Below are 115,343 nucleotides of genomic sequence, written 5' to 3' on the forward strand. Positions count from 1 at the left end.
GCATAGCCTTATCGCGCCTATTACTTCTTACTTGAAATTGTATAGCTTTATCGTGGCTATAAGCTCTTATTTGAAACTGCATAGCCTTATCGCGGCTATTACTTCTTACTTTTAATAATTAATAGCTATATGATGGCTACAATTTCGTAATTTATGAAACGTTATAGCTATATGATGGCTACAAATTTGAAAAAATGAAACGAGAATATCTTGAAAATCATTTGACTAAAAATTTTTTTATTCTATGTAAATTAGTAATAAACGTTGATATAAAGCCATTTCATAAAATATGAAAGAAAATACGCAAAAATCATTATAGCTATATGATGGCTACAACTTTCACTTTAAAAATTCCAACAAAGCTATATACACCAACGGTTGCAGTACTTTTTAATAAAATATAATTTGTTTTAAAAACATGAAACGTTATAGCTATATGATGGCAGTAAACATGAAACGAACTGAAACGTTTATAGCGGTATGATGGCTACAACTTTCACTGCAAAAACCCCAACAAAGCTATACACACCAAGGGTTACAGCAGTTTCCAATAAAATATAACTTATTTTAAAAACATGAAACGTTATAGCTATATGATGGCTACAACTTTAAAACGAAATTAGCGTAAAACCCTATAAAATCAATGGTTTAGTAAGATTCACCCCACAACATACTACGTTTCATATTCAAAAAACTTCATAGCCCTATGGTGGCAACAAACTTTTTTTTATGAAACGTCAAACCCCTTGTCCCCCAAGGGATTTGGGCACGTTTCATTTTTTTATTTTTCCTCTTAAAGGGACAGATTTCACCAGTATTCGATTTGATATAATCAAAAATGAAATTCTATATCTAATTGTGGGGAAAACTGCAACTTAACATAAAAGGAGGTGAAAAAGATGGCAAAACCTTTCGTTATAAAGAACAAACGTAGTTTGAATGGTGAAACAACAACACCGGTAATTGTAACAATTAAATCATGGCAAAGATTAGTAGAAGCTTTAGAAGGTAAGTATTACAGTTTTAAAGATACTTATCTAGAAGACATTGTAAAGTCAATGTCTTCTGAAGAACGAATTGCAGATGAAGAGGGATTTGTTGAACAAGCAAAGCCATCTTTTTCACTGAAAATGAAAAAGATTGTAGATAAAGTAAGTGGATTTGATAAAAATGAGGGCAGAAAACATAAGCTATATGGTATTACAAATGCTGATTTAGAAGTATTTCTATTTCTTCATAAAAAATGTAATACATATGGTGAGCTTTCGCATGTATCAATCCATATGCTTTGGGAAGATTATAAAAATTATAAAGAAGCATTTGCACATATTCACCACTCACAATTTTATGTAGCTTTGAAGAAGTTAAGTTTCCATAACATCATTACAATCGAAAATGAGTACAGTGGTAAATATAAAATCACCTTAACTGATTTCATGAATAAAGAAACGAATAAAGCAAATGCATATACATTTATTAGCCCGATAGTATTTACCAAAGAATTCTTTGAGTTATCCATTGCAGCTAAGAAACTATTCATGGATGTAGCAATGCAGCAGAAACGCGAAACTACCCTGAAACGTTCTTTATTCAAAGTTGATGAACAAGGAAACTCAACACACTTTGGTGGTATGTATCGTTACTTACATAAGAAATACCCACATCAGATTCGTGCTGTACTTGAGGAATTAGAAACAAAACTTTCTGCTACTGGATCTCCTTTATTTAAAATTTGCAAGTTAGAAAAAGGGAAGCAGAATAAAAAGCAATACACAACACTGCATTTATCTGTACATCCTGATTTCTTATGTGCAAAAGAAGAAGGAGCAGAATACCGTGATCCATTTACACCACGAGATACATATAAGCGTAAAGCTAAATTCATAGAAAACTTGTTAGTTGAAATGAATATTTCTGAATTTGCAAAGGATATGAACCAATTCATTAACGTTTTAAAACACTCCTGTCATCGTCAAATTCGCCAAGTAGTTCGTGGCTTACGGGAAATGATTGATCGACAAGAAGGATATCCGAAAAAGCTTGTTTATACACTAAGTAAATTATTAAAGCAATCTTCTCAATATCGTGTATTAGATACAGCTGCTAAAACTGGTATTTATCCTTTAATTACACACAATGTACCTAAACATGAACAAGAAGAGGCCATTTTTAAATTTGGTACTCATTTTGCTATATACTCTTTACGCAATGTTCAAAAGCTATTCCGTAAAGCGCATGACCTACTTCATGCAAAATATGCTGTACCTGTAACTATAGATGCATATCATCGTAATTACATGCAGTATCAAGAGGAATCACTATTTAGAAAATATGCTTATGAGCAAGGAGTAAATATTAACGCATATACAGCATTAGAAATTGAAATTCGCGAACTATTAAAGTCTAGTGGGTATAAAGGAAATCAAATCCCTAGCGATATTCGTGAACTGTTCATTGAAAAAATTGATAAATTGCCGAAGGAAAAGATTCGTGTAATTGAGGTCCCTGAAGACTTTGAGTTAATTCCGTTTCTACAATCTTTAGAAGCATATTACCGTTCAACAAATGAAATACCACATACGGTTGATCAGCTGCTTCCAGCAATGCAATGATACAGCTCTCTATTTTTGAAAAAAGCAAAAGTGGAGGGCTATTCGTGTTGGAGATAACATGTGAAGAGTATTACTTCAAACAAAACAGAGAGTAAGTTTTCAATTTTAATGATCACGACTCTCTATTTTTTATGCAATTACATACATTGCACGTAAATCAAAATAAGATATTCACAATTTCTGTTTTTAAAAATCTGAATTTTCGATTCTTTTGTGTCATTTTATCTACAAAAAAGCATAAATAATTTTTGTAATTCTGTTGATATCTTAATAATTTTGACCTGATGTGTATAACATAAAGCCTTAAGTACTGTTCTTATCATGTTTTATCTCTAAATCTACTTAAAATCAGAAAAACTTCTGTTAGTTATGTTTAAAAAGTGGATTCTGTTCCTAACTTTGACCTATTTGTTAATAAATTGTGTGTAGTTTTTAAGAAATGTGGAAAGCTTGTTCATAAATCAGCAAAATTTGCATTTATTATTTATTCATTTACTCGCATCAAATTCACAATGATTATATGTAGTTTTTATATACCTACTTTACGATATTTTGTAGTTTTTAATCATCATCCAGCTCATTAAGTTCATTCCCAGTATTTACTTTTTATGATTTTTTACGGCTAGAGTAATGATGAACCCTTAGCACAGCAATGTTTTAAGACGATTTTTTCTCTGTATAAAAGTTTTATCTTTTTTCTTTATATATATTAAAGATATATATTATATTAGGTTTTTATATTATGTAATACTTACTATAGAGAATAGATCCTGTGTAAAACCAATTTCATTTCTTAATGGAATTGGTTTTTTTATGTACTTTAATAAACAGTATATTTAGTTTTAATCATTCTAAAAAATTTTTGATATAAAACACAATTTTTTTTATTTCTCTTAGATTTCCGAAAAAAGTAAATCATACTTAAAGTAGATAGTTAATTAGTGAAAATTACAATAAACTTGGTAATCTCCTAACCATTTAAAAAGAGAGGTGAAGACATGGTAAAAAAGAAATCCCAGGAAAACGCGGAAAAAAAGAAATTTACATTCTTTAAAAAAGCAAAGAATAAAACAACTGAAATATTAGATATGCAACAAGAAAATTCAGAAGCACTTAAAGAAAAGAAGAAACGTAAAACAAGGGAGAAAGTTCCAGCGATAACAGGAAGAAAAGTAGGTAAGGTTACATTTTGGTGTGTGATGGGATTCGTGTTTGCAGGAAGCTCTCTTTCATTTATCCAACTTGCCGGTCCTCCTAGAGCAGTAGCTGTTCAAGAAAAGAAGGAGGAACCCGTAAAAATTAAAATGTCAGAAGCAGAATTAATTGCATATGCGAATAGTTTTGCCGTTAATTATTTTAATTGGAAAGTTGATATGAATGTAGCTGAAGAGCGAAAAAAACGATTAGAGAAATTTCTAGTTGAAGGATCCGATGAGCAAGGTGGATTAAATAGAGATACTTTAAAAAATGCTTCTAGTACTTTAGTTAAATCGGAAGCAGTAGAAGTCCGTCAAAAAGGTAATGAGGCAGAAGTTACATTGAAAATCATTCAGAAGCTGGAACCTGTTAACAATCCTGCCCCTGGAACAACTCAAGCCCCAGATACACCAAAAGAGCCTAAAGAAGTTACAAGGTACTTCTCTATTCCAATTTTAATGGAGAAGGGGAAAATGGTAGTTCCTAACAATCCTTCAATCGTTCATGGAGAGAGAGAAAAGGCACCTTATAAAGTGGCCACATTCAAACCAGAAGGACGAGAAATTAATGATGATGCAGAAAAGAAAAAAGTAGAACAATTTTTACAATCTGTTTTTAAAGTATACACAGAAGGAACACCAGAAGAAATTGCTTATTACTTTGAAAAAAGTAATATATCAAACGGACTTAAAGGCATTATGACATTTAGTAAATTGGAAAACCTTCGTATTTATGAAGATAAGGATAAAGGTTACAAAGTCTTAGTTGATGCAAAATTAAAAGACAATGATAGTAGCTTAGAGTACACATACACATATGACCTGAATCTAGTAAATAAGGATAATAAATTTTCAATTGGCTCTATGAAGAAATTTGGAAATACATTAGAGAAAGTGGAGGGTAAATAATTATGGAGCTTTTGGGATTAGATATAGTTGCGCATCAATTATCTGCTATTACAGATGCAACGGTTCTAGGTAACATTAATTTTGGGGTAAATATTAAAAACTGGTTAGTAGCTCAGTTAGGTCCAATCTTTTTAGTTTGTGCAATCATCGGTGTAATAGTGCTACTTGTAAAACGACAAATGGCAGGTTTAATTGGTTGGCTGGTACTTTGTGCAATTGTTTCAGTATTTGTATTCTCACCAGACGTATTTAAGGACCTTGGAACAAAATTATATAACTTAGTTTTCAAATGATAACTATTAAAACTCTTCAACTACTCAACACTTACGTCCTTACGGACTGTTTGAAGTGGGAGATCCCTGCGAACACCGATGTAACCACCGGTTATCTTAGCAGGCTCTACCCGTAGTCCCTACGGTGAAAATATAAGTATCTTGTACGTTGACTCACCACACTACCTACTTTAGCTTGGTTTTCGCAACTTCAGCAAGCGTGGGGCGAAAGAACGTTGAAGATTTTACGGTTGCAACTTTTTTCTGCAACCAACCTCATATCTTCAGTTTTCAAAGAGCAATCTGTACAAGTAAATGATAGCAAACATGTTGGCTTATGCCAACCGACATTCATCTCCCACCTAAAATTGGCGCTTCACATTTTTGAGGAAGGAGTCTTCTGTCGGAAAACGATAAATTTTTAAGGAGTTGGTATAAGTGACTCAGAAACCGACTCGTAAGGAAGTAAGGACTTATAACTCTATTTGGGATATTCCAAAGAGTTTATATGGAATAAGGGACATAACACTCCCTTTTCCAGTCCCTTACAGACAACTGGGAATCTTTGTTGGGACACTTTTAGTAATTATATTTTTAAATCAGTTTTTACCCTTAGGAGAGAATGTCTTTTTCAAATATTTGATATTACCTGGTGGTATAGCGTACTTCTTTGGAAATGTAGAATTAGATGGAAAAAGCCCACACAAATTTATGTATCGATTCTTTGTATTCACATTTGAAAGAAAAAAGTTGAGTCGTTATAAAGGTACAACTAGTAATATTGGAAGCTATCAATATAAGACAGTAGTTCGATTTAAGGATGATTCAATTAAGAAGAAGTAATTAATTAATCTATACAGAAGAATTAGTTTAGTCTCATATTCTTCTCTAAGGAGGCACAAATGAATCAGGTTGAATTTCCAGTCAAATATTTTCATGATAATTTGATTTTTAACCAAGATGGTTCTTGCTGGGCGTATTATGAGGCATACGGGATTCCTTACGAATTTAAAGGAGACGATGATAAAAATACGTTGTTTATGCGACAACTCGGTTTATTTTGGAATTATGAAGAAGAAAAACATCTATTAATGATTCCTGTTTATCAGAATTTCAAAGAAAAAGCCGATGAGTTTAAAGAAACAGTAAGCGGTGAACTAAAAGAGCTTGCAATCGATCATACTGATGACGTTGTCCATGAGTTAGAAAGAAAGTTTGGTAAAAACGCTGTAGAATATCGTTATTTTATAGGTGTGAAATTAAAAGTAAGACACATACAAGAAGGACTTAAGGAAATGCTTTACACAGCATTCCATACCTTTAAAAACACTGCAGAACAGTTTGGATTACTTGGTGACACCAAAATACTAAAAACTGATTTGGAGATGTTTAAAAGGGAAGCTAGCGCCTTTAGAAACAAAATAAGAAAACATTTAGCCGTAAGAAGTTTAGAAACAAATGAAACACAATGGATTGTATTACGCAACTTCTATCGTACATTGGAAGCACCTGTTACAGCAGGGTGGACGCCACCAGTAGTTGATGATGATTCTGCTATCTTTCCGAATCAAGAGAGTTTATTACGCTTAACAGAATCCGAAATAGACGTTAAAGGAAGACATATAGAAATGTCTCAAATCGGTTCTGATGGATTAGAGTATCCAGCATATATGAGTTTCTTATCTGCATCGAAGATTCCATACACAATGGAATTTCCAGACCAAGAGTGGATGTATATGATCCAAAATATAGATTTTCCAATCGAACTAAGTGTTCGTACAGAAAATATTAACCATCGTAAAGCTCTATCTAAACTTAATAAAAAGAAAAAAGATTTAGAAGATCAAGAAGCACATGCAAGGGAAAATGCACAAACTGTTGGGTTAAACGTGTATGAAGGTGTTCAAGAAGCTACTGAATTACAAGCCCTTATACAAAAGACACGTATGCCACTAGTTAAGACATCAGTATCTTTCTGTATATGTGCTGAAGATTTAGATACAATGCGCCGAAATACCAATTCACTTATTTCTATTTATAGAGAGATGATGATTGAGCTAGTTAGACCATATGGGGATCAGTTCCTGCTGTTTAATGAATTTATCCCTGGTGCTAGAAGATATGTAAATGATTATATACATTTTATGGAGCCCGGAGTTCTGGCAGCCGGTATGTTTGGTGCCACACAAGATTTAGGTGATAATATCGGATTTTATATAGGTACAACTGGTATTTTAAACAAAGCAGTTTATATGACACCTTCTCTCGCAGCGACAAATACCGTTGTAAATCAAAAAACGAGCGCACTTTCAGTTGCAGTAACAGGAAGTACTGGTTCTGGTAAATCATTTGGAACAAACTTAATTGTTTACCTAGCGGTACTAGGAGGGGCCCAAACACTGATAGTCGATCCAAAAGGTGAGAGGGGGAACTGGACAGAAGATTTACACGGTTTAGAAGGTAAGGTAAATGTAATTACACTAGGGACTGATAGACGAGATGAAGGGAAACTAGACCCATTTATCATTCATAAACATAGCCGAAAAGATGCAATTGAGTTAGGGATGACAATTCTTACTTTCATTACTGGTATTAAACCAGATAACTCGGAAAAATTCCCGCGCTTAGCTTCAGCCGTAGAATTCGTAGCAGGAATGGAAGAGCCATGCTTAACAGCTGTATCTCAATACCTTGAAGATAGTGAGGATAAAGTGGATCAACAATTAGCTGCTCATATTCAAGCATTTGAGAATTTATCCTTTGCACACTTAATCTTTGGTGATGGGACAAATAGAGATATTGAACTTGATACAGCAGTAAATATCATACAAATTCAGCATCTTGATATGCCAGACATTCAAAAAGATCCGAAAGATTATACCTTACAAGAAAATTTATCAGTTAGTATGTTGATGTCTCTGTCTTCTTTTGCAATAAAATTCTTTCAAAAGGACCCTACTAAATTCAAAATTGTTCTATTAGATGAAGCATGGGCAATCATGGGAACTTCTCAAGGGCGAGAGTTAGCTCGTAAGCTAGTTCGTGAAGGTCGTGCTTTAAACTCTGCAGTATACTTTGCTACTCAAAGTGCAAGTGACCTAGGAGATGAGACGTTTAAGAATAATATCGGTATGAAGTTCTCATTCCGTAATACCGACAGTAAAGAGATTTCTTCAATCTTAGATTTCTTTGGTTTACCTGATAATGAAGAAAATCATGCGATTATTACTAATTTAGAAACAGGACAATGTTTATTCCAAGATATCCAAGGAAGAACAGGTGTTGTCACAATGGATGTAGTGTTTAAAGATTTATACGATGCATTTGATACTAGACCAAATGCAAGGAAGAATTATAGAAAGTCAAATGATGAAAAGCAGGAAGTTAATGCAACCTTTGTCGAAGAAGGGGGAGAAAAAATAAATGTAGGAGTGAGTTAACATGGTAAAAACTAAACTAAAAAAATTAATGCTATCTAGCCTATGTGCTGGCGCTCTAATTTTGAGCGCAGCATGTGGAAATAGCGAAACAAATGTAGGAGAAGAAAAAGATAAACAGGGGCACACTCCAAGAGAAATGATGCTTGATTTTGTAAAGGCCGACTTACAACATGATTATAAAACAATACGTAAATTAGTTGTCGATGGGGAGAAAAATAAAATATTGGACCCTAATAAAGGACCTCAAAATAATTTATCTTACAAAGATTACACTGTAAAAGAATATGTGGTAGATAAGGACACAATTATGTATAACTTTATTTCAAAGAAGCCCCCTAAGAATATCGATAAAGCAGTGAAATGGGTAAGAGTAGTTCGTACAGAAGATGGGTTCAAAGTTCGAAGTTATACCGGCCCTGAACGAAATGAAATTGATGAAGTAGCAAATACTAAACCGACAAATGAGTTTAGTTCGAAAGATTAATAGGTTTCCCATAAAAGGGGGAGTAACATGTAATGAAAAAGTTTATTACCCTATTGTTATTAATTTGTACTTTGCTTTTAGCATTTAATTTACTTTTTAAAGCTGCTCCAGTATATGCAGAGGAAGAACCCAGACCTTCTCTTATAGACGATATCATTCCAAAGAATAAGGAAAAATTAAAATATGAAGAATATCCACCAAGTAGTTATGGCATCGATGTTTATACTCCAGAAGGTGGATTTGGAGAATCTCTTAAATTCTGGAAATGGAAGGATAATATTAAAGAACAAATTGTAGCAACTATTTTTATATTAATTAGTATTGGATGGTCAGTAAACCTTGCAATTAGTAGTTTTGTGACTAGTATGGTAGGCCAATCAATGAGTTTAAATATAGTAGCTGATGTTGGAGATAAGCTAGGTGATGTAATCTCTAAAGCGGCAGGCTTCAATGGTTCTTGGAGTAATGGAATATATAGTGAATTAATTGGACTCATGTTAGCTTTATTAGCTTGCTGGGTTATCTGGGTAGGCTTTGTACAACGACGCCAGTCAGAGATGCTAGGAGGATTGTTAAAAGCATTAGGTATTTTAGTTTTCACCCTAGGTTTTTTTGCGAATTCAAGTTATATTATCAAAGGACTTAATACTTTCTCCGAACAAGTAAATAAAACTGTTCTTGATTCAACTCAAAGTATTAGTGGAGCAAGTGAAGTATATTCAAGTGGTGTCGATTCTATCACTGATTTAACGCATACTCTATTAATCAAACAACCTTATACGTTATTACAGTTTGGTACAACAAATATGAAGAAAATTGGTGATGAGAGAATTAAGAAAATGTTAACAACGACAGATCCTGATGAAAGAAAAGCTCTTTTAAAGGATGAAGTTGAGGTTCAGAAAAACCAAACACTCTCGTTAGATGCTACTTTTGAAAGAGGGGCACTTGTATTATTACTTGGAGCAATTAATCTACCTTTATGGATCGTTCTTGGATTATGCAGTATGACGATGTTATTCTATCAATTAATGTTTATTATTGTAGCTTTAATGTCACCTGTAATGTTATTAATGGCATTAGTTCCAGCCTGGACTGGAACAGCTAAAAGGTTCTTAGCTGAATTATTTAGAACACTTTTAATGAAAGTAGCAATAGGCTTTCTGGTTACTTTAATGTTTTGGGTATCGTCAATCCTATTTAGCGCTACCGACAAATATGGGTATTTAGTTGTAGCTGCATTACAAGTACTTTCATTCTTAGGTGTTTGGTTATACCGTAAAACAATTTTTGATGCTATTACTACAGTACCAGCAAGTACAGGAGCTGCACGCGCATCAGATGCTATGAGTAATATTAGGCAGAAATATCGTGATGTTAGACGTAGATCTAAGTCAGTTGGAAGAGGTGTAGCAGTAGCTGGAGCCGCGGGTGTTGCAAGTGCGGCAATGGCCGGAAAAGTAGGTAAATCAGGCTATAGTAAGTTTAAACAGTTGAAAGAAAACTATGCTGATAGAAAAGAAAAGGTAGCAGATGGTAAGCGCAAGGAAAAAGAGCAAATGCAAGCAGAAAAAGAAAAAAATATTAATCAAATGAAAAAAGAAGAAAATTTAGGTGTTCGCGATAGAAAAGGAAATCAAGAGCAAGAAAGGGTTAAGGAAGAAGTAGCCGCAACTAAAGAGAATCAAGAATTAGCAGTACGAGGGAAACATCAAGATAATGATTCTGAAATACAACAAGCAGAACTAAAAGATAAAGAAGAAGATGTAAAAGCGGAAGTAAAACCAGTAGCGGCAATTAAAATACCAACGGGTCAAACTAAGTCAACGGATGATAAACCGATTATAATACCACAGTCAGGGACGACACCAATACCAGCGAATCCGATAGAGAGTAAACCAATTACAACACCACAGTCAGGAACAACACCAATACCAGCGAATCCGATTGAGAGCAAACCAATCACAACACCACAGTCAGGAACAACACCAATACCAGCGAATCCGATAGAGAGTAAATCAATTACAACACCACAGTCAGGAACAACACCATTGCCAGCGAATTCGATAGAGAGTAAGCCAGTCACTACTTCCCAGGTGAGTACACCACAAAAACAAGTAGAGGTAAAACAAGTTAATCAACAACAAAATAAAAATGTTCCTAAAGTGAATAATCAACAACATGTAAAAGAAGGAGCAGATATTAAGAAAGTTAACGAAAAAGCACAAACACAACAAGAAGCTGTAAAAAATGTAAAAGCAAAAGAAACGATAAAACCAAAATAATTCAGCACGTGAGGGAGGGTTTATACATTGAGTGCGGAACCAAATCGCGACTTTGAAAATGAACATCATCCTGAAGCTGAGCTAGGGAATGCTAAGCCTGCCTTGAAAAAGGCAGGCCATTCTTTAGGGAAGACGGCTGGTAAAGGAACAAAAGTAGCGGGTAAAGCAGTTGCACAAGTAGGGAAGAAAGTAGCAGTTAAAGTAGCTCAAAAGGCAGCTACAGTTGCTGTTGCAAAGCCATTATTAATAATAGCCGGTGTTATTCTGGCTGTTGTTGCAGGTTTAGGTATAGTCATATTTTTATTAACTGCTAGTATGAGTGAAGATGAAGTCAGTCCTGGAGGAATTGGTGGTCCTTTTGCCCCAGGTACAGCAAGTGTTAGTCCTGAAGTAATGAGATGGGAGCCATTGGTAAGGAAATATGCGGCACAGCATGGTATTGAAGCAATGACTCCTTTAATTCTTGCTCTTATCCAACAAGAAAGTTCTGGAACACAATTAGATGTAATGCAAAGCTCGGAATCACAAGGGCATCCTCCAGGGTATTTTACTGATCCAGAGGAAAGTATAAAATATGGTTTAATGCATTTTGCTGATTGTCATAAAAAATCAAATGGTGATCAAAATACTACATTACAATGTTATAACTACGGAACCGGATACGCTAACTATGCAGTTTCGAAAGGTGGATATACACACGAGAATGCAAGAGCATTTTCTGCAGAGCAATCAGCTAAAAATGGGTATAAATGTGGTTTGTGGCGAAGTGCAGAGGCTGTAGCTAATAATTGGTGCTATGGTGATCCCGATTATGTCCCACATATTATGAGATACTATCAACCTGGACAAACTCCTGGTGGTTCTGGTGGAATTGCTGGTGGTAGTGTTTTAGGTGATGATGTATTCCAAGCAATTATGGCAGAAGCACTAAAGTATCAAGGATGGCCATATGTTTTTGGAGGGCGAACGCCAAATACATCATTTGACTGTAGTGGAATTATTGAGTATACGTATTCAAGGGTTGGTATTAATTTATTTGGTACTGCACAAACCCAATGGGATAAAACCCAACGTGTAACAGATCCTAAGCCAGGAGATTTAGTATTTTTCCATAGCACTTATGCTACAAGTAACTACATTACGCATGTTGGCATTTATGTAGGAAATAATACAATGTATCATGCTGGCGATCCAATTGACTATGCTGATTTAAGTAAACCATATTTTCAACAGCATTTTGCGGGATATGGTCGTGTAGTTAGATAATAATGCATGTAACATCTAGCAACTTATGAAACTGCGAAAAGGAGGTAAATCATGAAGAAAATCATCATTATAATAGCAATTTTATTAATAGCTAGTGTAGGGTTTTTAATAAAATATCAATCTGATAACGAAAAACTTAAAACTGATAATATAAAATTAACGAAAAAAGTGGAAAAGGTGGAGGCACAATACAACGATACGAAAAAGGAATTGTTAGCTCTAAAGAGTAATAATCAACAACAAGTAAAAGAAGCTGCAGAACGATTTCTTAAAGCTTTCCGTACTTATGATACAGGTAAAGGCGAATCTTACCTTGCTAATATCGATGCATATATAACACCAAATGCAAAGAAAGAATTAACACCACCAGGTGGACCAACGCAATCTGCTCCTGGAACTGGAGATGAGAAAGAAAAGAAGAAAGTTTCATTTCAATCTGAATACACAGGTGGCGAGTTGTATTATGCATTTTTGGATACTACAAAAGCAAATGTATTAGCAAAAGTAAAAAGTAAAATTACAGTTAATGGTGTTTCATCTGATAATATGTCATTAATGCAAATAAATCTTATCTATGATGGAAATAAGAAATTATGGCTTGTCGACAAACTTATACCTTTAGCAGATTTAAAAGATCGTACGCCTTAGGATTTGTACACACTAAACATGTAGATTAATAAAAAAAAGAGCCTTTTTTTATTTTTAATGAGAGGGGCCTTTTTGGAATTTTGTAAACTTAAAATAGGTTCGTGAAGTAATTACTAATGTATGGGTGTTTTATCACTTCAATTATGTAGATAACATCTGATGTTAAGGGGGTAAGTTGAAGAAAGGCACCTTAGGGTGTCTTTTTTATGATTAGCAATAAGTTTTAAATTTTGCAATAACATCCAACGAGCTTATGAGGAGCTAGACGGACGTCAGCAAGGCCGTTTTGCAAAACACGTTTCATTGTACGTGAAAATGTTGCAAAACAACAAGGATATACTATGATTTGATTTCATCATAAAAGAAATCATTTCCAATATCTACAGGTATAATTTTACCGAATGTGGTAAGAGAGCAAATTGCTCTCTTTTTTTTGTCTTTTAGATGTTCCCCCAATTCTAAAGGGACAATTATCCATAATGTTCCCAATTAGATATAATACATCAAATAAATATCAAATTTATGTTAGGGGGAACGAACTTGAATGGATATTTTTATAGACAGACTCCTATGTTAACCACTATACCTAAACCTTGGACACATGAAATACCATGGTGGTGGTGGCATAATCATATTCCACTACCAGATCCACCACCAGATCCATATGCTCATCCTTATAGTATACCGGCACAACATTTTCAATCATATCAACAGTATCACCAATATCAACATCAACCATATAGGTGACTATTTTTTACTAATAGATAAAAAGGAGAGACTGGTACTCTCTTTTTTATTTCCCTTCGACAAAATATGACAATATTCGAATTAATTGTTTGTTATGATAAGCTCGGAAATCTTACATTTTACATAATTGGAGGAAATAAAATGAAAAAACCGTTCTACAAAAAATGGTGGTTCTGGCTTATCGTTGTTATCATAGTGCTTGGAGCTTACGGTAATAGCAGTAAGGATAAAGAAGAAACTAAACCAGCTTCTACTGAACCAAAACAAGAGGCTAAACAGGAAACGAAGAAAGATGAGCCTAAGAAGGAAGAAACTAAACCTGAGCCTAAAAAAGAAGAACCTAAAAAGGAACTTTCTAAAGAGGGCGAATCTTCTAAAGTTAAAATTGCGGTAGGTTCTGTTGAATCAAAAGATTCAGTAGGTGGCGAATACTTAAACGAAAAAGCGCAAGGCGTGTTTAAAGTAGTTGAAATTACAATTACAAATAATCAAAAAGACGCTATCACTGTTGATGCTAACAGCTTCAAATTAGTTGATAATAAAGATCGTGAATTTACATACTCTACACAAGCTCAAACTGCTTTCGATGTAGGCAACGGTGGTAAATCTGATTTCTTCTTAAAACAACTTAACCCTGGCTTATCTCAAACAGGGAAAATTATCTTTGATGTTCCCGCTGACGCACAAGGCTTAGTTTTAAAAGCTCGTGGCGGTATGATGGGTAAAGAAATTAAATTAAAAGTAGAATAGTCGAAGGCACTCGAAAGAGTGCTTTTATTATTTCAAATTAAGAGGACGTGTATTCTTGAGTATTCGGGTGAATCCGTAACGAAGTGGAAGAATTGCACGAAATGGAAAGGTAAAAAAATAATGGATATGTTAGGGAGGAAATAACAACATGACAAGCAACAAGAAAAACATCAAACAAAAAGCACTATATGGAACATTGGCGGCTTCTCTGCTATTCTCTGGATTTATGGTTTATACCTGGGATAAGGTAGCAAATGACTATAACAATTTAGTAGACGAGTACAACAAGTTAAAGAAAACGGAAGGGGGTACGGCCACTACTAAATGGGACAGTAAGAATATTAATAAGTTCTTATATCATGCGGAAAAAATGGTAAACGAGGCTAAAAATCCTCTTTATGATGAAATGACAGCGGATATCATTCTAATGGAGATAAAAAACGCCTTTTTGGAGGTAAAACAATTGAAGTTACCGAGAGAGTATGAGGATGCTATTTTCTGGGTTTATTCTTCAGCTGATACTTTACAAAGTGTATATACTAACGATTCTTTTAGTAGCCAAACGAGGGAAACACAAAGAAAAACGTTAGAGAAGCAAATTGAAATTGTAAAGGAACTTACTGACAAATACAAGGCCTAGAATACATAAAAAAGATTTTTATTAACATATGGACTTGGAGTAATCTCCTTAGACATCCCAAGAGATTTTTTACAATAATATAACTACTAGGAGGAAGCATATTGAAGAGAGTTATTTTAACAGTAGGATTATTTACAATACTATTAACAGGCTGTAAATCAGGAGAACCAACAACAGAAAATTATAAAGTAACAGAGGTAGGACGTGACTATGTTTATGCTAAATGCATCGAACATAATGGAAAACACGATCTTGAATTTGATACATCAGATGAACGCTTTTGGGATAATAAAGAATACGGTTATATAGCCAAAGGAGATGTGTTTGAGATAGTTTCCTATGAAGAATCAGACGAGGTAATTTCACATCGTAAACTTGATGTAGAAGAAGCTATGAAGGTTGAAGGGCTTATTGACTAATAACCCCCTAATAAAGTAAGGAAAAGGCACCTTAGGGTGTCTTTTTTTCATTTCGACATGATACGACAAAATAGTTATGATTATATTTGTTATGATAGTTCAGGTGAATCTTACATTTTAAACGCTGGGGGATACATACTATGAACAAAAAACTATTAACAACACTTACTTGTTTAGCTTTATTCATGGGATTAGCAGCATGTTCATCTAACGAGACAGCAAGTACTTCCAAAGAATCTAAAGCTGAGCAAGAAGCACAAAAGGAAGCTGAGAAAGCGAAGAAAGCTGAAGAAAAAGGGACTGTGAAAAAGGAGAAAGCTGAACAAGAGACGGCTGAAAAGCAACGCAAACAGCAAGAAAAGGCTACAAAAAAGGAACAACCAACAACTACTTCTGGTAACACTATTAAAGGCTTAAAAGACGAACTATCCATTGGTATGCCATTTAAAGATTATCTTGCTAAAAAGAAATCATTAAATGTAGAGAATCCCTTCAGTATTTCACTCGGAAAAGGTAATGTAGGTAGTGTTCTTCAAGCTCAAGATGGAGTATTAGTTGTATGTATTGATGGAGAAAAGATATTCGATTTAAAAACATTTAAAAATGTTGAAGAAGCTAAAGAATACGAAAAGAGCTTAAAAGTAAAATAATAGATTCAATTCATATTTCTCAATCACCAATATAACTTAATATGGTAAAATATTATTTGGATGAAAGTCCAAATACATATTATTAAAATTAAAGTGGTTCAAGTCGGAGGAAGGCACCTTAGGGTGTCTTTTTTTCTACCTATAAATGATTAATTGTTATATAATAATATTATTGTATTTTAGGAGGAACATAAATGAATAAAAAACTAATCATTGGAATTATCGCTGTACTAGTAGCTATCATTGCTTCCGTAGCTATTTTTAAAGATTCCAAATCAGAAGATATGAAACCTAAGTATTCACAAAAAGATATGGATAAACTTATCGATCAACACTTTAATGAACAGCAAGAATTAAAAACACAAATCAAAGAGTTGAAATCTAAAGTAGACTCCTATGAAAAAGAGCAAACTAGGTCACTTCAAAAAACTACACAGCCGAGTCAAGAAACACCTAAACCGCAAGAACAAGAACAGCCTAAAAAAGAAGACGTAAAGCCGGAGTCTCAACCGGAAAAGAAAGAAGTACCTAAACCAGAACAAACTACTGGAACATTAGCGAACCCAGTAAAGAACATCGACAAAACAGAAGCTATGAATAAGGTTAAAGAAAAAGCTAAGAAAGACTTCCCAGATGATTATTCTACTCAAAATTATGTTGCAAATAAACAATCCAAAGCATTTGACTATTTAAATAACATTGAAATTAAATCGCAAGAAGAATTAAATATTATAAATAAGGCACTACTTGATTTTCCTACTGATTTTTCAACAGCAAAATATGTATATGAAAAACAAATGAAAGCTAAAGGTGAGCAAGAGGCCCAGTAATAATTTAATAAAATAGATAATAAATATGGTAAAATAATATTTGGATGGGAGTCCAATACATATTATTAAAATTAAAGTGGTTCAAGTCGGAAGGCACCTTTGGGTGTCTTTTTTTATTACCATTCGACATAATATAACAATATACAGATTGATAGTTTGTTATGATAGTCTAGGAAATCTTACATTTTATACATCGGAGGATACATATTTTGAAAAATAAACTATTACTCGCACTAACAAGTTGCATTTTAATTATGGGATTGACAGCATGCTCATCTAACGAAACAGCAAGTAATTCTAATGACTCTAAAACTGAAGAAAAAGCACAAAAAGAAACAGAGAAGGCCCAGAAGTTGGAAGAAAAGACGAAGCAAGAAGAACAGCAACGTCAAGAAGCAGAAGTTCAAAAACAGGCAGAAGAGAAAGCAAAACAAGAAGCCGAAGCTCAAAGACAGGCGGAAGAGAAAGTACAGCAAGAACAAGCAAAAAGAGAAGAACAACAACGTCAAGAGCAGGAGCAGGAACAGGAACAAGCCCGTAAACAACAAGAAGCACAAGCGCAAAAGCAACGTGAAGTGAAGCAACAAAAGAAAGAAGAACCTGAACTTTGCGGTTCACCAGAAGTTGGAATAACATGTGAACATGTTCAAAAAGAATGGGAAAATGAGCAAAAGATTGAAAAAGAACTCAAAGAAAAAGAAGAACGCCAGGAACGAGAAGATTTGGAGTATGCAAAAAGGAAAGCGCAATCATTTGAGGATAAAGAACGAGAAAAAATGAGTTGTGATGACGTAAAAAATGTTCTTGAACAATTAAAAAATGCCGAACAGAATCCGGCCACAAAAGAAAGTATTGTAAAGTACCAAGAAAAAGTTAATATGTGTAGCAAGTAATAAAAAAATATTTGGATGGAAGTCCAATACATATTATTAAAATTAAAGTGGTTCAAGTCGGAAGGCACCTTTGGTTTTCTTTTTTTATAAAAAAGGACTCATAAAACGCCTTGAATTATTTAATTTAAATATTTATATTATATTAATACATTATAAATAAATATATTAATATAAAACACTAAAAATTTGTTATAATTAGTAAATAATTCTATTAATTAGATAGAGAGGATACAATATTATGGGTTATAAATTTCGTAGAATTATCCAGTTTTCCCCGGGTGTGAAAATTAACTTTACATACACAGGTATGGGAGGGAACTCTATTTCACCTGAATCAAGAACAACAACTTATGTACCTGGAACTGGAATCTCGTATACACCACGAATAGCTGAGTCAAACAACTATTATATACAACGAGGGTATCAAGGACTAAACACTTCCTATCCCACTATGGATGAACAAGATTACAATACGGTAAATGCATTTGAGCCAATAAAAGAAACCCAAACTTACCTTGTTACTGCTTTTCGTAAAAAGGATAATCAAGTAAACTCCGTAGGTAGAAAACTAATGAAACCACTTTCCATAATTACAGGCTTGTTTGCGGGCCTATTCTTAATTATGATGCTTATTATACCGGCTCTAATCATGGCATTCTTTTCTTTCCTATGCTATAAAAATATAAAAACACCATTTGCAGTTGTATGCCCAGAATGTGATGCAGAAAATCTATTCATTTTTGAAGAAGAGAAGATTGCTTGTCGTAAATGTGAGAGTACTCTTATAATCCAAAAATAAATGGTTCTCAAATTAACGTCTCTTTATTAGTCAAAACAATATAAATCTAATTATAAATATAAATAGATAAAAAAGAGGGATAAGTGAATATCATTATTAACTTTGAAGCGTTTAATCCAACTATAAACGACTTAGCTATCAAACTTGCTATGGTACTGTTTATACCGTTATTCTTAGCATTGATTGTCAAAGTGTTACTTATGAAATTTATGAAAGAATCGATTGTCGGCAGATTAGCAAGCCTATCTTTGTTATTTTTCATGTACTATGTATTTAAATTTGTTACAGCGTAAAAGGTACCTTAGGGTGTTTTTTTATGTATTAAAAGACCTACCTATTTCCTTAGGTAGGTCTTTTGTGATTTTGTATTTGCGAACGATGATATTATGACAAAACTCCTTAATCCCCAAACTCTCTGATCGTTCTTCTGCAATACGCTTAAAATACTAGTCTAAAGTACGAGCAGCTGCATAGAATGATCCAGAACCACCATTTCTGTGAGTAACTTTAAGCTTATATTTTCCTTTTGAAAGAGTATTGTACGTATTTGTAAAACCCTTTCCTGCTGCTAACGATCCAGAACCAATAACATTACCTTTTGAGTCTTTTAAAGACCAGTCAAGTGTACCTTTAGTATTGTTTGTCATATGAACTCTCATATCTGCTTTTTTTACATGCTCAAACGATACTTCTCTTTCACCATTTATCAGACTGAAATCATCTTTAAGTATTTGGGTACGTTGGATAATTGGTGCTGAATTTTTAGTATTATCTACACCTTCTGTACTTGCTGATGCTGCTCCAATCCCTCCAGTTAATGCGATACCAGTTGCTAATGTTCCTACTACTAATTTCTTAAACATAATAAATCCTCCTTAAATGTTTTTTATAACTCGCACCTTAAATGTATCACTTTTTAAATTTTTGTAAATATTTTGAATTTGTAGAAATATTTATTTAAATTTTGTTAATATTGGTAATACACTTTATCAAATGGAAAATAAAGGGATTTGTGATGATATGTAATAATGCATGTTCATTCGGCAAAAGAATATGATAAACTCTAACCACCTGTTCTATTTTTTCAGTTATCTTGGAAACCTTACTTCTTATTTACCCAAATGGAAGGCGCTTTATGGCGCCTTTTTTTTATTTTTAAGTGGACCTGCTCAATTCATTCCTAAATACATAAGGTAATGTGAACCCATTAAATCACATGGAATGAACCCTATTTTTACCTTCTGATCTAAAGGAGGCACCATTGTTATGGGATATGGTGGTAGTTGCGGCGAAGGCTGCGGTTTCGCTGGAGGATTTGCTTTATTAGTTGTATTGTTTATTTTATTAATCATTATCGGATGTAGTTGTTTCTGCTAAAAACTATTGGAAAAGGCACCCTTATATGGGCGCCTTTTTGTAAATTAAAAACTTACCTATTTCCGTAGGCGGTCTAAATGTGATTTTGCACAATTGAGTTATAGCAAAATCATTTATATTGAAAGTAATTAAAATTAACTTAGTAATCCTAATACCCTAATAATCTCAATTGTTTTATTATCTTTTATTTTAAAATGTAGTCTTTTCCCTATGCGTTCACTAATTACAATATTTTCAGAGGCTAATTTACGTAAATGTTGTAGAATCAAATCTTCTGTAATTTTTGTTTGCTTACTTAAATCAGAAACTGACAACGATCCATATGTAATCAATTTACAAACAATTGATAATCGAGTAGAATTCCCTAATAAACCTAAAACTTTTATACTTTCGGTATAGAAACTAAAATCCATATGAAAAGCATGTAACAGATCTTCCAACCTCCTAAAATAAGATAAATATCAACCAAAATATCTTAACATAAAAATAGCGAAAAACACCCTAAAATATACCAATTATTCATTAGGAAAAATGATACTTGAATGGGAGTCCAATACATATTATTAGAATTAAAGTGATTCAAGTCGGAGGAAGGCACCTTAGGGTGTCTTTTCTATGTAAATAAGCTGCCCATATGGACAGCTTATTATAGTTTTTTGCTTAAAGTTCCTTTTATGGAATGAAATAGATGCTAACTATTTAATCCATCCTTCATAATAAGCAACATGCTCCCCTCCATTGTCGTTTACGTACTTAATTCCTTTTAAATACCAGACGATTGTGCCGCCACAAGCTTGCTCAGTTTTAGTGTTACTGAAGTATTGTGATTTTTGTCTCTCTTCTTTTTTGTACTTACCATCAGTAGTTTTGTCATACTTACATGTGAACTGTATTGTTTCATTTGGTTTAGTTGCTATGTCTGCTGATGCAGCACCAATTCCTCCTGTTAATGCAATACCTGTCGCTAAAGCCCCAACTACTAATTTTTTGAACATAATAAATCCCCCTTTAATAGTTTTTTATAACTTGCACCTTAAATGTATCACTTTTGTGATTTTTGTAAATATTTTGAATTTGTATAAATATTTATTTAAATTTTGTCAATTTTTGTAATTAATTTTATCAAATGGAAAATAGAGGTATTTATAGTGATATGTAATAATGCATGTTCATTCAGCAAAAAATCGTGATAAAATCTAAGCACCTGTTCTATTTTTTTCAATTAAAATGGAAACCTTACTTCTTATTTACCCAAATGGGAGGCGCTTTATGGCGTCTTTTTTTTATTTTCAAAAGGCCATGCTCATTTAATCCATAAAAACATAAAGTAATTTGAATCCATTAAAATACATGAGTGACTCCTTATTTTTCTCCTACTCTTTAAAGGAGGAATTATTATGGGCTTTGGTGGTAGCTGCGGTGGCGGCTGTGGCTTTGCAGGAGGATTTGCTTTATTAGTTGTATTATTTATTTTATTAATTATTGTTGGAGCTTCTTGCTTCTGCTAAAAACTATGGGAAAAGACACTCTTATTTGGGTGTCTTTTCTTTATGCATAAAAAAGCCTCATCTTCCTATAGAAAAGATAAGGCCTTTATATACTATTCAGTATAAACACATTTTGCTTCTCCAAAAAGACCACCAGTGTCCCATTCGCGCACAATTCAAAGGTGTACGATCGTTTCGCATACTTGGATTTGAAGGTGGTTCATAGCCATTATTTACAATACTACCAAAAATAAATATCCCTCCGATTACAAATACCACAGCAACGATTGATAGTGTCTTCCCATTAGAACCAGTAACAATGTCATTTACAACTTCTTGTGCTTCTTGCAAAGGTTTACCTTTTAAAAATAATGAAAAAAATAGAGATTATAAATACGAAAAATAGAACAATTATAAATTTCAGAAAATATTTCTGGAAAGCTTAGTTTCTTAGCTAAAAGTAACAATAATTCAAGTAGAAGTATTATTTTTGAACTTTATAAATATTGAACAAGAGAGAGGAGATATTTTTATGGATTCAAAAACTTATGAAAAACTACAGGCACTACGTAGATATAAAGAGCCAATTCAAGCGGTATTGAGAACGGTTAAAAGACACGATAAAGACGATCCAGATACTGAATATGCTGAGTTTGCCCTTGAAAATGGTAAGATTATAGGTGTTTGTAAAAAAGAGGACTTCTCTGATTACTCTTTTAGAAGTATTACACAATTCACAGGTAATATTTTTAATGTAGTAATTACTCAAATGTCTGATGAACTAGATGTAAATAAAGTTCAGGTTTCAGTAAAAGAAGCAAGCAGAAGATCTGCGGATGCTTTAATGCGTGAGTTAATAGAATTGGAGCAAGATCAAAGACTGCAAGAGCCAACCTACGAAGCAGAGATAACTGGATACAACATGAATGCTCAGGTTCCTACTATATTTTTACGCATTAATGGTGCGGAATGCTTCATGAAATTACATGAACTAAACTATGGAAGAGTTTATAAAAATGCTGTGGATCGCTATGCGCCTATTGGTGAACGCATCCCAGTTAAGGTTCTACAATTTAGTCCGGAGCAACGACTAATTCATGTTTCTAGGAAAGCGGCAGTGGAAAATCCTTATCAGCTGTTATCTGAATTAGCTGAAGGGGACACAATTGTAGGGCGAGTTGTAAATGTTGATCCGCGTTTTGGAGTTTTTGTTGAATTGGACCAAGGCTGCACAATTAAAGGAATTGTCCCTAAAACAATCGAACAGCCACTATTGGATGAAGTAGTAAGTATGAGAATTGTGAATGTGGATGTAGAAAAAGAGCGAGGGTCGGGGGTTATTTTTAAGTTTCCTTTTGGACGCAAAAAAGTTAACGACCCAACGGCGTTTTTATATAACTAATGAGTGCGCCGCAGGTTTCCGTACAAGAGAAAGGAAAGGCGGTTCAATATTGGCTTAATAGAGACCAATCTTTATCACTTTGGGATGACCCCTCTTTGCAGGGGGGACCAATTCTTCCAGATAAATTCAAACCACTCACAGATTTACGTAGTATTTATGACAGGATTAATTCAGGTTTTATAAATGAAAAAGATAATTTAATACTAAAGCTTATTTGGGATTCATTAGCGATTACTGAAGCACAAATCAAAAATTTTGTGGAATCTAAAATTAGTAGGTCACAGGTTTCAGAATCGTTGAAAAAACTGGTACTGTATGGGTTTGTTAGTCGATGGGAGATAAAATCGGGGTTATTTCCGGATCAGCCCAAAACCTCTGCTCCAATTACATTAAATACTGCTGGTCATTTGATGATGTGGGCTTATCATAACCGTAATACAAATTATTCTTTAAAGCCAGAACAGTGGTTAAAGCTTGGGGTGGCAGGTGTACAAAGATTTGTCACTATGAATCAGATAAAATATGAGTTTGCAGTAGGCCAACAATTATTAAAAAACTGGTGCTGGTATCCAAAGCTAAAAGGTACTGGTAATGGACATAATCCAATTGCTGTTGGAGAAATTCAAACTCCAATTGGAAATCAAAACTTCATATTTGAAAGGGTACAACAAGGTCAGCGATATGCACAACATTTAAAATCGCGATTGAAAATTTGGGAAGATCAAATTCAAAATGGACCAAATAATGTATTGAATTTCGAAAACACAAAGAGTTTACCAGGAATTTTTATATTATCTATATCTAATCTTGCTTTAGCAGAACATGTTAGAAAGGAGCTAATGTTAGACTTACAAAAGATTCCTATAATGCTTTTAATAGATGAATGTATTCACAGTGAGGGATTCGCAAAATCTTTTTATATCTCAACTCAAAACGGAATTCAGCAAGCACCATTACCATTTTTGAGATAACAAGAGCTGCTTCAGGTAAATATGCTGAAGCGGTTCTTTGTTGTTTTAACGATGAATCGATATTCACAACTCAATTTTTGTTTGCAATATATCTAATTTCATTTTTTATAGACTTCAATTAGAGTTGTTTTAATGAAAAAACAATGTGTTGAATAGATAATTAAATAAGGCTTTTCTATTCCTTTCTAGAATGAACAGTAATGTATAATCAAATGTCCCTAAATGTAACAAGGGGGCAGTAAAATTTGGTTTATATTCATTTTTTTAGCTATTTTAGTAGCTAGTTATGTTGTGGCCCAATATTTTATTATGGATGGATTTCAAACAGGACTTGTCAAAATGAAGTTTATGTTTGTATCTAAATTAATTGTTTTTTGGTATATAATGTTATTTATACATATTACAACTAGTATAGTAGCATTAGTAATCGGTCCGTTTACATTATCCACAAAATTTAGAGGAAAGAATATTAACCGTCATCGAATAGTTGGGAGAATCTATATGGTTGATATATTATTAGGCGGCGTTTCAGGACTGTACTTATCCTTTTACGCTATGGGGGATTGGTAGCAAAGCTTGGTCTCGGTTTGTTATCCGTATTTTGGCTAACATCAGCATATCAAGCATTAAATAGAGTTAAGAATAGGAAAATTCAAGACCATCAAAATTGGGTGATTAGAAATTATTCTTTAACCTTTGCGGCAGTTACATTAAGAATTTGGCTACCTTTGTTTGTATTGCTATTTGGATTACAGCAGTTTGAAGTTAGTTACACTGTTATTGCTTGGTTAGCATGGGTACCAAATTTAATTATTGCAGAATTATTTATAAGACAAAGACTTAATAAAGGAAAATACTTGGTAAATGAGGATGTACATTTATGATGCAAATCTGATTTAATGTTAAGAATTGAAATTCTCAGCAATTCAATGTTTTTTGTAATTTTCCCCGCCGAGATTATGGAGTAACCTACCTTGGCGCTAGCGAGAAAATAATTGAACGAATGAAGTACGTTATTCAAAAGATTACTTTACCTTTTAATATTTTTACAGTATTCAACCAGAGAACGTTTCTTATGTAAGGAAGGGATATGAGGGGTTATATGAAAAGAATGAAAAATGTATGGTTATTAGTGTTATGTTTCTTATGTTTGAGTGGGTGCAATTATGAAAATGAAGATCAGGTGAAAAAATATATAAAAGAAAAACATGGTTTCGATGTTGTTGTAACAGATTGGGGCGGGATACATGAAGGAAATATGGGACATACGTACCATACTGTTCAGGCAAAGGATAATAAAAATATTCAATTTCGAGTAGAGGTAAATGGTATCTTCTATTCCACAATACAAGGTGATGAATACGAATATGGGAAAAACACATACGAGGAATATAAGAAATTCAAACCCATTCTTGAAGAAATGAAAAAGTTAGGTTACGAGGAATCTGAAAATAAAAATGTTCTTCAATATATAGTAGATTATAACAATGCAGCAGAAAAACCAACAGATGAGTTGTTATTAACCTTAAAAATGAGTAAGGAAATCGATTATAGTCAATTTGAAACTATAGAATTAGATCGTTTACATGCATTATTCCAACTCATTCAAAAGAGTAATAGAAAGATAACAGAACTTGAAATTGAGGATCATAATGATAAATCGATTGGTCTTCCTTTCGAAGATGTGCAAAAGGGTATAACGAAAGAAGAACTTCTACTAACAATGAAAGACACAGTAAGCGGTTATTGGACATATTTAATTGAAACACAAACAAAAGTCGTTGAAAGATTAAAAGAAATTCAAAATGACCGCTTTGTAATTAAAGATATTACTTGTGCACATCCGAAGGAAGGGAAATGCCCAAAATATGAAGCTACGATAGTTTTTAATGACAGTTCTATGGAGTATAAAAATGATCCCGATGTAATGGAGGATTTGACAAAGGTGGTCACGATTCTTAAAGAAGAACTACATAACGAGAAATTTGATATATTTGTATCCAACAAAGATAGAACAAGCTATTCACTCTGGCTAACGTCAGAGAAAATTCAAAACAGTAGTAACATTTATGAACTTATAAAATAATTGTATATCAAAAATAATATGTAATAGGTTCTATTGATAACTTTGTTTTTTCGACGCAAAGTGCATGAATGGTTTTGCTGCTTTTTACAGAAAATGAAAGTTTGTATTGGTTTTTCAATAACTAACATAACCATCTAACTCTTAAACGATAGATGGTTATGTTAGTTCTAAATGCTATATTTTTAAATGAAAGTCGTATAATTTTAAAAAGTATAAAGTTATGAATTAAGTTGTATCAGTATGAAATATCTCTTTAGAATGAATCAACCAAAAGTTTATATTTTCTAGGAACATGAACAGAAAATGAACAAATTTTTTTATGAAAACTGTTCATGCAATCCTAAAGAAAGAGTTGATTCTAATCAATCTTTTTTTAAAATCGATTCTTTTTTGTGAGTCATAGAATCTAATTTGGTAAGAGATTTTTGATTAAACTTTATTTTAAAGCAACGTTTAAAAGGAGTAAAAAATGAATACAATTAATAAAATCTTAAGTGATTTTGCAGATATAAATACAGATGAATACGTGAGGAATTATTATGAGCTTAGTATTATGTCAGAAAATAAAGAGGACAATATTTTTGTACTTGCCAAAAAGGCGACATATGCTACTAGTAATGACACATTAGAACTCATCCGCTTGAAAGAATGGAAAAAAGAATTCCTAATTTGCCAATATTCCAATGGAGAGTCTTCTTGGTTTGGGAAAATACCGTGCGGATATGATTTACATGGATTGACTCCGAAGGAATTTATAATAGAGCAGTTATTAAATGTATTCAAACAAGAACCAGATGAGGTTTATTGGATTAAATTAGATCCAGGAGGTTATTATGCATGCTGTTATGAAGAATATTTGTTTAAGACAAACACAGGAATTTATTTTTTTAGTATGCAAGTACACGATTAAATAATCAGGATTTGAAATGTAGTTTTATTAATAAAAAAGATTGATAACTTAATAATAAAGAAGAAGTCTCCATGTCCAAGGAATAAGAATTAAATGAAGAATACAGATAGTCCAGGTGAATTTTGTATTCTTCTTAATTCCTATTATATTTTTGAAAATAAAGTTAAAAAACCAAGCACCTAAAATTGTAACAGATAACTCAAAAATCGTAATTATCCATTCTAGTATAGTATGTTCTACATCAGGAGAAGCACCAGCCATACTAAGAATAACTATAACTGGAAATGAGGGTATATAAACAAGTAAATAAGAAAAAAAGTAAAAAATATATTTTATCAATGTTTTTCCTTCCATAAGATCCACTCCTAATATAGAACTAATAGTTAAAGGCGAATTATCAAACTTAGTCAAAAGTTACACATGTTATATTTTAAGTATATAAAGTTAGTGCTTTTATACATAATTGGAGGTCCCTAAATAATGTTATTTTAGAGGTCTTCAGTGGTGAAATATCATATAATATCAAGAAGGGATAAGGAACTATAGCAAACAAATAGTCTGCATATATCAATCTAATTATAGTAAAAAAGGAAAATTATTAGAATCTTGACTTTTTTCTACATGCTATCAGAAGGTAATGAGGAATTATAGCTTAATCCTTTAAAATATATCCATATTATAAAGAAAAATAGAACTTGAATACAAATAGGGGTCTGAATATTCTGTTGAAAATAAATTGAATATGATGATGATAATTTATATAATGTATGTAAGACTTTCTTTTTCTTTTTTTAATCCATAAATACTACAACCCTTTCGGGGAAATGACTTTGTAAAGCAGCCTTGCTTACAAAAATTCATATACCCGAAAGGGTTTTTTGTGTTTAAAAACAATTAGGCTTATGCCGTTTATATAGATATTTCCATAAGGAAAGGATGAAGGGTGTTGTATATATTTGAAAAGGAATTTTATTATGCAGTTACTCTAAAGGGTTTGTAACACTTCCACTAACTTATTAAACAAATTTCATACTAAGTAGTAGGAGTAAAAATAATGTATGTTACTACTAAAACGAATGAACTAAATGGATTTGAGCGAATAGCTAAGATTTTAGAGGAAGTTGAGAGATCTGGTACTCATCAGCAGATGATAGAAGTTCTAGTAGAAGGTAAAATATATCAATCTGCTTTTTGCTTTGCACATGTTGTTGCGGATATAGGACAGTGTGTTTCCTTACTACTTTGCACAATAATTGGGGGCATTGAGCGTACAGTTCAAAGTATAAAAGATGCGATTGATAATGGGATTTTCAATTTGAAGTTTGGTACTGAAGAAAAACCTCAATAAGTTATTTAAATATTTCTAGGTGTTAAAGTTCAATTTCAATGAATATGAAATGAATTATTGTATTAGTGAAATGGTAAAAGAGTAGAAAATCTTGTTTCCGAAGGTGGATTATGGAAGCGTGTTAGAAGAGGGTAATAGTTTAACTGACTATATGCTTAAATATGCAGAAATTATAGTAGAGAAGGTTTTACATGAGGTGAAACCATCCTATAACCCTCTAATAGATTTGCCTTTAGAGCATTTTCTTTCATAAAGGGAGGAAATTATAATGATAGGTGAAACTTTTAAAAATTTATTATTAAATTTGGCTGGTTTAATAGTGGGGTTAAGTGCTATATATTTAATAATTAAATATAGCTTCAAATTAACAGTAGAAAAAGCTATACCTAATTTAATAGCCTATGCTAGCTTATATTTACCAGGAGTTATAATATTTAGCTTAGTTGGGTATTTTTCAAGCTCATGGATTTTTGGAATTGCAATGGGTGTTATAGTTGAGGCAATTCGTTTCTATGGATTAGGAAGAATACTAAATAAAATATCCTCTTCATTAAGAGCGATGAAAGTGAAAATTGCTATAGCAAAAGCAAATAAAATTGCAAATACTAAAAATAAACCTTTAGAGGTAATTGAAGTTGCTCAATTTAGCCTTGAAAAAGAGAGCATAGTACAAGAGCAATCAGCAGTAATTGAATTGAAAAAAGAACAGAGAGAGATTATAAAAACAGGAGAATCAGAAATAATTGACGATGCAGATGATGTAGAAGATTTAGATGAAATGGAAGGCTTAGAGCGTGTAGCTGTACTAGAGCACATAGAAATGGTCGCAGAAACTAAAGAAGAAATACTAGTGGAAAATGATACTACAGTTAAACGTGAACGTAAGCAGGCAGAAAGTACACCTGATACACAGGAAATATATGAACAATTACAACTTGTTTTAGTTGGTGGGGATTTATAAAAAAATAATCAAGAAATTAGTTTAGATTAATATAAGAGCTATCATCATGTTTAATGATGATAGCTCTTTGTATTTAGAATTAAAAAGCTCGCTTTAAGATGAACTAGCTACTATCTTACTCTGTTTCAATAATGGCAAAATAAATATCATTGTACACTTGATGTACGCGAATAATAAACTTGTTAAAAAGTAATAACGTCATTTCAAAAAAATTTAGAAACGCATGGTAATAATTGGTGTAATCATTCTTTATCCTGTATGATAAAAATGGGAATATTCAATGTTTTCATAGACAATAATTGGCTTAATAGAAGTAGAAAAAATTATTAATAGGAACGAAAAGGATGACCAAAATGGGAATAAAAAGGAACCTATAGAATTTGCAATTTATATTTAATATATGAATTGTTTAACAGGAAAGGAGGTAGTGAAAAGCATTGAAAAAAAACAGTTGTAGTAAAGGAAATTACGGTTTTATATGGTTATAGATATGTATCACCACGTTGAAAATATTTTAACTTTTAAACAAAATAAACAACAAGGGGTAGATAAAATGGGGAAATATGTGAAAGACCAAAAGGTAGTTGCTTATACACTATTAGGATTAGAACCTTGTACAGTTGTAAGAGTTGGTTGGATTTTTATTACGGTAAGAGAAGAAGAAACGGGTCATCTATATTCTGTTAGAAAAAGTAAAATGACACCTATAGAGGAAGAGGAACACTATCTTATAGAAGAAAGTATTGATGATGAAGGGTTATTCGGTATAGGTAGATTGTTTGCTAAAATAGAAGCAGAAGACATGGAAGTTGCAAAGAAATCATTTGAAGAGAATGAAGACTTCCCTAAATACGAAGATTTCCATAAACCATCAGAAGGGAAACTGTATGGTGGAGAGTACTATACTACAATCAAAACAGGTAAAGAGTTACTAGAACAATACTTTAATCGAGAAGAGCTAGAACGTAATGGTACTAATTAAATTGGATGTGTAAACGGTTAAAGGTCAAATCTTATTTATGTTAGGTATATAGACTAAGAAAATTTATATTCGTTTTTGGGGAGGACAAAATAATGGATTTGGTAAAAAAATTTTTAAACGGTTTGAAAGTAGCATTATCAACAGATGATCTCGAAGCACTAAATAAAGCATACGGTGCTACAAAAGGGGATATTGATATATTAAGAACGAAATATCCAAATTGTCCACAATCGTTAATCACTTTACTTGAAAATATCGATGGTACATATTGGCGGAAATATGGAGAAAACGAAGTCACGGTATGTATTTTAGGTTCAGATGTTGAAGAGTATCCATATTATTTGCTTTCTACACAGGAAATGATCGAAAGTTCAAAAGAAGGAGAAGACGTCTCCTATCTTTTAGAATACCAAGATGAAGAGGATACTGTTGACTCCAAGATAAATCCAGAAGGACTTCTCCCTGGCACGTATATTCACTTTTCAGATTGTATGAACAACGGTGGAACATCAAAGCTGTATATTGATTTTAATCCTTCTGATGAAGGTGTATGTGGTCAAATCATTCGTTTTTTACATGATCCTGATGAATATGAAGTGATTGCAAACAGCTTTGATGAGTATTTACAGAATCTTATTGATGGTAATTTTAATTTTCTAGACGGAGAAGAATCTCAATAATGTGTGAAGAATTTTACTCAAATATTGGAGGAGATTGCGATGAATCAAGATCCAATTTTACAAAAGGTAATAAATGGTAAAATATGATCCATGATTCTTCTTTCCGAACAGCATATGAAGCTCGAGAGAAATTACTTCTAGATGAACAAGCTAAGTTAGCGCATGCAGAACAAGAGGGCATGGAAAAAGGAATCGAGCAAGGTAAGATGCAGATAATCCGAGGAATGCATGAAATTGGTGTACCACTTGAAACTATTGCAAAAGCAAGTAAGTTGAGTGTGGAGGAAATTGAACGTATCTTAAAGCTAAAATAAATATATATGAGTATACAGAACCTTTGTGTAGAAAAAATTAGACGTTTATTATCATAGTAGGTTTAATGGGAAATCATTGTGGAAGATTTTGGAATTTCTTTTTCTTAATCAATTTTTGGATGTTTTTCATGCTGCTCACAATTATATAAAAAAGTCGAAAGAAGAACGTGAAATGTATTCACGATTAATAAATATGATGCAAATCTAATGTAATGTTGAGGACAGAATTCTTCAGTAATTCAATGTTTTTTTATGATTCTTCCCGCTGAGAGTTTGTAGGAAGAAAATACTAAAATGTTTACTATAAAGCCTCAATATATGAGATTTTTTCTATGTGTAAAGTTACTTTTCAAAGAGAATAGCTAACTTAAGGAGCCTTTCTCATACTTGAACCGTCTTAATTTTAATAATATGTATTGGACTCTCATCCACATCTTATTTTCCCGTGTTATGTAATGTCGGTCAGTGAGAAAAAAAGGTACTCTTTCGAGTACCTTTTTACTATTCTACTTTTAACTTAATTTCTTTACCCGTCATACCACCACTAGCTTTTAAGAAAATTCCTTCAGCATCTTTTGGTATATCAAATACAATTTTACCTGTTTGTGTTAAACCAGGATTCAATTGTTTTAAGAAGAAGTCAGTTTTTCCACCGTTAGCTAAGTCAAAAGATGTTTGACCTTGTGTTGAATATGTGAATTCGCGACCTTTACTATCTACTAATTTAAAGCTGTTAGCATCAACAGTGATAGCGTCTTTTTGATTATTAGTAAGTGTAACTTCTAAAATTTTAAATACACCTTGTGCTTGTTCTTTTGTATATTCATTGCCTACAGAATCTACTGTTTCCATAGATCCTACAGCGATTTTCACATCAGAAGATACCCCTTCTTTTGATACTGCTGTAGTGTCTGTTGAAGTTGTTTCTGTTGAATCACCGCCACCAGCAACCATAGCAATTATTCCGATTACAAATAAAACTATAATGCCTAGGCATCCAAACTTAAATATTTTTCCCACGTTTGTTCCTCCAATTATGTAAAATTTAAGATTGCAACAGTAATAATAACACATTATACATCTTTATATTGTCATATTATGTCGAACGGAAATAAAAAGATAGTTTGGAAGTTTCAGATATCATTTCTGTCCTATGACCTATTTTTCCCCGTATTTCGTCTGTATCTCATATTCATAAAGGTAAATGCGCTATAGCCAAAAATTTTCATCTATTTTTGGTAATTGATTCATGTAAAATTTGTTTGTTGGTACATAACTTCATCTATTTTTTAAATATTGTATTATTAGGATGCCGAGGTGAAAATAATTATGTATATGGGTTTCGACAATCAGGAAGATTGACAAAGTATTGAGAATTACTGGACTGTCTGGCCAAATTTAAGAATTTAAACAAATGCATTATTAAAAAAGAACTCTTATGGAAAGATAAGAGTTCTTTAAAAAATGTTGTATTTGAAACCCGTGATGTTTCACAAAAATATTACGTATATGCAATATATAGAGTCAATGAAAATAATAAAGGTGCATATAATCTATATTTTAATTAGTTCAGCCCCTTGGAGGGCGCTCCAAGGGGTTAAGATTCGAGAATTCTTAAACTCTTGTTAATTTATATGAGAACTCCGTGAACTACTCGCCACTTAGCAAAGCTTGATGGGGGAGCTTCTCAGTTCCACGACGAAAGTAACCTTTCGTCTCCCTGAGCGTTACTTCGGGGTGTTCCATCCCTAGGTCCAACGCATGGATGCTCTGTTGGTACGGTTGATATTTTACGCAGGAACCGAATGGCTTGGTTTTCGCACTCTATTTTCTTCCTGCAACCTTCTATATCAAGTTATCAAAGAACTTCATATAGCAAGTTTATCAAAAGTTTTTGGCTATGCCAAACCGAAAGTCATCTCCGACCTATCGTAGGGCTACGCCCTTCACACGCTTGAGGAAGGAGAATTCTTTCGGGGAATACGTTAAAGAGTACCTATGCAATTTTAACACTCAACCATATATTTTTTAAACTGTATATATAGATTTATTTGTTAGTAGGTATCATGTTGCATAACCATAATTGGTGAGCGAAGGTGAGGGGACAACAGAAGTACTGACTGAACCTACGGAGTATAAATGAGAAGATTCTTGGTTTTCTCCCAACCACCAAACATAAAGCGAATAGTTAAGAAAGATAGAAAGTTATATGATGCAGGTGCTTTTTTTTAGTTATATAGAAATTATACATTAAACATACTTAAGGAGTCATTTAAGTATAAAGATAATTTATAATCATAGAATGATATGGAAAGGTCTTTTCGAACATGTTAGTTAATTCAAAGTATATGTATTATTTGGAACCTGTGCGAGGGTGCTTTTTTAATGCACATTATTATAAGGACAAGCATATTATGTAATAGGACGAGTTCTTCGTGTCCTATTCAATGCTCAGGAAAACCCCGATTCACATTGAGAGCACCGGTAGCGGGGGTGCTCTCTTTTTATTGAAAAATATATTTAAATGTATATAATATGATTATTAAATTTATTTTTCGATATAAGGGGTACAAATTCGATGCGACGTAAAGAGGATTTGTTAAAACAATGGAAGGTGGATCTGCAAGCTGTTCAAGAAGAAAAGAGAATGAAGAAGAAAGCTAAGAATAAAAAATATAGCATTCCTGGTAATACAGCGGGATTCATGAATGGAAAGAATACTTATCGTAAAGAGAATGGGGTATGGAAACAAAGAAGTAAATGACGTGAAGGTAAATAAGTTTAGTTAAGTTTATAGCAAGTATTGTAGGCGCTTCCGTGATCGTGATCTGGTTGGCGTCTTGTTTTTTGTTAAGGAAAAATAACAAAATCAAAGAATATAAGTACGGGATTAGAAGAAAAAATAATAGTCTTGTCGTTTGCTATAACCCACTAGGAAAAAGCGAATAACAAGACAATAGACAATAGACAAGTAGTGAGAGGGAATTCCCATTCTCGATTGAAATTACATCGCAAAATCCAAATGCCGTATAAGAAATATTAAACTTATAAATGAAAAAAGAAACATGCTAGTGTCCCAAAAATATAAGTTTTTAAGGCTCTACCAGGATATGAATTGCAGGTACATCCCCGTATCGGTATAACGAGGAACACAATGTTCTTGGAACGGTGGACAGTAGTTGCCATGGAGAAGTCGGAGTGTTGGTTGTTAACAATGAAGTTCCTAAAGAGGATAATTATGCAAGATCATGAAATTGAAAGAGGTACTCGTATTGCTAAAGGCGACATAGCTTCGGTGGAAAAAGCTCATTTATAGAAAAAAAGAATGAGGAAAGTGGATTGGATTATTAGCTAAATCCAACCATAATCATTTCTTCATTTTTTATTTCAATTATAAATTTATATTCTTTATCCAATAACCAGAAATAAAAACTGACTGCATCAATATCAACTAGTGATTGGAATACTTTATCAAGATTTGTGCTTATTACAGGGATTTCATTATTATCCCATAATATAAAAACCTGTTCATCAAAATCTGGTTTGTTTTCTTTAATAAGGGAAATTAGTTGCTCTTTATTTAAAGCTATTAATTGATTGTCTATCTGTTCCCAATCTATTCTTCCAGATACAGTTATAGGAAATGAATTTATTAAAGTATTTACAATCTGTTGGCTTTTATTTTGAGAGAAAATGAGAGTTTCTGCTCCGAGGGATTCAATACATTCATTAAACAAAGGGTTTGTATCATTGTTATTTTTGGTTTTCAGTGCTCGTAATTTTTGTTGCATTTTCCATCGTCTTGAGGATCTATCACTCATTTTTATCATTCCTTCTACAATTAATTAGGAGTCAGTATAGCATATAGAAACAGTTCTTTGGGAAGAAACTATTAGGCAATTGAAATCAGCCTCTACTTTCACCATATTTAGTTTAAGAATTAGATTGTTCAATTCTTTTGAAACATAACTATAATAATTCAATTTCAATATTGTAAGCAACTCAGTTATTATATAGAAATACAAATTCAATGACTTGAATTCAATGTTTTGTTACGCTATAGATAGCTTGATTTGTTTTAACTTAAACATATTAAGAGTACTTAATAATTTTTAGGAGGCTTTTTTGAATGAAGTTATGTAAGGCGAAAACCTGGTTACCATTATCTGCTGCAATGATTACAGTAGTAACAAATCCAGTAGGGACTGCGGCTTCAACGGTTTATACGGTTCAAAAGAATGATACCCTAGAAGCAATAAGTAAACAATATGAGGTTTCTGTACAATCACTTAAACAAGAAAACAATAAAGCAAATGATCAAATTAATATTGGAGAACGTTTAACAATTCCGGTATCGTCAACTGCAAACAAATATGTTCAAAAAAATAATTCAACAGTTTCAACTAATACATATCAAGCAATTTACCAAGTGAAAAGCGGGGATACACTAAGTTCTATATCACAACAATATAAGGTTTCAATACAGTCAATAAAACAAAACAATAACGTAGATGAAAATCATATTTTTGTCGGGCAGCACTTAAAGATTGATACTGGTATTTCATTACAAGAAGTGGATTTAATGGCTCGATTAGTAAATGCAGAAGCAGGAGGAGAACCGTATGCAGGAAAGGTTGCAGTTGCAAAGGTAGTATTAAATCGTGCTAACGCAAATGGTTTTCCAAATACAATTACAGGTGTAATTTATGAACCCATTAAAAATGGTTATGCATTTACTCCTGTTACAGACGGTAGAATTAATCAGCAAGCTACACAGGAAGCAAGAATGGCAGTAGAAGAGGCTCTCACTTCAAAAGGAACAAATTCTGATTGGCTTTATTTCTACAATCCCAAAACCTCGACTGATAAATGGATTACAACACGTCAAACCGTTGCACAAATTGGAAACCATCTGTTTGCTAAATAAAATAATAGTACATTAATATGTTTCCAATGAGGTAAGGAGAGGTTATTTTTGCGTGTAGTTCATTCACTATTAGCAATATTAGCAGTTATATTTTTAATTTGTGGTGTTATTATTCACGAGTATGTATTGGTGTTTTTGATAGGGATTTGTTGCATGGTGATAGTAAGTTTTATAATTTCCAGTATACGTAATTGGAAAGAGAATAGAAAGCGTATTTCCATCTTGTATTTTACTTGTGTATTAATATTATTGCTATTAACAATATATCTTTTGTTTGTCACTTTTTATACACGTTCTTTTGAATTTTAGCACTTTTATATAATTTAACATGGCCCCAAAATCAAAAAGAATGATGAAATCCTCAAAAAATAATCAGCTCGATTTATCGAGCTGATTATTACATCCAGAAATCCTCAAAGTCTACGCGTCATTTTACTTTATGAAGATTATCCCATTATTGAACTACTCCCACTATTATCTCGTATAGACGAGGGAAATTAATAAGTAATGGGCTCAATCGAATTCTAACTTATTAGTAGGGTATCGCCATAATTATTGTGGTTAGAAGCCCTATCCCTTCATTCTTCCAATTGATACTTACGGAAATATCCAGACTATGGTTTGTTTGCTATACCATTTCGCTATCAAGCTAACAAAGAGATTTAAAATATTAAAGAGGATTTTTCTAAAAATGAAAGCGCTTTACAATTAAGAGGAATATGCAATTATGCATATCCTCTTTTTGTTATATTTTTATATGCAAAATCTTTTACATATGCATTATCGATTATATTCAAAATGTCACAGGCCTTGGCATCTCTGTAAAAACGTATCAAAATTTTACTTTAAGACACACGGTATATAAATTTTTGATTGGGCAAATTTCTCTTGTTTAGGAAGAGTAAAAACATCTACTATAAAAATTTTCACAACAGAGCCAGATAACGTGATAAAGTATTTATTGCTGTGCATGTAAATATAAAAAAAAGCCTTACAAAATGATGTTTGTAATGGTTTATTTAGCTTATATGATTTTAGGAAATTAATAGCATTTTATGCCGTTATTATTAACCTAGTTACCAAGAAATAGAGGTGAATATAGGATGACTAAACCTTTTAAAAAAAATAGTCGTTATATGGTTGGGTTGGACAGTCTAAGAGGGCTAGCTATACTAGGTGTTATTTTGTATCATATTAATTTTAATTGGTTACCTGGAGGGTTTTTAGGGGTTACAGTATTTTTTGTACTTTCAGGTTATTTAATTACAGATATTCTAGCCATGGAGTGGAAGAGAAATAAGAGAATTGATTTGAAAAAATTCTGGCTTAGTAGAGCAAGAAGATTGCTTCCAGGAATGATTGTTATGCTCGTTATAACATTGGCATGGATTACGATTTTTCATAGCTCTTTACTTGAAAAAATGCGCGGAGATTCATTAGCGGCATTATTTTATGTTAGTAACTGGTGGTATATTTATCATAAATTATCTTACTTTGATAATTTTAATCAGATTTCTCCATTAAATCATTTTTGGTCGTTAGCAGTCGAGGAACAATTCTATGTTGTCTGGCCGTTTATTATTAGTTTAGGACTTTACTACATAAAAAAACAATCCCGTATGATTTTATTGATTTGTCTAGGAGCGTTTGCTTCAGCTTTAGCAATGGCAAATTTATATGAACCTGGAGTTGATCCGAGTAGAATATATTATGGTACAGATACGAGGGCCTTTTCCTTACTTATCGGAGCGGTACTTGCCTTAGTTTGGCCAAGCAATAGGCTTGCTAATAAAATTATCCCGAAGGCGCGTTTCATTCTTGATGTAGTGGGGGGCATAGCTCTTATTATAATTTTGGTTATGTTTTGGAAGACCAATCAATATGATCCATTTCTATACAAGGGAGGAATGGTTCTTTTATCAATTGCAACAGCATTGTTAGTGGCAAATCTAGCTCATCCAGCTAGTCGCATTGCTCAATTTTTGCGATTTAGGCCTTTACGTTGGGTAGGGGTAAGATCGTATGGCATATACCTCTGGCATTATCCAATTCTTACATTAACGACTCCAAAAGTAAATGTAGGGGATTTTTCAATAATAAGAGCAATCTTTCAATTTCTTTTAATCATATTGATTGCGCAAATTTCATGGAAGTTTATCGAAAAACCAATCCGACAAGGTGCGCTTCGGAACATTCAGTTTAAGAACTTAAGACTTCAAAATGTCACTTTAGGTGTTAAGTTAGCTTTAGTTTGTTCATTATTCTTTTCGTCAATAGCAGTTTTAGGGTTATCAAATGCTAGTAAGGCTAAGGAGAATTCTCAACAAGATAAGGTGGAAACAGTACAAACAAAACCGGCGCCACATCCAGTTGCTGTTTGGGAAAATGCAGATCAAGAAACGCCACTAAATCAAGGGGAATCAAAAGAAGTAAATCCTGCAAAACCTAAAAATCCACTCACAGTTACTGCGATAGGCGATTCCGTTATGATTGATATTACTCCATATTTAAAAAATACTTTTCCTGATATTAGGATTGATGCGCAAATTGGTCGTCAGCTGTCAAAAGCGATTCCGGTAGTTGAACAGTTAAAAAATGAAGGGAATTTAGGAAACTATGTCATTATCGGATTAGGTACAAATGGAGCCTTTACTACTGAGCAACTTGTTTCATTAATAAAATTAATTGGAAACGAACGTAAAATAATATTTATTAATACGAGAGTGCCACGTCCGTGGGAATCAATTGTGAACGAGAGACTGAAAGTAACAGTACCTAAATATCCTAATGTAACTCTAGTTGATTGGTATGCAGCAAGTGCTGGAAAGAAAGACTACTTTGCACCTGATGGTGTGCATTTAACCAATATAGGTGCAGAAGCATACGCAGTACTTGTAGCTAAAGCGGTTAATCAATAATTAATTATATTTGATCAAATTCTTTTGCAAAGTTAGCTGAAATAAAAAAGATTTATATTTGGAGAAATACACTTTTGGCATTTAGCAATAATTCCTGTAATTCATAATACATTGAAAAGCGAAGTTTAGTTAAAGACTTCGCTTTTTTGTACGGGACATGAATGGTGTCGATGCCTTTTACTATACATACGGTATAACGAAAATGTTGAATTTCTGTAGTTTTGAAAAATAGGTTGCCACTTTACATGTTAATAAACCTGTTCTGCAGGGTTCTTTAACGAGCTACCTATATTTTTTCTTGAAATATAAGGATACCGTCAGTTATTAACAATAATAGCTAAAAAAACTACTTTCTTTCTTAATTCACATAATTTTCAAAAATAAATACCGTGGATGTTAATATTTGTTATATAATATAGTTGTCAAAGCATTACCCCTAAAGTTTCTACAGTCAATCTGTAAGATAGTTTGTTTGGCCCGTATATTCACCTTAAACTAAAAAGAACTTGTAGAGAGTCCTACAAGTTCTTTTTGTTTTAAGGGTTAAATGTGGATTTAAAATATAGTTGCAATTCTTTGAGGGGGAAAAGTAATGTTTATAGAAACAGAAAGGTTATTAATACGAAGATTTGAGTTCAAAGATTGGCAAGCTGTTCATGAGTATACATCAGATATTAATGTTATGAAATACATACCTGAAGGGGTTTTTACTGAAGAAGGTGCAAGAAACTTTGTGAATGAAAACATTGGTGAAAACGCTAAGAACTTTCCTGTAGTATTAATTGATAAAGGTATTCTGATTGGTCATATAGTTTTTCATAAATATTTTGGTGAGCATACATATGAGATTGGTTGGGTGTTCAATCCTAAATATTTCAATAAAGGATATGCTTCTGAAGCAGCACAAGCTACAGTAAAATATGGCTTCAAGGAAATGAATTTACATAGGATAATAGCTACATGTCAGCCACAAAATATTCCATCATATCGGCGGGTGATGGAGAAGATTGGAATGAGAAGAGAAGGCTATTTCAGGAAGTGTATACCACATGGGAATGAATGGTGGGATAAATATTATTATGCTATTTTAGAAGAAGAGTTGTGTCTCAGAACGCATTATTTAAATTGAAGCTCCTATCTCTAAAGAGGCAAGTTGACTAACGTTAGTAGGATTCTTGTTACCAAAGGCAAAGTCCATTTCTGCTATGGCTGACGTGCAAGACCATGGTGTCCCATTACCACTCTCGTGATTGCCCTATGTATTCTCAAAATAAAGAATATTAGAAATGTATTATGGTAAAATGTGTATAACTATAAATTATTAAATAGATTGGAGAATACTAGAATGAAAGTACAATTACTAAGAATAGGGATATTGGCTTGCTTCATGATATTCTGTTGGTCCTATGAAGATGTCTCTGCTGCATCTACATGTGAGCCATATGGTGAAGTTAAGCCGAACCAAAATCCCTCTCGTCAGCACATAAATTGCCTACTAACGAACGCAGCATTAAAAGAAAATGTTCCTCCTGAAGTTGTAAAAGCTGTAGCTACACAAGAAAGTGGATGGAAACAATTTGATGGAAACGGCCAGCCAATCATAGCACAAGATGGTGGAATTGGGATTATGCAAATTACCAATCAACCTCAGTTCGATCAACAAAAGTTAAAATATGATATTAATTATAATATTGAAGCAGGTGTTAAAGTTCTTCGTAGTATGTATCAGCGAACAGATCTACCTAAGGTAAAAGTTGCTGGACCAGAAATAATTGAAAACTGGTACTTCTCTGTTATGGCTTATAATGGAACAAAACCTGCAAACAGTCCTTTGTATAAAGCTACCGGTCAAAAAAATTTAAACGCTTACCAGGAAAAAGTGTTTTCTATTCTAGAACAATACAGTTTTTTAAATGATACAAAATTGGGGCAGTTTCCTTTCAGTACAGCTGATTTCGAATATGATCCTAACACGAGCACAAACATTATATTTAAAAAGAAGGAGTACACACTAACTAATCTACATCCTTCTATCTATCACCTAAAAACAGGTGATCAAGTACTTGTAACAAGAGATGGAGTAAATTTAAGATCTAAACCTACTTCCGCTTCAAGTGGGAAACCATTAAGTAAAAATACGAACTTGATTATTCAAGGAAACGCAGCATATGATGAATCTGTAGATAGTAGCAATCAGTTTGTATGGTATCCAGTTAAAACTGCAGATCAAAAACTAGTAGGTTATATTTCTTCTACATATATTATGAAAAAATTATAATTTAAAATCAAACGGTGAAGATAATCACTGATAAAGATATGGTAGTGATAGGAACGGTTGAACCAAATATAATTGTGGGTTCTGGTACAAAAAAATATTAAACTTGAACATACCGATACCGATACCGATACTGATACTCTACAAAGGATTGTAACCGACATGGAACAAAATGGTTGTTCAAGTGGAAGCATTTTGTTCCTAACTGTATTTTGTAAACAGTGAAATGATACAAGCGGTACAACTTGAATTTTCGTAAAGAAGCACCCCTGCGTGTATATTACTTAGAAAAGTTTGGTTGGGAGGAAGTGAAGAGAGACGAGCTCCCAGCGAAAGTAAAAGAAAGAATAGATATGAAATAATTAGTTACTTATGATGGCGGATTCTCTTACATGGAGGATTCGCTGTTTTTTTATTTACAATGAGAAACGCATGTTAGGGTGAATATTGAGGTTAATTGGAATGCCAGACTGATCGATACAGTGAACGTATCAATTATTGATTTATATAAGTACCTATACATACCAGGTTATCGAAATTTTGTTCATTTGTTTCCATTAGAGGTGCATCTTGGGGGAAGAAGAAAGTGTGCAAAAGAAGTGTTAGAAAGCCGTAGCGTGATTGAGAGAATTAAATTCGTAAGATGTCTCGTAATAGATAGCATAATAGAGAATTAAATCGTTGTATATTTTAATATATTGTTATAATATTACGAAAGGGAATAAGGTAATATAAGGTAAATACGCTAATGTTATTGTATAAATATAGCGCAAACAGGGAGAATGAACATGAAAAAGTATCTAGTAGCAGGATTATTGTTGTCAAGTTTATTAGTGGGGTGTGGTCAGGAGAACGCCTCTACCAAGAAAGACACGCCTAAGAGTGAGCAGGAAGTGAAGAAGGACGCGCAAGCCGATAAGAAGGTAGATAAAACAAAGCATGATGAATTAAAGGACACGGAAAAGTTGGATGATAACGTGCCAAAGGATAACGAAAACAAAGCGCTTGATACGAAAAATAGAGAAGATAAAGTTGATATTGTGCAGTATCAGCTTCCATCAGATGAAAGTAGTTCTACGATGCCTGTCGATTACTTTGAAGCACTTGAACATGGTATGCCATATGAAGAAGTAGCTAAGGTGTTACACCGTAATGCGACAAGTGCAATTAAAACTAAGAAATTTGATACTGAATTAATTGAATATACTTATGAGGCGCCAGAAGCGGTGATACAAGTTCAATTTAAGGATGGTAATTTATTTGGTGCGGAATATGTTGGTCAAGATAAGGAAATGTATTCAGTCATTCCTGATGGATGGGATGTAAAAAATAATCGTTGGGAGGAAGAAAAAAACGTAGGCGTGCGATCTAGTGAGAGTAAGTTAAACAACCACACGTCTCAAAGGAACGAAGGCAAGAATGTTGAAGCCAACGATAAACCCGCATCTAGTACAGCAGGTGTAGAGGCAGATAATAAGTCCGAAGAAGCTACTACCAATCATAAACCTAATAATAAAGAAGTTGAACAACATCATAATAAGGAACAGCAACATAAGGAAGTAGAAGAATTTAAGCCGAGTGATGCAGACATGGAACGTATTAAACGACAGGAAGACCGTTGGAATACGCCATCAGGTGGTGTTGGTGCTACATGGCAAGAAGAAATGAAAAAACAGAAATAAAACAACATAAACACCTATTATACGGATTAAGTGAATTTAAAGTAAGAAATTTATAGTTTTTATCATCACTCTGTCTATTACAAAATATTAATATTGTTGTTGATATTGTCTTATAAGAAGGAATTCATTTAAGATATTAATTGAAAATATTAATTGGGAGGATGTTAGAAATGGAATTAAATAATGGGGATGGAATTAGTATAGAAAAAAGTACAAGTATTAACATGGAAGAAATGGAGTTATTATTGCTAGCTGATCCATCAACAGAAGTAGTTAATGGATATCTTGAAAAGGGAGATTGTTTTGTTTTAAAAAAAGGTGCTGTTACTGTAGGTATTATGATTTTAATTCCTACCCGAACTGAAACAATTGAGATTATAAATATAGCAGTTTCCGAAAAAGAGCAAGGAAAAGGATATGGGAAATACCTACTTAGATTTGCTATAGACTATGCTAAAAAAGAAGAATATAAAACTATAGAAATAGGCACAGGAAATTCTAGTTTAATGCAACTAGGCCTTTATCAAAAATGTGGTTTTAGAATAACCAGTGTGGATAAGGACTTTTTCTTACGAAATTATAATGAAGAAATATATGAAAATGGTATTCAATGTATGGATATGATTAGGTTAACGCAAAATTTATAAAAATTATTTGTACATAAAAATCGCATCCCCCCATTAAATGTAGAGGGTTGCGATTTTTTTTGATGTAAAGCGTCATTATGATTTGTGGGTAGCATTAAGGAGTTTATGTATTTGAGAATTATTACAAAATCAACAAGTGTTAATAAATTCATCTGTTATGTCAACAATTTGAATATATTTCAAATTGTTTTTTATAATTCAGATAGATCTTTTTCCATTAATTTTAATAAAAAGTAAAAAATATGAAACTCATCTATTTTAGTTATGATTAAATGTTCATTTAAATCACTAAACAATGGGATTTATTGGATAATTATAAGCGTATTTTTTTCTTTATTCAAGGATGAAAATCGTACTAAATGTAGATATAACAACTATTATATTGTTTTAATGATATAAAAATATTTAGGTTTTTTAAAAGGGAATTTTCTGAATTATAAATATTATTATATATTGAGAAAGTAAAAAAATAGAAAAATATCAATTGAATCCCAAAAAATAAAGTGTGAATATTATAGATATAAATTACACCTTGATATTTCGCATGAATTTCTACAAATTTAGATGTTTATTAAATTAGGAGGATTGATAGTGCCAAAAATGTAGTTTGTTGCTAATTCAATATTTTATATGCATCCATGGGATTTTAGAACGCACAGTTATTATTTGCTAGTAAGCATTTTAATATCAAATCTTTTGGGGAAGTGATAAGTAATGGTCACAGTATTAAATAATGAAACTAAAAGTTTATTAGTTGAAAAAATTGCAAATAAAAATGCGTGTATTGGATATGTAGGCCTAGGTTATGTTGGACTACCATCGGCTCTTAAATGTTTAGAAGTAGGTTATGCGGTAAGAGGTTTTGATAAAAACTCAGCAAAAATAAGAAAACTAGAACGTGGAATAAGTTATATCAGTGATATTCAAGATCCTGAAATCCAAGATGCTTTACATACAAATAGATTTTTTGTTAGTACAGAAATGAATGATATAAACGAATGTGATGTTGTAGTTATATGTGTTCCTACACCATTAGAAAGAACTAGTAAACAACCAGATTTAACATATATTCATTCAGCAGTTGATGAAATAGTTAAATACATTAAAAAAGGTACATTAATTATCTTAGAAAGTACTACTTATCCAGGTACTACAAGAGAAGAAGTTTTATACAAATTAGAACAGAAAACTAATTTTAAAATTGGTGTAGATATATTTGTAGCATACTCTCCAGAGCGAATCGATCCTGCAAATCAATCGTTTTCAATTCAAGATATTATAAAAATCGTAGGTGGAGTTACATCTAATTGTACCGATTGTGCAGCAGCCTTCTATAGTAATTTAATTAAGGATATTCATAAGGTAAGCAGTCCAGAAGTAGCAGAGACAGCTAAGTTATTAGAAAATACGTATCGTTTTATAAATATCGCTTTTATTAATGAAATGACACAAATTTGTAATGAGTTAAACATAAATATCTGGGAAGTAATTGATGCCTCAGGAACTAAGCCATTTGGATTTCAAAAATTCTATCCTGGTCCTGGCGTAGGAGGACACTGTATTCCGATTGATCCTATTTATTTTAAGTGGATTGCAAATAATAAGGATTTAGCAACAAAAATGATTGATGTGGCAAGAGAAATTAATGAAAACATGCCTAAGTATGTTCTTAATAGAGCACTACAGTTACTAGATGATAAAGATGGTAAGAATATTCTTATGGTTGGTGTTGCATATAAAAAGAATGTTAATGATGCTAGGGAATCGCCAGCTTTGGATATTATGAATGATTTAATGATAGAAGACTATAACGTGGATTATTACGATCCGTTTATAGAGGAACTCATTGTGGGCGATAACACATTGAAAAAATCTATAGATTTAAACATAAGTCAATTAGACAAATACACTTTAATTATTGTTCATACAGATCATGATTGCATTAATTTTAAATTGCTTAATGAGGTAAATTGTTTAATTTTAGACACAAGAAACATATTTAAAGATGAATCAGTATATAAAAAAAATATTATAAGTTTGTAGGTGATTACATGGTAGAGTTTATTCCTTTTTATCGACCAGAAATCAATGATGAAGATATAGATAGGGTAGTTTCTGCCCTTAAATCTGGATGGCTTTCAAAGGGGCCAAAAGTAATAGAGTTTGAAGAGAATTTAAAAGAATATCTGAATACTGAACATGTAGTAAGTTGTAATTCAGGGACTGCCGCATTACATTTAGCATTACTGTCTCTGGGAGTTGGATTAGAAGACGAAGTAATAGTTCCAAGTTTTACTTTTTGTTCAAGTGTAAACGTTATTATGCATGTAGGTGCAAAACCTGTATTTGTAGACATAGATGAAGAGGATTTATGTCTTGATCTTCAAGATGTTAAAAGAAAAATCACTAAAAAAACGAAAGCAATTATTGCAGTTCACTTTGCTGGATACCCGGCTAAATTAAAAGAACTTCAAAAATTATGTAAAGAATACGGATTGTTTTTGATAGAGGATGCAGCGCATGCATTAGGAACAAAATATGATAATACTTTAATTGGTACACATGGAGATGTCATTTGTTTTAGTTTTTATGCAACAAAAAATATAACAACAGGTGAAGGCGGAGCGTTAGTCACTAAAAATGAATCGATTGCTGAAAAAGCTAGATTATATGGTTGGCATGGTATCACGAAAAATGCATGGAATCGTTATGGTGAAGAAGGAAGCTGGCGTTATGATGTTCTATTACCTGGGTTTAAATATAACATGATGGATCTACAAGCTAGTTTGGGTATTAGTCAGTTAAAAAGAGCTGATGAAATGATTGAAAAACGCAAGAGAATAGCTGAAAGGTACAAAGAGGAATTAAAAGAGGTTCAAGAATATATAACGTTACCTAATTATACTAACGATCCAAGTGTAAAACACGCATGGCATTTATTTGTTATAAAAATTAATTCTAATTCTCCTGTTAGTAGAGATCAGGTAATTCAAGAAATGAAAAAGAGAAATATTGGGCTTAGTGTTCACTTTATTCCTGTTCATATGCACCCGTATTATGAAGAGAGATTTAACGTATATTTACCTAAAACGGAAGAGATATTTAATCAAATTATTTCATTACCACTGTATAGTGCTCTTACAGACAATGAAGTTGAACATATAATAACGTCTTTAAAAAGTCTATATCAATTAAAAATAGGGAGGTAAATATTTATGAAAATTGGAGTTATTGGTGGCAGCGGATTTATTGGTAAGCATGTTACAAAGGAGTTACTAGCAAGGGGTTATGAAGTAGTTATATTTGATAAATTTAATCCAAGTATTGATGTTCCTTTTAAGGAAATTGATATTTTAGATATTGCAACATTAAGAGAAAATCTTATTAATGTCAATGGGGTAATTCATTTAGCTGCATTAGTGGGTGTTGATAATTGCCGTTTAAATGAAGAAGATGTAGTGAGGGTGAACTTTGAAGGTACGAAAAATATTGTACAGGTTTGTAGCGAAAATGGTATAGAGAAATTATTGTTTTCTTCCAGTTCAGAGGTATATGGGGATGGCGTGAGTGTTCCGTTTAAAGAAAATGATATTAAAATGCCAAAATCAGCTTATGGAAAAGCTAAATTAATGTCCGAAGATTATTTGAAAGAATATGCTAGTGATAGTTTGAAAATCAGAGTGGTACGTTATTTTAATGTATACGGTTCACAACAAAATGATAACTTTGTAATTTCTAAGTTTTTAAAACAAGCTCATAGTGGTGAAGATATTACTATTTATGGAGATGGACAGCAAATTAGATGTTTTAGTTATATAAGTGATATTGTTAACGGAACTATACTAGCCTTTGAATATGAAGGAGAGAAATTTGCAGATTTTAATGTTGGCAATAACAAACCTATATCTATGGAAGAACTAGCAATAAAAATTAATGAATTAATGGGCAATAAAAGTAAAATTAAATTTCTTGATTTAGGTGAAGAGGGAGTCAGAAATTCTAGCATTGAAATCTTTAGAAGAATCCCTTCAATAGAGAAAGCTAAATTATTTTTAAACTATCAACCAATTATTTCATTAGATAAAGGACTAGAGATAATAATAGGGGAGAAGTATGGAAACACAGTATCTATATCCTAAGAATCCAAAGAAAATTAAGTATCCCATATATTCTTCTCTTTGGAGTATATCTGATCATGTATTTTTTTTGAAAAGTGTATATAGACCTACTGATTCTAACCTTAAAAAAAGTCTTCAAGCTTTTTATCCGGATGCAGAAATTGTATTAACTAATAGCGGTACATCTGCATTAGTAGTTGGTTTAAAGTACCTAAAAGTAGCAAAGGGAGATGAAGTGATTCTATCAAACTTTAATTGTCCTAATGTGATAGAAGCAATATTAACGGTGGGAGCAAAACCTGTATTAATTGATTTAAATACTAATCATTCAATTTCTCTTAATAAAATAAAAAAACATTTGAATGCTAATACAAAGGCAATTATTCTTACGCACTTGTATGGATGTCATGACGATTTAGAAATTATTGACTGGGCTAGAGAAAATAATATTTATATCATTGATGATGCTGCACAAGCAATGTTTTCTTATCAAAATGGAAAGCCAGTTGGTAGTTTAGGCGACATTGGTATTTTAAGTTTTGGGGGAACTAAACCAATCCCAAGTATAGGGGGAGGAGCGTTACTTCTTAATCGTACAATAAGTGAATTGTGTGACATGGATGAAGAAAAGAAGGAAGAAGTGATTTTAGATTATAAGAATCATTTAAAAACACAATTAGGTATAAGAATAAAAAAGAGTAGAGTACTGAGTTTATTTACTAATTATTGGAGGGAATTAGAGATTCTGCCCTCCTATAATAATAGTAAATTAGATTCTTTACCGGAGAAAACGGAAGTTATAAACCCAAAAAGAATGTCTATAGTACGCTCTTTGTTAATTGATAAACACCTACAGAAAACAAAGAAGATTTTAGAAATGAATATATGTAACGCTAGTCTGTGTTATACAATGCTACAGGAAATTGAAGAAAAGTATGGCGTTAAGATTATATTTTCAACTCAGAACGTTTATTTGAACTATTTTACCATTATATTCAAAGAACCATCTGATAGGTATGAGTGTTCTGTACATTTAGCGGAAAAAGGTATACAAACTTGTTGGAACTATTTACCCCTAAGTGAAATCCCTATTTTTTCGAAGTACGCAACCGAGTCAGAAAATATAGATTTTTTATGGCCAAGGGTATTATCAATACCTTTTAAATATCCTTTAGTAGACAAGGACCTTAAGTATATATGTAGTCAAATTCTAAAATATTTAGAGAATAAGAATTAAAAGGTGATTATATGGAAATCGAAATATGTACTGACGCCCAATACTGGGATGCTTGTATGGAAGAATATAATGGTTCTGTATTTCATAGTTTCGAATGGGGAAAGTTAATGGAATTATTACCTGGTGTTCAATTTTTCCCAGTACTAATAGAAACACAAGATACAGTAGTTTTATCTCCTATGTATGTACAAGATGGTAGGCTATTGGGAAGTTTAATTGGTTATGGAGGCCCAATAATAATTGGCCAAGATAAATTAGATTTTTCAGTTTATGAATCCATAATAAATAAGAAGTTTGAAAATAAAATTCAAAAGCTTTTATTACCTATAACGATAAATCCTTTTCAAAGTTATAGTAAGGAAAAGTGGGATTATAAAGAAACTTATATGTTAGATCTACCAAATAAGTTTGAGGATTTATGGACATCGTGTTCTGGGAAAGCTAGGACAAGTGTTAGGTATGCACGTAAACAGAATGTTGAAATTCGACCTATAACTGTAGCGGAATTAGATGAGTTTTACCAATTATATCAAGAACATAATAACAGTATAGGAGCGAGTTATTCATTTAGTAGAGAGTTTTTTTATTATTTAGTTCTTAATTTACAAGAAAAAATTCTTTTCTTAGGGGCATTCTTGGAAGAGGAACTAATTAGTTCCAGCCTTTTTATAATGGATAAACAGGTTTTATATTATTGGATTAATATTAATAATACCAAAGGGAAAAATTCGCAATCTTCATATTTACTACTAAATGATGCGTTTGAATTAGCAATTCATAATAAATTAAAGTATGCGGATTTAGGATATTCACATAATAAAGGGATTGCTAGACCTAAGATATACTGGGGGGCAGCTTTGAAAAAATGTTTTTGTTTAAAAGAGAGGATTTAAACTATGATTATTAGTGGCCACCAACCAAGTTATTTACCTTGGTATGGTTTTTTTGAAAAAATTCATAAATCAGATGTGTTTGTATTTCATGATATAGCACAATTTGAAAAAAAAGGTTTTTTAAATAGGAATCGTATTAAGACTTCACAAGGAGCGTCTTGGCTAACGGTTCCAATACAAATGAAGAATTATAAAGAAATTCCATTTAATAAGTTAAAGATAGACAATACTCAAGACTGGGAACGGAAGCATTGGAAAACGATAAGAATTAATTATTCTAATGCACCTTATTTTAATGTATATAAGGATTATTTAGAAAGTTTTTATTCAGAAGATTGGCTTAATTTAAATGATATGAACATGAGTTTTATTCATTTTATTATCCGTGAATTAAACATTGATACGGAACTATATTATGTATCAGACCTAGAAGGAATTACAGGTAAGAAAAGTGATTTTGTATTAGAGTTGTGTCAGAAATTTAATGCCAGTACTTATTATTCTGGAAGTTTAGGGCAAGATTATTTAGACGAAAATGATTTTGAGAATGAGAATATAGAAATTATCTACCAAAGAATAAGAGATTATTCCTACAAGCAATTATTTGGAGAATTTATACCACATTTATCTATTTTAGATATTTTACTAAATTGTGGGCCAAAGGAAACAGAAAAATTAATTAAAGGAGTCTAAAATTCTATGAATGTACTTGTATTTGCCGCTCATCCGGATGATGAAATAATTGGTGTTGGTGGAACAATAGCGAAACACGTGAAACAAGGTGATGATGTACATGTTGTAATACTTGCAGAGGGAAAATCTTCTAGAGCTAAAGAATATAAAGAGCTAGATTTAGAGGTTAAGAACTTATCTTATAAAGAAACAGAGGGGGCATGTACTACACTTGGTGTAAAAAGTTTTGCAAGACTAGATTTCCCTGATAATCGTCTTGATACATTACCCTTACTTGATGTAGTGAAAGAGATTGAAAATCACATTGAAAAAATAAATCCTACAATTATTTATACTCAATATGGTGGAGATATAAATATTGATCATACTGTTGTTTACAGAGCAGTAATGACAGCGACACGCCCTCTGCCAGATACTAATATCAAATGGGTATTTGCATATGAAACTTTATCTTCTACAGAGTGGAATTATAATGAAAAAGATAAGTTCCTTCCTAATTATTTTGTGAATATTGAAGATCATTTGGAGGAGAAATTAAGTGCGATGAGACATTATGAATCTGAGTTAAGGGAATTTCCTCATCCACGCTCTATAGAAGCAATGAGACATAACGCATTTGTATGGGGTGCCAAATCTGGATACCAAGCGGCTGAGGCATTTATGTTAGTAAGGGGGACATGGTAGGTGAAGAGAATATGTTAATACCACAGGTCCCGTTCTTTGGTTTAGATAGTAAACAGGTTGACTTAAAATGGGTTGAAAAAGGCTATGGATTAGAAGCAAATATTTTTGATGGGAAATCTTTATTTGATAACTCATATACAAAAAGGTTTTCTGAGGTCCTTTCTTTTGTTCAAACCCTTAATCCATCCTTGTTAACGCTGCATTTTCCTACTGATAATGCAGACTATCTCAATGATGAATTTATTAAAAAGCAACTATATGAATTTATTGACCTTGCTATAAAGTATAATGCATCAGGTATAACAGTGCATGCTAATCAATTTATGAATGTTGCGGAATTTCAAAACTATAATCTTCTTGATAATAGAAAAAGGATTATAGAGTTCTTTAACATGCTAGATGAAGAAATAAAAGGAACTGATATATGGATTGGCGTTGAAAACCTACCCATTATTGGAAACTTGGGCGATGATTTTGATCCTATATTTATATATCCCGAAGATTTTACTGATTTGGTTAATTTGGAGTTATCTAACGTTGGAATAACATGGGATATATGTCATTGGTCTATAACCTATCTTACACGTTTAGGTATTTCTAAATTATTAAGGCAAGAAGAAATTGAATATAAGGATTTTCATAAGTATTTAAGCTTAATGGATCATATTAAACATTTTCATTTTAGTTCTTTTAAGCATTTAACGATTCCTTATAGTGAGGTACGTTGTTTTGAGGGAGAGAATCCGGTTAATGGATCTATTAATGAAAGTTTATTACATGAAACTTTATTAAAAGTGAAGAACAATACTTTGGATAAAAACATAGGAATTGTATTTGAGGTTCAGGAAACTGATTATACGAATAGAAAGAGGTCATGGGAGACTCTTAATTGGTTTCATAAGAATATTACTGGTATGCAAACAAAAATGAATTATTTGGAGATATAAAAGGCACTATCGGTTTATTTATTTTTTACATGTAACTTGAGTTAGAGATTATTTTAATGAACCTTTTCTTCTAAGTAAGTGTGTTAGGAGGGAAGGTTTTACTATTAATCTTTTTTAATCATAGGGAGGACAAATGAAAAAACTAACTCTTATAAAGAAACTTATTGTAACTTTTGGGATTTTGTTGCTTTTTCTTTTTAGTAATTTATCTGGGGATGTAATACCAGTACATGCTATGACTAAGAACGATCAGCGTTCTCTCATGGCAGATAAGGTTCATGCTAGTCGAGCTATTGAACATATACGTTTTCTGTCTGAGAAAATTGGTCCACGTCCAAGTGGGACTAAGGAAGAACATAAAGCAGCTACATACATTGGAGATACATTAAAAAAATTAGGGTATGAAGTGGAGTATCAGGCATTTCCTGTACCAGATCAATATATTGGGAGTGTCTCTTTTAGTATGTATGGGGAAAAAGAATGGCAAGTTGGAGCAGCATCTAATGCATCTATACCTAAAGATCCTGTCGTGGGGAAGGTAGTTTCTATAGGAAAAGAGGATGATATTAAAAATTCACCTGAACCAATTCATGGGAAAATAGTATTATTGGAACAAGCTGATACGTATGAGAAATATAATGAACAAGTTGAGTATGCAGCAGAAAAGGGAGCAAAAGCTGTATTGTTATATAGTACGATTGGGGATAGGGGCAACTATGGAGAAGCCTTTAACCCAGTTCTAAAAAAGAAACAAACAATACCTGTATTTGGGCTTGCTTATAATCAGGGAATTAGAATGAAAGATAAGATAGTGCATAATAAAAATATAGTTAGTTTAAAGGCAAAACACGAAATGAATTTGAGTTCATTAAATGTTATTGCGAAAAAAAAGCCCAAATACAAGACAGATAATGATGATGTAGCAATAATGAGTGCTCATTATGATAGTGTTATCGGAGCACCTGGAGCAAATGACAATGCTTCCGGCGTAGGACTTTTATTAGAGTTAGCATACAATTTTAAAGATATAGAGACTAATAAAGAAATTCAATTCATAGCCTTTGGAGCGGAAGAAAATGAATCTTTAGGTGCTTACCATTATGTTAATCAGTTATCTACAACAGATAAGAAACATATTCTAGGGGTCTTTAATGCAGATATGATAGCGACAAGTTACAAACAGGCTAAGGACTTATATGCAATGACACTAGATGGTTCTCAAAATGAAGTAACAAATACTGCGGTAGCTACTAGTAAAGCATTAGGGAAATCGGTTGTATTAACTGGAAAGTTTGATTCTAGTGATCATGTACCATTTAACGAAGCTGGAATTTCCTCGGCACTATTTATTTGGATGGATGTAGAGAGTTGGAATCCCCTAATTTATCATGTTGAAAAGGTATTCCATACACCTCAAGATACCGTTTTAGAAAATATTTCTCCTCAACGTATGCAGGAGGCACTAGAAATTATAGGGACAAGTTTGTATTACTTTATCAAAAGATAGGTTTTTCGGAGGTTTCGGCATAACCGGCTAAATTTAGATTTTAATAATAATATAGTAAACTTTTGTTGGAATAAAAATATACTTTGAGCATAGGCGAGGTAACTATATGAGGAGTACATGGAAAGAATTAAGGGGGATGGACCTTAATGTTTGGATCCGCTTTATTGGGGAAGCTTTAAATGGTATTGCAATGATGATGTTAATGCCATTTTTTGCATTATATTTGAAGGACAAAGTGGATTCTCTACTTGAGGTAGGTATAATTATAGCCTTATCTCCAATTGCAGCAAGTATTGGTTCATTGATTGGAGGGCATATAGCAGATACTTATGGTCGGAAACCAACTATGGTGCTCTCTATGGCGAGTAATGGGCTACTAATGCTTGTTTTTTTGTTTATTGATGGTTTTATAGCATATGCCATTCTATCTATTGGTTTAGGGCTATGTAATTCTTTCTTTGAACCAGCGGCATCTGCAATGGTTACCGATGTAACAGAACCCGAAAAAAGAACTGAGGCATATGGACTACTTAGAATGGCTCATAATATAGGAGCTGCGATAGGCCCTATCATTGGTGCAGCAGTTGTGGTTGTATCAAAAGATGTCATATTTTTGATTACTTCTGGAACCATGCTGTTTTATACAATATTAATGTTATTGTTTCTAAAGGAAACAAAACCTAAAAATATCATAATACATGAGGAAACACATAAACAGTCAATAAGATTTACGTTAAGAGTTGTTATAAGAGATAGAATATTTCTATTCTATATAGTGACGGGAATCATTATATTTATGGGATTCTCACAATCGGAAGGTATGTTACCACTTCATTTTAGTAATGAGGATACAATGATTTTTGGAAATAGTAATCCATTTCCATATTTAATGACTTTAAATGGATTATTGGTTGTATGTTTCCAATTTCCTATTTCAAAGTGGTTAACTCACAAATCAATTGGTAAATCAATGCTATATGGTGCCATTCTTTTTGGCGTGGGCCTTTTAGCAATAGGATGGTTACCAAAGTGGTTTCAAGTAATAGACGCAAATGATTTAGTTATTCTAGGCTCATTATTAATAGCTTATACAGTTTATACAGTAGGGGAAATGATTATGTCACCTGTTCAAATGACATTTGTTGCTAATATAGCTCCAGAACATTTGAGGGGGACTTATATGGGGGCGGCTAATCTGCAATGGATCACAGGTAATGTATTTGGACCTCTTCTAGGCGGTGTATTACTGGATCAGCTTTTAGGACATATGTTATTTACAATCTTAGGTGTGGGTTGTATTATTTCTGGATTTGTTTACTTACTATTAGATAGACTTATTGAGAATAAAAGTAAAGAAATACCTATAAAACAAACATCTTAATTTTAATATTGTTAATGAGTTGAAAATTAAATTTTATGTTTTAAGAATTAAATAAAGTGCACGTTTACTAATAATTAAACGTGCACTTTATTTATTAGTGTTTAAATTTAATTTATATATAGTGAGTTTTTTAGGTTAAAACTTAAGTGTATAAAAGTAATTTGCTACTTTATTTAATTAATTTCAACTAAACTTCTTGTCTTATCAATATGATTAAGTAACATACGATACTCTTCTTCGTACATAGTTACACGCTGTAGAAGGGACTGATTTTCTGTCTCTAAATTTTTTATTTGACTTTGTAAGTTTGTAAATTCATACGTTTTTTTATAATTTTGTAGAAAGAGAATAATATCATCTAATGTCATAGATAAAGAGTTTGTTTCTTTTTTTTGTTGAGAGGGAGAAATATTATTTCCCGCTTCTCGATTTTGTTTTGCTTGTTGTATTTCCTCTTGGTATTGTTTTCTCACGTATGAATTCCAGCGAAATCCACAAGCTGCAGGTGTTCTATTTAATAGTTTTGCTACTTCTTTGAATGCAGCTAACTGTGTTCCACCGTTACGAATATTCTGGAGTACTGTTGATGCGAGAAGTAAATCGTTATCGTTAGTCCAGGAATCTTGCCTTGAGATTACCACGTTTTGACCTCCTTTACATGCTTTATATTACATATATGCAATTACTTAAAATGATAGAAGTTTAACTTCTCTTACAACAATTAGGAGTATATATTATTTAAAATGCGAAATTGCATAAAAAATTAGATTGACTATTTGTTATAGGTGTAACTATAATGGTTACAGTTATGCAGCTAAATTAATAGGTTTGATGGTATGAAGTAGTTGTATTAATGATGGTTAAGCAAATATTAAAAAATGAAAGGAGTTGGAAATATAAGAAACTTATATAAATAAAGAATTAAGGTCATATAAAGCATTTTATACTCATATATAAATTAAAAGAGGTGCACATTTTGAAAATTTTTAAGGGAATTATAGTTTCTTCAATTGCGTTAACAGCATTTAATGGGGTGGGTGGACTACTTCCAAGTGATAAATCAGAAGTTGCCTATGCAGCTAGTTACAATTATTCAAATAAGCAATTGAATTCTACTGTACATAAGCAAGTTACGAAACAATTAATTTTGAAATTTAAAAATGAGGCAAATTTGCCATATCAGGATGGAATAGAAAAATTCATTAAAGAAGAAAAACAAGATCCTGAATTAATTGGAATTTTAAACAAATATCCAAATCTAACTATAAATCGACTTTTTAGTTCTTTAAATCCTAAAGAAATTAAAAATTTAGGTAGAGAAATAAACGACTCCGAACATATTTCTTCCAATTTGCTAAACTATTATATTGTAGAAAACCAAGGTGATATTGATGTACAAGCCTTACTTGTAAAGTTTGAGAAATCACCTCTTATTGAAACGGCGTATTTACAGGAAGAAGAAACGCCACCTCAAGATCGTTTACCAAATTTATCTGTTAATCCATATGATGAGCCTAGACTTACAAGACAAGGTTACCTTGAACCAGCACCATTAGGAATTAATGCACCTTATGCTTGGAGTATAAATGGTGGGGACGGAAAAGGAACTACTTTCGTAGATATGGAGTATGGTTGGTTATTAAGTCATGAAGATTTAGTGAATCAAAAGATTGAATTGATGTCCGGACAGAATAAGAGTGAACACCATGATCATGGTACCTCAGTATTGGGAATTGTTTCTGCAGAGGATAATAACATAGGTGGAATTGGGATTGCACCAAAGGCCAAGGTAAAGGTTGTATCCCAGATTAGGGATAACGGAAATTATAATACAGCTGATGCTATTTTAAGTGCGGTTAACAATATGCAAGCTGGAGATATTCTTTTACTAGAGGCACAAGCAACTTACGATGGATATGGAGATAAGAACTATTTTCCAGTGGAAGTAAAACCAGACATATTTGATGCAATTCGTATGGGAACAAATAAGGGGATTATTATTATTGAAGCAGGTGCAAACGGCGGAAATGACTTGGATCAATTTAGAGACCGTAATGGTAAACAAGTTTTGAATCGTAATAGTCCTGATTTTAAAGATTCAGGGGCAATTATGGTTGGGGCAGCTTCTGCAAGAGTTCCTCATAAGCGTTCATATTTCTCTAATTATGGTAGTAGAGTGGATGTGTATGGATGGGGGAATGCAGTAGATACTACAGATGCTAAACCAAGTGAATTTATAACAAATCTATATACATCTAGTTTTGCTGGAACATCTAGCGCATCACCTATTATTGCTGGTGCTGCAGCATCAATTCAAGGAATTGCAAAAAATAATAAGGGAAAAGTATATACACCAAGCCAGCTTAGGAATATTTTAAGCGACCCTAGTACTGGAACGAAATCTAACGATCCAATCTCTGATAAAATTGGTGTTTTACCTGACTTAAAAGCTATTTTATCTAAACTAGGTTTTTCACCAAACTTAGGTAATGATTCTTCCATTGTATTTCCTGAAGAGCAAGAAATAAATAAAGGAAATCAAGGTTCTACTATTACGTTCCCGAAAGAAGATTCCGATAATAGTGAAGGGAACTCTAATTTCATTTTCCCAGAATAATAAAAATACCTCCTATTTAGAATAAGGTAAAATAGTTTACTCAATAAGAACAAAGGATATGGATTCAATAGAAATATGAATTCATATCCTTTTAATTTTATGCTGTTTTTACTACCTTACAAAAACGTAATGTTAGCGTAATGGAAATGAATTTTGGCAGCAAATAGATTAGGATATAATTTTTGTGAGAAAAGATATGAGGTGAGTAATATGAAACGAATAGTGCTTATGTGTAGTGTTTTTGTTTTCTTTACAGTAATATTAACAGGTTGTAACCTAAACCGTCTTGGTACAGATACATATTATGTGCAAATTACCAAAGATGGTGAAAAATTAAAAGAGAAAAATGTAAATGGGGATACGACTTACCAATATAAATTACCTGGATTTGATAAGGATGGTAAAGAGAAAGAAATGGAGTTTACAGCGTTAAAAAACCTTCGTAAAGAAGCATTTTTACGTATATATTACTCTGAGAAAAAAGGTGTGAAATCTTGGGAAGAAGTTAAAAAAGACGAACTCCCTACAAAAGTAAAAGAAAAATTAAAGGTGAATTAACATATAAAAGACGTCGTTATTAGAGAGATATAGCCCCTATTTTTTAGAGTTTCAAAGGCAAAAGACTGACAATTACTGTCAGTCTTTTGCTTTTACAGGGATAATCACGCAATTTTGAGGTGTTTTAAGTACTAAGAAGCTTTAAATTTGTTTATGTATTTGTTGTAGCTTAATGGATTTCGTAATGGTTATGATATAATAAAATTCAAGTACAATAAGGGGGATTAATTAAATGATTTTTCAAAGCATGATAACAGCTATTATAGAAAAATTACAAGAGACGGTGAATCCCTATTGGATAATTGTGTTTGGATCAACGGCTGAGAACAGAGAACGAGAAGATAGTGATATTGATATAGCTTATGTAAGTGACACAACATTAGGGAACTATGAACGTTTTTTATTAGCACAGGAGTTAGCTAACATTGTTCAAAGAGATGTTGATTTAGTTGATTTATCCGAAGCTTCTACAGTTTTTCAAGCTCAGATTATACATACAGGAAAGACAATATTTTGTTCGGATGAAAAACGTAAGGTTATTTTTGAAATGAAAACCTTAAAAATGTATTCAAAATTGAATGAAGAACGTCAGGTAGTATTTGATGATATAAAGAAAAGAGGTTCTATATATGAAGAATGAGGTTATTTTAAATAAAATTTCTACAATAGAGCGTTGTATAAAAAGAATCCAAGATGTGTATGGAAATGACCCTGAAAATTTAGAGGACTTTACAAAACAAGATTCAATAATATTGAATATACAAAGAGCTTGTGAAGCGAGTATTGATTTAGCAATGCATATTGTTGCAGGGAAAAAATTAGGATTACCCCAATCTAGTCGAGAGGCCTTTGATTTATTGGTTACAGCAGGATTACTTAGCGCTGATCTAGCAAATAAGTTAAAGGCGATGGTTGGATTTCGTAATATTGCTGTTCATGATTATCAAAGTGTGAATTTAGATATTGTTCGTCAAATTATTGAAAAACATTTAACTGATTTTAAACTATTTACAAAAGAAGTAATGGGGATATTGGAATTTTAGGTAAAAGAACAGAATAATAGGGCTGAGAAAGAAAGTAAATCTATGATTCCCAAACCAGCTATTGAAACAATCACTTAATTTCGTAAGAAGAAACGCGTTCATAAGATGAATTTGTTTATGTTGTAGTGAGGCTTTGTATGAGATGTGTGTAGATAAATAGTAGGGAAAATATCCATATTCAATTTTATCAACAAATAAGTAAATATTTTCAAAACTAATTTTTATACATATAATATATACCCAAAACAAAAAAAGTTTCCTTATGGAAACTTTTTTTGTTTTGGGTGAATTTATAGTGGTTAATTAATATACAGTTTTTGAAAAAAATGATGAATCATGTCAAATCATCTTCATTTACACGAACATGAACGTAGTATAAAAATGAAGCATATCCAAAATAATTAAAGGGGCTGAAAAAATGATTAAAAAACTTATTATTAGTTCTATAGCTTTAGGTGCAACAATAGGAGTGAGCAAACCTACATTTGCTGTTACAATACATTCTCCATCACAGTTTAAAGAAACTCGAAATGTTCATGTGCAATCCCTATATTCTCCATGGCAGTACTTAGGGCAAACTTCAAGAGAACTTCAAATTAAAAGTAAGGATTCAAAAGTACTAGCTTTTGAACTAGCAAAAGAAGCACCATTTTACGAAGAAGAATTAGTAGACATATGTTCTGAAATTTTAGATGCAAATGTAGATGTTGTATATTGGACAAGTAAGGAATGGGTTAGATTTGAAGAAGGAAATTATGAATTTAAACATGAAATTAAAATTTTTAGAGATAAAGAACGTCAGCAATTAATTACGACACTAGAATCTTAGTTCTTTTACAAAAAAAGAAGCTATCTTTAGTATGCTATTCTCCCCTCATAGTAGATAGGAAAAAGAAAACACATTAACCTATTTATTATGGAGGGGATTTTTCTATGGGGTAAATTAGAATTACTTGCTATGCAAAATGAAAGGAAAAGGAAGTGGGTTTATACTTAAAAGAAGATATAAAACTGTAAGAAAGAAATAGACATTTATTATCCAATTGTAAGGCGTTAAATGAAATGATTCGAAACTTTAGGTACTAAAAAACTAGAAGAAGAACGTGGGAAAGCAAAAGGGTTATGTTTAGGTAGAATGAAACCTAAAGGTTCGGGTACTAAGACTAAACGGTTGGAAGAAGAGGATGGGATGTTAGAAAAATGAAGGAAAGTATGTTGCGAAAGTTAAACTTTTAGGATAATGCACATAAAAAAGACTTCTTCATCTATCTTAAGTCCGCAAATATATACAATGTTATAATCATCAAAGGTTTCAAGAGAAATTAAATAACCTGAGTCCATACAAATATAGACTCAGGTGGCTTAGCTGTGTTTTGAAAATACTGTCTACCTGATAGGTCCCTCTCTTTTTATTCTTCAAATAAACAAACTGAAACAAGACTATTTAGAAGTATTAGTGAATTAGCCTCTCTTTAATTTTTATTTCGTGTCTCTTAGCTTTAACAAGTACAAACATAATTCATTAATCTATATTACCTTTAAAACATTTATAAATTTGATGCTATAAAAGCAATAGAATTATGTAATAAGTGAATCAAAAAAACAACCCCAAAAGCAGACATGGTAACCTGATATTTTTCATTCTTTTTTTTATATACCCAATAAGCATAGTTATATAAAAGACCAATTATCGTTGTACCAACTATATAAGTGATTCCATATTGATGATTTAATCCAAATATAATTGAAGCTATTAAAATGATAAGGTAATCGCGATTTTTAATGTAAGGAATCCAACTTAATAGCCAAAATAAAAATACTTGAAAAACTACTGTTTCATATATAGGTGCCGCTAATACCCCTAATAAAACTTGAAGAATAAGAGGTGCTTCTGTTATTGGGTTTTTTTGTATTTCAGGTAAGAATAGATCTAATGGTATTACAAATAAAAATGATCCTAATAAAATAAGAAAAATAAAAGAAATTGTAGGCAAAGCAAACATAAATTTATTTATTTTTTTGAGCATATATATTTCTCCTATAATCTTTTATTACATCTATACGAAAAGTAATAAATAATTGAGTCTCTTTTTGTTTGACATGTTTTTGTCTACTGTTGATGAAAACCGTTCTGTAATTGAATTCTTGGCTTATATGTAGGTGTAGCGATAAAGTAGGGATATATTAACACTATATTGTTAATATTAAAATATTAAAGAGTTAAGTGAGATATTAAGGTCACACCAATTTTATAATGAATATAGTATCAAGCCCGTTAAGGAAATATGCTGTATAGGACACGCTGGTACTGCTTATTTTACTATATGAATATTTAAGTGCATATAGTTTTGGAGGAGTATGTATTTTTGCATTTTTTAATACAAAAGTTTTTTATTAAAAATTTACTTTCTGCGCTACCTCATATGAATTTAAGACAATTGAGGGGTAAAGGCCAAAAGAGTCCGAGTTCAGATTGTACAGGTAAATATTATAATGTTATAGAAAAATAAGGAAAAAAGTTATAAAATAGGAGATTGAATTAAACTTTCAGATTTTATTGTTCTGCAAGATAAAAATAACTAAAGATGGGGCTCTTAAAAATTCTTATCTTTATTTAAAACTAACGATATTATAAAAAATCCTCGCTGAAGGTACTGCAACAAATCTAATTTGAAAATCTTTAGGAGATAAATATGGAATTTTAAATATTCTTAGTCGTCTATTAAACATTATAGCAATTATTATAGGCAAATCCTTTAATATCATCGATTTAGAAGAAATCAGTACAAATAGAAAAGATGAAGTGGTAGAAGTATTACGTCTTCCTTTTAATAGATTTCCAGGAGCAGCTGGACATATAAAAGATGCAATTGTAAATGAAAAAAATTGGAACGTTTGGTTGAACGATTAGTATGCTATTTTAAAGTTTAAATTAATAACAGAAAGAGAACCTCTTAATATGTTACTACTTTGTTTTTGTATTGTTGAAAATAAGAAAGGAGAAATCAATGAAAAAATATTGGCATAAGCTATCGTTGCTTCAAAAAAATGTATTACTAACGGTATTAGTAATTCTGACCCTTGTTGGAAGTATGGGAGCGTTAAGTTTTAATATGTTTCAAAGTAGTATGATGTCTATATTTGAGAGACAGTCTTTTGAAACAGGTGATGCAGTATTAAATCAATTAGATCTAGAAATAGTAAAAGATGTAGCAAAAAACCCCACAGCACAAAGAGTGAAGAAAGAAAAATTGACAGAGCAATTAGATAAAGCTATAAAAGATATGAAAAGTGTTGGGCAAACATATGTTACAGGTGCCAAGCTAAACGATAAAGCTGAATTACAAATAGTAGATTTGGATACAAAATTAGCAAATACTGTTTCTGTAAAACCAGGTGAATACTATGAGCAGCCTACTTATTGGATGAAAACATATGATAAAGTAATACAAACAAAACAGGCACAAATGACAGAAGTGTATGAAGATGAATTAGGGTTCTGGATAACAATTTTAGAGCCAGTTACAGATGAAAATAAAAATATAATTGCAATTGTTGCAGCGGATTTGGAAGCTTCTATTATTCCTCTTACAAAGAAAAACTTTATGATACAAGGTTTACTATTTATTATAATTTCATTAACTATCGCAATTACAATTCAAATATTTATCTCACGAAACTCTCTATCGCCTTTAAAGGATTTACAAGAAGGGTTACGTAAAGTTGGTGAAGGGGATTTAAGTATTAAATTGAATGAAAGATCTGATGATATAGGGATAACTAATACCTATTTTAATAATACTATTAAAAAGTTTAATAGTATTATAGATAAAGTAAGGCAGACTGCTGAGCAGGTTTCGACATTTTCACAGGAATTATCGGTAAGTACAAAAGAGAATAGCATAGCCTTTAAAGAAATTGCAAGTGCTATTACAGGATTAAATTTAGGAGCACATTCTCATGAATATGTAGTGCAAAAATGTTTAGGGATTGTTCAAGAAATGGAAAGTAAGATGAAAGAAATTAAAGGAGATGCAAAACAAGTTGGCAATGCTTTGGAAGACATGGACCAGCATTCTGTAGAGGGAAAAGATTTGATTAAGAAAATCGTGAATCAAATGAAAAGAATCAAATATACAGTTCAGGATGTATCTTCAAGTATTTATGCATTAGAAGTACGATCTAAGGAAATTCATGAAATTCTTACTGTAATTACAACCATTTCAAATCAAACAAATTCATTAGCTTTAAATGCTTCTACTGAATCCTCATGTGCTGGAGAGATGGGAGAAGAATTTTCAGGTGTTGCGGACGAGGTACGTATATTAGCGGAAAGAACTGAGGCATCTGCAAGGGATATAGCTAAATTAATTGGTGAAACCCAGGCTGAAGCAGAGAGAGCTGTAAGATCCATACAGAAGAGTTCAAAGGAAGTTGAATCAGGAATAACACTTGTTCAAAGTAGTGGTGCTTTCTTTGAAAAGATTTCAGAATCTGCACAATCTGTTACAAATCAAATTAAAGCGAATTCGAGTAATTCAAGAGATGTTTTAGAAAATAGTCAATCTATTGTTCAGGCTGTAAATGAATTATCACATATTGCAAATACATATGAGTGTAGCAGTAGTAATGTTGAGATAAGTATGAAAGAGCAAGAAATGTATGTACAAGATATTGCAGAGCTAGCAAATTCTTTGAATTGGATCTCCCAAGAATTACAAGAGTTAATAGGAGGATTCAAAATTAAGTAGGATAGAAGAAGGTGTAGGTATGACCTATACCTTTATTTATTCCCACATAAGGGATGAAAGCTTAGGTATATATGTAAAATAGCTAAACGAATATTTTTTTGCATATTTTGTTGGAAATAGAGAATGATATTACCAAATTCAACGGAGGTGTTAAAAAAATGCAAATTCGCGAAAATAATAAATCAAACGAAATCTTAATAGCAGCTGCAACAAGTGCAATTGAGCAAATGAAGTATGAAATTGCTCAGGAGTTTGGCGTTACACTTGGACCAGATTCAACATCACGAGCAAATGGTTCAGTAGGTGGAGAGATTACGAAACGTTTAGTTCGTATGGCGCAAGAGCAGTTATCTGGTCAATATAAAATTCACTAAAGTTAAAGGTATATCCCATTGAAGGGATATACCTTTTTAATTTGCTTTTAAAGAGGATCGTTACATTTTTTATTGTTGGTTAAGTTTAGAAACTGCAAATTTAGCTGTGAAATTCATTTTCTTCATGTAAGAAGAATTTACTCCTGCTTGAAATTGAACAGAAATATTACCGTCTTTTTGTGCTTTGAATACGCGACCATATGGTGAATTAGCATTGTATGTGCCAATTACTTGATTATCTGCATCAAAGACTGTATAAGAAATTGGGAACCCGGAATTTTGTACAAAGACTGTAAGTTCTTCCCCTTTACTAAGATTAAATGATTCTTTTTGAGAAACTTCATAGGAATTCATAGAGTAATATTTTGTAACTTCTTGAGTTTCTAAATTCGTAGTTGCCGCACTCGCTTTTGGTGCCTCTGCTCCTGGTAAATTCATACCTGATAGTACTGCAATTCCTAGTGCCCCTGCTAAAATAGCTTTTTTCATAATGCTAGTTCCTCCTTTAATATATTTTGAGATTTGAAAAGGAAGTGAAAATACCACTTCTTGAAACCATTATAGTTACAGTGAGAATGATTTTCAATATAGTTTGATATGTAATTCTGCATACATAAGGTGGCGCTATAAGATAATCTATCTGGGATTTAGAATATTCTTAGAAGAAGAGGAGGACAAATTTTTAAAACTATGAATGGAATTGTAGCTGTTCTTTTACATACGTTGGTTTTTTAAGTGAATATTTCGTTGAGTTTATTTTTGTTCGTTTGCTTTAAATGAAATATTTTAATGTTGATAAAGTTTTATAATTTGGAATTATTAAACAAAAATGAGATATTGTATGTTATGCTAAAAGAGCTACAAAGCACACCATCCTGATAATATTGTGTATATTTATCCTATGTATTTCGTTTGTATTAGAAATAAGAAGTCTCTTAAAAAGAGACTTCTTATTTTTGTATGGAGGGGGTATTATAGATGGTTGATTATTATCAAATCTTTTTAATTACAATGACAGGTAGTGCTTTATTTTTTTATATACAACATGCTGGAAACCAACAAAAAGAAACAAATGGACATTCTTTGTTGTAGTATTTTTCTTTTTAAATTATTTATTTCTTAATTTTGTATAAGTGAATGTAGGTAGGGATACGTTTTTTATAATGGATATTTTTTAAAACTATAATAAGGATTCAAATAAATAATACGATGAATAATTCCTAAGATGAAAATTGTATTAGCTAGTGAGAAAGAGGCATGTTATTAAATATTAGGGGTATGAGAAGGTAAGGAATCTAGAGAAAGGTAAAAAAAGAATATAAAAAGGAGTCGCTATTTGACTCCTTTTTATATGGGATAGCTAAATTATTGGAAATATTACCTACTGAAATACTTTTTCAATTGTAGGCATAACAGCTATTGGTGGTAGGGATTTAGTCCATGCAGCTGCATATACATTTAATTTCTCACCTAATGTGTAGTTTTCATCATCTGAAACAGGAACTCTTAAAATCTTATTTTGAGAAACTAGATCCCACCAATCATGTTGATAAGCAAGAGCTTCATCTTTTGTAGGCGTAGCTGCAACTACTAAATAATTGTTCTCTACTGAAATGACATATCCAGTAAAAGGTTCTTGTTCTTGGTTCTGAATAGAATGGACAGGAATATTGTTGGCGGAAATTTTGTTAGAATCTGCAAAGGCCGGTGTTAATCCGAATGTAAATCCACATCCTAGTGTTAAAGCTGTTACCGTTGTTACGAATGTTTGTTTTTTGTTAAACATGATATATCCCCCTTATATTTTATCCTTACACTATCCATTTTCAACTTACATACATATAAAGCCTTTTAATATTAAGATACTTAACAATTTTGTAACAATTATTCCATAAATGTTAATATTATCTATTAATGGAATTGGGTTTATGTTATAATTCACTAGGTGAACTATTATTGTTCATTTCATCTCTTGATGAATGTATGCCCTTCCTTAAGTGTAAAGATGTTCGATTTTATTGGTGAAGAGAGGATATATCCCTCTTCTTTTTTTATTAATATGGGACTTTAGGGAATGAACAGAAAAAGAACCCTATAGGGTTCTTTTTCTAGGCATATTAACAGTAAGGAGAGTAATGAAATGCTATTTTCAAATCTTTACAAGGAGAAAAATTTGAAAAAGCTTATCATGTTATTATTTTTACATACATGTACTATAAAGTTAATTGATAATATGTAGATTCACTATTTTAATTGGTGTGGAATGTGATAGAAAGTATAGGTTTACCGCAAATTTATGCTTTCAGGATTTGAAGAGTATTCTTAATATGAATTTTAAAGAAAATACAAAATTTTACTAGACGTGAGAAAAAAGGAACTGAAAATATCCTTTAAAATAAGATATATTTGGGTCAAAAAATTAGAGGGCACCAATTCATTAAAGCAGTAAAAACGTTTTAATGAATTGGTGTCCTTTTTGTTTTAAAAAGAGAATATATTTTCTCAACAGGACAAATGGTAATTAGCTATAAGTATTAATTATAAGGATAACAGGAAAATAGAAATTAATAATAAAGGAGAATGCGAAATGATAACATTAATATCTGAAAGAAATCTAGCTGAAATCCAAGAAGACGATGTAGATGTATTAAAAGTAATGGCACATCCTGTTCGATTACAAATTGTAAATGAATTAATGCAACATAAAGTCTGCAATGTTACACAGTTAACGGAGATATTGAGACTCCCACAGTCCACTGTTTCACAACATTTATCAAAATTGAGGGGAACCGTACTCCGCTCAGAAAGAAGAGGGATAGAGATGCATTATTTTATAGATAATGCTAAGGCACGTCAGATTGTTGAAATTTTAGGTTTGTAGGTTAATAATACATAAAAGGTTTTCTGTTACAAGGCAGGATGCCTTTTTATATGTATCTAATGATATTATCATATCATTAGATACTAACTAACCTAACAATAATTTAATTTATTAGCTTGTTTCATCTTGCCACACACAATTTAACATAATGTATCAGTAAAAAATTAAAATAAGGGGTTTAAACGGAAAATGATATTAAATATTAGATATAACAATGGATTTCTTTAAGTAGGGTTTTGTTAAAAGCCCTAATTCCTCTGCAGAAATTAAACGTGTAGTAGCTGAAGGGGATACAGTTGCTCTTCATGTACATTTCCGAGCTAATTCTCAAGATAAGGGAGTTGCTATAGGGGATTTATTTCGTATAAAGGATGGTAAGATTGTCGAGCATTGGTATGTAATACAAGAGATTCCAAGTGAGACAACTAATAATACTATGTTTTAGGCAGAAGATATATTTTAGGTTTGTTTAATTGTTAGAGCTGTATAGGGTCTAAAGATTTAGATAAGTTATGTATAAGATGAGTAAAGTGGAGGGATGTCCTAGATATGGTATTAGGACATTTCTATTTGTTTAAGGGTAGGGTATTCTCTTATTTCCTTTAACAAGATTTATAAAATTTCATTTTAAAACAAGACATAAATATATACTGGAACTATACACAAAAAATTCAAAATTATTGAGAATTATATTATAGAAGCCATGTTATAGTGATATTGTGAATAGGAAAATATTCACAATTAATAATTTCTAATCTAATAAACTTATAATATTACTTTTAAAGGAGGTGTTTGATATGAAAAAGGAATTTGAAAAACCTGTAACTATTCGTCAGAGCGTTTGGGGAAAACACTAATTTAGAATTATAAGGGAAATTATGTTACCTATATTCATTTAAAGAAGGATAAATATGCTTAATAAAACTCTAGTTTAAAATAATTTATGAATATGTGTCAAAAATATACACGAAATATTCAAAATTATCGATAATCAAATTATAGAAGCCATGTTATGGTGATATTGTGAATAGGAAAATATTCACAATTAATAATTACTAATCTAATAAATTTATAATATTATTTCTAAAGGAGGCGTTTGATATGAAAAAGGAATTTGAAAAACCTGTAACTATTCGTCAGAGCGTTTGGGGAAAACACTAATTTAGATTTACAGGAGTAGAATTTAATCTACTCCTGTTTACATTAACTTTTAGTATATGAAAGGAAGTGTTTTTGTGAGAAATTACTATTCGGCTCCTTCTTTAGTAGATATAAGTATTACTAATAGATGTAATTTAAAATGTGATTATTGCTATGCATCATCTAGTCCGTTTGAAACAAAAAATGAAGAGATGGATCTAAATCATTTAAATAATTTATTTCAAGACTTAGATGACATGAACGTTCATAGGATTTCCTTAACTGGTGGAGAACCTTTTATTAGAGATGATTTTTTTGAGATCTTAAGTGCAACTCAAAAATATAAATTTGCTAAAATAATTAACTCTAATGGAATTTTAATAAGTGATAAAATTGCAAGTAAATTATCAAAATTTGATTTTGATAGAATATGTATTACTTTAGATGGAAGTTGTCCAGAAGTACACGATATAATCCGCGGTCATGGTAGTTTTAAAAAGACAATTAAAGGTATTAAAAATTTACAAAAATATAATTTACCAGTGTCTACTCTTTTTACATTAAATAAAACCAATGTTAATGACCTTATTAATACAATTAAACTGAATGAATTATTAGGGATAACTTATATGACAGTCATGGTTGTTTGTCCAACAGGTAGAGCTTCGGACGGAAGTATATTAGCGGATAAGAATAATTGGTATCCTATGTTTTTAAATCTATCTGAAATGAAAAGTAGGGGGGATATTAAATTAAATTTCAAAATAATTCCACCTAATGAAAGTCCTGTGTTTTGGTTATATTATTTTCCTTTAGAACATTATAATCGTTTAGATTTGTTATCTGTTTGGGATCAAGATCTGAACTTAACGGATATACATACAAAGGAAAGAGAAATATCATGTCAAGCAGGTGTGAAAGCTTGTTCTATTGCATATAATGGTGATGTATTTGGTTGTGATTTAATGATGGGAATTGACCAATTTAGAGCTGGAAACATAAAAAGTACATCAATTAAAGAAATCTGGAATGAATCATCTGTATTCAATAAATTAAGAAATATATCATTTGATAATATTAATGGTAAATGTGGTTCCTGTAGTCATAAGTGGTGTGGAGGGGGATGTAGGTCTTCTGCCTTTAATTTAACAAACTCAATATATGGTTCGGATAATAGTTGCTTTTTTGAGGAGAGTGTAGCAAATGGATGATATTAAATGTTTTATTATTCATGGTAAGAAAAATATAATATTCAGACAGGAGGGCGATAAATATGTTTTTTTTGATCCAATTGCCCTAGAATACTACGTAACAAACTTTATAGGTGCAGAAATTTTATATTATATTTCTAAAGGAAAAGATTTTCATTTCATTGCGGATAAAATATCAGAGGAATATGAAATAAACGAAGATATGAGTAAAGAAACAATAAGGGAATTTTTATTAGACTTCCCTTTATTAAGTATTATATCTTCTAATTTAATAGAATCTGATATTTATAAAGAGCTATCAGCATGAGATTTAATTATCTTAACAGCATTAAAGAAATCAATCATATAGCTGTACCACTAGTTGTGAATTCAATAGCTGGGTTGTTAATTAAATTGGTAGATCAAGCAATGATCGGTAGAATTTCAGTTGAAGCTTATGGAGCTATAGGTGTAGTGAGTTCACTTTTATTCACATTTGCAGGTATATTAGGAGTAATGTCTGTTTCCTTTAATATTTATGGATCAAGAAGCATGGGACAAGAAGATATAAAATCATTTAATAATTATTTTATATCTTCTATTTTTCTTAATATAATTATAGGTATTTCGTTGGCTTTGTTATTACTCATATTTCAAAGGCCTTTATTATCTATAGTTTTTGGTTTTGAAGGAAATATTTTAGAGGACTCTATTCAATATTTAACTATTATGAGTGTATATATATTAATTCAATTATTATTATTTACGTTTTCGACTTTCTTTAAAATAATAAAAGAAACAAAATGGATTTTTATTGGTTCAACGGTAGCCTCAATCTTGAATGTAATATTAAATTATCTTCTGATTTTTGGTAACTTCGGATTTCCGAAATTAGGAATAAGTGGTTCGGCAATAGCAACTATAATTGCTTTAAGTATAAATTTAATTATTTATATGTATTTGTGTAGAAAACATTTAAAAATTACCTTTCAAAACATTAAAATATATATTAATAATTTAAAGTTCTTATGTAAAAAGAGCACCTCTCTAGTTGGTCAAGAGATTTTAGAAGGCGGTATTTTCATTATAGGTGTAAATGCTATGATTGCTCGAACAGGAGATATACAATTATCAGGATACTTATTAGTTTCTCAAATTTTAAGTATTATTTTAATTCCAATGTATATGTATTCTTCTGCTATTCTAACTTTAGTTAGTGAAAGGTACGGCTCTAAACAATTAATAGATTTAAAGGAACTACCTAAGGTGACTTTAGGACTTATTATGGTATTTTACATGTTTTTAAGTATTATTTTTGTATTTTTAAAATATGAGGTTGTAGCTTTTATTACAAATGATACGAATTTAATTAATTATGCTGCAAGTATACTTACCTTTATTATAATAGCTAATATCTTTAATCCGTTACATAATGTTTATAAATATGCTTTACAAGCTATAGGGCAAAGTAATTATGTTTTAATAAAAACAGCTATAATAAATTTAATTACTTTTGTAATGATGATTATTACCATTTATGTGTTCAACTTGAATATATTTGGTGTATTTATTAGCTTATTTTTTAATTATGTAATGTTATCAATTATATTTTCTAGAAAATATAAAGGGATTCTTGATGGTATTGAGAGTAATAAGAAAAAAATTCTTGCTTAAATTTAACAATGCCTTTTTCGTGTAGTAATTCTTAAAGAAACATCCTTAAATGAAATAAAAAAAGGCGGTGTATACTGCCTTTTTTTTACTCAATATGTTCTTTAATCCATGTTGCCTCTAATTAATAGCTTCCCATTTCTTCTCAGTATTTCTTTTCCAAAACCAAGTTTTATAAAAAACGAGAAAATTTCATCATTATTCACCCACTTTTTTATTCATCCCTTCTCAATTTCTATAGTTGAAACTGACGATTTAAAGCTTGGATCAATAAAAATATTTAATTAAAATGCTGGAGAGTAGGTGACATGGAAACAATTAGTAAAAGGTAAAATAAGTGCTAGAACCTTTAATAGACGATAATATTGAATCTGTACCTTTTGTACGCAAATCATCTGGTGATAAAGCAATTTAAAAAAATGATTACGATTAAAGTAGTTGTAAACATAATTAATCTTGATGCCAATTATCTTCGCAAATTAATGAGAGAGGATAGAATCTTATCTAAACTTATGCAAGATAAGATGTGGTAGTATATGGAATAGGATAAAGCCAGTTAGGAGGGGATTTTATATTGAGTAAGAAAAAGTAACCAAGAATGATTGTTTAAGAGGAGAAAGTGGACTGTATATATCCCGCATACAAGTTCACCAATGGGAACGCGATCAGTAAATGTGCCTATATAAGAGGTTCCAACCCTGGAGGCAAAACGTGTTGAGGGTAAAACACTTTTATTTGAAAGAAGAGTAATTCACCTATAAAGCATACAAGAAAAATCTAAATTCTCTGAAAGTAACCAAGATAAAATCCCTTCTATAAAAAAGAAGGGGAGAAATCCCCTTTACTTTAAAATTTATTAAAAAATAACTTAATTCATTGATGAAATATTATTGAATTGGTGCACAACTCCAAATGTATTTTCCAACTACCTTTATTTCTGGACAATTTTCTATATCTGTACAATCAAACATTAATGGATGTATACTAGGATTAAAAGAATCTGGCTCTAGGATAATTCTATTATTAGTTTTGTAAATTCTTTTTAAAGTGGCGTCATATCCGTTGATGAGTACAGCGGCTATGTCGCCATTATTTATATTTGTTGTCCTCTCAAGTACAGCTATATGTCCATCATGTACAATTCTATTCATACTGTCTCCGTTTATACGAAGTGCTAATAGTTTTTCAAATCCATATTTATCTAAAATGATATCAGGTACCTGTATATCCCCAATTACATTTTCTATAGCCTCAATTGGTTTACCAGCTGCGATTGTACCATAAATGGGAATATTCCGTTTGGTAATTACGTGATCTTCAGGACAATAGGATTCATTTTCATCAATAAAGTAGGTTGCAGAGACATTTAATATCTTAGCGATTTGAGATATTTTTGACATTTTAGGGCTTCTTTCACCATTTCTCCACCGCAAAACAGTAGTTCTACTAACAGATAATAATTCAGCTAATTGCTCGTCTGTCATATTATTTTTCTTCATCAATTGAGATAATTTTAAACCGAATGATTTCATGACTTTTTGTCACCTCCGTCTTGATTGATTATATAATTGGTGTGACAAAAATGCAACTTTCTTCGTGATTTGGTAAAAAAATTCTTGACTGTTTTGTCACGTAGTACTATATTTGAATTTGAAAAGAGGTGACAAAAATGCACAAGATGATATTTTTAGAAAGAAAATTAAAGAGAAAAACTATTGAAGAAGTTGCTTATTTTCTTAATGTTTCTCCACGTACATATTGGGCAAAAGAACATAATAAAAGTGAATTCACTCTGAAAGAGGCACATATGTTATCGTGCTATTTAGAGAAATCTATAGAAGAATTATTCCCTGATCTTTTTTTAAATAATTTGTGACAAAAATGCACGTATTTATATATGGATTATAGGATGTTTATTGGGGTATTTTAAACCGAATATCTAATAATTCTACTATTAAAGGTACTTTATATATAGTTTTTTACTTGGAAAATAAGGAAAGAGATTCAAAAAATGAAACGCTAAAGTGTAATTGGTATATAAAAATTGAGATGAAATATAGAATGCTAAATATTCAAGTAGATGAAAGAGCAATCAGAAGATTATATTTAGAAAAATTAGAAGAAAAGCTTAAAGAATTGGGTGCAGAATTTTTATTTTGGGATACAAGGGAATTTTTAAAAAGAACGTGCATGTTGAGGATTACTATTCAAAAAGAATTCTATTTTGATCAGCGTTTACAAAAATTTAAAGTGGACGGGAAATGGTATTTTTTGGCTAAAGATACGAAGGCATTTTTATTAAATTGGCTAACAGAGAATGTGGTGTAAGAAAAGAAAGACTATCGTCTTAAAAAAACAAATCTTATAGGAAATCCTATTGTAAGGAGGATTAATCATGGTTTTTAGAGTGACAAAAAAACAAGGATATGTCAGCAAGAGTACTAATGAAAATGAAGAATTTAGTAATACTATTCGTTTTGAATCGGAAAAGCTTTCGCATAAACAGTTAAAAATGATTTATGCCAAAATGCATATAATAGCATTGAAATATGATGGAGTAATATCAAAAGAGGAAATCAAAAATAAATTAAAAGTAAAACTTAAAATTCAATCACTGAGTGATCTTACAAGGAAACAAGCTAATCAAGCTATAAAAGTATTAATAGGTTGGGAAATTTAAAAGTTTTGGATAATAAAACCCTTAATATTTAAGAAGTTTAATATATTGATTTTAAGAAAAAATATGGAGGAAGATAAAATGAGTAGTTTGCTAATACAGGATGAGCCATTATTAGTATTACCTCGATTAGCAAGTAAGATTGGATTGAACGAGGCAATTTTTCTTCAACAAATACATTATTGGCTTAAGCGCTCGAAACATTATTATGATGATCGTTATTGGGTCTATAATAGCATTACAAATTGGCATAAACAATTCCCGTTTTGGAATGAAAGAACGTTGAAACGTATTGTTAAAAATCTAGAAGAGTTTAATTTATTGATAAGTGGTAACTATAACAAATTAAAGTTTGATAAAACAAAATGGTATTCAATAAATTATGACAGACTAGTTGAATTAGAAATAGATAACGATTGTGACAAATTGTCTCAACGAAAAGAACATATTGTCATGATGGAAAATGATAATATGTCTCAACCAATACCAGAGACTACACAAAAGATTAACTCAGAGAATACCACTCAAAAAGATATAGTAGAGATAATTAATTATCTCAACAGTGTATGTAATACAAGTTATCGTATTTCAACTAAAAAGACACAAATGTTAATTAAATCTAGACTACAAGAGGGATTTAATATAAATGAATTCAAAGAAGTTATTGAGACGAAGGCGAAAGAATGGCTTTATACAGAACAGGCAAAATATTTAAGACCAGAAACCTTATTTGGAACTAAATTTGAGGGATATTTGCAGCAGAGAAAGATGGTGAAATCAAATGGCTTTAACAAAGGTAACAGATATAGTACAAAGTCTTTCGAAGAAAATGAACTTCCTTTCTGAAACATGTGTGATATGTGATCAGGAGAGGAAGCGAATTGTAAGATTGATGGAGATTCAGGGTGAAACGATTTGTCCAGTATGTCGTTTAGAAGAAGAAAATAGAAGGTTAGAAAAAGAAATGAATGTTTTTCGTTATGAGAAAGAGGAAAGAAAACGTAAAAGTATATTTTACGATCATAGTCTTATTAAAGATGAAACTATTAAATTAGCTAGATTTTCGACATTTATATCAGAATGTGAAGAGGATGAAAAGAATTTAATTTTAGCTAAAAAGGCTCTTACAGACTATTTAAATGATATTCGATTTAATTTGATTCTTGTGGGGAAAGTTGGGGCCGGAAAAAGTCATATTTCATACTCTATAGCGCATGAAATGAATGAACAAAGTTCGGATAAAGTTATGTATGTTACAAGTTCAGAACTATTTGATTACATACGTTCGACATTTAATACGCAATCTTGTGAAACAGAGCATAGCATAACAAATATGCTAATTTCTATGGATTTATTAGTCATTGATGATCTAGGAGCAGAGCTAGGGGATATGGATATTAATGATTTAAAAGCAACAGCATTTGTAAATCGTGTGTTATTTAAACTATTTGATGGACGACAAGGGAAAAAAACAATTATTACAACGAATTTAACAGGTGAGGCAATTATAAAAGCGTACGATGAAAGAGTTACATCTCGTATGTTTAATACATATCGACACATAGAATTTAAAAAAACAAGAGATAAGCGTAAGAGAAAATTACCTTTTTAAGAAAAGAATATATATGCAGATAAAAACATGTTGTTCAAGAAATTTGTACTGTATGAATTGGTTCGGAAGTTAAGAAAGAATATGAGGAACGGAAAGAGTATTTGATTAGAAATTCCATGTATGTACATTCAAAGCAGTTTTTAAGTTTATTCTATATGTTTTAAATAATTAAATGGAGGCATCTTGAAAATGAGAACATATAAAGGATTTGAAGCAATTAAACGAATGCAAACAAATTGGATTACAACAGTACAAGAGACACCGATGTGTTGGAAAATAGAAGGTGAAAGAGTGATTGCTGATTATTTAGGTAAAAAAGAAAGCTATCAACAAATTAATTTCTTTTTTGAGAATGAATTTATAGATTGTAGAGAAACAATTCGAAAAGGAGAACTATTGTATATTGAAAATGAAAAAAGTGAAAAATTCATCGCTGAATATTGTAAAGAAAATGAAAAAGAAATAAAGCATGGTAGTTGGTTCTGGATTAATGGAGAGGAGTTCTCTAATAATTATGGTCATTTTGAAAAGAGTACGAAATTAAAAATTAGGAAAGCTGAAAAAAGTGAAAAATTATTATTTGAACGGGCAAAATTATTCGCTATCAAAGGGCGTAAAATAGATGAGTTTAGACTTGGTGATGTAGTTGAAAGAGATAATAAATTGTATAAAGTGGCTATTGTAAAAAGTGGAAGTGAATCTCAAATTATAGTAGGATGTGTTCCGATTAATGGGGGCGCAATTTGTTATTATAATTCAAAAGATATTGAGATTCAATTTTTCGTTGAAGATATGGTGGTGTAGCAAGGTGAAGTTATTTTTAATTAATCAACTTATTGAAAATGGAATTTACAAATATAAGGATAAACAATTGTACGAATTAAATAGTGATGAGTTAATAAAATTAATCAAAAATCATAAGGATAAGAAAATAAATGTTAGCAATACAATGTATGAAATAATACATGAAGGATATAAGCCTTAATAGCAAATGATTGTAATGATTTAGAGATATGAAATTCAAATTATGATTAAGGATAAATGATAAGAAAGGGGCTTAACATGTTAAATATAGAATTACCAGTATTAAATAAAGAAGCTACAAAAGAAAATGTACTGAAAGCTATAAAGAAATACAGATTATTTATGAAGTGTAATTATCTTAACGAAACGATACTCTCGAAAGAAAATGCGAAAGAAGAGCGGATCAATTATATTATTGCGATGAACAAAGGGTTAGAAAAGCTAGATATTGAAAGTGATAGAATAATTATTCAAAAATATTTGTTAAAGAATCGAGTTAATAGATATGAGGTGATGAAAGAGTTGAATTTATCCGAGGGAGATTATTATAGAAAAAGAAATACTGCTTTTTACAACTATGCATATGCATTAGGGATTGAGGTTGAGGAGTGTTAAGATTACTACTAATAATAAATAAGTTTTTAATATGGATTATAACCACCTGTGTAAACAAGCAGGTGGTTATTTTTATGTAAAAAAATGATGAAAAAGAGATAAAAATGAATCGTTATATACATATATCATATAAGTACAAAGTAGCAATGATAAATAGTATTAAGCAAGATTTTTTTAATAATTTTAGTTTTTTGGTGAGAAAAAATAAATGGAAATTAAATGTAGATTTAGATGGTCTCTATTTTTAACAATTTTGCTTTGTTATAAGGGTGGGAATGGTATATGCGAGATTTAATTATCCAATATAAAGAAACGTTATGTAAGCTAGAGAGTGCAAAAATAAGTGCAAAAGAAGAAGAGATTAAAATATTAACAAGTATGATTAGTGATGTCACATATGCTTTGGAGTGGATGAAGAATGCAAAGATGCCAGGTAATCGCAGGGGAATAGAACGTAGAGCTGCTTATCAACGAGAGAAATCATATGATTCCTTGTTAATGCAAAGGTATTTTCGTAGTACTGATACAACATATGAATGGGATGATGAAAACAAAGAAAGTGTCATTTCAGAATGGGAGAGAATAAAACTAGAAGATGCGCTCTCTACTTTGACAAAATATGAAAGAGAAATATATATCATGTCAAGAGGAAGAGGCATTACACAAGAGAAAATTGCTAAATATTTGAATGTTTCAAGAAGCACAATTAAAACGATTCTATATAGATCTGAAATAAAAATTGCTAAACAAGTAAGAAAAAGTCTTTTCTGCGAAAGTAGTTAAGGCTTTTTTAATTACAAATACATTCTTGTCACCATAGTGCCACCTATAAATAGAGAGTAATAAAATAAGTTTAAATGAAATATAAAAAATGAAGAATGGATACTAGCAAAAAGAAAGAGTAATCCAAAAGATATCTATAAATTAAATGAGAGATTTTAAAAGTGACGGCATCTTTTTATTTACTACAAAATAGGCAGTAGTACATGAAAAACTACAGAAGGATGCGATTAGATGTTAGAACAAGATATAGATACTATGCCAATATGTTCAATTTGCCTTGAAAAATGTTTGTGGGTTTTGAAATTTCCAATCACAATTCAGTATTGTGAACAAATGTTAATTCGTGAGGTAGTTGACGACAATATAACAACAATATGTATTGAGTGTTTAGAAAAAGAAATACAAGTGATGAGTTAAAACGGGAGGGAATGCTAGTGGCGCGACCAATGAAATTGAATGATGAGCTGATAAATAGGTTGACCCAATATATTAAAGTAGGGAATTATATTGAAACCGCATGTGCGTTAGTTGGAATAAGTAGAAGTATAGTTTATGTTTGGTTAAAACAAGGGCGTAGGGCAATTGAAACGAGTGAAAAGACAGGTGAAGTAGTACCGAGAAAAGATAAGATTTATGTGAAGTTAGTCATGGAAATTGATCAGGCATTAGCATTTAGTGAAGCTAGAGACGTTGAGACAATTGGGGAGCATGCAAAATCTAATTGGAAAGCCGCAGCATGGAGATTAGAAAGAAAATTCCCAACTAAATGGGGAAGAAAAGATCAATTGCAAGCAAATGTAAATCATTCAGGAGAAATGAAAGTAGAGCATAATAAAATGGCTATGAAAATTGGGTGTGATGAGGAAATGCTTGATTTAGCTATGAAATTATTTGAGAAAGTTCAAGGAGGAGAATTACAATCATGACACGGATGAATGTGCATAAGTTAATAGATGAAAATACATTTAAGGAATTGGCAAAAGTGAACTACCCCTTTCTATGTTCAGTATACACATAAGGGATTCTATAAACATGCAAAGCACACAAAATTAATAACAAAGATTTGCCAAGATTTAATTGAAGAGAAATTATCGACTAATAGATTAATGGTGTTTATGCCACCTAGGCATTCAAAATCACAGTCTATAACAGAAACATTGCCAAGTTGGTATTTAGGAAATTATCCAAATAAGAGAGTTATAGAGGTATCTTATGCATCAAGTTTAGCTGAAAAGTTTGGTAGAAGAAATCGTGCTAAGATTGAAGAGTTTGGTAAAGAGATATTTAACATTAGAATTGATGAGCGACAAGGTTCCGTAACAGATTGGGCACTACATAACCACTCTGGTGGAATGTTGTCTGTAGGAGTTGGTGGTTCGATTACAGGGGAAGGAGCAGATTTATTAATTATTGATGACCCTATTAAAAATCGCCAAGAGGCCGAATCAATTACATACCGAAATAGACTATGGGATGAATGGGAAGATACTTTATCTACACGTTTACAAAAAGGTGCAAAGGTAATTCTAATTTTGACGCGATGGCATGAGGACGATTTAGCTGGTAGATTGTTAGAGAAAGAACAGGAGAAATGGACTGTGTTATCAATTCCCGCTATAGCAGAGTCAAGGGATGATCCATTGAATAGAGAAATAGGAAGAGGCTTATGGATTGAACACTATGGCCAAAATTATTATGAAGATAAAAAGAAGTTTTCCTCTGCACGCTCATGGTTATCTTTATGGCAACAAAAACCATCAAGTGATATAGGGAATATTTTTAAAAGGAACTGGTTTCAATATTACGATGCATTACCAAATTGGGAACAATTTGATCAAATTATTACTTCCTGGGATATGGCTTTTGATAACACTACAAATAAAAGTTCATTTGTGGTTGGACAGATCTGGGGAAAAATAGATGGAGACAAATATTTAATTGATCAAGTGAGGGCGCAAATGAATTTCCTAGAAACAAAGAAAGCATTTGTTGTTTTTCACCATAAATACGAGTCGATTCTTCGGAATTCTGGGTTTAAAAAGTCCATTCCGAAATTAGTTGAAAAAAAAGCAAATGGCCCTGCCATTATTAGTTCATTGAAGAATGAAATAAGTGGAATTATTCCTATAAATCCACAGGGTTCAAAAGAAACACGCGCTGAGGCAATATCCCCTGAATTTCAATCTGGAAATGTATATATACCTAATCCTAAAATACAATCTTGGGTATATGATTATATAGATGAATTAGCTTCTTTCCCATCTGGTAAGCATAATGATCAAGTAGATACAACGTCACAAGCCTTAGAATACTTTTTTACTAAGCAAAAAAAAATAATGGGTGGAAAAATAAAAAGAGTTTAGCTGAACATGTAATGTTCAGTTTTTTTATATTGGTAAAGTTTTTATGAAAAACATTGAATAAATGATTTGTATATGAAAGGAGGCATAAATCTTATGGTTGAGAAAAAAGCAATTAAAAATGTGAAGGTACTTAATTTACAAAGTCGTGAGATGGCTTTACGTGATGAGGAACTTCAAAGCAAACAAATGACAATTGATCCATTTGCACAAGTGTACGGTGATAAAGAACTAGTGAAGCCTCCATATGATATGCAAGTATTATTAAATTTGAGAGAAAGTAACCCTATTCACTCGGCATGTATTAGTGCAAAAGTAAATGATATTGCTGGTATGGGATTTGATTTTGCACCGCTAGATGAAGTGACAGAGGCAAATCAAGAACAATATAAAGAATTAAAGCGTTTTATGAGGTATTGCAACAATGAAATGACAAGTAGCGAAATACTTAGGGCAGTTTGGGAGGATTATGAAACTGTAGGTTGGGGAATTATAGAGGTTGTTCGTAATTTGAAAGGGGAACCAGCGCAGCTACACCATATTCCAGCACATACGGTACGTGCGCATAAAGATAAGATTCGATTTGCGCAGATTGTAAATAATGAGGAGAGATGGTTTAAGAGATTTAGTTATCCATCTGATTTTAGGTTAGTAGATGGAAAAATGATTAGTGATAGCTTAGATGAAAACTCGTTATTAGACACTGAAGAAAAAGCTGGTGAAGTTATTGTAATTCGTAAATTTGGTTCTAGATCATCATACTATGGTATTCCGGATTATGTGAGTTCTATTGGTTCCATTGTAGGATCACAAGCTGTAAGAGATTACAATATTAATTATTTTACTGGTAAAACAATTCCAGATGCTGTTTTGTTTGTTGAGGGTGTTGATGAAATAGATGATTCAGTTGAAAGAGAATTAAAAACATTTTTCTCTGTCGAAACAAAAGGAGAACATCATAAGTTAGCAGTTGTTCCTGTCCCTGAAGGAGCCAAAGCTCGCTTAGAGAAATTAGGGCCTGATGTCAAAGAAGCGAGTTTTCGTTTATATCGCCAAGATAATGCTATGGAAATTTGTGTAGCTCATCGAGTTCCACCATATAGAATTGGTTGGGCTATGACAGGATCACTTGGACAGACGACAGCAAAAGAAATGAATGAAATGTATAAAAGATCAATTATTGAACCAGGTCAACAAATTTTAGAACATCGATTAAATACACAATTATTTAAAGAGTTTACAGAAACGTTGGGGGAATTGGACTGGCAGTTTCAATTAAATGAAATTGATACAGATGATCGAGCAAGTGATATGCAATATGCAATAGATGGATATGAAAAGAGTATATTAACAAGAAATGAATGCCGAAAAGTTATTGGATACGAACCAGTTCTAGAAGGAGATAAATTTTTAAATGAAGATTCAAATTCGATTTAGTAGTCTTGCTAGAAAGTAGGAATATATTATGCCAAATGAATTGAAAAATGTAGAAATTAGTTATGTTTCATTAGTAACAAAGGGGGCTAATGGTAGGCCATTTGCAATTATGAAGGGTATGAACATGAATGGCTCTAACGTTTTGAAAAATGTCCCTATTTTAAAGAGGGAAGATGAAAAACAACTTGTAACAGGGGTTGTTTATGAACCAAATATAGAAGATGCACATGGTGATATCATGACGGCTGAAGAAATTGAAAGAGCGGCTTATAATTTTTTAGAGAAATATAGATACATAGATAAAAACCATGACGAGTTGGCAGGAAAAGGAACAGTAGTAGAAAGCTGGATTTCTAAAAATAATACGGTTGTTGGGAAACAAAATATTAAAAAAGGAACATGGCTTATGACTGTTCGAGTAGACGATAGTGAAACATGGAAAGAGATCAAAAAAGGGAAAATCACAGGCTTTTCGATGGGAGGGGTTGGAGAAAGAATGGAGATGCCACAAATGGATGAGTTTACACAAGATGAGAAAGGTGTAATTCGTAAGATGTTTAATTTTTTTAAGTCACATTATGACGAGGAACAAACTCAGGAGATGGATAATCAGTCAGTAAATAGTAAACAAAACTCTAAGATGCAAAAGGTATTTAATTTGTTTGAAGATGTATTTTATGTTGGGATTTGGGAGGGAAATGTAGATATTAAGCAGATGGTTTCCACCTTAGATGAAATGAAGGACATTTTAAATACAATGAAGGGTGGTGATACAGATTTCTCGCCGGAAGATATTACTATTAATTCCATAAATGAAGTAGGCAAAATCTTATATAAGAAAAATGATAAAAAATTTGATGAAATGATTTCTTTGATGAACCAAATTAAAGAAAATAAGTTACAAAAAAACGCAGATCAAAATTCAGATGAGATTGCAGACATTGTAAAGAGAGAAATGGGTCCTTTTCTTGAGAGATTACAGGAGTTGGAAGAACAGTTAAATAAAGAACTTGAATCAACTCATGATACTAATGAATTAGAAAATGACAGAGAATCTAAAAAGACAAGTGAATTTATTCAGAAGGTAATAGACCCCATTTCAAAGAGACTTGAAGTAATTGAGCGATCAGCACAAGTTCGTAAAAGTCTTGGGGCTGATGCCAAACCAACAAACGAGATGAGAAAACCAGTAAATAAATGGGTAGGATTAGATCTATAAAGATAAGGAGAAATGAATCTATGAATAATAAAGAATTATTAGCACGTATTGAACGAATTGAAAAGAGTACAATGACAACAGGAGGAATGAAAGCGGGGCTATTATATCCGGAACAAAGTAAAGAATTTTTCCGAATGGTATTTGATGCAACTCCATTTTCTCAATTGCATCGCAAAGAGATTCGTAAAGCGAAAAAAGGTGAATTAGATAAAATTGCAATCGGTGGTCGAATTTTACGTAGGAAAATGGAAAATAGTGATGATGGCTATCGAGCGGGTGTAGAAACGTCGAAAGTTGAATATGATACAGTTTCTATTCGTTTACCATGGGAGATTACGGAGGAGCTACTTCGAGAAAATATCGAAGGTGAAGGATATGAAGATACTGTTATGACATTAATGTCAACTCAGTTAGGTATTGACCTTGAAGACCTGCATTGGAATGGGGATGTAACTTCAGAGGACCCATTTCTTCAAATTAATGATGGCTGGTTAAAACAAATTAAACAATCAAGTAAATCTCATATTGTCGATCATTTTAAATTAGTGACGGGAACGGGAGATGCTGAAGCTAGCGCCGGGTTTAGTAAAGACTCAATCTTTAATTTATCTAAGGCGATGCCTAATAAATATAAAAACGAAGGTTTAAAGTGGATTATGTCACCTGCTCGTAGAGAGAAGTGGATTGAATATTTAACAACTCGTTCAACTGGCTTAGGAGATGCTGCGTTATTAGGTACAGGGGATCAAGTTAATAAGCCGTTAGGGTATGAAATTGTCACAGTTCCTTCTCTTCAAGATGATGTAATTATTTTTGCAGATCCTAAAAACTTTATTGCGGTAAATACGTATGACACGCGAGTTCGTAAGACTGTAGAAGGTAAATCTGCTGTTATGGAAGATAAGCGATTTTATGTTATTCATTTGGATGATGATGCAGTTATTCAAGAAATGGACGCAGTAGCAATTCTTACTAATATACCTGATAAATTTGGGAATTAAGTAAGGTAATTTGTATATGAAGATTATAGAATTAAAATTAGGCGGTACATATACTGCATATGGCTATACTTTTTTCAACGGAGTAAAGGAAAAGGTTGCAAATGAGAAAGCAAACTATTTACTGAGTACAGGACATTTTAAGTTAATAGATAGTATAGAGGTTAAAAAGAAAGAGAAGTAAAAGAGGTGGAAGGATGGAAATTACTGTACAGGACATAAAGAACAGGGTAAATGTTCAACGAATGCCCGATACGGTAATCCAGGAACTCATTAGTCAATATGAATTGATTACTAAAAACTATTTGAGAAGTAAGCCAAGTAACCCAATGAAAGAGAAAGTTAGAACTAGTAAATTGGCTTGGCTTTCTTTTCGAGCAGAAAATTTGATCAAGGTAATCCATATTGGTTCTGGAGAAGAAGTTACCAGTTCAGTTTTTTCTGATGGTTGCACTGTATATGGTTTAAGTGAGAATCAATTATATGAATTTGAGTATACCATACAAGATTATGATGGGCTTTTGACTTTAATGAAAAAATGCATCATCGATATGACGTGTTATGCGGTAATTCGAACAAATCTACAATATGAAAATATGAAAAAATCAGCAAATATCGGAGATTATTCATATGAAATAAATATTGAATCGCTAGATGAGGAAACTGTTAATAAAAAGATTTTAAAAGTATTAAAAAAATACCGAAGTAGAAACCCTTTAATAGCATTATGAATGAAAGAATAGGCTGTGAACATTAGATATGGAAGAATTATATATACATGAAGTAACTGTGAAAAGGAATCAAAAGGTAAAACAGCCGGCAGGAAATTTTAAAGAAGAGCCTGTCATTATTTATGAAAGAATGAAGTGTCGTGTAACAACACACACAGCGGTAGATAATGAAAGGTTAAAAAGAAATAAACAAAATTTTGAGCCGAATTATAAAATTTATACTTCTGCAGAACATAACATCCATACAAATGATGTAATCTATTTTCATGATTATGTATTTGAGGTAAGAGGAGAACCAAGAAATCCATCATTTTTAAATCACCATATTGAATTGTATTGTGAGCTGTTGGAATAAAATGACGAATACATCGGAGTTCATGGTTACACGTAATGTAGAACAGGTTAAAGAACAACTTAATAAAATGATGGTAGAAAGAATTATAAGTGCTTGCAATCAACTGCAACGAGAAATGAAACAAACAGTATCAGGTAATCACAATGGTGTGAAGTATAAAATTCCACGATCGAGTCGCACATATATTGCTTCAAAACCAGGAGAGACATTTGCTTCTAGAACGGGAGAATTACAAGATTCCATTAAATATGGCTTACATATTACAGATAACGAAGTAGTAGGAACGATTGGAAGCCAATTAAAAAGAGCGGTGTATGTCGAAAATGGTACAAGTACTGTAGAAGCCCGACCTTTTTTCTTAAAAACGTTTGAAAAAGAGCGTGGGGAATTAAAAAGGACATTGGGAGGAGAACAATGACGACAAAAGCGATTGCAACAATTAGAAATTTTATTGAGAAAGATACAATTGTGCAAAGTAATCTATCGAAATATGAAGGAGAGCCCGCTCTAACATTTCAAACTGCACAAAATGATATGAAAATGCCTTATGTGGTAATGAGAATTGAATCTAATAATCCGGATGATATAGAGGTAATTGATCGTATGATCCTCACTTTTGATATATATTGTGGCCAAGGTGATTATGAAAAAGCGGATGTAATTTCAAGGCGAATAGAACATTTGTTAGACAGAGAAGCGGGATTGTTAAGAGATTCTGGTATTATTACAATTCATCGAGCAGGCAGTATTACAGTTCCAGATGAAGATCCATCAATTATTCATATTAGTATTAAGTTTCTTGTACGGGTAGGAAGAATGGAATTATATTAAGGAGGGAAAAAAATGAGTTGGAAGCTTATTAATGGTGTACGTGAGGGTACAACTGATAATTTTGTTATTGGACCGGGTGTAATGTATAAAGGTTTTAAAAGTGTTAAAGACCTAGGTGAGATGTTAGGAGCTACTACAGGTGGCTGTAAAGTGGGGTTTACTAGAGAATACTATGATGCTGATATTGATGGTGTTTTAGGAAAACTAGTTCGCGGAAAATGGCTATTAAAAGATGAACCACATATGGAGGTTACACTAGTAGAATTTACGAAAGAAAATTTAGAGTTAGCTCTACCAGGCGTAGATGTAGATAGTACGACTGATAACGATTATAACATTGTAAAACCAACCAATGAAATTAAAGACGCAAGTTATAGTGATATTGCAATAGTAGGTGTAGTTTCAGGAAGTGATATTCCGGTTATTTTTGTTATCCGAAATGCAATGGTAGTTTCTTCTGTAGAAATTGATTTAAAAGATGGTAAAGGAACTGTAGGACTTAAATGCAAATTTATTGGTCATTATAGTGAAAGTTCGCCTAATACACCCCCTTATGAAATTTATTTACCAAAGAAAAAAGCACCTAAATTACCTACAACAAGTAAATAAGTTGTAGGTTTTATTTTTAGGTTATAAAAGGAGATATTGAATATGACAACAATGCTAGAAAAAATGATGCATAATAGTACAGAAATTACAATTTCAGGTCAGAAGATGAAGATGAGACGTTTAAATGTAAAAGATGTTTGGCGTTTTACTAAGATTATTTCTAAAGTTGGTCGTCATGCAATGACTGATTTTATGGAGTTTGGGAAAGAAAAGAATGAAATTGATGAAAAAATTCAATTGGCCCAAATGAATGAAGAGCAACAAGAACAGTTAAATGAAATTGAAAAACAAAAAAAAGAAAAGGGTTTAGAGTTTGTCTTTCAATTATTGTCTATGATTCCGGAATGTGAAGATGAGTTTTCGGAATTTTTCTCTAGTCTATTACAGATTAAGCGTGAAGAATTCGATCAGTTACCACCAGAAGCTATGGTAGCAGTTATTGAAGGATTATTAGAAAGTGAAGATTTAATGTCTTTTTTCAATCAGGTCAAGGGTCTAATCAAATCTCAAAGTCTCAAGTGGAACAAACAAGAAATGTAGAAAATGACTCTAATAAATACATAGAAGAAACAGAGCAAAATATGCTAAGGGCTTTTGATAAAGTCCAAAAACGGTATGGATGGACAGATGATTATGTCTTATCCATACCGTATTCTCGTTTAATGGACTTATTTTCTTTTATTAGTCAGGAAGAGCAGCAAGAAGAATTAAATGAATGGAAAAAAATGGCCTTTATTGGATTTCAAACAAGGCAATTAGAAGAAGGAACAACTTTTCAGGACTATTTGCAAGCTTTTGGACTTACGGAATCTACGTCGGATGGGGAAGAAAATGAGACTATGGAAGTTTGGTCCAAAGAGGAATGTATCGACCATGCAAATAAGCTGATTGCAGAGTTTCAGTTTGAAGACGATCAGGAATAAAAAACTTCCTAGTTAGAAAGGGGGGAGTGAATGTTTACAGAAGTATTCCAGTTGTTTGGTACAATTGGAATTAAAGCAGATGAAGCTTATAAGGATTTAGCAAAGTTTGAGGAAAGTTTACAAAAGGCTTCTAAGAACATACAAGAAAAATTTCAAAAACCAGCAGAAGTACTTAATCAAATAAATGGCCAAATTCAAAAATTTGGTAACGGGGCGACCAATGTTTTTGGGAAGATTGGTAACAAAGCGGATCAAGCATATAAAGGTGTAGAAAAGTTTGAAGAGAGAGTGCAAAAAGCCTCTAATACAATGCAAGAAAAAATCCAAAAATCAGCAGATTCTCTTGGGAATATTAGTAAGCAAATGCAAACGTTTGGTGACACTATTTCAAATAAAGTTACAAAACCTATAGAACAAGTCAATAGCAAAGCTTTACAATTTGCTACCGATGTGGAAGGTTCTCAAAAAAAACTACAGGATATGCTTGGGTTAACTGAAAAAGATGCAAAGAGTTTGGCTGGAACTATTCAACCTATCGCTCAACAAGTCGTGAAGATTTCCAATATAGTAATACCATCGTTGAAGCAAACGGTTGAGTTAATCAAATCTGTTTCTAGTCTTATATCTAAGGCGAGTGAAATCATTGGTGGCCTTGTAAATATAGTTAAAACATTAATGCAAATACCGGGTGCAATTACGGCGATTATTAAAGATGCCTTAAAACTAATTAAAGTTTTTAGTGAGTTCGCACAGATATTGACTGGTCTTGGAAAATCAATGTTTTCATTAGTATTAAGTCCATGGGGCATTGCAATACTTTTAATGGTTGGTTTAGTATATGTGCTGTATAAAAATTGGGATTCAATTGTGAAATATACAAAGCAGGCAGTGCAATGGATCAGTGATATTTGTTCTAAAGCCTGGGATGCTATCGTTAAAGTTGCGAAGTCAGTATGGGATAGTTTGTCAAAGTTTTTCTCAAGTTTTTGGGAAGGAACAAAAAAAGTATTCCAATCTGCGGTATCGTTTATAGATAAAATACTTAGCGGTGCATGGAAAATAATTACTACTGTAATTACAATGTATATCAACATATGGAAAAAGACATTTGAAATTGGTTGGAATTTAATAAAAACGATATTTAATACAGTGCTAAACGTAATAAAAAGTGTTGTTAAGTTTGCTTTAGAATTTATTAAAAGCTATATTTCTACTGCTATTAAAACATGGCAAAATATTTTTAAAACTGGCTGGGATATTATAAAAACAGTTTTTACGACGGTGCTAAACTTTTTGAAAACATTTATAAGTGGTGCATTTCAAGCAATTCGCAGCATAATCACGACTGTGATGAATGGGATAAAAACCGTCATTTCTACAGTGTGGAATGGAATAAAGGCAATTTTTACGACTGTATTAAACTTCTTAAAATCAGTTGTAAGTAGTGTGTTTCAAGCAATTCATAGCATAATTACAACTGTAATGAATGGAATAAAGACGGTTATTTCTACGATTTGGAATGTAATTAAAACAGTTTTTATAACTGTATTAGAGACTATAAAGAATTTTGTGGTTACAGCATTTCATTTTATAAAAAACACAATTACGACTGTAATGGATATCGTAGAGTCTATTATTGTAACCGCATGGAATTTTATTAAAGAAACAATAATAGTTGCTGTTCGGACATTTGTTAACTTTGTGGTGGATAACTTTAATAAGATAAAAAACACAATATTTAGTGTTGTTGGTGCTATTAGAGATTTCATAGTAAGTAACTTTGCAGCAATTAAAAAAGCTATCGTCGGAGCGTTTGACGGCATTGTTGATACAGTAAGGGATGTATTCGGTAAAGTTGGTTCTATAGTTAAGGGGATAGCAAACGACGCTGTAAGCTGGGGGAAAGATATTATTGCTGGTATTGGTAAAGGTATGACATCTATGGCTGGCTGGGTTGTTGATAAAGCTAAAGGCGTTGTAGACGGAATACCAAAAGCAGTTAAAAGTTTCTTTGGTATAAAATCTCCTTCGCGTCTCATGATGGAGTACGGCGGATATATTACAGAAGGTCTTGGTGTAGGGATGGAAAAAATGATCCCGGCTGTGGACAAGGCTTCTGGATTGTTAAATAAAGCGGTTGTTCCACCGAAACCGATGCAACTAGTAACGGATGTATCTACCCGAATTGGACAAATGGGGGCACATTCTGCTGATATGATTGGAAAATCTGCATATCCATTTGCTGGGCACTCTTCTGTTGAAAAGAAAACAGATAAAGGTGTTACAATTCAAAATGCTACATTCAAAGTTGCTGTTGAAAAATTGCAAACTGCAGAGGATTTTGTGAAAATGAGAAAATTACTACAAAACGTAGTTGCTGATGATCTAATGGGAATGGCGGTGCGTAATGTATGAGTATATTAAAAACATTGCATAGAAGAGCTGGTTCATATCATCTCTTATGGGATGTTACAGAATTAAAAAGTACAATTAAATATACTATTAATTTTTCATGGCCTGGGACATATAATTTTTCTTTTATGTCCCAAGTTCCTATTGGTTCTGATGGTATGTTACCAGATAAATACTTTATTGTTCGAGTAAATGGTATTGAAAAATTTAGAGCAAGAGGTGCTTATGCCTGGGAAGCAAGAGAAATTTTTGTTGGTGCAGGGCCACAAACAATTGAATTTACAACAATCGGTTACGGTTCTTCTGACGTAGCCTATTTGCGTGATGTTTATTATCATGCATATGGACCTATACCTACAATTGCAATGATTGAACAAACGAAAATGCCTAAATCCTTAAACGGATTAAAAAATTACAATGTTATGCATGGATATCCTCGTTACCAAAGTACTGGTAATAAAGGATGTGAAGTAGAATTTACTGCTTTATTCAATGATATCAGTCATTGGCGTGAGTTCATGAGTGAAATATATCGCCCTCATATTATTACAGGTGATTATGGTACCTATGGTGGTATTATTCCACCTAATGAAGTTGATGCAATACGTAAAGGAACACTAGTAATAGCAAAGTGTAAATTAATATCTATGTCACAAGCAGGTATTGGAGTTGATGGAATGTGAGAGAAGGATCAATTTCTTTAATCAGAATGTTGGGGAGCTATTTCCAAGTGGGGAATAATGCTCCTAATTTAATTGTTTATATGAAAAAAAGAGAATCTTCTTCTTATGTACAAATACAACATCGTGTAGTGAGCCTGGAAGTGCAGGAGAACGCAGATCAGTTCGCAAGTACATTTTCTATTACCTTTGCTAATGAATATGGGCAAATGGCACCTGATAACTGGTATGGTAAGTTTTCTTCCATTCAAGAATGGTTTTACAACAGTGAAGTAACAAACACAAACCAACTATATCCGCAGACTGAATTTAAGGTTTCTATCGGTTATGGCGAAGAAGCTTTACCGTATATACATGGTTTTGTATCTGACGTAAAGGTGAATGCCGAAAGCGGCACAATATCAGTTACCTGCACAACATCTTATAAAAAGGTTCTACAAAAATCAGTAATTCCAACGCCGGGATCAGATGAAATTGTTGCACCAACTGGAAATGTGTATGATGTAGTGAAATTCTTCCTTGAAAAAGCAGGAGTTACATTACACGGAAGTAGGGTAAACATTCCTGGGACCAATCAAAGCTGGATTGTTGAAGGGGCAACTGGAAAGAGGTTTCAAAAGTGGGATGAAATTGTACGCGATATTATAGATACAACATTCCACTACATTAAACATGAACCAGATGGAAGTTGTACATTTATGAAAATGCCAGACTACGAAATTAACGAACTTGCCAAATTTAGTTTTAGAGAAGGGGAAAACCTAATCTCTTTAGATATGCAATTAACAGATCAGGACATTAGTAATAGTATTGTTATTAAATGCGGAGATTATGCTAATGGTTTTGTTAATTCATTCTTACTTAAAAACGTCTCTTTAGGGGATTTGCGAGAGGAAATGATAGAGGTACCTTGGGCAACAACATTCTTTGCAAGAAGGGCAGTTGCTGCAGCTTATCATTTAAAAGCGATTCAAAAATTCAGAACACTAACAGTTGCTGTGATAGGGAATCCGCGAATTCAATTGTTCGATGTGGTTTCCATTTACAATAGGGATTCTGGGCAACAGTGGAACTACTTTGTTAAAGGAATTAACACAATGATTTCTGCTGATGATGGATTCTATCAAACTTTAGATTTATCCGTTAACTATGGATATGAACCTACTCCGTATACCGATATAACAGGAATCACAGTAAATGTAGATACATTACGATTAAAGCTGTGGGATTGGGATTATGAGGATGGAGATTTATTAAATATTTATTGTAATAATAAATTAATAGTGGAAAACTACTTTATCCGAAACAATCCTACGTATGTTGATATACCACTAGAATATGGCGTGAATATTATTATTTTTGAAGCGGTGCGCACTCCTTTAGGAATACTTACCGGGCGATTACAAGTATTAGATACACAAAATAATATCTTATTTGATTATGGTTCTTTACCAGATTTAACGTTTGATGAAACAGATTTAAATGCAGATAGATATTATATTAAACGCCCAGCTAAAACATGGCCTGTAACAAGGGTAAATTAGGGGTGATTCTATGATAATGCAAAAGAATTTATATGATCCTATTATGTATTTAATGAAAGGATTAATTGATAGGGAATTTTACAGCGGTGGAAAACCGATGCCTGGTAACGATCCAAATGATGTTTTTAAAGAGGGTATGACCGAGGGGTATACACTGGTTCGTGATGGTGCTCGGTTATCGGCAGTTGTTGGAGATAAATATTTGCACTACGATTTGGTTTTTAATGGACAAGCACTGCTTGAAAAGGTCCTTATATCCCATAAAATAACGGGTAAAAAGATGGAGATGCAACTAATTTATAACGCAAACAAACAATTAGATCGAGTACAGCCAAGGCTTATTAATAAAGGTAGCGGTATGTTATCTAATTTACCAATTCCCGATGTGTCGTAATGATGCATGGGGATTTTTTAATACAATAAAAAGGGTGATTACCTTTGTTTGAAACAACTTATATAGCTGGTGGTCGATTAGATGCGCCATTTTATCCAACAAAAACCTTTCCGTATATGAAAGGTTTTATAATGGATTCTAAAGCATGGACAGAAGATAAGATGGAATACGTATTACCAATTGACATGGAGTTTTATGCCATTAGTGTGAGTAGTTCTATGTATGAAATCGATGATAAATGGTCGCTTATTGTAAATGACGGTATTGTCTGTGAGGATATTTATACAAAAAAAATACCAGAAGGTATAAGTCTTATGTCCTATATGCAATTAAAGGCTGGAGATAAAATTATTTTTAAATTTCATAACCAAGGAATTAATAATAAGCAAGTATGGATTGCTTTACAGTTTTTGAAGTAATGGGAGGGAGATTATGAGTTTTGCTGTAAATTATATGGCAGGTGGCCGATTAGATGCTCCATACTTTCCAACCAAAACGATTCCTTTTATAAAAGGAAGAAGAATAGGTGTTTATGAAAATATTCATCATAATGAATTTATAGCACCAGTTGATATGGAAATGATTGCATTTTCTATTGGTGCATCAAAATATAACGATAACGATTATTGGAATTTATATATTAATAATGAAAAAATAGCAGATGAAATTTATATGAAAGATGTTCCTGAAGGATTTAATTTTTCTGTTGTTAAACAAATTCCTGCGAAAGCGATTATCCGTTTTGAATATATAAATAAATCTTTAGAGAAAAAAGCTATTTGGCTTAATTATCAATTTTTAAAAGATTAGGAGTGAAGTAAAGTGGCGTTTATTGAAAAGGTATTTCAAGAAGGAAGTTTCTTAGATGATCTTATAAATGTAGCAACTAGTAACGGATGGACAAAGGTTAAAAGGTTTCAAAAAGCAGGTTATCCATTAGCAATTTTAAAGAATTCTGGTATGGATGAAACATTATACCGGTTTGGAATTGCGGAACATACGATTATTAAAAATGCAGAAGGGGCTATGTATGGATTAGTCCAAATCGCATCTTGGGATATTGCTAAAAAGGATCTTTCGTATAAATTTAATACGGAAGAGGATAAAGCGGAGTTTATTAAGGATGCAAAATTAAGATATAGTAAAAATCTTGATCGTTCCTGTTTTTATGTTTATATGATTGAAAAAGATCCTGCATTTAAAGATGGGACAGCGACAGCAGTAGCTTATGATTCTTTCACAAAAATTTTAATAGATGTAGAAGTGAGTAAAACGGATATTCTTATGAAGAATGGCAATCCAAGTATAGATTATACCAGTGCTAATACGGATGTTATGATGTCACCGTTTGTAAAAATTACATTACGTAACCCGAATTTAGAAGGGGTTGATGTAAAAACAAATTGGTGGCCTGATTCATTAGTTAGAGTGACTGGCCAAGTAGATAAGGATCGTGTAGTTTTATTAATTCAAGCAGATAATACACCTGCATTTGAAAATAATGTAGTTCCGGTTACACCTTTATACATGGGCAAAATTGAAAGCTATGCGAAAGATGATCAAATTGGTGACGCACTTTGGGCTGGGACAGCATTTGATACAGGTGCAGAAAATAGCTCACATGCATTTGATTTTAATGATAAGAAACCATATAGAAATGTGAATGATAGCTTGCCAATTTTAAAAACATATCCTAAATCACCAGGTAATGGTATTGATAACGTTATTATTAAGCGCTCGCGATTAGGGGCTAGATATCAAGCTCATTATATTGCTTGGAATGTTGCTCCGAATGAGATGCCGCCTGATAGAAAAGGAGTAAATGGTGGTCAATATCCACTAGCTTGGCAGTCTCATGATAATGATGAATATAAGTATCAATTTAATCCTTCGGTATATAGTGGTCGAGTTCATACATCTCGTGCTTATATTGTTCATCCAGATGAAGGTGTGCGAGGTTTCTTACCTCATATGGTTTTACTATCTCCTTTAGGATTATTGAATGGGGATAAATTAAAAGTGCGAAAAAATACTTGTCCAGATACATTTGATATTTATCGTTTTTATAATGTTGATGCGATTTCGCCAATTACAAAAAGACCAGCGACACCATATCGTCCAGCTGGATTAGGAATTTATGAGAAGTCAATGTAAAGGGGAGAGAAAAACATGTGGTTTGATAAAGTAGCTTATTTACAAACATTACCGGTTGAATTAGAGAAAATGATTACAGAGCGAGGATGGAGTCGAAAGTTATACTTTAAAATTAGAAGTGGTATCAATAAATTTATTGATGTTCGATTATTTGAATCGTTAGGTAGCGATGGAGAATGGCGCAGATTTGGAGTGGCAAATGCTTATGATACGAGCGATTCTGATTTTACAGATGGTAGATTTATTCCTGTGGATTCTCCACTAGGAAAGCTAGGCATGGGAGATGGAGTGAAAAAGGAATTTCAAATTCCGACATTTCCTGTAGTTGAAAGTTCTTTATTAGTGTATGTAAATAGCATTTTACTAGAAAAGAATAAATATAAAGTTGATGCTAAAGCGGGGAAAGTTATTTTTAATCAAGCGATTGCAAAAGGAGATAAAATCACCTGTGAGTATCGATTAACAAATGATGCATACGAACCAAATAATGATATGATTTTCTTTACGTTTAACCAATATTTTATTGAGAAGGAAGTAAAGTTATCAGATGCTGAAAGTGATTTAGGAAACGGTACCGGTTCAAAAAAATCATTTAATTTGCCATTTTCAAATTTTGATGAAAGTCGTTTTATGGTTTATAGAAATAATCAGATGGTCGATCCGGGGGAATATACAATTTCAGATACAGCAATTGAATTTCAAACTGCCCCAAAAAGTTCCGAGAACATTAAATTTTCTGGAGTGTATTTTCTAGCACCAAAGGCAGATGGAACGTTAGATACTTTAGTAGCGAAGACATCATTTGACGTACAAAAAATGGAAAGTATTATGGCTGAAGTATATTCTACAGTTAATTTTGTAAATCCTTCGCCTTATACACCGATTAGTTTTACACCAGAAGCCCGTTTTACAAAAGATTGGAAACGTGATTCTGTCGTTTATATGTATGGTAATGGAAATAAAGATCGTATTGTTATGTTTATGCGTGTAGATCCAACACCAAGTCCTGTTCGAGCATTATTTGTACCATTATATATTGGAAGAATGTACACATTTGATAATGCACCGCGTAAAAACACTGTAATTATTGGTGGTTGTCGTAACGGAGATCAATATAATTATGCGCCTAATAAAAAAATTGGAAATGCAAATTTAGACTACGGAGAAAATACAGGTAATGGAAATGATTCTGTATTATTAGCTCAATCATATACAGGTGCAATGTATCAAAAACATTATTTATCATTTATTACTCACGATATGGATATTGATAGTGGACAAGGTCGATTTAATCCATCTGTCTATAGTGGGAAATATCATTTGTCACAGATTTATATCGTTCATCCTAATGATGGATATGTTGGAAAATTAGATGATGTCTATGCTGTTCACCCAAAAAATATTCAACAGGCCGATGAATTGGAAATTGAAAAGGAAGTTACAAGTGAATCTTTAGGAAAAGGAAATGGAATGAGAAAAGTTTTCCATTTAGAGCATAAACCAAAAGCAGGAACACTTAAGTTGTTCAATGCATGTACTCTAGTTCCTAATACTGACTTTATTTTAAATGAAGATGATAAAACAGTGACGTTTAAAGAAATCCCAATTAACGGGGTAGAGATTACAGCAAGTTATGAATTTGCACAATTATATCGTTATACGTTGCCGACTACCGCAGTCTCTCCGATGACACAAGCAAAAGCAACGCCATTTAATCCGATTGGTCTAGCTATTTATAAAGAAGATATTTAATCATTAATCATATAAGGGGGAATGCAGAGAGTGAGTGAGAAAATTTATTCTATTGCTTCCCCTTCTTTATGTACGAAAAAGAAGAGTCATGTTGTTTCGATTCCTTTGGGATCAACAATGAAGAAAACATATAGTCTCTCGCTTTCTGTTTTAAATCCTTTTGTAAAAAATGCGAATAATTTTCCAGTCAGTTTGCCTCCATATTCAAGATTCAAAGCTGTTAAGGAAGAAGATGCTGGGGTATTTGCAACCAAAATAGTAAAGGGAAAAGGTATATTAACAGACCTTGTTGTAGAGGCAATAAGGCAAGTTGAGGTGACTGCTAATATTGCTAAAGTGGATATTGCAAACCTAATGCGGAGTATCAACATGGAACTGTTAAGCATACAGGATTCTAAACCGCTTAAAGAAATTCTTGCAGATGTTCATTACTATCAGAAAGCAATGCAACATGACCGAACTTTTGATATGGAACATATGGAAGGGAACAATGGAAGCAGATTAGATACAAAGTATGCAGATGTAACAAAAATGTCTAGTACAGATCGTAAGATATATAAAGCAGGTAATATGCTCCCAATTGAGCAAGAGAGAGTAAAACAGAAATTACGAGAATTTGCAACCAATGTAGATGAAATACCGCGATGGGTACAGGTTGCACGTATTTTATATGGCGAAGGATTTTATGAGACAATATTGACTGAAAGAAGAGAAAAAGAAATAGGTAGTACTGTAGTTAGAAATGTGGATCATGTAGAGATTAGCCAAAAAGAATTACCTGTACAAGAGATAAGTGATTTTGAGCTTTATAATAACTTGCCAAGAGAAGTAACTACTTCTTATGAGGAATTTGATTTATTTACTGATACAGGGATTCCGGTTTATATGCCAGATTATGATTTGTTTGCTCGTAAACAAAGAGAAATACAGGCTTGTAATATAAATTACAATACAGCGAATAGAGATGCCATTCAGCGAAATGGTGAAATAAATTATTTTGAATTTGTAAATAGAAAAGCACTGAAGATAGATGGAAGATTTATTAATATAGAAGATTTAGAACGTAAAAAGCTAGAACTTCAAACTAATGAATATGATGTGTCATTTGCGGACCGCATAATGGAAGACATATATACATATGGTGGCCATGTATATAATAACGCTCAAAAACTATTAATAGAATATGATTCATCTCACATAGAAATGAATGACATGAATCATATAACGCATGAATATGAAAGTAAATTCATAAGTGAATATGAGTTATTAGAAAGACAGTACCATTCTAATGAGGTAAATTTAGTAGAGTCATTGATGGTATCAAGTCAGAATCATTTGTACATGGATTATAATCTTCCAGAAATGATACAGAGTGATGTGCTCACAAAAGAAGTAGAAGTAAAATTAGCTGAAGACGAACAAGTTAATAAGAAAACGAAACATGTATGGACTGACTATATACACCATGAGGAAATGGACCTAATACATAAACAATTATTGGGGACTATTCAAGATAACTATGAATTTGCTAGTAGACAAATCAAAAAATTGACTGGATTTTATGAGGAATTTGATCTTTTTAATAGTTTAGGAATCCCAGTTTATATGCCAGACTATGATTTATTTGCTCGTGTACAGAGAGAACTACAAGCGAAACAAATAACAGTTAATTCAGCTAAAAGAGACATACGTTCAGTATATGGTAATGTTCGTGATACGGATCTAGCAGATAGAAGCATGCAAGAGAAAGAGGGAGTCTTTTTCGATGTAGCTGCTATTGATAGAAAAGTATTACAAATGGAAGTGAATGTACCTTCTTATGAACTTTCTAATCGAGTTATAGGTGAGCAAGAAGATATAGGAATATATGGATATGAACATTTCAATCGAGTAAATGGACAGTATCATACTGCTCAAGCAGATATATCTTCCATGAATCGGATTCTATGTGAAATAGAAACTCCATTTACAAATGCGTATGAATTAGCAAAGCGTGACCTTCATGAGTTGTTAGTGGAGGATGATAGAATAGCGGATTCGGTATTGTATCATCGATTGTTCATAAGTAAAGAAAGTAATGAACCAATAACAAGTGAAAGAGTTAAAGTCGATATTGAAACAGAATGTATTAGCCCTGTAGAGTTTACAAAGCAAGAACAATTGATAACGCATAATGATGAAGGATATGAACTTGTTAATAGACGGGTAAAAGAACAGGATTCTCGTTACGAAGAATTTGATCTTTTTGATTTAATAGGAACTCCAGTTTACTTACCGGAGTATGATTTATTCGCAAGGATTCAAAGGGAATTACTAACGAATATTGAGACAGCTGAAATAGCAAATAGAGAAAATAATATAGAAGCAAAAATTAATACGGTTGATTCGATTGGTCATCTAGTGAAAGAAGTAGCAACTAATATAATTGATAGTAATGATATAGGACATATTGAGAAAGAGTTACAAACTAGTATTGAACAATATGAAACTGCAACGAATGATAGGAATTGGTATGCAGAAAGTACTATATCTAATCCGATGACAAAGCGAGTGCCAGAAATAGATACGCATATAATCGTTACTGATCAATTAGAGAGAATAATAAAAGAACGTAATACAAATGTAATTAAGGATGAAGAGTTAGAACGACTTACGAAACAACTCATAATGAAAATTAAGCATTTTGATGATATGCGACAAATTAATAATGAGTACGAGTCAAATATTTTTGAAGCAGACGAATGGCAAAGAAAAGCAGATAATAAAGCATCAATACATGAATATGATGTAAGTGAATCTGGAAGAGAACTAGCTAGTGAAGAAATCCGTACAACTTTAACGAATAAGTACAATACTTTTAATACTACTATTGGTGAGATAGAACAATCCAGCCGAACAGTAGACAGCGAAAGTATACTTGTTGAAAGTGATACTTTTGTATTAGAAAAAGAAAAAGAAATAGAAGCATTGTATGAAGAGTTTGATCTATTCGAAGGATTAGGGATTACAGTTTATTTACCAGATTATGATTTGTTTGCAAGAATCCAAAGAGAATTACAAACAAATATAGATACGTATGAAATAATGAATAAAGAAAATGAAACAAGAGCAGAAATTAGTTCATTCTATCAGTTTGGTAATGTCTTGCAAGAAGTTGATGCGACTGTTGCAACGATAGATAATGTAAAAGTCGTAAAAGAATTAGCTGCAAAAATGATCGATAAAGAGAATTTTAAGATTATTGACAGAGAGTTACAGATTAGTATTGAACAATATGAAACCGCAATAAATGATCGAAACTGGTATGTAAAGAATATTACATCTGCCCCAATGGAAAAGCTTATGAAAGAGGCAGAGGCAAATATAGTAGTCACGGATCAATTGCATAAAGGTGTAAGAGAATTTAATACAGATGTAGTGAAGAATGAAGAATTAGATCGTACAGTACGAAATATAATGATGAATATCTTTGAATTGAAGGATATGCATCGGAAGTCAATTGAAGAGGCTTCAAATATACATGAGCTATATGAATGGGAAAGAAAATCAACTCATAAAGCATCCATAAATACATACGGTATGTTTGAAAATGTAAGAGAATTATCTAGTATAGAGATCCAATCAACTCCAGTGAATAGAAGAAATCTCGTTCATACGAATATAGATGAAATAGAACAATTTAATCGCATTTTAGACAACGAAAGTATACTTGTTGAAAACGATACGTTTAAATTAGAAAATATCTATCAGGCAGAAGAACCGGTTGAATTTGAGGAAAGCGATATATTAATCGAAGAAGAACCAAAAATATGGTTAAAACATAGCCGGGAATCTTGGTGGAATAATTGGAATTGGAAGAAAACGAGATAATAAAGTAGAGTGCTAGACTAGCTTTTATTTAAGTATATGATATCGAATATTCGTATTATTATGACATTATGTAATTTTTAAAATTGAACTGCTAGAGCTGTTGTAAAAGTAAAAGTTTAAGCAGTTCAATTGTATTTTAAATGTCTTTTAGTAAGTAAATTAGTTCCTTTCTGTTATGCATGAAATATTTAAATTTATTGATCCATCAAGCTGTTAGTACAAATAATTAGGGCATAGTAATTACTACTGATGGAGCAATTGAAATTATTTTAAGATAAAAATGGAGAGGTGATATGATGGTGAGAGTATTAACTCAGCCCGAACCAGGGTGGCAGCGTATTGATGATAGCGATAGGAATATTATCTTTGAAGGAGAAAATTGGTTTAGTGGATACTCTAAATACTCTGATAATTATTTGAAAACATTCCACTATAAAAGTTCTAGTCAACCATCAAACTCAGTACAGATTAAATTTTCTTTCGTAGGTACTAAACTTCGGCTTATTGGACTTGTTAATAATGGTGGTTATGATAGATATGCAACAATCGTTATTGATGGCAATACAGAGAGATTAGATTACGATGCATGGGAGGGAACAAGGCAAGCTGTTATATATGAGAAAACAAATCTTAATAAAGGGCCGCATACAGTAACGATTCTAGGTACATACTTAAATCTTGATGCAATTGATATCGATTCTGATGGTTATGTATTTACACCCAAAAAAGTAGGGGAGATATTAGATAAACCTGATCCTGGTTGGAATCGTTTTGATGATGCTAATCCATTAATTAAGTATGGTGATGGTGCTTGGAATAGATTCACTGATGATAGATACTATAGTAGTACCGCGGTATTCTCTACTCAAAATGCAGTTGTAGAATTTTTGTTTAAGGGTACAGGTGTCAGACTTGTTTCTAAAAGTGTTAATTTAGGTTATGGTCCTGTAGATGTAACAATCGACGGTGTCAAAGAATCTTACAATCCAGTACTAGGTTCCGATAACTGGAAAGTTCTACTTTACAATAAAGAAGGTCTAAAAAATGAAGTTCATTCAGTTAAACTTGAGGGTCCTGAAGGAATTATAATGGATGCTATTGACATTCTTGATGGAGAATTAGTGAAAACTGCTAAAGTAGGTGACATTCTGTTTCAACCTGAAGATGGTTGGAAACGAATTGATGATAATGATGTTAATATTAAGTATAGAGGAGTTTGGAAGAACGATGTTGTTAACTCAAGTCTTTATAACTCTACATGTCATTATAAAGCTCCTGAAGTAGATAATAACCCAGCATCGATACGTTTCGACTTTGAAGGTACAAAATTAAGAATTATAGCCTTGACAGTTAATCCTTACGACTCTGATGCAAAAATACTGATTGATGGCAGAGAAGAAGTAATAAACTTCTCGTCAACTGATACTATATATCAACGTTTAGTTTATGAAAAACTGAATCTACCTCAAGGAGTTCATAAGGTCGAAATAAAAGGACTGTATATAAACTTAGATGCTATTGATATAGATGAAACTGGTTTGATGATTAAACCGCCTGTTGAAGTAGGTGACGTTCTATTACAACCTGAAGATGGTTGGAAACGATTTGACGATTCAGATAGCTTAATTAAGTATTCTGGACCATGGACTGTTTCTACATCTGTTGACGGTAGTTACAAAGGAACTCTTCATTGGACTGATTATACGTCTGCAGGTATTCTTTCTGCTACGTTTGCATTTTATGGTACATCCTTACGAATTATTGGATTAATGACAGAGTATTATCATAAAGGAATTATCACGATAGACGGTATTACGAACGATATAAATTTCAATCGAACAGGGGTAACAAAATGTACTCTTTTATATGAGGAACTCAACTTAGTAGAAGGGAAGCACATTGTTACAATATCAGGAGAAAAAATCAATTTAGACGCTATTGATATAGATAATAAGGGCTACTTAGTAAAACAAGCTGAAGTAGGTGATGTACTTAATACACCGGAATCGGGTTGGACAAGGCATAACTATGATTCTAAGTTATCTAGTGAGAAGCGCAAAATTGAGTTATTACCTCAAGACGTATGGAAGACTTTCGAAGATTATACTTGTACAGGAGTTAAGAATGTCGGTCAGATTAGATTTAAATTTTTCGGAACGGCATTTCGAATCATCTCTAGGTGGTTTAGTGATGCTACAAAATCAGCTAAAGTAACGATAGATGGAATGGCTAGTGGTACTTTCGCACAATACGGTGATCCGAAAGATGGATTAAAATTATGCTACGAGAAAATGGGTCTTTCAAAAGGTATTCATAGTGTAGTAATTGATGTAAATGAAAACATGAACTTGACTTTATGTGCAGTTGATTTACTAGGCGCAGACTATTTTGTAGATTATGATGCAACTGTAGGGGAAGTTATAACTATTCCTGAAGTTGGTTGGAAACGAATTGATAATATAGATACAAATATTCAGTATCTAGGTAGCAATTGGACAAGTGATTCAGATTCTACCAGACAGTACTACAATAACACTTGCCATAACAACTTGAACACCGATAAATCAGCTCAAATTAAATTTAATTTTAAAGGTACTAAGCTGAGATTGATGTGTTCTGTTTATGAGAATCATAGTAACAAAGTTGCAATAAGTATAGATGGTCAAGTTCAGTACTATTCAGAGTCGAGGGTTGTAGATAGAGCTTATGGAAGTGTTTTATGCTACGAGAAATTAGGATTAACTGATGCCGTTCACGAAGTTACTATTAAGTGTGAAAACCCTGGTGCACTCTCACTTGACGCTATAGACATCGACGACAATGGTTCAATGAGTAAACCTCCTATTAAAGTAGGAGACCAATTATTACAACCGGAGGCGGGTTGGAAGCGTATTGACGATACCGATTCTAGTTTTAAATATGTAGGTGATTGGTGGAAGTCGGGTAATACTACTCCTGAATGGTTTAACAATACATTCCACTATGTTGACGGAGCTTCAGGGGAAGTACAATTCCAATTTTCAGGCACTAAACTTAGAATTATTGGTTGTATACACGAGTCCCAGTATCGAAGTAACGATATTAAGATTATAATCGATGGTCAAGAGGAATTTTACAGTGAGCAAGCTACTAAAGTTGGATATCAAACATTGGTTTATGAGAAATTAGGTTTGGCAGAAGGTGTTCACGATGTGGTTATTAAATCCGGAACTAATTCGCCTTTCCCGTTAACTTTTGATGCTATTGATATTGATAGTGACGGAAGTATTGAAAAACCACCTGTTAAAGTAGGGGACCAATTACTCCAACCAGAATTTGGATGGAAGCGTATGGATGACGCAGATTCAAATATTCAATATGATGGAAAATGGAATTTCATAACTACTCAGAAAGGTGCATACAATGAAACTATTCATTATTATTCTGCACCATCGGGGAGTACAGAAGAAGCGTCTGCTAGCTTTAAATTTAAAGGGACTAAGTTAAGACTTGTAGCATTAAGCAGTTACTTCCAGAAAAAAGCTATTTTAAAGATCGACGGAGTATCTTACGACTTAACTAAGGTTGAAGGAAGATCACCAATTGGCGGAATTCAGCAAACCTTAATGTTCGAAGCAAGTGGACTTGAGGATAAAGAGCATTTAGTTGAGTTATCTGGTATAGACATAACGCTAGATGCAATCGATATTGACAAAACGGGGTCTATAGTAAAACCAAACCCACCTGCTAAAGTAGGAGACATTCTATTACAACCCGAACCAGGGTGGACTCGTGTAGATGATACAAATCCCCTAATTCATTACAGAGGTGATTACTGGGAATTAGCTAAGGGTGGAGGGTATGAACCCGGATATAATAAAACGGCAACTTATAGAGTTCCTGACCACTCGAACAGGACATTAGGGACAGTAGAGTTCTCTTTCAAAGGTACAGGCCTTCGTGTCATTTCAGCAAACTACTCCCAAAGTTCTTGGGAGGATGTTACCATTGAAATTGACGGTGTGACTGAGAAATATAAGGTTAAAACTCCAACTGACCAGGACAAGACTCGGTATCAGGTTATACTATACGAGAAAAACTTACCCAACGGCGTTCATACAGTGAAGCTCACAGGTACGTTAATAGAAGTAGACGCTTTTGATATAAAAAGCGGTGATTTAGTAGAAACTCCTACTAACCTACGTGATGTATTATTCGAGCCTCAACCTGGTTGGCAACGAATTGACGATACAGATAGTAATATTGAATACAATGGTGTATGGGCAACAAGCGGTGCTGATGGTAGATGCTACAACAAAACCATTCATTATAAACATGCAAGTTCAAACATCCCACCTGATTCTAACCCAGTTTCTATAAAATTTAACTTTACAGGGACAAAACTTAGGATTATTGGAATTGGGTTATCTGAGTATGACTCTGGCGCTAAAATTCTAATTGACGGAGTAGAAGAAACTATCAATTTCTTTAGACCCTCAGGCTTAACTGCTATCTACCAGTCGTTAATATACGAGAAGTTAGGTTTATCAAATAAATTGCATACTGTTGAAATAAAAGGTAAATATATAAATCTTGATGCTATTGACATTGATGAATCTGGTTCAATTGGAGGTAAGCCATCAGTTAAGATCGGAGACCAACTAAAACAGCCAGAGGCAGGTTGGAAACGCCTTGATGGAACCGACTCGTTACTTAAATATCAAGGTACTTGGGAAAAAGGCTCATCTTCTGATTGGTATAATGGTACTTATCATTATGTAAAAGACAATGACTCTAAAGGTGCAGTTGAATTCGATTTTTATGGAACTCAGCTTAGAATTATTACTTGCTTCGATGTTGCATCATATCGTACAGATGACATATCAATTACAATTGATGGCGTGACAGAAAAGTATAGCGAGATAGCATCTGCTAAGGTATATCAAGGTCTTGCATATGAGAAGTTAGGCTTAACTAAAGGGAAGCATAGAGTTAGAATTCAGTGTGGAACTAAAGGCACTTATCGACTTAATATTGATGCAATTGACATTGATGCAGATGGTTATATTGAAAAACCACCTATAACAGTTGGAGATTTCTTAGCTACACCAGAAGACGGTTGGAAACGCTTCACGAAGGAGAATATGTATTTCGATTATACCGGTGGCATGGATTACCAAAATCAAACACCACCTATCAAGTACTCGTTCGATAAAATTCAGTTTAGATTCTTCGGTACAAAATTTAGATTGATTTATTCGTCTAACTTAGGCTCAAATGAAAAACAACTTGGTCACGTATTAATTGACGGAGTGAAGTATCCTGTTAATATGTTCCCTGTATCCGGACCAGCTAAAGTTGCGTGTGAAGTACTTAACCTAGATGAAGGATACCACATGGTAACAGTCAACGGTGGAACTTATGAAGGTTGGGACCCTCAATTTATTGGTGTTGATATCGACGCTACTGGAAACATTGATAGACTACCTGTAAGTATTGGTGATGTTTCTACTTATCCAAACTATGGATGGAAACGTTATGATGACAACTCCACATACATTCAATATGATGCTAACTGGAGTAAAAACGTAGCCTATAATGGTGCTTATGGCGGAAAAAGTACTTGTGCTAAAAAGGGTAAAAATGCAAGTATGGTATTCAAATTTAAAGGTACTAAGTTACGACTCATTGTTGGTTGTGCTACTAATCAATATTATTCAGATAGAATCAGAGTAAAAATTGATGACTTACCGGAAGAGTATTTTGACGCTATTGCACCACAAGATACAAACCAAGTCTTGAAATATGAGAAACTCGGTTTAGAAGATATTGAGCACGATGTAACGGTAACAGTTATAACAACTCAACCCGGTGCTTTAGAATATGACTTCCGAATGGATGCTATTGATATTGATGACACTGGTAGTCTTGTTTCACGACCTGGTGTAGGTACTGTTCTTACAGAGCCTGAAAAAGGTTGGAAACGGATTGATGATACCGATCCATTAATTCGTTATATCGGTAACTGGAAACTAACCACGGGTAATGATAAGCACTACAACAAGACAACTCATTACAATCTCGACAAGAAACTTGACACGAGTTTTGAATTTGAGTTCGTAGGTACTAAACTTAGACTCCTAGCTTATGGCGACAGTGGTTACGATGCAACTTCTAAAGTACTTATTGATGGTAAAGAAGAAACTATGATTTACAATAGTCCTTCAGGTAACCAAGTCATACGTTACGAGAAACTCGGTTTAGACCGTGGCAAGCATACTGTAAAAGTGATTGGTAAAGCTATGTCGTTAGATTCCATTGACATTGACGCTGACGGATACTTACTTGCTAGATTAGGTGACAAGTTAGTTGAGCCGGAACCTGGTTGGGTACGTTTTGACGATACTCATAAGAATATTGAATACAACGGTTTCTGGAAAACAACTGAAGGTGATGTTAGTTGCTACAATAATACTCATCATTGGAAGAGTAAGGAAGACAATAACGATAGCAACATATCAGCTAGATTTGTATTCAAGGGCACTAAGTTTCGATTAATTAGTATGACAAGCCCATCTTATCCGGAAGACATTGAATTGAAAATTGATGGCCAAAAGGAAATCCTTAAACTTTCAGGAGAAGATATGAAATACCAAACACTTGCATATGAAAAGAAAAACCTTGAAGATATGATTCACGTTATTGAGTTGTCAGGGAAATACATCAGTATCGATGCTATTGACTTAGAAGAAGGTGCAACACTATTAAAACTACCTGATGAGAAATTAAAACCATATCAAATAAGAAGTGGTTTAATCTTTAAGGATGATTTTGATACGTTCGATTCCAGATGGATTGCATCTCCTGTCGGTAGCTATTCTTTAATTGATCGAAAAGGAAATTTTAGAATGCTACACAATGTTTCGCGTGACACATTATTACTTGCAGATCTTCCAAATGAGAAAGAATTCGCATTTGAAGTATCTGCTGATTATACGCCAACCCATGAAGATGACAAAGGCGGTATTATCGTTTGGAAAAACGGTGAGGAGAATATCGAGTTCTTAGAAACAGAAGATGGTACTCGAGAAACAACTGAATTGAAGTGGATGGCGTGCAAAGATAATGAAGATTGGACGTTTTTTTCTGATTATGGCGAAGGTTTTAATTTTTGCGACTCAGATAGAATGAACTGTAGTAAGTTTGGTGTTGTATTAAAAAAAGGATCGAATTCAAAATTTGTAAATCTTGATATTGATTCCATTATTGCTACAAGAGGAAGAAAGTTAACCATTGCTAATATAGCACCGAATATAAGTGTGCAGATGGAAGATGAATTTGGGGGAATTATTTTCAATGGAAATACAGGGTATAACACTGGTATTCAAATTACTCTCCCGTCACTAGAATTTACAGGTAAAGTTATTTTGACAAATGTAGAAGGTAAAGAATTGGGTGTTATTAAGACTACATTTTATGGTGGAGATGTATATGGATTCGGATCTAATTTAGAAATTAAATTTTCAGGTGAGGAGCTTTCAACATTAGCACAAACTCGATTGCCAGATATGATATCAGGGAAATCAGAAATTATGCTAGAACTTGTGAATCCTTCAGTTGCACGAGCGAATAATGTGAATTTAAGTATTGCTCAATATGAAGATAAATTTGGATGGTCATGGGCGGATCTTGCGTTAGACAGTAATGGTAAACCAGGTCAATATCAAGATAGTATCAATATTCCTTATGTAAATCCAGAAAAAACAATAAAGTTTTGGTTAAAAGTAACAAAGGGAACAGATTATGTTGGGCTTGCTCCATTACAATTTCAAATACATCTTGAACATGAGTAGTTGGAGGTGAAGAGATGGGAACATCAATGGTCGTAAATCGATATTATAAGCAAGAAGAACAAACAGAAAATATTCTTCCAAAGCTTATCGAAAAAAAAGTAAAGGTTGAGATTAATAGTAATGAAAAGAAGTATATACCTATTGAACTAGGTATAAACAAGTATGAACTTAGGACAATCTTTATTGAAAATACAGCAAATAATGATTATGAGTGTACAATTTTTGATAAACAAAAAGATGGGCAAATTCAGTACAGCAGTATTAAAGAAAAAAGAACATACGATATAATCAATATTCCTTGTGACGATAAAGATCAAACAAAGTCTTGTCACCTATTTATTGAAAATTTTAGTAATGTTCCTTCGCTGTATACTGTGGTATTAAAAGTAACGACATTAATTTAGAGGTGAAATTAAATGACTAAGGCTATTTTTACTAAAGGGACATGTAAACGATTTGAATTATTTGATACATTTGTACAAGTAGTTTTGAATGGTGGATGGAAACTTAGAGATGGAGTTAGCTTAACTGATAATACAATTGATTTATATACAGATGGATTTAATGGAGATAAACATTTAGCTATACAGGTTAATTGTCTCGATTCTAATTATAGTGGACATAACATAAGAACTACCCAATATGCTAATGGAAGTATTAGATTAGGAACACTGAAGAATGATAAAAAAGAATTTTTTACAAATGATGGTTTCGCATCTCTTTCATTTTTCCCAGGGAGAAATTATAGTACTGAAAATAATAGTAGTTATTCAACGACGATTGAACGATTATATGATATTGAATATTATTATTATGTGGATCAAGAGGTAATTGTTTTTGTAGTAGTACCATTTAGATATACTAATTTAGGTAATACTGTCATGTATATTGGATTTCCTGAACAGTCGTTTGTTGAAGAAAGTAAAAGAAATGAGCTAAAACCGTACTCCGGCGCGATTTATGCTAATAGTGGATATTCGGGACAAAGTATTGGTAAGTACTGTTGTAGAGTGGTGGACAACCCTAAAAATTTACTTGAACTTTCAAACGGAACCACAAAAGCGCAAAGCGTTCAGAGTATTATTTCGCCATTATCACCTAACATTGATAATAAATTTGTGTTAAGTGAATTGTTTTATGGTGGCTCTGATACAGGAACTCGAGGGAGATTTGGCAGAATTTACTTCTTACAACCTGGTGGTATGATTGATGGTGATATCATTGAGATTAAAGCTAATAATGAAATACAGAAATATAGATATACTTCTTTAGGTAGTGCAAGTAATGACTACACATCTTTCCCAACATATGCCACAGCAATAAGAGTAGAATGAGGTGATAACAAATGACTGCAATTTTTAAAAAGGGGACATGTTTAAGAAGGGATTTATTTGATACTTTTGTGAGTGTATTCACTGAAGCTGGATGGGAAATTCTTGAGGATGAAGGGAAAGATAAAGATTATCGAGTAGTTTTACACTCAAGTGGAAGTTTAGGCAATACTAATTTGTATCTAGCATTGTATTATTATGCAGGAACAGATAGATTAGGAACTCCTTCATATAATATTAAAACTTCTAATTCTGTTGACGGGCTTTTCAAATGGATCAAAGATTGGGATTATGAAAAGAAAGAAGAAAAAAGTATTTACGGTAATTGGAATAGATTATCGTTCTTTCATAGAAATGGAAATGTAACTGCTTCTGGTGAATTAACGCTGACTGATAAACTTCCAATGGAGTATTATTATTATGCTGATTTAGATCGGATTATTTTTATCACTATTCCAGATAAAATTATTTTAGAGCAGGATAAACCAGGTTATAGTAATTATCCAACAGTTAATTTTTTTGGAATACCTCAAGAGACATATGTTGAAGAAAAATTACAACCTTCATATTCTTGTGCTATACACGCAAGTACTAGTACGTCATACACAGGTTTAAACTATAGTTTCTTTACGTGTAATAAACCGAGGAAACTATTAGATAAGCATGGATATGAAAATAGTTTTAATTACTTTGTCTGTTATCCATCGCCTGGTGATGGTGGGGCAGCTAATGGTCCCATTATCTTTTGGGATTTGTATATAACAGAACCAGATGTTGGATTGAGAGCTAAATTAGGATTTTTACAATGTTTTAGACCAAACAGCAAAGTAATTACTGACGGCCGAAGTGGTGATACGATTGAAGTTGAAACTGAAGAAGGTATAGAAGTATATTTTCCATTCTACACAAATTATGCAAATTGGAGCAGTAATTCCGGATACGTAGTAAACTCTTCTTTTGGTGGAGGAAGTATATCATACTTGGCTATTAGAATAGAATGAGGTGTATGTTACTATGGTTGTGTATAAAGGGGTAAAGTTAACTATTGGTCCACAATTAGAGTTGTTAGGGAATCGAAATATCAATAGAACATTTGGAAGTGCATTACCTGAAATAAATATGAAAGATTATGGTGAACGAGTATATGAAGAGAAGTCAGGGAAGCATTTTCTTGATGTTATGAGTCCATTTGAAGGTAAGCGAATCAACCAAAATAAATTGGGGCAACACATTTTAGACACTATGTATCCATTTAATGGCGAACGAATAAATAAGAAAACATCAGGACAGCATCTTTTAGATGTTATGCATTCATATGATAGTAAGCGGATAAAACGAAAAACAATTGGACAGGAACTTTCGAATGTTTGGTATCAATATGTCGGTAAACGAATGATACCAAAAACGGAGGCCAGTTTTCTTCCAACTCCATTTGTATTAGGTGGTGTTCGCGGTAAAGAGAGAGTGTTTGAAGGGATTTTTCAGCAAAATCAGTATATATCTGAAGAACAAATTCAAAATCAAGCACTACCAAGAAAAGAGCCATTAGAATCACCATGGAAAAAGCGAACATATAGCAAAAATAATTTGAATTAAGACAATAGCGTGCCAAAGCAGGCTTTTTATTTTGCTTTGAAATGTAAAAAAGGGGGGTGAAAGTTTGGAAAGGATGCATGAGCTTGTAAAAACATTAAATGTACTGGATGTTATTAATACCACCCAATTTAAAGTTGCTTCTGTAATTAGTGGGGGATTGGGAACTATATTTAATTTTTTATATGGTAAATCTAATTTAATTTGGATTATCATTTTGGTATGGGTAGTTGTATTAGATTGGATAACTGGTAGTAAGGCTTCAAAATTAGATGGTACGTATTCATCACAATATGGAATCGAGGGCATTGCAAGAACTGTGGTGCTCTTTTTATTACCTTCTTTAGCACATTTATTTGATATTGCATTTAAACTTCCAGAATTTTTCTATTTTATGGTAACGGGTGGTTTGATTTATCATATTTTTAATAGCTTTACAGCCAATTGTGTACGAATTGGCTGGGATAGATGGATTCCTACTTGGTTGTTAGAAAGTGTATCTTCTGAAATTGAAGCGAAAATTAGAAGATCAAACTCTAGAAAAGAAAAAAATTAAATAAAGATAAATTTAAATAATGATAGCAAAAGGAGCAGTCTCAATTGAGGTGCTCTTTTTGTTTATCAAGATTTTATTTCAGTTATTCAACAGGGAGCATGTGCAGCATTATTTGTGTGGATGCTTTTTTACTACACAAAAAAAGAATGAACAGCGTGAAGAGCAGTACCAAGCTGTTATTCAAAAGAAACAGGAAGTTATTGAAGAATAGGCAAAAGCTTTTAGAGCTATTTCTAAAGATGTAAAAGGAATTAAACAAAAACTATTTGAAGGAGATGTTCAATAATGGGACACATTGTAGATATTTCAAAATGGAATGGAAGTATTAATTGGGATGTAGCAGCAGCTCAATTAGATTTAGTAATTGCTAGGGTACAATATGGTTCAAATCTAGTAGATCATTTGTATAAGGAGCATGTAGCAAAATCAGAACAATACGGTATTCCACATGCTGCATATGCTTATGGATGTTTCGTATCAGTAGCAGATGCAATTGTGGAAGCTAAGGATTTCTTAGCAAGGGTAAATCCTAATGCTAAATTCCTTGTATTAGATGTGGAAGATGACACAGTAAAGTCAATGAAAAGCAAAGGTAACCTTAGTGATTTAGCTAAAGCATCACAAGCTTTTATTGATACATGTAAAGCTGCAGGTTGGAAAGTAGGATTTTATGTAGCACATCATATGTACGGTGACTATAATTTGCAAAGTGTACAAGCTGATTTTATTTGGTTACCACGATACGGAACAAATGACGGTATTCCACAGAAGAAACCATCCTATACTTGTGACATTTGGCAATATACCGACAATGGTTATATTGATGGTATTGGAAAAGTGGATATTAATTTATTGCAAGGTAACAAAACGCTAGATTGGTTTACCGGAGAGAAACAATCAAAACAATCTGTTGCTAATGGCGGTTATCAATATGTTAAATCTGGTGGTTTTGGTATTTCATTGGTTCAAGAAGCTCTAAATGCTATGAATGAGCGTGGAACTAAAGGACAAGTTATTTCTAATCCATTAACTGGTTTAGCATACTTGCAAACCGAAGTGTTACCAAATGGTGAGCTTGATAAGATTACAGCTTGGATGGACGAAAGAAACTGGTGGTACGAGTATTTGAAATAAAACATAAGCCGTCCTGTTTGATGTGCACCCCAATTGTTAGACACTAACAACAATTGGAGGTGTACTTTTTTATGGCTATGTAATTAAAATTCACTTTTAGATAATGCTTTTGATATTGGTTTTACAATTAAACCTATTAAACGTAAACTATTAAATATAGAACGTACAACTTTTATAGAGATGCCTCCTGTTTATATCACGCATTCATAAGTAATTCTTTTAGTTCTTTTGTGGATAATCCCATTTCTGTACACTTCTTGTTGTGTTACCTTTTCATAAAGTTCTACCCTTTGTTTTTATGTGCTATTTCACCTAATACATCTATATAAGAATCAAGTGCTTCCCCTAGAAGATATGATCCTCTCAAGAAATCACTGTTTGTTTTATCATCTATGTTTGATAATATTAACTCTATACCTTCTCTTCTGGTTTTCATTGATTGAAGTACTTTCTCATGAATGGCTTTGTAATCATCACTAGGCTCTAATTCATCGAATTTAAGAGTTACTTTCTTTAAATCGTTGAGTGCAATTTTGTAATTATTATCACCAACTGCATCATACACAGCATTAGAAGCTTCGGTTAATTCATCACTTAGGTCAAATAAGGAATCCGTATATGTTAAGGACTTATCATTTAAAGTCTTATGTCTTGATGACTCCGTAGAAGTCTCCGATACAGTTTCTTGTGAAGCTGACTCTTTCAGATGGTCTTTTGATATCCCACAACCTACCCCTAATAACATGATTGGTAAAATTACGTATGCTAGTTTTTTTGCTTGCATTTTTGTACACTCCTTTTTGAAAATATTGTAACTAATTAACATATGGAACCATAACATAAATTACATAAATAATATATATAATTTTTTTAGGTAATAAAGGGAAATTTAGATGTTTTTACAATGTGAAACTATGATAATCTGTATTGTGGTTGTAGAGGTGTCTCCCTCTGCATGCTTTTTTTCCTTTTGGAGCTCCGAACGTTTAGTGTTTGAAGGCATTTTCTATGCTCCCATAAATTCTTTATTAAAGTAGAACTTGTCCATTAAGTTATTTACAATCCTGTTGAAATAAGCGAATTTCTCCTTATTCATGTTTGCTCCGGATTTAATTTTCATAACAAACTTTTTAATAGCTTAGTGGCAATAGTAAATTTCTGGTCTTTATAGTTTTTAGCAGAAATAACTTCATCCGATAATAATTAATAGTATAAAGAGTACAACAAGTAACGCAAAGCGATTAAGTTGCTAAAGTAATAAAAGAAACAGCAACTTCTTTAGTTGTAATTTCCTAAAATACTAGACGTTTGAGGCAACTTTTTCTTGCAATTGTTTTAAGCCATGTAAGACTAATTCCCAATTTGCTGTGAAATAGAAAAATAAGGGACTATATTCTGAGGGAATCTAGAATATAGTCTCTTATTATAGGTTTTAAAACATTAATTCAGGGATTTTTAATTGATTTTTAAGTAAGTTCCAAGTCTCATCTAGAATAGGTTTTGGCGGTATGTAAATAATTGTTCCATCTCGTCCTCTTGTTAAAATAACTCTATATGCATTGAGTTTAATTTGGAATGGATCTTCGACACCCCATTGATAGTGTTGTCCTTTCCAAGCCCCATTCTGTAGATAAAGATCATCATCCCAATGAACGAGCGCCATATCTAGTTCAAGTCCTTGTGTTTGAAATTCAGTTGCGCTGTAGTTGAGATTTTTACAATAGTATTGAGACCCTGGATAGTTAAAGTATTGAGCGATTTTACTAGGCCTTTCATACCGTTCATCTCGTGGTAGAACAGGGACTTCTTTTTGACGATCAGCGCCACCAGCACAGACGACACCAACTGTTTTTGTATCATCCTGATAAAGCTGATTTAAAGTAATTTTTGCTTTGTGTAAATCACGCGTAATAAAAAGCTGATAATGTTCCGTTGGCAGGTTATGAATAAGCTGTTTCGTTTGTTCAAAATTAATATCTAATAAAGTATTAATAATTTCATAGTATTTTAAAGCTGCATGAGCACGGAAAGATGAGTTTAAATGTAGCTGAGAATGAGTTCTATAATGTGCTGCATTTGTGAATACAGAATTAGGGTGTTTAGAATGAACAGTCACGTTTTTTCCAGCGATCGCAGTATTCCACAGAGGGAGACCGCCTTCTTCCCCAGAATAGATCTCTTGACCTTCACCAATTAAGCCAATTGTTACACTCCACGGCTTATTATGTGTCGTAATATTTATTATAATATCCGGTTCACTTAAGTGCTGGGCTTCTCGCTTTCTTCGAGTGAGTGATTGGTCGACTTTTTTGGTATCCCATGCTCGCTGTGCCTCATCAAAAATGATAATTTGTTCTTTTGGAATCATTTTCTTTTCCAGAAAATCCATTTTATATCCATATAGACCTTGTACGAACGTTCTATTTTTTAACGTATCTTGTAATACGTCTACTAATGGCCCGTTACCAGATAAATAAACTGCATTTTTCATTTCATGTGCAATGGTTAGACCCAAATATGTTTTACCTGCTCCTGGCTCACCAGATACTAAGATTAAGTGATGGGTATTTGTATTTTGTGCTTCTTGAATAATTGTGCGTATAGTTTGTTGTACTTTTGGAAAATTACTGCTTGATATTGCTTTA

111 protein-coding genes and 10 pseudogenes (1 of these 121 running past the window's edge) are annotated in these 115,343 nt (G+C 32.4%); 105 read left to right on the forward strand and 16 right to left on the reverse strand.

All coding sequences use genetic code 11. From position 1 onward, the window contains the following. Positions 1–899 precede the first annotated feature (899 nt). The 19 genes and pseudogenes from ACTFRY_RS18520 (at position 900) to ACTFRY_RS18610 (ending at position 19,133) form a co-directional block, all read left to right on the forward strand. Positions 900–2,612 carry a hypothetical protein gene (locus tag ACTFRY_RS18520; protein ID WP_098617178.1) on the forward strand — a complete coding sequence of 571 codons (1,713 nt, stop codon included), beginning with the start codon at positions 900–902 and terminating at the stop codon, positions 2,610–2,612. Between the two features lie 998 nt (positions 2,613–3,610). Next, complete coding sequence (locus ACTFRY_RS18525) at positions 3,611–4,717, forward strand: conjugal transfer protein (RefSeq protein ID WP_098617179.1); 1,107 nt, start codon at positions 3,611–3,613, stop codon at positions 4,715–4,717. A 2-nt stretch (positions 4,718–4,719) separates the two neighbouring features. Beyond that, the gene (locus ACTFRY_RS18530; RefSeq protein WP_098617180.1) at positions 4,720–5,010 is read left to right on the forward strand and encodes a hypothetical protein; all 291 of its coding nucleotides are present in this window, start codon (positions 4,720–4,722) and stop codon (positions 5,008–5,010) included. Positions 5,011–5,427: 417 nt separating this feature from the next. Continuing rightward, on the forward strand, positions 5,428–5,832 hold the full coding sequence (locus tag ACTFRY_RS18535) for a TcpE family conjugal transfer membrane protein (RefSeq protein ID WP_000192360.1): 405 nt from the start codon (positions 5,428–5,430) through the stop codon (positions 5,830–5,832). 59 nt (positions 5,833–5,891) lie between these two features. Next, the gene (locus tag ACTFRY_RS18540; protein ID WP_098617181.1) at positions 5,892–8,429 is read left to right on the forward strand and encodes an ATP-binding protein; all 2,538 of its coding nucleotides are present in this window, start codon (positions 5,892–5,894) and stop codon (positions 8,427–8,429) included. A gap of 1 nt (position 8,430) precedes the next feature. Beyond that, positions 8,431–8,913, forward strand: coding sequence for a hypothetical protein (locus ACTFRY_RS18545; RefSeq protein ID WP_071680271.1), 483 nt, complete (start codon positions 8,431–8,433; stop codon positions 8,911–8,913). 32 nt (positions 8,914–8,945) lie between these two features. Beyond that, entirely contained in the window at positions 8,946–11,198 is a 2,253-nt protein-coding gene (locus ACTFRY_RS18550; protein WP_332278734.1) for a CD3337/EF1877 family mobilome membrane protein, read from the forward strand. Positions 11,199–11,225: 27 nt separating this feature from the next. Next, positions 11,226–12,464, forward strand: coding sequence for a bifunctional lytic transglycosylase/C40 family peptidase (locus tag ACTFRY_RS18555; protein ID WP_098617229.1), 1,239 nt, complete (start codon positions 11,226–11,228; stop codon positions 12,462–12,464). A 51-nt stretch (positions 12,465–12,515) separates the two neighbouring features. Continuing rightward, the gene (locus ACTFRY_RS18560) at positions 12,516–13,112 is read left to right on the forward strand and encodes a hypothetical protein (RefSeq protein ID WP_098617230.1); all 597 of its coding nucleotides are present in this window, start codon (positions 12,516–12,518) and stop codon (positions 13,110–13,112) included. Between the two features lie 234 nt (positions 13,113–13,346). After that, positions 13,347–13,457 (forward strand): annotated as a pseudogene (locus ACTFRY_RS18565) (XRE family transcriptional regulator); the annotation flags it as partial. A gap of 195 nt (positions 13,458–13,652) precedes the next feature. Beyond that, a complete protein-coding gene (locus tag ACTFRY_RS18570; protein WP_001014800.1) occupies positions 13,653–13,859 on the forward strand; it encodes a hypothetical protein in 207 nt (68 codons plus the stop codon). A gap of 141 nt (positions 13,860–14,000) precedes the next feature. Next, entirely contained in the window at positions 14,001–14,609 is a 609-nt protein-coding gene (locus tag ACTFRY_RS18575) for a DUF4352 domain-containing protein (RefSeq protein WP_000742851.1), read from the forward strand. A 148-nt stretch (positions 14,610–14,757) separates the two neighbouring features. Further along, a complete protein-coding gene (locus ACTFRY_RS18580; RefSeq protein WP_000203276.1) occupies positions 14,758–15,249 on the forward strand; it encodes a hypothetical protein in 492 nt (163 codons plus the stop codon). A gap of 101 nt (positions 15,250–15,350) precedes the next feature. Then, positions 15,351–15,668: a hypothetical protein gene (locus ACTFRY_RS18585; protein WP_000832199.1), complete on the forward strand. Its 318-nt coding sequence runs from the start codon at positions 15,351–15,353 to the stop codon at positions 15,666–15,668. 140 nt (positions 15,669–15,808) lie between these two features. Then, a complete protein-coding gene (locus ACTFRY_RS18590; protein WP_098617231.1) occupies positions 15,809–16,318 on the forward strand; it encodes a hypothetical protein in 510 nt (169 codons plus the stop codon). Between the two features lie 194 nt (positions 16,319–16,512). Next, positions 16,513–17,148, forward strand: coding sequence for a hypothetical protein (locus tag ACTFRY_RS18595; RefSeq protein ID WP_098617232.1), 636 nt, complete (start codon positions 16,513–16,515; stop codon positions 17,146–17,148). A 209-nt stretch (positions 17,149–17,357) separates the two neighbouring features. Continuing rightward, on the forward strand, positions 17,358–18,041 hold the full coding sequence (locus ACTFRY_RS18600; protein ID WP_098617233.1) for a hypothetical protein: 684 nt from the start codon (positions 17,358–17,360) through the stop codon (positions 18,039–18,041). A 238-nt stretch (positions 18,042–18,279) separates the two neighbouring features. Next, positions 18,280–18,840, forward strand: coding sequence for a DUF4236 domain-containing protein (locus ACTFRY_RS18605; protein WP_074593146.1), 561 nt, complete (start codon positions 18,280–18,282; stop codon positions 18,838–18,840). 83 nt (positions 18,841–18,923) lie between these two features. Further along, positions 18,924–19,133, forward strand: a complete 210-nt coding sequence (locus ACTFRY_RS18610; protein ID WP_074593147.1) for a hypothetical protein — start codon at positions 18,924–18,926, stop codon at positions 19,131–19,133. 153 nt (positions 19,134–19,286) lie between these two features. Here ACTFRY_RS18610 and ACTFRY_RS18615 read toward each other — a convergent pair whose 3' ends face one another. Continuing rightward, positions 19,287–19,703 carry a hypothetical protein gene (locus tag ACTFRY_RS18615; RefSeq protein WP_070179588.1) on the reverse strand — a complete coding sequence of 139 codons (417 nt, stop codon included), beginning with the start codon at positions 19,701–19,703 and terminating at the stop codon, positions 19,287–19,289. 403 nt (positions 19,704–20,106) lie between these two features. On the opposite strand from ACTFRY_RS18615, the gene ACTFRY_RS18620 reads away from it, so the two are divergent. Beyond that, entirely contained in the window at positions 20,107–20,217 is a 111-nt protein-coding gene (locus tag ACTFRY_RS18620; RefSeq protein WP_000540371.1) for a YjcZ family sporulation protein, read from the forward strand. A 134-nt stretch (positions 20,218–20,351) separates the two neighbouring features. Here ACTFRY_RS18620 and ACTFRY_RS18625 read toward each other — a convergent pair whose 3' ends face one another. Together ACTFRY_RS18625 and ACTFRY_RS18630 are read right to left on the reverse strand one after the other, a co-directional pair. Next, entirely contained in the window at positions 20,352–20,630 is a 279-nt protein-coding gene (locus ACTFRY_RS18625; RefSeq protein ID WP_000347622.1) for an ArsR/SmtB family transcription factor, read from the reverse strand. A gap of 282 nt (positions 20,631–20,912) precedes the next feature. Next, on the reverse strand, positions 20,913–21,212 hold the full coding sequence (locus ACTFRY_RS18630) for a hypothetical protein (RefSeq protein ID WP_069604152.1): 300 nt from the start codon (positions 21,210–21,212) through the stop codon (positions 20,913–20,915). Between the two features lie 402 nt (positions 21,213–21,614). On the opposite strand from ACTFRY_RS18630, the gene ACTFRY_RS18635 reads away from it, so the two are divergent. After that, on the forward strand, positions 21,615–21,725 hold the full coding sequence (locus ACTFRY_RS18635) for a YjcZ family sporulation protein (protein ID WP_000505681.1): 111 nt from the start codon (positions 21,615–21,617) through the stop codon (positions 21,723–21,725). A gap of 92 nt (positions 21,726–21,817) precedes the next feature. On the opposite strand, the pseudogene ACTFRY_RS18640 reads toward ACTFRY_RS18635, so the two are convergent. Beyond that, positions 21,818–22,128, reverse strand: a pseudogene (locus ACTFRY_RS18640) (hypothetical protein). 108 nt (positions 22,129–22,236) lie between these two features. Between ACTFRY_RS18640 and ACTFRY_RS18645 the strand changes: the two are divergent. The 5 genes and pseudogenes from ACTFRY_RS18645 to ACTFRY_RS18665 all read left to right on the forward strand — a co-directional run bounded on the left by ACTFRY_RS18645 (position 22,237) and on the right by ACTFRY_RS18665 (position 27,073). Next, positions 22,237–23,106, forward strand: coding sequence for an RNA-binding protein (locus ACTFRY_RS18645; protein ID WP_098312367.1), 870 nt, complete (start codon positions 22,237–22,239; stop codon positions 23,104–23,106). Next, entirely contained in the window at positions 23,106–24,077 is a 972-nt protein-coding gene (locus ACTFRY_RS18650) for a hypothetical protein (protein WP_097863207.1), read from the forward strand. Before ACTFRY_RS18645 ends, ACTFRY_RS18650 begins: the two co-directional genes overlap by 1 nt. A gap of 309 nt (positions 24,078–24,386) precedes the next feature. Continuing rightward, positions 24,387–24,961: pseudogene (locus ACTFRY_RS18655) on the forward strand (DUF2306 domain-containing protein). 218 nt (positions 24,962–25,179) lie between these two features. Continuing rightward, positions 25,180–26,163, forward strand: coding sequence for a hypothetical protein (locus ACTFRY_RS18660; protein ID WP_097863208.1), 984 nt, complete (start codon positions 25,180–25,182; stop codon positions 26,161–26,163). Between the two features lie 469 nt (positions 26,164–26,632). Continuing rightward, entirely contained in the window at positions 26,633–27,073 is a 441-nt protein-coding gene (locus ACTFRY_RS18665) for a hypothetical protein (protein ID WP_001092362.1), read from the forward strand. Positions 27,074–27,121: 48 nt separating this feature from the next. Here ACTFRY_RS18665 and ACTFRY_RS18670 read toward each other — a convergent pair whose 3' ends face one another. After that, on the reverse strand, positions 27,122–27,427 hold the full coding sequence (locus ACTFRY_RS18670; protein ID WP_000398639.1) for a hypothetical protein: 306 nt from the start codon (positions 27,425–27,427) through the stop codon (positions 27,122–27,124). Positions 27,428–28,127: 700 nt separating this feature from the next. Here ACTFRY_RS18670 and ACTFRY_RS18675 point away from each other — a divergent pair. The 6 genes and pseudogenes from ACTFRY_RS18675 to ACTFRY_RS18700 all read left to right on the forward strand — a co-directional run. Next, a complete protein-coding gene (locus ACTFRY_RS18675; RefSeq protein ID WP_074593152.1) occupies positions 28,128–28,421 on the forward strand; it encodes a hypothetical protein in 294 nt (97 codons plus the stop codon). A gap of 268 nt (positions 28,422–28,689) precedes the next feature. Beyond that, positions 28,690–29,382, forward strand: coding sequence for a hypothetical protein (locus ACTFRY_RS18680; protein WP_086392579.1), 693 nt, complete (start codon positions 28,690–28,692; stop codon positions 29,380–29,382). A gap of 361 nt (positions 29,383–29,743) precedes the next feature. After that, a pseudogene (locus ACTFRY_RS18685) lies at positions 29,744–29,889 on the forward strand (transposase); the annotation flags it as partial. Between the two features lie 46 nt (positions 29,890–29,935). Next, complete coding sequence (locus ACTFRY_RS18690; RefSeq protein WP_031312909.1) at positions 29,936–30,364, forward strand: hypothetical protein; 429 nt, start codon at positions 29,936–29,938, stop codon at positions 30,362–30,364. A gap of 92 nt (positions 30,365–30,456) precedes the next feature. Beyond that, positions 30,457–31,044 carry an SMI1/KNR4 family protein gene (locus ACTFRY_RS18695; RefSeq protein ID WP_098617235.1) on the forward strand — a complete coding sequence of 196 codons (588 nt, stop codon included), beginning with the start codon at positions 30,457–30,459 and terminating at the stop codon, positions 31,042–31,044. Between the two features lie 6 nt (positions 31,045–31,050). Continuing rightward, a pseudogene (locus ACTFRY_RS18700) lies at positions 31,051–31,358 on the forward strand (Rpn family recombination-promoting nuclease/putative transposase); the annotation flags it as partial. A 501-nt stretch (positions 31,359–31,859) separates the two neighbouring features. Here the strand turns inward: ACTFRY_RS18700 and ACTFRY_RS18705 are convergent. Beyond that, positions 31,860–32,378, reverse strand: a complete 519-nt coding sequence (locus ACTFRY_RS18705; RefSeq protein ID WP_098617236.1) for a DUF4352 domain-containing protein — start codon at positions 32,376–32,378, stop codon at positions 31,860–31,862. A gap of 1,558 nt (positions 32,379–33,936) precedes the next feature. On the opposite strand from ACTFRY_RS18705, the gene ACTFRY_RS18710 reads away from it, so the two are divergent. Then, the gene (locus ACTFRY_RS18710) at positions 33,937–34,122 is read left to right on the forward strand and encodes a hypothetical protein (protein WP_001253021.1); all 186 of its coding nucleotides are present in this window, start codon (positions 33,937–33,939) and stop codon (positions 34,120–34,122) included. Between the two features lie 583 nt (positions 34,123–34,705). Here the strand turns inward: ACTFRY_RS18710 and ACTFRY_RS18715 are convergent. Beyond that, positions 34,706–35,179 carry a CDI toxin immunity protein gene (locus ACTFRY_RS18715; protein WP_071732393.1) on the reverse strand — a complete coding sequence of 158 codons (474 nt, stop codon included), beginning with the start codon at positions 35,177–35,179 and terminating at the stop codon, positions 34,706–34,708. 308 nt (positions 35,180–35,487) lie between these two features. Between ACTFRY_RS18715 and ACTFRY_RS18720 the strand changes: the two genes are divergently transcribed. From ACTFRY_RS18720 to ACTFRY_RS18800, 17 genes and pseudogenes are all read left to right on the forward strand, one after another. Next, entirely contained in the window at positions 35,488–36,285 is a 798-nt protein-coding gene (locus ACTFRY_RS18720) for a cell wall hydrolase (protein WP_071732394.1), read from the forward strand. A gap of 1,103 nt (positions 36,286–37,388) precedes the next feature. After that, a complete protein-coding gene (locus ACTFRY_RS18725; RefSeq protein WP_069604162.1) occupies positions 37,389–39,203 on the forward strand; it encodes an acyltransferase family protein in 1,815 nt (604 codons plus the stop codon). Between the two features lie 592 nt (positions 39,204–39,795). After that, the gene (locus ACTFRY_RS18730; protein ID WP_098617240.1) at positions 39,796–40,332 is read left to right on the forward strand and encodes a GNAT family N-acetyltransferase; all 537 of its coding nucleotides are present in this window, start codon (positions 39,796–39,798) and stop codon (positions 40,330–40,332) included. Between the two features lie 216 nt (positions 40,333–40,548). After that, on the forward strand, positions 40,549–41,481 hold the full coding sequence (locus ACTFRY_RS18735) for a transglycosylase SLT domain-containing protein (protein WP_069604164.1): 933 nt from the start codon (positions 40,549–40,551) through the stop codon (positions 41,479–41,481). 245 nt (positions 41,482–41,726) lie between these two features. Then, positions 41,727–41,840, forward strand: a pseudogene (locus ACTFRY_RS18740) (YxeA family protein); the annotation flags it as partial. 426 nt (positions 41,841–42,266) lie between these two features. Beyond that, entirely contained in the window at positions 42,267–43,160 is an 894-nt protein-coding gene (locus ACTFRY_RS18745) for a hypothetical protein (protein WP_098617241.1), read from the forward strand. A gap of 170 nt (positions 43,161–43,330) precedes the next feature. Next, on the forward strand, positions 43,331–43,807 hold the full coding sequence (locus ACTFRY_RS18750; protein WP_080489398.1) for a GNAT family N-acetyltransferase: 477 nt from the start codon (positions 43,331–43,333) through the stop codon (positions 43,805–43,807). Positions 43,808–44,521: 714 nt separating this feature from the next. After that, the gene (locus ACTFRY_RS18755) at positions 44,522–45,850 is read left to right on the forward strand and encodes a nucleotide sugar dehydrogenase (protein ID WP_098617242.1); all 1,329 of its coding nucleotides are present in this window, start codon (positions 44,522–44,524) and stop codon (positions 45,848–45,850) included. Positions 45,851–45,858: 8 nt separating this feature from the next. After that, positions 45,859–47,016 carry a DegT/DnrJ/EryC1/StrS family aminotransferase gene (locus ACTFRY_RS18760; protein WP_098617243.1) on the forward strand — a complete coding sequence of 386 codons (1,158 nt, stop codon included), beginning with the start codon at positions 45,859–45,861 and terminating at the stop codon, positions 47,014–47,016. 6 nt (positions 47,017–47,022) lie between these two features. Then, the gene (locus ACTFRY_RS18765; RefSeq protein WP_071732400.1) at positions 47,023–47,946 is read left to right on the forward strand and encodes an NAD-dependent epimerase/dehydratase family protein; all 924 of its coding nucleotides are present in this window, start codon (positions 47,023–47,025) and stop codon (positions 47,944–47,946) included. Continuing rightward, positions 47,921–49,162 (forward strand): aminotransferase class V-fold PLP-dependent enzyme, encoded by a 1,242-nt coding sequence (locus ACTFRY_RS18770; protein ID WP_071732401.1) that lies wholly within the window; start codon positions 47,921–47,923, stop codon positions 49,160–49,162. The genes ACTFRY_RS18765 and ACTFRY_RS18770 overlap by 26 nt, the downstream gene beginning before the upstream one ends. Positions 49,163–49,173: 11 nt before the next feature. Beyond that, positions 49,174–50,055 (forward strand): GNAT family N-acetyltransferase, encoded by an 882-nt coding sequence (locus ACTFRY_RS18775; RefSeq protein ID WP_098617244.1) that lies wholly within the window; start codon positions 49,174–49,176, stop codon positions 50,053–50,055. A 3-nt stretch (positions 50,056–50,058) separates the two neighbouring features. Continuing rightward, positions 50,059–50,748, forward strand: a complete 690-nt coding sequence (locus ACTFRY_RS18780) for a WbqC family protein (RefSeq protein WP_098617245.1) — start codon at positions 50,059–50,061, stop codon at positions 50,746–50,748. Positions 50,749–50,754: 6 nt separating this feature from the next. Further along, entirely contained in the window at positions 50,755–51,432 is a 678-nt protein-coding gene (locus ACTFRY_RS18785; protein WP_058839308.1) for a PIG-L deacetylase family protein, read from the forward strand. 11 nt (positions 51,433–51,443) lie between these two features. Beyond that, the gene (locus ACTFRY_RS18790; protein WP_071732416.1) at positions 51,444–52,379 is read left to right on the forward strand and encodes a TIM barrel protein; all 936 of its coding nucleotides are present in this window, start codon (positions 51,444–51,446) and stop codon (positions 52,377–52,379) included. Between the two features lie 133 nt (positions 52,380–52,512). Continuing rightward, positions 52,513–53,886, forward strand: coding sequence for a M28 family peptidase (locus tag ACTFRY_RS18795; protein ID WP_071732405.1), 1,374 nt, complete (start codon positions 52,513–52,515; stop codon positions 53,884–53,886). Positions 53,887–53,992: 106 nt separating this feature from the next. Next, positions 53,993–55,267 carry an MDR family MFS transporter gene (locus ACTFRY_RS18800; RefSeq protein WP_071732406.1) on the forward strand — a complete coding sequence of 425 codons (1,275 nt, stop codon included), beginning with the start codon at positions 53,993–53,995 and terminating at the stop codon, positions 55,265–55,267. A 173-nt stretch (positions 55,268–55,440) separates the two neighbouring features. Here the strand turns inward: ACTFRY_RS18800 and ACTFRY_RS18805 are convergent, their stop codons facing one another. Beyond that, positions 55,441–55,908: an RsfA family transcriptional regulator gene (locus tag ACTFRY_RS18805; protein ID WP_071732407.1), complete on the reverse strand. Its 468-nt coding sequence runs from the start codon at positions 55,906–55,908 to the stop codon at positions 55,441–55,443. Between the two features lie 335 nt (positions 55,909–56,243). On the opposite strand from ACTFRY_RS18805, the gene ACTFRY_RS18810 reads away from it, so the two are divergent. The 6 genes from ACTFRY_RS18810 to ACTFRY_RS18835 all read left to right on the forward strand — a co-directional run bounded on the left by ACTFRY_RS18810 (position 56,244) and on the right by ACTFRY_RS18835 (position 60,879). Continuing rightward, positions 56,244–57,884, forward strand: a complete 1,641-nt coding sequence (locus ACTFRY_RS18810; RefSeq protein WP_071732408.1) for a S8 family peptidase — start codon at positions 56,244–56,246, stop codon at positions 57,882–57,884. 210 nt (positions 57,885–58,094) lie between these two features. Continuing rightward, positions 58,095–58,442, forward strand: coding sequence for a YxeA family protein (locus ACTFRY_RS18815; RefSeq protein WP_071732409.1), 348 nt, complete (start codon positions 58,095–58,097; stop codon positions 58,440–58,442). Between the two features lie 232 nt (positions 58,443–58,674). Further along, positions 58,675–59,082: a type VII toxin-antitoxin system MntA family adenylyltransferase antitoxin gene (gene mntA, locus ACTFRY_RS18820; protein ID WP_000577229.1), complete on the forward strand. Its 408-nt coding sequence runs from the start codon at positions 58,675–58,677 to the stop codon at positions 59,080–59,082. Continuing rightward, positions 59,072–59,485 (forward strand): type VII toxin-antitoxin system HepT family RNase toxin, encoded by a 414-nt coding sequence (gene hepT / locus ACTFRY_RS18825; RefSeq protein ID WP_000787540.1) that lies wholly within the window; start codon positions 59,072–59,074, stop codon positions 59,483–59,485. The genes mntA and hepT overlap by 11 nt, the downstream gene beginning before the upstream one ends. 418 nt (positions 59,486–59,903) lie before the next feature. After that, positions 59,904–60,314 carry a hypothetical protein gene (locus ACTFRY_RS18830; protein WP_071732411.1) on the forward strand — a complete coding sequence of 137 codons (411 nt, stop codon included), beginning with the start codon at positions 59,904–59,906 and terminating at the stop codon, positions 60,312–60,314. A gap of 457 nt (positions 60,315–60,771) precedes the next feature. After that, entirely contained in the window at positions 60,772–60,879 is a 108-nt protein-coding gene (locus ACTFRY_RS18835) for an IS3 family transposase (protein WP_124749618.1), read from the forward strand. A gap of 153 nt (positions 60,880–61,032) precedes the next feature. Here the strand turns inward: ACTFRY_RS18835 and ACTFRY_RS18840 are convergent, their stop codons facing one another. Next, a complete protein-coding gene (locus ACTFRY_RS18840; protein WP_071732412.1) occupies positions 61,033–61,512 on the reverse strand; it encodes a CPBP family intramembrane glutamic endopeptidase in 480 nt (159 codons plus the stop codon). 981 nt (positions 61,513–62,493) lie between these two features. Here ACTFRY_RS18840 and ACTFRY_RS18845 point away from each other — a divergent pair. Together ACTFRY_RS18845 and ACTFRY_RS18850 are read left to right on the forward strand one after the other, a co-directional pair. After that, a complete protein-coding gene (locus ACTFRY_RS18845; protein ID WP_240853376.1) occupies positions 62,494–64,236 on the forward strand; it encodes a methyl-accepting chemotaxis protein in 1,743 nt (580 codons plus the stop codon). A gap of 158 nt (positions 64,237–64,394) precedes the next feature. After that, positions 64,395–64,610: an alpha/beta-type small acid-soluble spore protein gene (locus tag ACTFRY_RS18850; protein WP_071732413.1), complete on the forward strand. Its 216-nt coding sequence runs from the start codon at positions 64,395–64,397 to the stop codon at positions 64,608–64,610. 69 nt (positions 64,611–64,679) lie between these two features. Here the strand turns inward: ACTFRY_RS18850 and ACTFRY_RS18855 are convergent, their stop codons facing one another. Continuing rightward, positions 64,680–65,099 (reverse strand): hypothetical protein, encoded by a 420-nt coding sequence (locus ACTFRY_RS18855; protein ID WP_071732414.1) that lies wholly within the window; start codon positions 65,097–65,099, stop codon positions 64,680–64,682. 892 nt (positions 65,100–65,991) lie between these two features. Beyond that, complete coding sequence (locus tag ACTFRY_RS18860) at positions 65,992–66,396, reverse strand: DUF3221 domain-containing protein (protein ID WP_000482313.1); 405 nt, start codon at positions 66,394–66,396, stop codon at positions 65,992–65,994. Between the two features lie 801 nt (positions 66,397–67,197). On the opposite strand from ACTFRY_RS18860, the gene ACTFRY_RS18865 reads away from it, so the two are divergent. The 7 genes and pseudogenes from ACTFRY_RS18865 to ACTFRY_RS18895 all read left to right on the forward strand — a co-directional run bounded on the left by ACTFRY_RS18865 (position 67,198) and on the right by ACTFRY_RS18895 (position 71,495). Continuing rightward, entirely contained in the window at positions 67,198–67,491 is a 294-nt protein-coding gene (locus ACTFRY_RS18865) for an ArsR/SmtB family transcription factor (protein ID WP_017657775.1), read from the forward strand. A gap of 214 nt (positions 67,492–67,705) precedes the next feature. Next, positions 67,706–67,936 (forward strand): annotated as a pseudogene (locus ACTFRY_RS18870) (nuclear transport factor 2 family protein); the annotation flags it as partial. 352 nt (positions 67,937–68,288) lie between these two features. Next, complete coding sequence (gene wgkA / locus ACTFRY_RS18875) at positions 68,289–68,348, forward strand: tryglysin family RiPP peptide (RefSeq protein ID WP_423176837.1); 60 nt, start codon at positions 68,289–68,291, stop codon at positions 68,346–68,348. A 244-nt stretch (positions 68,349–68,592) separates the two neighbouring features. Beyond that, a complete protein-coding gene (wgkA, locus tag ACTFRY_RS18880) occupies positions 68,593–68,652 on the forward strand; it encodes a tryglysin family RiPP peptide (RefSeq protein ID WP_423176837.1) in 60 nt (19 codons plus the stop codon). A 74-nt stretch (positions 68,653–68,726) separates the two neighbouring features. Continuing rightward, positions 68,727–69,842 carry a radical SAM/SPASM peptide maturase WgkB gene (wgkB, locus tag ACTFRY_RS18885; RefSeq protein WP_069604343.1) on the forward strand — a complete coding sequence of 372 codons (1,116 nt, stop codon included), beginning with the start codon at positions 68,727–68,729 and terminating at the stop codon, positions 69,840–69,842. Further along, a complete protein-coding gene (gene wgkC / locus ACTFRY_RS18890; RefSeq protein WP_080489399.1) occupies positions 69,835–70,149 on the forward strand; it encodes a PqqD family peptide maturation chaperone WgkC in 315 nt (104 codons plus the stop codon). Before wgkB ends, wgkC begins: the two co-directional genes overlap by 8 nt. Next, positions 70,146–71,495 (forward strand): MATE family efflux transporter, encoded by a 1,350-nt coding sequence (locus ACTFRY_RS18895; RefSeq protein WP_071732417.1) that lies wholly within the window; start codon positions 70,146–70,148, stop codon positions 71,493–71,495. Before wgkC ends, ACTFRY_RS18895 begins: the two co-directional genes overlap by 4 nt. 884 nt (positions 71,496–72,379) lie before the next feature. Here the strand turns inward: ACTFRY_RS18895 and ACTFRY_RS18900 are convergent. Beyond that, positions 72,380–73,024: a LexA family protein gene (locus ACTFRY_RS18900; RefSeq protein WP_071731715.1), complete on the reverse strand. Its 645-nt coding sequence runs from the start codon at positions 73,022–73,024 to the stop codon at positions 72,380–72,382. A gap of 137 nt (positions 73,025–73,161) precedes the next feature. Between ACTFRY_RS18900 and ACTFRY_RS18905 the strand changes: the two genes are divergently transcribed. The 40 genes and pseudogenes from ACTFRY_RS18905 (at position 73,162) to ACTFRY_RS19100 (ending at position 112,698) form a co-directional block, all read left to right on the forward strand. Next, entirely contained in the window at positions 73,162–73,368 is a 207-nt protein-coding gene (locus ACTFRY_RS18905; RefSeq protein ID WP_332278732.1) for a helix-turn-helix transcriptional regulator, read from the forward strand. A 185-nt stretch (positions 73,369–73,553) separates the two neighbouring features. Then, positions 73,554–73,820, forward strand: coding sequence for a group-specific protein (locus tag ACTFRY_RS18910; RefSeq protein WP_137074653.1), 267 nt, complete (start codon positions 73,554–73,556; stop codon positions 73,818–73,820). A gap of 67 nt (positions 73,821–73,887) precedes the next feature. Next, complete coding sequence (locus ACTFRY_RS18915; RefSeq protein ID WP_071732419.1) at positions 73,888–74,172, forward strand: hypothetical protein; 285 nt, start codon at positions 73,888–73,890, stop codon at positions 74,170–74,172. 78 nt (positions 74,173–74,250) lie between these two features. Further along, complete coding sequence (locus tag ACTFRY_RS18920) at positions 74,251–75,015, forward strand: conserved phage C-terminal domain-containing protein (RefSeq protein ID WP_017657781.1); 765 nt, start codon at positions 74,251–74,253, stop codon at positions 75,013–75,015. Continuing rightward, positions 74,951–75,781: an ATP-binding protein gene (locus ACTFRY_RS18925; protein ID WP_071732421.1), complete on the forward strand. Its 831-nt coding sequence runs from the start codon at positions 74,951–74,953 to the stop codon at positions 75,779–75,781. The genes ACTFRY_RS18920 and ACTFRY_RS18925 overlap by 65 nt, the downstream gene beginning before the upstream one ends. A 189-nt stretch (positions 75,782–75,970) precedes the next feature. Beyond that, positions 75,971–76,585, forward strand: a complete 615-nt coding sequence (locus ACTFRY_RS18930; RefSeq protein WP_071732422.1) for a hypothetical protein — start codon at positions 75,971–75,973, stop codon at positions 76,583–76,585. A gap of 4 nt (positions 76,586–76,589) precedes the next feature. Next, a complete protein-coding gene (locus ACTFRY_RS18935) occupies positions 76,590–76,766 on the forward strand; it encodes a Fur-regulated basic protein FbpA (protein ID WP_000765291.1) in 177 nt (58 codons plus the stop codon). 77 nt (positions 76,767–76,843) lie between these two features. Beyond that, positions 76,844–77,200 (forward strand): ArpU family transcriptional regulator, encoded by a 357-nt coding sequence (locus ACTFRY_RS18940; protein ID WP_071732423.1) that lies wholly within the window; start codon positions 76,844–76,846, stop codon positions 77,198–77,200. A gap of 282 nt (positions 77,201–77,482) precedes the next feature. Continuing rightward, entirely contained in the window at positions 77,483–77,983 is a 501-nt protein-coding gene (locus ACTFRY_RS18945) for a sigma-70 family RNA polymerase sigma factor (RefSeq protein ID WP_001205173.1), read from the forward strand. A 231-nt stretch (positions 77,984–78,214) separates the two neighbouring features. After that, positions 78,215–78,400, forward strand: a complete 186-nt coding sequence (locus ACTFRY_RS18950; RefSeq protein ID WP_332278731.1) for a hypothetical protein — start codon at positions 78,215–78,217, stop codon at positions 78,398–78,400. An 11-nt stretch (positions 78,401–78,411) separates the two neighbouring features. Beyond that, positions 78,412–78,909, forward strand: a complete 498-nt coding sequence (locus ACTFRY_RS18955; protein WP_069603977.1) for a hypothetical protein — start codon at positions 78,412–78,414, stop codon at positions 78,907–78,909. 189 nt (positions 78,910–79,098) lie between these two features. Further along, positions 79,099–80,346 (forward strand): phage terminase large subunit, encoded by a 1,248-nt coding sequence (terL, locus tag ACTFRY_RS18960; protein ID WP_332278730.1) that lies wholly within the window; start codon positions 79,099–79,101, stop codon positions 80,344–80,346. 93 nt (positions 80,347–80,439) lie between these two features. Further along, positions 80,440–81,780 (forward strand): phage portal protein, encoded by a 1,341-nt coding sequence (locus tag ACTFRY_RS18965; protein ID WP_017657990.1) that lies wholly within the window; start codon positions 80,440–80,442, stop codon positions 81,778–81,780. Positions 81,781–81,808: 28 nt separating this feature from the next. Then, a complete protein-coding gene (locus ACTFRY_RS18970) occupies positions 81,809–82,999 on the forward strand; it encodes an XkdF-like putative serine protease domain-containing protein (protein ID WP_086391823.1) in 1,191 nt (396 codons plus the stop codon). 20 nt (positions 83,000–83,019) lie between these two features. Further along, positions 83,020–84,000, forward strand: a complete 981-nt coding sequence (locus ACTFRY_RS18975) for a phage major capsid family protein (RefSeq protein ID WP_001060157.1) — start codon at positions 83,020–83,022, stop codon at positions 83,998–84,000. Positions 84,001–84,016: 16 nt separating this feature from the next. Next, positions 84,017–84,181: a YqbF domain-containing protein gene (locus tag ACTFRY_RS18980; protein ID WP_000691127.1), complete on the forward strand. Its 165-nt coding sequence runs from the start codon at positions 84,017–84,019 to the stop codon at positions 84,179–84,181. Between the two features lie 13 nt (positions 84,182–84,194). Then, positions 84,195–84,728, forward strand: coding sequence for a hypothetical protein (locus tag ACTFRY_RS18985; protein ID WP_000406978.1), 534 nt, complete (start codon positions 84,195–84,197; stop codon positions 84,726–84,728). Between the two features lie 28 nt (positions 84,729–84,756). Next, entirely contained in the window at positions 84,757–85,083 is a 327-nt protein-coding gene (locus ACTFRY_RS18990) for a hypothetical protein (RefSeq protein ID WP_000392020.1), read from the forward strand. Between the two features lies 1 nt (position 85,084). After that, entirely contained in the window at positions 85,085–85,501 is a 417-nt protein-coding gene (locus ACTFRY_RS18995; RefSeq protein ID WP_033668458.1) for an HK97-gp10 family putative phage morphogenesis protein, read from the forward strand. Beyond that, a complete protein-coding gene (locus ACTFRY_RS19000) occupies positions 85,498–85,914 on the forward strand; it encodes a hypothetical protein (RefSeq protein WP_332278729.1) in 417 nt (138 codons plus the stop codon). Before ACTFRY_RS18995 ends, ACTFRY_RS19000 begins: the two co-directional genes overlap by 4 nt. A 12-nt stretch (positions 85,915–85,926) precedes the next feature. After that, positions 85,927–86,523, forward strand: coding sequence for a hypothetical protein (locus ACTFRY_RS19005; protein ID WP_000118565.1), 597 nt, complete (start codon positions 85,927–85,929; stop codon positions 86,521–86,523). Positions 86,524–86,565: 42 nt separating this feature from the next. Continuing rightward, positions 86,566–87,063 carry a hypothetical protein gene (locus tag ACTFRY_RS19010; RefSeq protein ID WP_000210326.1) on the forward strand — a complete coding sequence of 166 codons (498 nt, stop codon included), beginning with the start codon at positions 86,566–86,568 and terminating at the stop codon, positions 87,061–87,063. Further along, entirely contained in the window at positions 87,042–87,446 is a 405-nt protein-coding gene (locus ACTFRY_RS19015; protein WP_000438521.1) for a hypothetical protein, read from the forward strand. The genes ACTFRY_RS19010 and ACTFRY_RS19015 overlap by 22 nt, the downstream gene beginning before the upstream one ends. Before the next feature lie 30 nt (positions 87,447–87,476). After that, positions 87,477–89,861, forward strand: coding sequence for a phage tail protein (locus ACTFRY_RS19020; RefSeq protein ID WP_086391824.1), 2,385 nt, complete (start codon positions 87,477–87,479; stop codon positions 89,859–89,861). Further along, a complete protein-coding gene (locus ACTFRY_RS19025) occupies positions 89,858–90,541 on the forward strand; it encodes a hypothetical protein (protein ID WP_000025596.1) in 684 nt (227 codons plus the stop codon). The genes ACTFRY_RS19020 and ACTFRY_RS19025 overlap by 4 nt, the downstream gene beginning before the upstream one ends. Further along, on the forward strand, positions 90,538–92,082 hold the full coding sequence (locus ACTFRY_RS19030) for a hypothetical protein (RefSeq protein ID WP_086391825.1): 1,545 nt from the start codon (positions 90,538–90,540) through the stop codon (positions 92,080–92,082). The genes ACTFRY_RS19025 and ACTFRY_RS19030 overlap by 4 nt, the downstream gene beginning before the upstream one ends. 10 nt (positions 92,083–92,092) lie before the next feature. Next, entirely contained in the window at positions 92,093–92,476 is a 384-nt protein-coding gene (locus ACTFRY_RS19035; RefSeq protein ID WP_025117880.1) for a hypothetical protein, read from the forward strand. Positions 92,477–92,520: 44 nt separating this feature from the next. After that, positions 92,521–92,895: a hypothetical protein gene (locus ACTFRY_RS19040; RefSeq protein WP_000464270.1), complete on the forward strand. Its 375-nt coding sequence runs from the start codon at positions 92,521–92,523 to the stop codon at positions 92,893–92,895. A 13-nt stretch (positions 92,896–92,908) separates the two neighbouring features. After that, entirely contained in the window at positions 92,909–93,286 is a 378-nt protein-coding gene (locus tag ACTFRY_RS19045; protein WP_000006644.1) for a hypothetical protein, read from the forward strand. A gap of 12 nt (positions 93,287–93,298) precedes the next feature. After that, positions 93,299–94,630 carry a hypothetical protein gene (locus tag ACTFRY_RS19050; protein WP_137070213.1) on the forward strand — a complete coding sequence of 444 codons (1,332 nt, stop codon included), beginning with the start codon at positions 93,299–93,301 and terminating at the stop codon, positions 94,628–94,630. A 15-nt stretch (positions 94,631–94,645) separates the two neighbouring features. Continuing rightward, positions 94,646–96,382 carry a hypothetical protein gene (locus ACTFRY_RS19055; RefSeq protein ID WP_098617255.1) on the forward strand — a complete coding sequence of 579 codons (1,737 nt, stop codon included), beginning with the start codon at positions 94,646–94,648 and terminating at the stop codon, positions 96,380–96,382. Positions 96,383–96,412: 30 nt separating this feature from the next. Beyond that, the gene (locus tag ACTFRY_RS19060; protein WP_098617256.1) at positions 96,413–100,252 is read left to right on the forward strand and encodes a hypothetical protein; all 3,840 of its coding nucleotides are present in this window, start codon (positions 96,413–96,415) and stop codon (positions 100,250–100,252) included. A gap of 293 nt (positions 100,253–100,545) precedes the next feature. Next, positions 100,546–108,084 (forward strand): hypothetical protein, encoded by a 7,539-nt coding sequence (locus tag ACTFRY_RS19065; protein ID WP_440032365.1) that lies wholly within the window; start codon positions 100,546–100,548, stop codon positions 108,082–108,084. Positions 108,085–108,098: 14 nt separating this feature from the next. Next, entirely contained in the window at positions 108,099–108,488 is a 390-nt protein-coding gene (locus tag ACTFRY_RS19070) for a hypothetical protein (RefSeq protein WP_000537306.1), read from the forward strand. A gap of 12 nt (positions 108,489–108,500) precedes the next feature. After that, positions 108,501–109,418, forward strand: a complete 918-nt coding sequence (locus ACTFRY_RS19075) for a hypothetical protein (RefSeq protein ID WP_048538571.1) — start codon at positions 108,501–108,503, stop codon at positions 109,416–109,418. Positions 109,419–109,429: 11 nt separating this feature from the next. Then, the gene (locus tag ACTFRY_RS19080) at positions 109,430–110,416 is read left to right on the forward strand and encodes a hypothetical protein (protein WP_098617258.1); all 987 of its coding nucleotides are present in this window, start codon (positions 109,430–109,432) and stop codon (positions 110,414–110,416) included. A 13-nt stretch (positions 110,417–110,429) separates the two neighbouring features. Then, a complete protein-coding gene (locus ACTFRY_RS19085; protein ID WP_440032366.1) occupies positions 110,430–111,011 on the forward strand; it encodes a hypothetical protein in 582 nt (193 codons plus the stop codon). A 64-nt stretch (positions 111,012–111,075) separates the two neighbouring features. Further along, positions 111,076–111,564: a phage holin family protein gene (locus ACTFRY_RS19090; RefSeq protein WP_048538572.1), complete on the forward strand. Its 489-nt coding sequence runs from the start codon at positions 111,076–111,078 to the stop codon at positions 111,562–111,564. 75 nt (positions 111,565–111,639) lie between these two features. Next, positions 111,640–111,850 (forward strand): annotated as a pseudogene (locus ACTFRY_RS19095) (BhlA/UviB family holin-like peptide). Continuing rightward, the gene (locus ACTFRY_RS19100) at positions 111,850–112,698 is read left to right on the forward strand and encodes a GH25 family lysozyme (RefSeq protein WP_240853364.1); all 849 of its coding nucleotides are present in this window, start codon (positions 111,850–111,852) and stop codon (positions 112,696–112,698) included. The pseudogene ACTFRY_RS19095 and the gene ACTFRY_RS19100 overlap by 1 nt, the downstream one beginning before the upstream one ends. A 283-nt stretch (positions 112,699–112,981) precedes the next feature. On the opposite strand, the gene ACTFRY_RS19105 is transcribed toward ACTFRY_RS19100, so the two are convergent. From ACTFRY_RS19105 to ACTFRY_RS19120, 4 genes and pseudogenes are all read right to left on the reverse strand, one after another. Further along, positions 112,982–113,482, reverse strand: a complete 501-nt coding sequence (locus tag ACTFRY_RS19105; RefSeq protein WP_440032367.1) for a hypothetical protein — start codon at positions 113,480–113,482, stop codon at positions 112,982–112,984. A 222-nt stretch (positions 113,483–113,704) separates the two neighbouring features. Continuing rightward, positions 113,705–113,865, reverse strand: a pseudogene (locus ACTFRY_RS19110) (helix-turn-helix domain-containing protein); the annotation flags it as partial. Positions 113,866–113,887: 22 nt separating this feature from the next. Continuing rightward, a pseudogene (locus ACTFRY_RS19115) lies at positions 113,888–113,935 on the reverse strand (YjcZ family sporulation protein); the annotation flags it as partial. Between the two features lie 195 nt (positions 113,936–114,130). After that, positions 114,131–115,343, reverse strand: partial view of a DNA/RNA helicase domain-containing protein gene (locus ACTFRY_RS19120; RefSeq protein ID WP_440032368.1) — the 3' portion only. The gene runs 623 nt beyond the window's last position; only the last 1,213 of its 1,836 coding nucleotides appear in the window; the start codon falls outside the window, past its right edge; the stop codon is at positions 114,131–114,133.

This window comes from Bacillus cereus group sp. MYBK195-1 (assembly GCF_051916605.1).
GTDB classification, from domain to species: domain Bacteria; phylum Bacillota; class Bacilli; order Bacillales; family Bacillaceae_G; genus Bacillus_A; species Bacillus_A cereus.

Excerpts from the sequence above, each read along its gene's own strand:
- ACTFRY_RS18520 (WP_098617178.1), top strand. The coding sequence starts at position 900 with ATGGCAAAACCTTTCGTTATAAAGAACAAACGTAGTTTGAATGGTGAA.
- ACTFRY_RS18540 (WP_098617181.1), top strand. The coding sequence starts at position 5,892 with ATGAATCAGGTTGAATTTCCAGTCAAATATTTTCATGATAATTTGATT.
- ACTFRY_RS18915 (WP_071732419.1), top strand. The coding sequence starts at position 73,888 with ATGGTTTTTAGAGTGACAAAAAAACAAGGATATGTCAGCAAGAGTACT.
- ACTFRY_RS18620 (WP_000540371.1), top strand. The coding sequence starts at position 20,107 with ATGGGATATGGTGGTAGTTGCGGCGAAGGCTGCGGTTTCGCTGGAGGA.
- ACTFRY_RS18990 (WP_000392020.1), top strand. The coding sequence starts at position 84,757 with ATGGAAGAATTATATATACATGAAGTAACTGTGAAAAGGAATCAAAAG.
- ACTFRY_RS18795 (WP_071732405.1), top strand. The coding sequence starts at position 52,513 with ATGAAAAAACTAACTCTTATAAAGAAACTTATTGTAACTTTTGGGATT.
- ACTFRY_RS18695 (WP_098617235.1), top strand. The coding sequence starts at position 30,457 with ATGGATTTGGTAAAAAAATTTTTAAACGGTTTGAAAGTAGCATTATCA.
- ACTFRY_RS18840 (WP_071732412.1), bottom strand. The coding sequence starts at position 61,512 with ATGCTCAAAAAAATAAATAAATTTATGTTTGCTTTGCCTACAATTTCT.
- ACTFRY_RS18905 (WP_332278732.1), top strand. The coding sequence starts at position 73,162 with ATGCACAAGATGATATTTTTAGAAAGAAAATTAAAGAGAAAAACTATT.
- ACTFRY_RS18945 (WP_001205173.1), top strand. The coding sequence starts at position 77,483 with ATGCGAGATTTAATTATCCAATATAAAGAAACGTTATGTAAGCTAGAG.
- ACTFRY_RS18965 (WP_017657990.1), top strand. The coding sequence starts at position 80,440 with ATGGTTGAGAAAAAAGCAATTAAAAATGTGAAGGTACTTAATTTACAA.
- ACTFRY_RS18590 (WP_098617231.1), top strand. The coding sequence starts at position 15,809 with ATGAACAAAAAACTATTAACAACACTTACTTGTTTAGCTTTATTCATG.
- mntA (WP_000577229.1), top strand. The coding sequence starts at position 58,675 with ATGATTTTTCAAAGCATGATAACAGCTATTATAGAAAAATTACAAGAG.
- ACTFRY_RS18745 (WP_098617241.1), top strand. The coding sequence starts at position 42,267 with ATGAAAAAGTATCTAGTAGCAGGATTATTGTTGTCAAGTTTATTAGTG.
- ACTFRY_RS18630 (WP_069604152.1), bottom strand. The coding sequence starts at position 21,212 with ATGTTCAAAAAATTAGTAGTTGGGGCTTTAGCGACAGGTATTGCATTA.
- ACTFRY_RS18775 (WP_098617244.1), top strand. The coding sequence starts at position 49,174 with ATGGAAATCGAAATATGTACTGACGCCCAATACTGGGATGCTTGTATG.
- ACTFRY_RS18770 (WP_071732401.1), top strand. The coding sequence starts at position 47,921 with ATGGAAACACAGTATCTATATCCTAAGAATCCAAAGAAAATTAAGTAT.
- ACTFRY_RS18900 (WP_071731715.1), bottom strand. The coding sequence starts at position 73,024 with ATGAAATCATTCGGTTTAAAATTATCTCAATTGATGAAGAAAAATAAT.
- ACTFRY_RS18950 (WP_332278731.1), top strand. The coding sequence starts at position 78,215 with ATGTTAGAACAAGATATAGATACTATGCCAATATGTTCAATTTGCCTT.
- ACTFRY_RS18780 (WP_098617245.1), top strand. The coding sequence starts at position 50,059 with ATGATTATTAGTGGCCACCAACCAAGTTATTTACCTTGGTATGGTTTT.
- ACTFRY_RS18635 (WP_000505681.1), top strand. The coding sequence starts at position 21,615 with ATGGGCTTTGGTGGTAGCTGCGGTGGCGGCTGTGGCTTTGCAGGAGGA.
- ACTFRY_RS18575 (WP_000742851.1), top strand. The coding sequence starts at position 14,001 with ATGAAAAAACCGTTCTACAAAAAATGGTGGTTCTGGCTTATCGTTGTT.
- ACTFRY_RS18735 (WP_069604164.1), top strand. The coding sequence starts at position 40,549 with ATGAAAGTACAATTACTAAGAATAGGGATATTGGCTTGCTTCATGATA.
- ACTFRY_RS18845 (WP_240853376.1), top strand. The coding sequence starts at position 62,494 with ATGAAAAAATATTGGCATAAGCTATCGTTGCTTCAAAAAAATGTATTA.
- ACTFRY_RS18660 (WP_097863208.1), top strand. The coding sequence starts at position 25,180 with ATGAAAAGAATGAAAAATGTATGGTTATTAGTGTTATGTTTCTTATGT.
- wgkC (WP_080489399.1), top strand. The coding sequence starts at position 69,835 with ATGGATGATATTAAATGTTTTATTATTCATGGTAAGAAAAATATAATA.
- ACTFRY_RS18910 (WP_137074653.1), top strand. The coding sequence starts at position 73,554 with ATGCTAAATATTCAAGTAGATGAAAGAGCAATCAGAAGATTATATTTA.
- ACTFRY_RS19045 (WP_000006644.1), top strand. The coding sequence starts at position 92,909 with ATGAGTTTTGCTGTAAATTATATGGCAGGTGGCCGATTAGATGCTCCA.
- ACTFRY_RS19105 (WP_440032367.1), bottom strand. The coding sequence starts at position 113,482 with ATGCAAGCAAAAAAACTAGCATACGTAATTTTACCAATCATGTTATTA.
- ACTFRY_RS19065 (WP_440032365.1), top strand. The coding sequence starts at position 100,546 with ATGATGGTGAGAGTATTAACTCAGCCCGAACCAGGGTGGCAGCGTATT.
- ACTFRY_RS18530 (WP_098617180.1), top strand. The coding sequence starts at position 4,720 with ATGGAGCTTTTGGGATTAGATATAGTTGCGCATCAATTATCTGCTATT.
- ACTFRY_RS19000 (WP_332278729.1), top strand. The coding sequence starts at position 85,498 with ATGACGACAAAAGCGATTGCAACAATTAGAAATTTTATTGAGAAAGAT.
- ACTFRY_RS18525 (WP_098617179.1), top strand. The coding sequence starts at position 3,611 with ATGGTAAAAAAGAAATCCCAGGAAAACGCGGAAAAAAAGAAATTTACA.
- ACTFRY_RS18760 (WP_098617243.1), top strand. The coding sequence starts at position 45,859 with ATGGTAGAGTTTATTCCTTTTTATCGACCAGAAATCAATGATGAAGAT.
- ACTFRY_RS19035 (WP_025117880.1), top strand. The coding sequence starts at position 92,093 with ATGATAATGCAAAAGAATTTATATGATCCTATTATGTATTTAATGAAA.
- ACTFRY_RS18765 (WP_071732400.1), top strand. The coding sequence starts at position 47,023 with ATGAAAATTGGAGTTATTGGTGGCAGCGGATTTATTGGTAAGCATGTT.
- ACTFRY_RS18750 (WP_080489398.1), top strand. The coding sequence starts at position 43,331 with ATGGAATTAAATAATGGGGATGGAATTAGTATAGAAAAAAGTACAAGT.
- ACTFRY_RS18930 (WP_071732422.1), top strand. The coding sequence starts at position 75,971 with ATGAGAACATATAAAGGATTTGAAGCAATTAAACGAATGCAAACAAAT.
- ACTFRY_RS19075 (WP_048538571.1), top strand. The coding sequence starts at position 108,501 with ATGACTAAGGCTATTTTTACTAAAGGGACATGTAAACGATTTGAATTA.
- ACTFRY_RS19020 (WP_086391824.1), top strand. The coding sequence starts at position 87,477 with ATGTTTACAGAAGTATTCCAGTTGTTTGGTACAATTGGAATTAAAGCA.
- ACTFRY_RS18925 (WP_071732421.1), top strand. The coding sequence starts at position 74,951 with ATGGCTTTAACAAAGGTAACAGATATAGTACAAAGTCTTTCGAAGAAA.
- ACTFRY_RS18755 (WP_098617242.1), top strand. The coding sequence starts at position 44,522 with ATGGTCACAGTATTAAATAATGAAACTAAAAGTTTATTAGTTGAAAAA.
- ACTFRY_RS18865 (WP_017657775.1), top strand. The coding sequence starts at position 67,198 with ATGATAACATTAATATCTGAAAGAAATCTAGCTGAAATCCAAGAAGAC.
- ACTFRY_RS18895 (WP_071732417.1), top strand. The coding sequence starts at position 70,146 with ATGAGATTTAATTATCTTAACAGCATTAAAGAAATCAATCATATAGCT.
- ACTFRY_RS18855 (WP_071732414.1), bottom strand. The coding sequence starts at position 65,099 with ATGAAAAAAGCTATTTTAGCAGGGGCACTAGGAATTGCAGTACTATCA.
- ACTFRY_RS18710 (WP_001253021.1), top strand. The coding sequence starts at position 33,937 with ATGCGACGTAAAGAGGATTTGTTAAAACAATGGAAGGTGGATCTGCAA.
- ACTFRY_RS18730 (WP_098617240.1), top strand. The coding sequence starts at position 39,796 with ATGTTTATAGAAACAGAAAGGTTATTAATACGAAGATTTGAGTTCAAA.
- ACTFRY_RS18560 (WP_098617230.1), top strand. The coding sequence starts at position 12,516 with ATGAAGAAAATCATCATTATAATAGCAATTTTATTAATAGCTAGTGTA.
- ACTFRY_RS18725 (WP_069604162.1), top strand. The coding sequence starts at position 37,389 with ATGACTAAACCTTTTAAAAAAAATAGTCGTTATATGGTTGGGTTGGAC.
- ACTFRY_RS18785 (WP_058839308.1), top strand. The coding sequence starts at position 50,755 with ATGAATGTACTTGTATTTGCCGCTCATCCGGATGATGAAATAATTGGT.
- ACTFRY_RS18615 (WP_070179588.1), bottom strand. The coding sequence starts at position 19,703 with ATGTTTAAGAAATTAGTAGTAGGAACATTAGCAACTGGTATCGCATTA.
- ACTFRY_RS18995 (WP_033668458.1), top strand. The coding sequence starts at position 85,085 with ATGACGAATACATCGGAGTTCATGGTTACACGTAATGTAGAACAGGTT.
- ACTFRY_RS18690 (WP_031312909.1), top strand. The coding sequence starts at position 29,936 with ATGGGGAAATATGTGAAAGACCAAAAGGTAGTTGCTTATACACTATTA.
- ACTFRY_RS18715 (WP_071732393.1), bottom strand. The coding sequence starts at position 35,179 with ATGAGTGATAGATCCTCAAGACGATGGAAAATGCAACAAAAATTACGA.
- ACTFRY_RS19025 (WP_000025596.1), top strand. The coding sequence starts at position 89,858 with ATGAGTATATTAAAAACATTGCATAGAAGAGCTGGTTCATATCATCTC.
- ACTFRY_RS19085 (WP_440032366.1), top strand. The coding sequence starts at position 110,430 with ATGGTTGTGTATAAAGGGGTAAAGTTAACTATTGGTCCACAATTAGAG.
- hepT (WP_000787540.1), top strand. The coding sequence starts at position 59,072 with ATGAAGAATGAGGTTATTTTAAATAAAATTTCTACAATAGAGCGTTGT.
- ACTFRY_RS18645 (WP_098312367.1), top strand. The coding sequence starts at position 22,237 with ATGGATTCAAAAACTTATGAAAAACTACAGGCACTACGTAGATATAAA.
- ACTFRY_RS18550 (WP_332278734.1), top strand. The coding sequence starts at position 8,946 with ATGAAAAAGTTTATTACCCTATTGTTATTAATTTGTACTTTGCTTTTA.
- ACTFRY_RS18830 (WP_071732411.1), top strand. The coding sequence starts at position 59,904 with ATGATTAAAAAACTTATTATTAGTTCTATAGCTTTAGGTGCAACAATA.
- ACTFRY_RS19070 (WP_000537306.1), top strand. The coding sequence starts at position 108,099 with ATGGGAACATCAATGGTCGTAAATCGATATTATAAGCAAGAAGAACAA.
- ACTFRY_RS18955 (WP_069603977.1), top strand. The coding sequence starts at position 78,412 with ATGCTAGTGGCGCGACCAATGAAATTGAATGATGAGCTGATAAATAGG.
- ACTFRY_RS18980 (WP_000691127.1), top strand. The coding sequence starts at position 84,017 with ATGAAGATTATAGAATTAAAATTAGGCGGTACATATACTGCATATGGC.
- ACTFRY_RS18720 (WP_071732394.1), top strand. The coding sequence starts at position 35,488 with ATGAAGTTATGTAAGGCGAAAACCTGGTTACCATTATCTGCTGCAATG.
- ACTFRY_RS18650 (WP_097863207.1), top strand. The coding sequence starts at position 23,106 with ATGAGTGCGCCGCAGGTTTCCGTACAAGAGAAAGGAAAGGCGGTTCAA.
- ACTFRY_RS18940 (WP_071732423.1), top strand. The coding sequence starts at position 76,844 with ATGTTAAATATAGAATTACCAGTATTAAATAAAGAAGCTACAAAAGAA.
- ACTFRY_RS18815 (WP_071732409.1), top strand. The coding sequence starts at position 58,095 with ATGAAACGAATAGTGCTTATGTGTAGTGTTTTTGTTTTCTTTACAGTA.
- ACTFRY_RS18800 (WP_071732406.1), top strand. The coding sequence starts at position 53,993 with ATGAGGAGTACATGGAAAGAATTAAGGGGGATGGACCTTAATGTTTGG.
- ACTFRY_RS19100 (WP_240853364.1), top strand. The coding sequence starts at position 111,850 with ATGGGACACATTGTAGATATTTCAAAATGGAATGGAAGTATTAATTGG.
- ACTFRY_RS18860 (WP_000482313.1), bottom strand. The coding sequence starts at position 66,396 with ATGTTTAACAAAAAACAAACATTCGTAACAACGGTAACAGCTTTAACA.
- ACTFRY_RS18595 (WP_098617232.1), top strand. The coding sequence starts at position 16,513 with ATGAATAAAAAACTAATCATTGGAATTATCGCTGTACTAGTAGCTATC.
- ACTFRY_RS18985 (WP_000406978.1), top strand. The coding sequence starts at position 84,195 with ATGGAAATTACTGTACAGGACATAAAGAACAGGGTAAATGTTCAACGA.
- ACTFRY_RS19055 (WP_098617255.1), top strand. The coding sequence starts at position 94,646 with ATGTGGTTTGATAAAGTAGCTTATTTACAAACATTACCGGTTGAATTA.
- terL (WP_332278730.1), top strand. The coding sequence starts at position 79,099 with ATGCCACCTAGGCATTCAAAATCACAGTCTATAACAGAAACATTGCCA.
- ACTFRY_RS18920 (WP_017657781.1), top strand. The coding sequence starts at position 74,251 with ATGAGTAGTTTGCTAATACAGGATGAGCCATTATTAGTATTACCTCGA.
- ACTFRY_RS18970 (WP_086391823.1), top strand. The coding sequence starts at position 81,809 with ATGCCAAATGAATTGAAAAATGTAGAAATTAGTTATGTTTCATTAGTA.
- ACTFRY_RS18605 (WP_074593146.1), top strand. The coding sequence starts at position 18,280 with ATGGGTTATAAATTTCGTAGAATTATCCAGTTTTCCCCGGGTGTGAAA.
- ACTFRY_RS18625 (WP_000347622.1), bottom strand. The coding sequence starts at position 20,630 with ATGGATTTTAGTTTCTATACCGAAAGTATAAAAGTTTTAGGTTTATTA.
- ACTFRY_RS18850 (WP_071732413.1), top strand. The coding sequence starts at position 64,395 with ATGCAAATTCGCGAAAATAATAAATCAAACGAAATCTTAATAGCAGCT.
- ACTFRY_RS18665 (WP_001092362.1), top strand. The coding sequence starts at position 26,633 with ATGAATACAATTAATAAAATCTTAAGTGATTTTGCAGATATAAATACA.
- ACTFRY_RS18580 (WP_000203276.1), top strand. The coding sequence starts at position 14,758 with ATGACAAGCAACAAGAAAAACATCAAACAAAAAGCACTATATGGAACA.
- ACTFRY_RS18670 (WP_000398639.1), bottom strand. The coding sequence starts at position 27,427 with ATGGAAGGAAAAACATTGATAAAATATATTTTTTACTTTTTTTCTTAT.
- ACTFRY_RS18975 (WP_001060157.1), top strand. The coding sequence starts at position 83,020 with ATGAATAATAAAGAATTATTAGCACGTATTGAACGAATTGAAAAGAGT.
- ACTFRY_RS19080 (WP_098617258.1), top strand. The coding sequence starts at position 109,430 with ATGACTGCAATTTTTAAAAAGGGGACATGTTTAAGAAGGGATTTATTT.
- ACTFRY_RS18545 (WP_071680271.1), top strand. The coding sequence starts at position 8,431 with ATGGTAAAAACTAAACTAAAAAAATTAATGCTATCTAGCCTATGTGCT.
- ACTFRY_RS18680 (WP_086392579.1), top strand. The coding sequence starts at position 28,690 with ATGATAGGTGAAACTTTTAAAAATTTATTATTAAATTTGGCTGGTTTA.
- ACTFRY_RS18675 (WP_074593152.1), top strand. The coding sequence starts at position 28,128 with ATGTATGTTACTACTAAAACGAATGAACTAAATGGATTTGAGCGAATA.
- ACTFRY_RS19005 (WP_000118565.1), top strand. The coding sequence starts at position 85,927 with ATGAGTTGGAAGCTTATTAATGGTGTACGTGAGGGTACAACTGATAAT.
- ACTFRY_RS18790 (WP_071732416.1), top strand. The coding sequence starts at position 51,444 with ATGTTAATACCACAGGTCCCGTTCTTTGGTTTAGATAGTAAACAGGTT.
- ACTFRY_RS19010 (WP_000210326.1), top strand. The coding sequence starts at position 86,566 with ATGACAACAATGCTAGAAAAAATGATGCATAATAGTACAGAAATTACA.